The 114,660-nt window shown below is 70.0% G+C and carries 105 protein-coding genes, 1 tRNA gene and 2 pseudogenes (2 of these 108 running past the window's edge); 65 read left to right on the top strand and 43 right to left on the bottom strand.

What is annotated here, in order from left to right; all coding sequences use genetic code 11:
• Positions 1–320 carry the 3' portion of a GNAT family N-acetyltransferase gene (locus OG828_RS17505; protein ID WP_328501670.1) on the top strand. Its footprint begins 289 nt before the window's first position, so 320 of the gene's 609 nt are visible here — the last part of the coding sequence; its start codon lies beyond the left edge, outside the window; its stop codon occupies positions 318–320.
• 97 nt (positions 321–417) lie between these two features.
• Here the strand turns inward: OG828_RS17505 and OG828_RS17500 are convergent, their stop codons facing one another.
• The gene (locus OG828_RS17500; protein WP_328501669.1) at positions 418–1,008 is read right to left on the bottom strand and encodes a TetR/AcrR family transcriptional regulator; all 591 of its coding nucleotides are present in this window, start codon (positions 1,006–1,008) and stop codon (positions 418–420) included.
• Between the two features lie 112 nt (positions 1,009–1,120).
• Between OG828_RS17500 and OG828_RS17495 the strand changes: the two genes are divergently transcribed.
• From OG828_RS17495 to OG828_RS17470, 6 genes are all read left to right on the top strand, one after another.
• Entirely contained in the window at positions 1,121–1,705 is a 585-nt protein-coding gene (locus OG828_RS17495) for a dihydrofolate reductase family protein (RefSeq protein ID WP_328501668.1), read from the top strand.
• A 26-nt stretch (positions 1,706–1,731) separates the two neighbouring features.
• A complete protein-coding gene (locus OG828_RS17490; protein WP_328357145.1) occupies positions 1,732–1,938 on the top strand; it encodes a hypothetical protein in 207 nt (68 codons plus the stop codon).
• An 87-nt stretch (positions 1,939–2,025) separates the two neighbouring features.
• Positions 2,026–2,439 carry a YciI family protein gene (locus tag OG828_RS17485; RefSeq protein WP_328357143.1) on the top strand — a complete coding sequence of 138 codons (414 nt, stop codon included), beginning with the start codon at positions 2,026–2,028 and terminating at the stop codon, positions 2,437–2,439.
• Between the two features lie 2 nt (positions 2,440–2,441).
• A complete protein-coding gene (locus OG828_RS17480; RefSeq protein ID WP_328501667.1) occupies positions 2,442–3,641 on the top strand; it encodes an RNA polymerase sigma factor in 1,200 nt (399 codons plus the stop codon).
• Between the two features lie 9 nt (positions 3,642–3,650).
• A complete protein-coding gene (locus tag OG828_RS17475) occupies positions 3,651–3,974 on the top strand; it encodes a DUF952 domain-containing protein (RefSeq protein WP_328438614.1) in 324 nt (107 codons plus the stop codon).
• A complete protein-coding gene (locus tag OG828_RS17470) occupies positions 3,971–4,213 on the top strand; it encodes a hypothetical protein (protein WP_328501666.1) in 243 nt (80 codons plus the stop codon). The genes OG828_RS17475 and OG828_RS17470 overlap by 4 nt, the downstream gene beginning before the upstream one ends.
• Here OG828_RS17470 and OG828_RS17465 read toward each other — a convergent pair.
• Entirely contained in the window at positions 4,210–4,944 is a 735-nt protein-coding gene (locus OG828_RS17465) for a VOC family protein (RefSeq protein ID WP_328501665.1), read from the bottom strand. The genes OG828_RS17470 and OG828_RS17465 overlap by 4 nt on opposite strands.
• Positions 4,945–5,091: 147 nt before the next feature.
• On the opposite strand from OG828_RS17465, the gene OG828_RS17460 reads away from it, so the two are divergent.
• The 5 genes from OG828_RS17460 (at position 5,092) to OG828_RS17440 (ending at position 10,198) form a co-directional block, all read left to right on the top strand.
• Positions 5,092–6,243 (top strand): inorganic phosphate transporter, encoded by a 1,152-nt coding sequence (locus tag OG828_RS17460; RefSeq protein WP_328501664.1) that lies wholly within the window; start codon positions 5,092–5,094, stop codon positions 6,241–6,243.
• A 16-nt stretch (positions 6,244–6,259) separates the two neighbouring features.
• A complete protein-coding gene (locus OG828_RS17455; RefSeq protein ID WP_328357133.1) occupies positions 6,260–6,493 on the top strand; it encodes a hypothetical protein in 234 nt (77 codons plus the stop codon).
• Between the two features lie 27 nt (positions 6,494–6,520).
• Positions 6,521–7,408: a polyphosphate kinase 2 gene (gene ppk2 / locus OG828_RS17450; protein ID WP_328357130.1), complete on the top strand. Its 888-nt coding sequence runs from the start codon at positions 6,521–6,523 to the stop codon at positions 7,406–7,408.
• A 160-nt stretch (positions 7,409–7,568) separates the two neighbouring features.
• Positions 7,569–9,398, top strand: a complete 1,830-nt coding sequence (locus tag OG828_RS17445; protein WP_328501663.1) for a histidinol-phosphate aminotransferase family protein — start codon at positions 7,569–7,571, stop codon at positions 9,396–9,398.
• Positions 9,395–10,198: a phosphatidate cytidylyltransferase gene (locus OG828_RS17440; protein ID WP_328501662.1), complete on the top strand. Its 804-nt coding sequence runs from the start codon at positions 9,395–9,397 to the stop codon at positions 10,196–10,198. Before OG828_RS17445 ends, OG828_RS17440 begins: the two co-directional genes overlap by 4 nt.
• Positions 10,199–10,556: 358 nt before the next feature.
• Here the strand turns inward: OG828_RS17440 and OG828_RS17435 are convergent, their stop codons facing one another.
• The 5 genes from OG828_RS17435 to OG828_RS17415 form a co-directional block, all read right to left on the bottom strand.
• The gene (locus OG828_RS17435) at positions 10,557–14,330 is read right to left on the bottom strand and encodes a tetratricopeptide repeat protein (protein WP_328501661.1); all 3,774 of its coding nucleotides are present in this window, start codon (positions 14,328–14,330) and stop codon (positions 10,557–10,559) included.
• A complete protein-coding gene (locus tag OG828_RS17430; RefSeq protein ID WP_328501660.1) occupies positions 14,330–14,689 on the bottom strand; it encodes a hypothetical protein in 360 nt (119 codons plus the stop codon). Before OG828_RS17430 ends, OG828_RS17435 begins: the two co-directional genes overlap by 1 nt.
• A gap of 65 nt (positions 14,690–14,754) precedes the next feature.
• The gene (locus tag OG828_RS17425) at positions 14,755–15,195 is read right to left on the bottom strand and encodes a hypothetical protein (protein ID WP_328501659.1); all 441 of its coding nucleotides are present in this window, start codon (positions 15,193–15,195) and stop codon (positions 14,755–14,757) included.
• Positions 15,196–15,311: 116 nt separating this feature from the next.
• Positions 15,312–15,812: an NUDIX domain-containing protein gene (locus tag OG828_RS17420; RefSeq protein WP_328501658.1), complete on the bottom strand. Its 501-nt coding sequence runs from the start codon at positions 15,810–15,812 to the stop codon at positions 15,312–15,314.
• Positions 15,813–15,848: 36 nt separating this feature from the next.
• Positions 15,849–17,219 (bottom strand): tetratricopeptide repeat protein, encoded by a 1,371-nt coding sequence (locus OG828_RS17415; protein ID WP_328501657.1) that lies wholly within the window; start codon positions 17,217–17,219, stop codon positions 15,849–15,851.
• A gap of 213 nt (positions 17,220–17,432) precedes the next feature.
• Here OG828_RS17415 and OG828_RS17410 point away from each other — a divergent pair, with 213 nt between their 5' ends.
• The 5 genes from OG828_RS17410 (at position 17,433) to OG828_RS17390 (ending at position 21,538) form a co-directional block, all read left to right on the top strand.
• Positions 17,433–18,182 carry a hypothetical protein gene (locus tag OG828_RS17410; RefSeq protein ID WP_328501656.1) on the top strand — a complete coding sequence of 250 codons (750 nt, stop codon included), beginning with the start codon at positions 17,433–17,435 and terminating at the stop codon, positions 18,180–18,182.
• A gap of 83 nt (positions 18,183–18,265) precedes the next feature.
• Positions 18,266–19,177, top strand: coding sequence for an aminoglycoside phosphotransferase family protein (locus OG828_RS17405; RefSeq protein ID WP_328501655.1), 912 nt, complete (start codon positions 18,266–18,268; stop codon positions 19,175–19,177).
• A gap of 1 nt (position 19,178) precedes the next feature.
• A complete protein-coding gene (locus tag OG828_RS17400) occupies positions 19,179–19,871 on the top strand; it encodes a class I SAM-dependent methyltransferase (protein WP_328501654.1) in 693 nt (230 codons plus the stop codon).
• 33 nt (positions 19,872–19,904) lie between these two features.
• Entirely contained in the window at positions 19,905–20,453 is a 549-nt protein-coding gene (locus tag OG828_RS17395) for an HAD domain-containing protein (RefSeq protein ID WP_328501653.1), read from the top strand.
• Positions 20,454–20,686: 233 nt separating this feature from the next.
• Positions 20,687–21,538 (top strand): class I SAM-dependent methyltransferase, encoded by an 852-nt coding sequence (locus OG828_RS17390; protein ID WP_443062411.1) that lies wholly within the window; start codon positions 20,687–20,689, stop codon positions 21,536–21,538.
• A gap of 132 nt (positions 21,539–21,670) precedes the next feature.
• On the opposite strand, the gene OG828_RS17385 is transcribed toward OG828_RS17390, so the two are convergent.
• Positions 21,671–22,066 carry a hypothetical protein gene (locus OG828_RS17385; RefSeq protein ID WP_328501651.1) on the bottom strand — a complete coding sequence of 132 codons (396 nt, stop codon included), beginning with the start codon at positions 22,064–22,066 and terminating at the stop codon, positions 21,671–21,673.
• Between the two features lie 371 nt (positions 22,067–22,437).
• Here OG828_RS17385 and OG828_RS17380 point away from each other — a divergent pair, with 371 nt between their 5' ends.
• The gene (locus OG828_RS17380) at positions 22,438–22,779 is read left to right on the top strand and encodes a transposase (RefSeq protein WP_443062410.1); all 342 of its coding nucleotides are present in this window, start codon (positions 22,438–22,440) and stop codon (positions 22,777–22,779) included.
• 398 nt (positions 22,780–23,177) lie between these two features.
• A pseudogene (locus tag OG828_RS17375) lies at positions 23,178–23,381 on the top strand (tyrosine-type recombinase/integrase); the annotation flags it as partial.
• A gap of 7 nt (positions 23,382–23,388) precedes the next feature.
• On the opposite strand, the gene sodN reads toward OG828_RS17375, so the two are convergent.
• Complete coding sequence (sodN, locus tag OG828_RS17370; protein ID WP_059416585.1) at positions 23,389–23,784, bottom strand: superoxide dismutase, Ni; 396 nt, start codon at positions 23,782–23,784, stop codon at positions 23,389–23,391.
• A gap of 145 nt (positions 23,785–23,929) precedes the next feature.
• On the opposite strand from sodN, the gene sodX reads away from it, so the two are divergent.
• On the top strand, positions 23,930–24,364 hold the full coding sequence (gene sodX, locus OG828_RS17365; protein WP_328371928.1) for a nickel-type superoxide dismutase maturation protease: 435 nt from the start codon (positions 23,930–23,932) through the stop codon (positions 24,362–24,364).
• Here sodX and OG828_RS17360 read toward each other — a convergent pair.
• Complete coding sequence (locus tag OG828_RS17360) at positions 24,268–24,897, bottom strand: CGNR zinc finger domain-containing protein (RefSeq protein ID WP_210572423.1); 630 nt, start codon at positions 24,895–24,897, stop codon at positions 24,268–24,270. The genes sodX and OG828_RS17360 overlap by 97 nt on opposite strands.
• A 114-nt stretch (positions 24,898–25,011) precedes the next feature.
• On the opposite strand from OG828_RS17360, the gene OG828_RS17355 reads away from it, so the two are divergent.
• Positions 25,012–25,785, top strand: coding sequence for a class I SAM-dependent methyltransferase (locus OG828_RS17355; RefSeq protein WP_328501650.1), 774 nt, complete (start codon positions 25,012–25,014; stop codon positions 25,783–25,785).
• 53 nt (positions 25,786–25,838) lie between these two features.
• Here the strand turns inward: OG828_RS17355 and OG828_RS17350 are convergent, their stop codons facing one another.
• From OG828_RS17350 to OG828_RS17335, 4 genes are read right to left on the bottom strand one after another with little or no spacing between them, the layout of a single operon-like run.
• Positions 25,839–26,960, bottom strand: coding sequence for an IS630 family transposase (locus tag OG828_RS17350; RefSeq protein WP_328499797.1), 1,122 nt, complete (start codon positions 26,958–26,960; stop codon positions 25,839–25,841).
• Between the two features lie 34 nt (positions 26,961–26,994).
• Positions 26,995–27,756, bottom strand: coding sequence for an amino acid ABC transporter ATP-binding protein (locus tag OG828_RS17345; protein WP_328501649.1), 762 nt, complete (start codon positions 27,754–27,756; stop codon positions 26,995–26,997).
• Entirely contained in the window at positions 27,753–28,697 is a 945-nt protein-coding gene (locus OG828_RS17340; RefSeq protein WP_328501648.1) for an amino acid ABC transporter permease, read from the bottom strand. The genes OG828_RS17345 and OG828_RS17340 overlap by 4 nt, the downstream gene beginning before the upstream one ends.
• A 33-nt stretch (positions 28,698–28,730) precedes the next feature.
• Positions 28,731–29,687, bottom strand: a complete 957-nt coding sequence (locus tag OG828_RS17335) for an ABC transporter substrate-binding protein (RefSeq protein ID WP_328501647.1) — start codon at positions 29,685–29,687, stop codon at positions 28,731–28,733.
• Between the two features lie 560 nt (positions 29,688–30,247).
• On the opposite strand from OG828_RS17335, the gene OG828_RS17330 reads away from it, so the two are divergent.
• The 4 genes from OG828_RS17330 to OG828_RS17315 all read left to right on the top strand — a co-directional run bounded on the left by OG828_RS17330 (position 30,248) and on the right by OG828_RS17315 (position 33,546).
• The gene (locus OG828_RS17330; RefSeq protein WP_210572428.1) at positions 30,248–31,471 is read left to right on the top strand and encodes an NAD(P)-dependent malic enzyme; all 1,224 of its coding nucleotides are present in this window, start codon (positions 30,248–30,250) and stop codon (positions 31,469–31,471) included.
• Between the two features lie 228 nt (positions 31,472–31,699).
• Positions 31,700–32,665: a zinc-binding dehydrogenase gene (locus tag OG828_RS17325; RefSeq protein ID WP_210572429.1), complete on the top strand. Its 966-nt coding sequence runs from the start codon at positions 31,700–31,702 to the stop codon at positions 32,663–32,665.
• Between the two features lie 105 nt (positions 32,666–32,770).
• On the top strand, positions 32,771–32,980 hold the full coding sequence (locus OG828_RS17320; RefSeq protein WP_210572430.1) for a helix-turn-helix domain-containing protein: 210 nt from the start codon (positions 32,771–32,773) through the stop codon (positions 32,978–32,980).
• The gene (locus OG828_RS17315) at positions 32,980–33,546 is read left to right on the top strand and encodes a Clp protease N-terminal domain-containing protein (protein WP_328438600.1); all 567 of its coding nucleotides are present in this window, start codon (positions 32,980–32,982) and stop codon (positions 33,544–33,546) included. The genes OG828_RS17320 and OG828_RS17315 overlap by 1 nt, the downstream gene beginning before the upstream one ends.
• 113 nt (positions 33,547–33,659) lie before the next feature.
• Here the strand turns inward: OG828_RS17315 and OG828_RS17310 are convergent, their stop codons facing one another.
• Together OG828_RS17310 and OG828_RS17305 are read right to left on the bottom strand one after the other, a co-directional pair.
• Complete coding sequence (locus tag OG828_RS17310) at positions 33,660–34,736, bottom strand: PadR family transcriptional regulator (RefSeq protein ID WP_328501646.1); 1,077 nt, start codon at positions 34,734–34,736, stop codon at positions 33,660–33,662.
• A 1-nt stretch (position 34,737) separates the two neighbouring features.
• Complete coding sequence (locus tag OG828_RS17305) at positions 34,738–35,700, bottom strand: DUF4097 family beta strand repeat-containing protein (protein WP_328357074.1); 963 nt, start codon at positions 35,698–35,700, stop codon at positions 34,738–34,740.
• Positions 35,701–35,846: 146 nt separating this feature from the next.
• On the opposite strand from OG828_RS17305, the gene OG828_RS17300 reads away from it, so the two are divergent.
• Positions 35,847–36,683, top strand: coding sequence for a hypothetical protein (locus OG828_RS17300; RefSeq protein WP_328501645.1), 837 nt, complete (start codon positions 35,847–35,849; stop codon positions 36,681–36,683).
• Between the two features lie 63 nt (positions 36,684–36,746).
• Here OG828_RS17300 and OG828_RS17295 read toward each other — a convergent pair whose 3' ends face one another.
• Complete coding sequence (locus OG828_RS17295) at positions 36,747–36,926, bottom strand: DUF6104 family protein (RefSeq protein WP_328357068.1); 180 nt, start codon at positions 36,924–36,926, stop codon at positions 36,747–36,749.
• Positions 36,927–37,152: 226 nt separating this feature from the next.
• Here OG828_RS17295 and OG828_RS17290 point away from each other — a divergent pair, with 226 nt between their 5' ends.
• From OG828_RS17290 to fxsT, 8 genes are all read left to right on the top strand, one after another.
• Positions 37,153–37,599 (top strand): CU044_2847 family protein, encoded by a 447-nt coding sequence (locus OG828_RS17290; protein ID WP_328501644.1) that lies wholly within the window; start codon positions 37,153–37,155, stop codon positions 37,597–37,599.
• Entirely contained in the window at positions 37,596–39,698 is a 2,103-nt protein-coding gene (locus tag OG828_RS17285; protein WP_328501643.1) for a VMAP-C domain-containing protein, read from the top strand. The genes OG828_RS17290 and OG828_RS17285 overlap by 4 nt, the downstream gene beginning before the upstream one ends.
• A 111-nt stretch (positions 39,699–39,809) precedes the next feature.
• Positions 39,810–40,832: an AAA family ATPase gene (locus OG828_RS17280; protein ID WP_328357060.1), complete on the top strand. Its 1,023-nt coding sequence runs from the start codon at positions 39,810–39,812 to the stop codon at positions 40,830–40,832.
• A 7-nt stretch (positions 40,833–40,839) separates the two neighbouring features.
• Positions 40,840–44,196 (top strand): SAV_2336 N-terminal domain-related protein, encoded by a 3,357-nt coding sequence (locus OG828_RS17275; RefSeq protein ID WP_328501642.1) that lies wholly within the window; start codon positions 40,840–40,842, stop codon positions 44,194–44,196.
• Positions 44,197–44,222: 26 nt separating this feature from the next.
• Positions 44,223–44,402 carry an FxSxx-COOH cyclophane-containing RiPP peptide gene (fxsA, locus tag OG828_RS17270; protein ID WP_328501641.1) on the top strand — a complete coding sequence of 60 codons (180 nt, stop codon included), beginning with the start codon at positions 44,223–44,225 and terminating at the stop codon, positions 44,400–44,402.
• A gap of 159 nt (positions 44,403–44,561) precedes the next feature.
• Positions 44,562–45,752 carry an FxsB family cyclophane-forming radical SAM/SPASM peptide maturase gene (locus OG828_RS17265; protein ID WP_328501640.1) on the top strand — a complete coding sequence of 397 codons (1,191 nt, stop codon included), beginning with the start codon at positions 44,562–44,564 and terminating at the stop codon, positions 45,750–45,752.
• Positions 45,752–47,203 (top strand): aKG-HExxH-type peptide beta-hydroxylase, encoded by a 1,452-nt coding sequence (locus OG828_RS17260; protein WP_328504884.1) that lies wholly within the window; start codon positions 45,752–45,754, stop codon positions 47,201–47,203. The genes OG828_RS17265 and OG828_RS17260 overlap by 1 nt, the downstream gene beginning before the upstream one ends.
• A 130-nt stretch (positions 47,204–47,333) precedes the next feature.
• Positions 47,334–50,342 (top strand): FxSxx-COOH system tetratricopeptide repeat protein, encoded by a 3,009-nt coding sequence (gene fxsT / locus OG828_RS17255; protein WP_328357049.1) that lies wholly within the window; start codon positions 47,334–47,336, stop codon positions 50,340–50,342.
• 123 nt (positions 50,343–50,465) lie between these two features.
• Here the strand turns inward: fxsT and OG828_RS17250 are convergent, their stop codons facing one another.
• The 4 genes from OG828_RS17250 to OG828_RS17235 all read right to left on the bottom strand — a co-directional run bounded on the left by OG828_RS17250 (position 50,466) and on the right by OG828_RS17235 (position 57,166).
• The gene (locus tag OG828_RS17250; protein WP_328501639.1) at positions 50,466–54,239 is read right to left on the bottom strand and encodes a multifunctional oxoglutarate decarboxylase/oxoglutarate dehydrogenase thiamine pyrophosphate-binding subunit/dihydrolipoyllysine-residue succinyltransferase subunit; all 3,774 of its coding nucleotides are present in this window, start codon (positions 54,237–54,239) and stop codon (positions 50,466–50,468) included.
• A gap of 281 nt (positions 54,240–54,520) precedes the next feature.
• Positions 54,521–55,627 carry a HAMP domain-containing sensor histidine kinase gene (locus OG828_RS17245; protein ID WP_328357043.1) on the bottom strand — a complete coding sequence of 369 codons (1,107 nt, stop codon included), beginning with the start codon at positions 55,625–55,627 and terminating at the stop codon, positions 54,521–54,523.
• Positions 55,624–56,364 carry a response regulator transcription factor gene (locus OG828_RS17240; protein ID WP_155056874.1) on the bottom strand — a complete coding sequence of 247 codons (741 nt, stop codon included), beginning with the start codon at positions 56,362–56,364 and terminating at the stop codon, positions 55,624–55,626. Before OG828_RS17240 ends, OG828_RS17245 begins: the two co-directional genes overlap by 4 nt.
• Before the next feature lie 124 nt (positions 56,365–56,488).
• Complete coding sequence (locus tag OG828_RS17235) at positions 56,489–57,166, bottom strand: spermidine synthase (RefSeq protein ID WP_328357039.1); 678 nt, start codon at positions 57,164–57,166, stop codon at positions 56,489–56,491.
• Positions 57,167–57,340: 174 nt separating this feature from the next.
• Between OG828_RS17235 and OG828_RS17230 the strand changes: the two genes are divergently transcribed.
• Together OG828_RS17230 and lon are read left to right on the top strand one after the other, a co-directional pair.
• Positions 57,341–58,060, top strand: a complete 720-nt coding sequence (locus OG828_RS17230) for a rhomboid-like protein (RefSeq protein WP_443062409.1) — start codon at positions 57,341–57,343, stop codon at positions 58,058–58,060.
• A 176-nt stretch (positions 58,061–58,236) separates the two neighbouring features.
• A complete protein-coding gene (gene lon, locus OG828_RS17225; RefSeq protein WP_328357036.1) occupies positions 58,237–60,651 on the top strand; it encodes an endopeptidase La in 2,415 nt (804 codons plus the stop codon).
• A gap of 358 nt (positions 60,652–61,009) precedes the next feature.
• On the opposite strand, the gene OG828_RS17220 is transcribed toward lon, so the two are convergent.
• Positions 61,010–61,846, bottom strand: coding sequence for a lysozyme (locus tag OG828_RS17220; RefSeq protein WP_328357033.1), 837 nt, complete (start codon positions 61,844–61,846; stop codon positions 61,010–61,012).
• Positions 61,847–62,104: 258 nt separating this feature from the next.
• Between OG828_RS17220 and OG828_RS17215 the strand changes: the two genes are divergently transcribed.
• Entirely contained in the window at positions 62,105–62,596 is a 492-nt protein-coding gene (locus OG828_RS17215; protein ID WP_328357030.1) for a MarR family winged helix-turn-helix transcriptional regulator, read from the top strand.
• Between the two features lie 91 nt (positions 62,597–62,687).
• Here OG828_RS17215 and OG828_RS17210 read toward each other — a convergent pair whose 3' ends face one another.
• Positions 62,688–63,473 (bottom strand): protein phosphatase 2C domain-containing protein, encoded by a 786-nt coding sequence (locus OG828_RS17210; protein WP_328501638.1) that lies wholly within the window; start codon positions 63,471–63,473, stop codon positions 62,688–62,690.
• A 394-nt stretch (positions 63,474–63,867) separates the two neighbouring features.
• Between OG828_RS17210 and OG828_RS17205 the strand changes: the two genes are divergently transcribed.
• Genes OG828_RS17205 through OG828_RS17185 form a run of 5 tightly spaced genes read left to right on the top strand, consistent with a single transcriptional unit; the run spans position 63,868 to position 69,494 of the window.
• The gene (locus tag OG828_RS17205; RefSeq protein ID WP_328501637.1) at positions 63,868–66,642 is read left to right on the top strand and encodes a sensor histidine kinase; all 2,775 of its coding nucleotides are present in this window, start codon (positions 63,868–63,870) and stop codon (positions 66,640–66,642) included.
• Positions 66,639–67,151 (top strand): roadblock/LC7 domain-containing protein, encoded by a 513-nt coding sequence (locus OG828_RS17200; RefSeq protein ID WP_328357021.1) that lies wholly within the window; start codon positions 66,639–66,641, stop codon positions 67,149–67,151. Before OG828_RS17205 ends, OG828_RS17200 begins: the two co-directional genes overlap by 4 nt.
• On the top strand, positions 67,148–67,570 hold the full coding sequence (locus OG828_RS17195) for a DUF742 domain-containing protein (protein WP_328438591.1): 423 nt from the start codon (positions 67,148–67,150) through the stop codon (positions 67,568–67,570). Before OG828_RS17200 ends, OG828_RS17195 begins: the two co-directional genes overlap by 4 nt.
• A complete protein-coding gene (locus OG828_RS17190) occupies positions 67,551–68,207 on the top strand; it encodes a GTP-binding protein (protein ID WP_328357015.1) in 657 nt (218 codons plus the stop codon). Before OG828_RS17195 ends, OG828_RS17190 begins: the two co-directional genes overlap by 20 nt.
• 36 nt (positions 68,208–68,243) lie before the next feature.
• Complete coding sequence (locus OG828_RS17185) at positions 68,244–69,494, top strand: styrene monooxygenase/indole monooxygenase family protein (protein ID WP_328501636.1); 1,251 nt, start codon at positions 68,244–68,246, stop codon at positions 69,492–69,494.
• On the opposite strand, the gene OG828_RS17180 is transcribed toward OG828_RS17185, so the two are convergent.
• From OG828_RS17180 to OG828_RS17165, 4 genes are all read right to left on the bottom strand, one after another.
• Positions 69,491–70,603: a C40 family peptidase gene (locus OG828_RS17180; RefSeq protein WP_328501635.1), complete on the bottom strand. Its 1,113-nt coding sequence runs from the start codon at positions 70,601–70,603 to the stop codon at positions 69,491–69,493. The genes OG828_RS17185 and OG828_RS17180 overlap by 4 nt on opposite strands.
• A gap of 103 nt (positions 70,604–70,706) precedes the next feature.
• Entirely contained in the window at positions 70,707–71,009 is a 303-nt protein-coding gene (locus tag OG828_RS17175; RefSeq protein ID WP_301983941.1) for a hypothetical protein, read from the bottom strand.
• 10 nt (positions 71,010–71,019) lie between these two features.
• On the bottom strand, positions 71,020–71,667 hold the full coding sequence (locus tag OG828_RS17170; protein ID WP_328357003.1) for a TetR/AcrR family transcriptional regulator: 648 nt from the start codon (positions 71,665–71,667) through the stop codon (positions 71,020–71,022).
• Positions 71,668–71,770: 103 nt separating this feature from the next.
• Positions 71,771–72,709 carry an AurF N-oxygenase family protein gene (locus OG828_RS17165; protein WP_328501634.1) on the bottom strand — a complete coding sequence of 313 codons (939 nt, stop codon included), beginning with the start codon at positions 72,707–72,709 and terminating at the stop codon, positions 71,771–71,773.
• Between the two features lie 89 nt (positions 72,710–72,798).
• Between OG828_RS17165 and OG828_RS17160 the strand changes: the two genes are divergently transcribed.
• On the top strand, positions 72,799–73,908 hold the full coding sequence (locus tag OG828_RS17160) for a ferritin-like domain-containing protein (protein ID WP_328438585.1): 1,110 nt from the start codon (positions 72,799–72,801) through the stop codon (positions 73,906–73,908).
• On the opposite strand, the gene OG828_RS17155 is transcribed toward OG828_RS17160, so the two are convergent.
• From OG828_RS17155 to OG828_RS17125, 7 genes are all read right to left on the bottom strand, one after another.
• Positions 73,905–74,414 carry a DUF3291 domain-containing protein gene (locus OG828_RS17155; protein ID WP_328356994.1) on the bottom strand — a complete coding sequence of 170 codons (510 nt, stop codon included), beginning with the start codon at positions 74,412–74,414 and terminating at the stop codon, positions 73,905–73,907. The two genes, OG828_RS17160 and OG828_RS17155, sit on opposite strands and share 4 nt — an antisense overlap.
• 65 nt (positions 74,415–74,479) lie before the next feature.
• A complete protein-coding gene (locus OG828_RS17150; RefSeq protein ID WP_328501633.1) occupies positions 74,480–75,937 on the bottom strand; it encodes a penicillin-binding transpeptidase domain-containing protein in 1,458 nt (485 codons plus the stop codon).
• On the bottom strand, positions 75,934–77,298 hold the full coding sequence (locus OG828_RS17145; RefSeq protein ID WP_328438583.1) for an FtsW/RodA/SpoVE family cell cycle protein: 1,365 nt from the start codon (positions 77,296–77,298) through the stop codon (positions 75,934–75,936). The genes OG828_RS17150 and OG828_RS17145 overlap by 4 nt, the downstream gene beginning before the upstream one ends.
• A gap of 43 nt (positions 77,299–77,341) precedes the next feature.
• Entirely contained in the window at positions 77,342–77,779 is a 438-nt protein-coding gene (locus tag OG828_RS17140; RefSeq protein WP_328501632.1) for an SH3 domain-containing protein, read from the bottom strand.
• 226 nt (positions 77,780–78,005) lie between these two features.
• Complete coding sequence (locus OG828_RS17135) at positions 78,006–79,247, bottom strand: ATP-binding protein (RefSeq protein WP_328501631.1); 1,242 nt, start codon at positions 79,245–79,247, stop codon at positions 78,006–78,008.
• The gene (locus tag OG828_RS17130; protein WP_328501630.1) at positions 79,244–79,999 is read right to left on the bottom strand and encodes a hypothetical protein; all 756 of its coding nucleotides are present in this window, start codon (positions 79,997–79,999) and stop codon (positions 79,244–79,246) included. The genes OG828_RS17135 and OG828_RS17130 overlap by 4 nt, the downstream gene beginning before the upstream one ends.
• A gap of 97 nt (positions 80,000–80,096) precedes the next feature.
• Complete coding sequence (locus OG828_RS17125) at positions 80,097–80,603, bottom strand: protein-tyrosine phosphatase family protein (protein WP_328356975.1); 507 nt, start codon at positions 80,601–80,603, stop codon at positions 80,097–80,099.
• A 98-nt stretch (positions 80,604–80,701) separates the two neighbouring features.
• On the opposite strand from OG828_RS17125, the gene OG828_RS17120 reads away from it, so the two are divergent.
• Positions 80,702–81,505, top strand: a complete 804-nt coding sequence (locus OG828_RS17120) for a nuclease-related domain-containing protein (RefSeq protein ID WP_328501629.1) — start codon at positions 80,702–80,704, stop codon at positions 81,503–81,505.
• Positions 81,506–81,607: 102 nt separating this feature from the next.
• Here the strand turns inward: OG828_RS17120 and ligD are convergent, their stop codons facing one another.
• Positions 81,608–82,492, bottom strand: a complete 885-nt coding sequence (gene ligD, locus OG828_RS17115; protein WP_328501628.1) for a non-homologous end-joining DNA ligase — start codon at positions 82,490–82,492, stop codon at positions 81,608–81,610.
• Between the two features lie 162 nt (positions 82,493–82,654).
• Between ligD and OG828_RS17110 the strand changes: the two genes are divergently transcribed.
• The 4 genes and pseudogenes from OG828_RS17110 to OG828_RS17090 all read left to right on the top strand — a co-directional run bounded on the left by OG828_RS17110 (position 82,655) and on the right by OG828_RS17090 (position 88,645).
• On the top strand, positions 82,655–83,623 hold the full coding sequence (locus OG828_RS17110) for a glycosyltransferase family 2 protein (RefSeq protein ID WP_328501627.1): 969 nt from the start codon (positions 82,655–82,657) through the stop codon (positions 83,621–83,623).
• Positions 83,623–85,014 carry a polysialyltransferase family glycosyltransferase gene (locus tag OG828_RS17105; RefSeq protein WP_328504882.1) on the top strand — a complete coding sequence of 464 codons (1,392 nt, stop codon included), beginning with the start codon at positions 83,623–83,625 and terminating at the stop codon, positions 85,012–85,014. The genes OG828_RS17110 and OG828_RS17105 overlap by 1 nt, the downstream gene beginning before the upstream one ends.
• A gap of 224 nt (positions 85,015–85,238) precedes the next feature.
• Entirely contained in the window at positions 85,239–87,221 is a 1,983-nt protein-coding gene (locus OG828_RS17100; protein WP_328501626.1) for an arabinofuranosyltransferase, read from the top strand.
• A 466-nt stretch (positions 87,222–87,687) separates the two neighbouring features.
• Positions 87,688–88,645 (top strand): annotated as a pseudogene (locus tag OG828_RS17090) (sodium:proton antiporter).
• A gap of 18 nt (positions 88,646–88,663) precedes the next feature.
• Here the strand turns inward: OG828_RS17090 and OG828_RS17085 are convergent.
• The 4 genes from OG828_RS17085 to OG828_RS17070 all read right to left on the bottom strand — a co-directional run bounded on the left by OG828_RS17085 (position 88,664) and on the right by OG828_RS17070 (position 91,349).
• Complete coding sequence (locus OG828_RS17085) at positions 88,664–89,410, bottom strand: DUF4142 domain-containing protein (RefSeq protein WP_328356956.1); 747 nt, start codon at positions 89,408–89,410, stop codon at positions 88,664–88,666.
• Positions 89,411–89,522: 112 nt separating this feature from the next.
• Positions 89,523–89,999: a CBS domain-containing protein gene (locus OG828_RS17080; protein ID WP_328501624.1), complete on the bottom strand. Its 477-nt coding sequence runs from the start codon at positions 89,997–89,999 to the stop codon at positions 89,523–89,525.
• Between the two features lie 167 nt (positions 90,000–90,166).
• Positions 90,167–90,826: a DUF305 domain-containing protein gene (locus OG828_RS17075; RefSeq protein WP_328501623.1), complete on the bottom strand. Its 660-nt coding sequence runs from the start codon at positions 90,824–90,826 to the stop codon at positions 90,167–90,169.
• Positions 90,827–90,923: 97 nt separating this feature from the next.
• On the bottom strand, positions 90,924–91,349 hold the full coding sequence (locus OG828_RS17070) for a hypothetical protein (RefSeq protein WP_328501622.1): 426 nt from the start codon (positions 91,347–91,349) through the stop codon (positions 90,924–90,926).
• Positions 91,350–91,585: 236 nt separating this feature from the next.
• Here OG828_RS17070 and OG828_RS17065 point away from each other — a divergent pair, with 236 nt between their 5' ends.
• Positions 91,586–93,034: a choice-of-anchor M domain-containing protein gene (locus tag OG828_RS17065; protein WP_328501621.1), complete on the top strand. Its 1,449-nt coding sequence runs from the start codon at positions 91,586–91,588 to the stop codon at positions 93,032–93,034.
• A 243-nt stretch (positions 93,035–93,277) separates the two neighbouring features.
• Here the strand turns inward: OG828_RS17065 and OG828_RS17060 are convergent, their stop codons facing one another.
• Both OG828_RS17060 and OG828_RS17055 read right to left on the bottom strand, forming a co-directional pair.
• Positions 93,278–94,120 (bottom strand): GNAT family N-acetyltransferase, encoded by an 843-nt coding sequence (locus OG828_RS17060; protein ID WP_328501620.1) that lies wholly within the window; start codon positions 94,118–94,120, stop codon positions 93,278–93,280.
• Between the two features lie 76 nt (positions 94,121–94,196).
• Complete coding sequence (locus tag OG828_RS17055) at positions 94,197–94,670, bottom strand: pyridoxamine 5'-phosphate oxidase family protein (RefSeq protein ID WP_328501619.1); 474 nt, start codon at positions 94,668–94,670, stop codon at positions 94,197–94,199.
• A 192-nt stretch (positions 94,671–94,862) separates the two neighbouring features.
• On the opposite strand from OG828_RS17055, the gene OG828_RS17050 reads away from it, so the two are divergent.
• Both OG828_RS17050 and OG828_RS17045 read left to right on the top strand, forming a co-directional pair.
• A complete protein-coding gene (locus tag OG828_RS17050) occupies positions 94,863–97,586 on the top strand; it encodes an AAA family ATPase (RefSeq protein ID WP_328501618.1) in 2,724 nt (907 codons plus the stop codon).
• Between the two features lie 68 nt (positions 97,587–97,654).
• On the top strand, positions 97,655–98,017 hold the full coding sequence (locus OG828_RS17045) for a 6-pyruvoyl trahydropterin synthase family protein (protein WP_328501617.1): 363 nt from the start codon (positions 97,655–97,657) through the stop codon (positions 98,015–98,017).
• Positions 98,018–98,051: 34 nt separating this feature from the next.
• Here OG828_RS17045 and OG828_RS17040 read toward each other — a convergent pair whose 3' ends face one another.
• Both OG828_RS17040 and OG828_RS17035 read right to left on the bottom strand, forming a co-directional pair.
• On the bottom strand, positions 98,052–98,198 hold the full coding sequence (locus OG828_RS17040) for a hypothetical protein (protein ID WP_443062408.1): 147 nt from the start codon (positions 98,196–98,198) through the stop codon (positions 98,052–98,054).
• 223 nt (positions 98,199–98,421) lie between these two features.
• Positions 98,422–98,493 (bottom strand) — tRNA-Arg (locus OG828_RS17035).
• 103 nt (positions 98,494–98,596) lie between these two features.
• On the opposite strand from OG828_RS17035, the gene OG828_RS17030 reads away from it, so the two are divergent.
• From OG828_RS17030 to OG828_RS16965, 14 genes are all read left to right on the top strand, one after another.
• On the top strand, positions 98,597–99,112 hold the full coding sequence (locus OG828_RS17030) for a response regulator (RefSeq protein WP_328501616.1): 516 nt from the start codon (positions 98,597–98,599) through the stop codon (positions 99,110–99,112).
• A gap of 144 nt (positions 99,113–99,256) precedes the next feature.
• Positions 99,257–100,402 (top strand): ArgS-related anticodon-binding protein NrtL, encoded by a 1,146-nt coding sequence (nrtL, locus tag OG828_RS17025; protein WP_328501615.1) that lies wholly within the window; start codon positions 99,257–99,259, stop codon positions 100,400–100,402.
• Between the two features lie 13 nt (positions 100,403–100,415).
• Positions 100,416–101,807, top strand: coding sequence for a diaminopimelate decarboxylase (gene lysA, locus OG828_RS17020; RefSeq protein ID WP_328356927.1), 1,392 nt, complete (start codon positions 100,416–100,418; stop codon positions 101,805–101,807).
• A 149-nt stretch (positions 101,808–101,956) separates the two neighbouring features.
• Positions 101,957–103,255, top strand: a complete 1,299-nt coding sequence (locus OG828_RS17015; protein ID WP_328371916.1) for a homoserine dehydrogenase — start codon at positions 101,957–101,959, stop codon at positions 103,253–103,255.
• Positions 103,256–103,261: 6 nt separating this feature from the next.
• Entirely contained in the window at positions 103,262–104,320 is a 1,059-nt protein-coding gene (thrC, locus tag OG828_RS17010) for a threonine synthase (protein ID WP_328356924.1), read from the top strand.
• Between the two features lie 367 nt (positions 104,321–104,687).
• The gene (gene thrB, locus OG828_RS17005) at positions 104,688–105,605 is read left to right on the top strand and encodes a homoserine kinase (protein WP_210572561.1); all 918 of its coding nucleotides are present in this window, start codon (positions 104,688–104,690) and stop codon (positions 105,603–105,605) included.
• Positions 105,606–106,010: 405 nt separating this feature from the next.
• Positions 106,011–108,029, top strand: coding sequence for a transcription termination factor Rho (gene rho, locus OG828_RS17000; protein WP_328356919.1), 2,019 nt, complete (start codon positions 106,011–106,013; stop codon positions 108,027–108,029).
• A 146-nt stretch (positions 108,030–108,175) separates the two neighbouring features.
• A complete protein-coding gene (locus OG828_RS16995; protein ID WP_328501614.1) occupies positions 108,176–109,954 on the top strand; it encodes a trypsin-like serine protease in 1,779 nt (592 codons plus the stop codon).
• 205 nt (positions 109,955–110,159) lie between these two features.
• The gene (locus tag OG828_RS16990) at positions 110,160–111,296 is read left to right on the top strand and encodes an LCP family protein (protein WP_328501613.1); all 1,137 of its coding nucleotides are present in this window, start codon (positions 110,160–110,162) and stop codon (positions 111,294–111,296) included.
• A 140-nt stretch (positions 111,297–111,436) separates the two neighbouring features.
• Positions 111,437–111,658, top strand: a complete 222-nt coding sequence (gene rpmE, locus OG828_RS16985) for a 50S ribosomal protein L31 (protein WP_145867232.1) — start codon at positions 111,437–111,439, stop codon at positions 111,656–111,658.
• Positions 111,659–111,763: 105 nt separating this feature from the next.
• A complete protein-coding gene (prfA, locus tag OG828_RS16980) occupies positions 111,764–112,840 on the top strand; it encodes a peptide chain release factor 1 (RefSeq protein WP_328356904.1) in 1,077 nt (358 codons plus the stop codon).
• Positions 112,841–112,928: 88 nt separating this feature from the next.
• A complete protein-coding gene (gene prmC, locus OG828_RS16975) occupies positions 112,929–113,768 on the top strand; it encodes a peptide chain release factor N(5)-glutamine methyltransferase (protein ID WP_210572573.1) in 840 nt (279 codons plus the stop codon).
• 61 nt (positions 113,769–113,829) lie between these two features.
• A complete protein-coding gene (locus OG828_RS16970; protein ID WP_301984300.1) occupies positions 113,830–114,477 on the top strand; it encodes an L-threonylcarbamoyladenylate synthase in 648 nt (215 codons plus the stop codon).
• A protein-coding gene (locus tag OG828_RS16965; protein ID WP_328356899.1) for an arsenate reductase/protein-tyrosine-phosphatase family protein crosses the window boundary here: on the top strand, positions 114,474–114,660 show its 5' end (the start). It continues 482 nt past the right edge of the window; only the first 187 of its 669 coding nucleotides appear in the window; its start codon is at positions 114,474–114,476; its stop codon lies off the right edge, out of view. The genes OG828_RS16970 and OG828_RS16965 overlap by 4 nt, the downstream gene beginning before the upstream one ends.

The following is a 114,660-nucleotide window of genomic DNA, read 5'->3' as shown; positions in this document are numbered from 1 at the left end:
TGCGCGAGGCCGTCGATCCGGACAACGAGCGCGTCGAGCTGATCGACCGGCTCACGGCCGAGATCCACCCCGCGGACCGGGCCCACGCCTACCTGTGGATGATCGGCGTCGCGCCCGGTCACCAGGGCAAGGGTCTCGGTACCGCCCTTATCGCCGCGACCCTCGACCGCTGCGACCGTGAGGGGCTGCCGGCGTATCTGGAGGCGAGCAACGCGCGCAGCCGCGGGCTGTATGAGCGGCTCGGGTTCGAGTTCACCGGCCGTGCGCTTGTCCTGCCGGACGGGCCGACCATGTGGCCTATGTGGCGTGAACCTCGCTGAGTGCTCCGCTGGGGGTGGTTCGTCACCTGCGGGTCCGTCGTGGCTGGTCGCGCAGTTCCCCGCGCCCCTACGGGGCGCGGCAGATCAGGGCTGCTGATCACGCCTCCGGCACCACCGTCGTCACGATCCGTTCCACCAGGCCCTCCGGGACCGTGATCCCCGGCAGTACGCCGTCCAGGACGCCCGGCAGGGTCAGGTGCTCCAGGATCAGGCCGAGCATCGTGAGATACAGGACGGCGACGGTCTCGTCGCCGCCGGGCAGGCCGGCGTCGCGGTGGAATTCCATGCCGTACTCGAGGTCGCCGCGGACCGACTTGGTGAACGAGGTGCGCAGTTCGGGGCGGCGGGTGGCTTCCAGGCGCATCTCCAGGAGGGCGAGATAGCCCGTGCGGTCGCCGGTCGCGCGGGCCATCAGGTCGTGCATGAAGGCGGTGACCAGGGCGCGGTCCCTCGGTCTGGTCATCAGCTCGTGCAGCATCTCGGGGTCCGGCGCCAGCCGTACGTGGAGCCGGGCGTCGATCTGGCGCAGCAGATCGTCGCGCCCGGTGAAGTAGTTGGAGGCAGTGCCCACCGGCACCCCGGCCTCGACGTCCACCGCGCGGAACGTCAGCCCCCGCGCCCCCTCCCGCGCGAGCACCTCGACCCCGGCGTCGACGAGCGCGGCCCGGCGCTCCGGATTCCTGGCCAATGCGGAACCTCTTCTCCTACTTGATTCGGGCGCCGAAAATGCCTTGCAACCACTACAGACGAAGTACTACAACTGAAGTGGTTCACTGGCCAGCCTACGGAAAGAGACCAGCTTGCGAAAGCTCACGTACTACATCGCCTGCTCGCTCGACGGCTTCATCGGCGACCCGTCCGGCGACGCGACCGCCATGCTCAGCTTCGTCGACGAGGAGTTCTTCGAGTTCCTCAAGAGCGAATACCCCGAGACCCTGCCCACCCACGGCCGCCGCGCACTCGGCCTGGACGACCTGGAGAACAAGCGGTTCGACACGATCATCCAGGGCCGCGGCAGCTACGAGCTGGCGCTGAAGGAAGGCGTCACCAGCCCGTACGCCCATCTGCGCGAGTACGTCGCCTCCCGCACCCTGAAGGAGTCACCGGACCCGCATGTCGAGATCATCGCCGACGATCTGGTCGGCAAGGTCCGGGAACTGAAGGAGGAGGACGGCGAGTTCGGCATCTATCTGTGCGGCGGCGCGCAGATCGCGGGTGAACTGCTCGACGAGGTCGACGAACTCGTCATCAAGTCGTATCCGATCGTGTACGGCTCGGGCATGCCGATGTTCGGTTCCGGCTCCGCGGTCACGGAGTTCACGCTCGACGACGTGCGCACGTTCAAGAACGGTGCGGTCGTGCGGACGTACAGCAGGAAGCGCTGAGGCCCTCACCGCTCTACCCTTGGGACATGGACAGCGAAAAGCATGCCTGTCCCGTCTGCGGACAGCCCGTCGCGACAGTCATCAAGCGCCACAAGACGCTGGGCGCATGGGTTCCGGTGTGGGTTCCGGGACCGTGCCACAACCCCGAGTGCAAGGCATACGTCGACACGGGCGCCGAGCCCGTCGAGGAGCCTGCGAAGAGCACGACGAAGAACACCGCCGAGAAAAACTGAAGCCCGTGTCGAGAAGCGTCGGCCGGCTCCGACGTCCCCTGTGAGAGCCGCCCACCGGAGGGCGGCCCGAACCGAAGGAGCGGACTGATGAAGTATCTGGTGATGGTGCAGGGCTCGCAGGCGGACTACGAGGCGATGAAGGGAAACGCCTCCGCGCACTCGCCGGCCTGGACGGAGAAGGACGTCCAGGCGATGTTCGCCTTCATGAACGCGCTCAACGACGACCTCGCCGAGACCGGTGAAATGGTCGACGGCCAGGGCCTGGCCGAGCCCGCGAAGACCCGGCACGTCAGCCTGGACGCGGAGGGCAAGCCCGTGATCACCGACGGCCCGTACGGCGAGACCAAGGAGCTGCTGGCCGGCTACTGGGTCCTCGACTGCGCGAGCCTGGAGCGGGTCACGGAGATCGCCGAGCGCGTCCTTCGCTGCCCTCAGCCCGCCGGGACCCCCGAGTACCCGGTGGTGATCCGGCCCATCCAGGACGGCGCCGGAGACATCTGACAGTGCGCGACACCATCGAGGACCTGCTGCGCCGGTGCGCGCCGCAGGTCCTCGGCGCGCTGATCCGGCGGTACGGCCATTTCGACGCCGCCGAGGACGCCGTACAGGAGGCGCTGCTCGCGGCGGCCGGGCAGTGGCCGTCGGCCGGCGTTCCCGACAACCCGCGCGGGTGGCTGATCAGGGTGGCCTCGCGGAAGCTGACCGACGCGCTGCGCAGCGAGGAGGCGCGGCGGGCGCGGGAGGAGCGGGCGGCGGCGCTCGCCGTACGGGAGACGTCCGGCGAGGACCGCGCGCCGCGCGAGGACGACACGCTCTCCCTGCTCTTCCTGTGCTGCCACCCCGATCTGACCCCGCCCGCGCGGATCGCCCTCACCCTGCGCGCGGTCGGCGGTTTGACCACGGCGGAGATCGCCCGCGCCCATCTGGTGCCCGAGGCGACCATGGCGCAGCGGATCAGCCGGGCCAAGCAGAAGGTGCGGGGCGTGCGCTTCGGGCGGCCGGACAACTGGGAGGAGCGGCTGCCGGCCGTTCTCCAGATCCTGTATCTGATCTTCAACGAGGGGTACACGGCGACCTCCGGCACCAGCCTCCAGCGCCGTGACCTCGCCGGAGAGGCGATCCGGCTGACCCGGGAGGTCCACCGGCTGCTCCCCGAGGCCGGCGAGGTGTCCGGCCTGCTCGCCCTGATGCTGCTCACCGATGCCCGCCGCGACGCGCGCACCGGACCGCACGGCGAACTCGTCCCGCTCGACGAACAGGACCGCGAGCGCTGGGACAAGGCCGCGATCGACGAGGGCGTCGCCCTGGTCACCAGGGCCCTGGCGCGCGGACCCGCGGGCCCGTACCAGGTGCGGGCCGCCATCGCCGCCGTACACGACGAGGCGCCGTCCGCGGAGGCGACCGACTGGCAGGAGATCCTCGGCCTGTACGACGTGCTGGTACGGCTGGTGCCCGGTCCCGTCGAGCGGCTCAACCGGGCCGTCGCGGTGGCCATGGTCGACGGACCGTACGCCGGACTCGCGGAACTCGACGTACTGGAAGAGGCCGCGGGGCACCGGCGGGACGCCGTACGGGGCCATCTCCTGGAGCGGGCCGGTGAACCGGAAGCCGCCCGCGCCGCCTACAAGTCGGCCGCCGCACAGACCCTGAGCCTGCCGGAGCAACGCTATTTGCAGGCGCGGGCGGCCCGGCTCAGGCCATAGCCTCACTCCATGCCACACATCCTCCACATCACCGAACGCTCCCTCTGGGACGCTGCCCGCGCGCGGGGCACGTACGAGATGTCCACCCGCGGCCGGACCCTCCAGGACGAGGGCTTCATCCACTGCTCGACCCGCGCCCAACTCCCGCGCGTCGCCGAGTTCCTGTACGGCTCGTACGACGGGGCCGATGAGCTGGTGGTCCTGGTCATCGATCCCGAGCGGCTGGACGTACCTCTGAAGTATGAGGCGGCGGAGGCCGGGGGCGAGGACTTCCCGCATGTGTACGGGCCCGTGCCGGTGGGCTCGGTGGTGGACGTGGAGGTGTGGGGGTGAGGGCTGGGCGCCGCCGGTTATGGCGCTGGGCGGTCACCGTGTGGGCGGTCGCCGTCGTCGTCGGGGGTGGGCTGACGCTGTGGCTGCAGGATTCGGCGGAGCCGCCGGAGCCGTACGGCTGGGAGGAGACGGCCTCTCCGACGCCGTCGCTGCCAGAGGACTTCGAGTCTCTCTGTCCGTCCCTGACCTCTCATCCGGACGATGAGGTCATCTTGTGCGCGTACGCGACCATGCGTTAGCCCTGCAGCCCGCCCGTCTCCGGATCGCGGCCGGTCAGGCAGTACGTACCGCCCGCCGGATCCCGCATCACTGTCCAGTGGCGGCCCCCGGCGGCGAAGGACGCGCCCAGGCGCTCGTGCGCGGCGCGGGTCGCCGGGATGTCGGCGCAGGCGAGGTCGAGGTGGGCGGAGGCGGGGCGCTCCTCGCCGAGTCGCTGGAGCAGGATGCGGAGGGGCAGCCCGGGCGGCGGCTTGAGCACGTGGAATTCGGGGAGCGAGCCGGGCGCCGAGGCCCAGTCCGCCAACAGGGCGCTCCAGAAGGCGACTTCGGCGTCGTACAGCGACGGCGGTACGTCGACGCAGACCTGGTCGAGCCGGGTGCCGCGCACCACGGGCGGCCGTACCGACTCCCCGTGCCAGGGCACGGCGCAGAACAACTGCCCGGCGGGGGAGCGGAGCACGGCCCAGTCGTCGTGGTCGGCGACGACATCCGCGCCCGCTGTGAGCGCCGACGCCACCAGGCCCCGTACGTCGTCCGCCGCGAAGTCGAGATGTGCCCCGCCTGCGCCGGAGCCGACCGCCTGGACCTTCACGCAGGCGTCCGCCGCGCCGGGGAGCAGGGTCGCGAACTCCCCGTGGTCGCCCCGCGGCTGTGACAGCCGCGTGTCCGTGACGGCCGTCCAGAATGCGCCGGCGCGGTCGAGGAGTCCGGCGGGGCGGTCGATGAAGGCGTAGGTCCAGCGGATGGTCATGGGGTGATCGTAGGACGGCGGGCCGTAGCCGCTCCGTCCGTTCTCCCGGACGTCCGGCGCTGGAATTTGCGGATGCTAAATGCGACCCGGACGGAGCCTTTGCCTCCAGTTCGCCGGGTATTGGGAAGCGCTTGCTTTGCTCGCACCATGGATCACATCACGTTCCTCGTGGCGGTCGTCATCGTCACGGCGCTGGTCTTCGACTTCACCAACGGATTCCACGACACCGCCAACGCGATGGCGACGTCCATCGCGACCGGAGCGCTCTCACCAAGGACAGCGGTGCTGGTGAGCGGTGTGCTGAACGTCGTCGGCGCCTTCCTCTCCACCGAGGTGGCCAAGACGATCTCCGGCGGCATCGTGGACGACACGCTCGTCACACCCGGGATGATCTTCGCCGGGCTGGTCGGCGCGATCCTGTGGAACCTGCTGACCTGGCTCGCCGGACTCCCGTCGAGTTCCTCGCACGCCCTGTTCGGCGGGCTGATCGGTGCCGTGTGGGTCGGTGCGGGCGCGAACGGCGTGCACTTCGACAAGGTGGTCGAGAAGGTGCTGATCCCGGCGGTGGCCTCGCCGGTCGTCGCCGGTGTCGCCGCGCTGATCGCGACGTACCTCGCCTACCGGCTCACCGCACGGGCCCGGCAGAGGTCCGTGACCAAGGGCTTCCGGCTCGGGCAGATCGCCTCCGCCTCGCTCGTCTCCCTCGCGCACGGCACGAACGACGCGCAGAAGACCATGGGCGTCATCACGCTGACCCTGATCTCCGCGGGCGCCCTCGGCCACGACGCCGGTCCGCCGCTGTGGGTCATCGCGTCCGCCGGTCTCGCGATCGGGCTCGGCACCTACCTCGGCGGCTGGCGGATCATCCGCACCATGGGCAAGGGCCTGACCGAGATCCAGTCGCCGCAGGGCTTCGCCGCCGAGACCGCGTCGACCACCGTCATCCTCACCTCAGCCCACCTCGGCTTCGCCCTGTCCACCACTCAGGTCGCCTCCGGCAGCATCCTCGGCGCGGGACTGGGCAGGCGTCTGGCGGAGGTGCGCTGGGGCGTCGCCGGCCGGATGGTGATCGCCTGGCTGATCACGCTGCCCGCCGCGGCCATCGTCGGAGGCCTGGCCGCCGGCCTGGTCACGCACGGCGGGAACGTCGGTACGGCCGTGGTGGCGCTGGTCGGCGCCGCGGTCGCCACAGGCATCGTCGTCGCCTCGCGCCGCAACCCGGTGGACGCGAAGAACGTGAACGACCACCACGAGGTCTCGATCCGCACGGCGCCGGCGAGCGTCGGCACGGCCGCCTGAGCAGGGGGAGTTGGACATGGAGCTGGACTGGAGCGCCCTCGGTCAGGTCGCCGCGGTGAGCCTCGGCGTCACCGTGGCCGTGGTGGTCGTCTTCGCCCTCGGTGTACTCGGGCTCGCCCGCGTCGAGGGGGCGAGGGAGACTGACGGGGGTACCCATGCGCTCGGCCTCGCCCAGGCCGGACTCTGTTTTCTCGCCTGCGCGGCCGTCGTCGCGTACGGCATCCATCTGATCGTGCCGCGATTCCACTGAAGCACTGAAGCCGGGGAGGGCGACAGGATGACCACGCCACTGCTGTCAGGACTGACGGTCGACTACACCGACCTCGACGAGCCTGTTCTGATCAAGCCGGACGGAAACCCGGTCGAGACCTGGCGGGAGAACTACCCGTACGCCCAGCGCATGGAGCGCAAGGAGTACGACTGGCACAAGCGGCTCCAGCAGATCGAACTGCTGAAGCTGCAGCGCTGGATCAAGGAGACCGGCCGCCGGCTCGTCATCGTCTTCGAGGGGCGGGACGCGGCCGGCAAGGGCGGGACGATCAAGCGCTTCACGGAGCACCTCAATCCGCGCGGCGCACGGGTCGTGGCGCTGGTGAAGCCCACGGAGCGCGAGCGCGGGCAGTGGTACTTCCAGCGCTACGTCGAACACCTGCCGACCGCGGGCGAGATAGTCCTGTTCGACCGCTCCTGGTACAACCGGGCCGGTGTGGAACGGGTGATGGGCTTCTGCTCGGACGACGAGTACTGGCGCTTCATGCGCCAGGCCCCGCTGTTCGAGCGGATGCTGGTCGACGACGGCGTCGACCTGATCAAGTTCTGGTTCTCCGTCTCGCAGAAGGAACAGATCACCCGCTTCACCATCCGCCAGGTCGACCCCGTACGGCAGTGGAAACTCAGCCCGATGGACCTGGCCTCCCTGGACCGCTGGGACGACTACACCGCCGCCAAGGTCGCCATGTTCCGCGAGACGGACACCGAACAGGCGCCCTGGACGGTGGTGAAGTCCAACGACAAGAAGCGCGCCCGCGTCGAGGCCATGCGCAGCGTGCTGGCCCGCTTCGACTACACCGACAAGGACCACGAAATCGTCGGCACGCCGGACCCGCGCATCGTGGGCGCGGCGGCGAACCTGCTGGAAGCGGGGGAGGACGACACGGAGCGGTGATCCGCGCCATCACGGTGAGGGGCCCGGTCGGACAACCGACCGGGCCCTTTCCGTACGGCGCCTGAGTACGCGTACTCAAGTCGGTTGCGTCGCTGTGCCCTGGCTCGCCCGCTCCGCACTCCGCACTATGTGCGTGCTCCCCGTGTCGAGAGAGGTGCTTATGGGCCGTGACCTGGTACAACTGCGCGCTGCCACCCCGGAGGATCTGGAGTGGATTCATGAACTCCGTCACCGGGTCTACGCACGGGAGTTGGGCCAGCACGCGCCGGATCCGTCCGGGCGGCTGCGCGACGGGCTGGACGGCGACAACGTCTACCTGGTCGCGGCGCGCGGCGCGGCCCGTATCGGCTTCGTCAGCCTGACTCCGCCCTGGCTGGGGCGGTACGCGCTGGACAAGTACCTGACCCGCGACGAGCTGCCGCTGCTGAGCGACGGCGACCCGTTCGAGGTCCGCATCCTCACCGTCGAACCGCACCGGCGGTCCACCTCGGCGGCGGCCCTGCTGATGTACGCGGCCCTCCGCTGGATCGCCGCCCGGGGCGGTCGCCATGTGGTGGCGATGGGACGTACGGAACTGCTCGACATGTACCGGGCGGTGGGCCTGCGCCCGGTCGGCCGTACGGTCCACAGCGGGGCGTTGACCTTCGAGGTGCTGACCGGCAGCGTGACCGAGCTGACGAAGGTCGCCCGGGACCGTTACCGCACCACGCTGGAGCGCCTGCGGTCCACCGTGGACTGGCGGCTGGACGTGCCCTTCGCACCCCGGCCGGACGGCTGCGAACACGGCGGGGCCTCGTTCACCGCCATCGGCACGGACTTCCGCAGCCTGCACCGGCGTCATCAAGTGGTCGCGGCCGACGTGCTGGACGCCTGGTTCCCACCGGCCCCCGGCGTGCGGGCGGCGCTGGCGGAAGACCCGGCCTGGTTCGCCCGGACCTCCCCACCCACCGGAGCCGAGGGCCTGGTGGCGGAGATCGCCTCGGCCCGGGGCCTGCCGACGGAGACGCTCGCGGTCGGCGCCGGTTCGTCCGACCTGATCTTCCGGGCGTTCGGCCAGTGGCTGACCCCCGAGAGCAGGGTGCTGCTGATGGACCCGGGCTACGGCGAATACGCCCACGTCACGGAGCGGGTGATCGGCTGCCGGGTGGACCGGTTCCGGTTGCGCCGCGAGGACGGCTGGCGCATCGATCCGGACCGGCTGTCCGCCGCCGTCGCCTCCGGCCGCTACGACCTCGTGGTCGTGGTCAACCCGAATAACCCGACCGGCCGCCACGCGCCCGCCGCGGAGCTGCGCTCACTGATCGCCGCCGCACCGGCCCGGACCCGCTGGTGGATCGACGAGGCATACCTGGGCTACGTCGGCCTGACCGAGTCGCTCGCCGACCTCGCGGCGGTGGACCCGCGCGTGGTGGTCTGCACATCACTGTCCAAGATGTACGCGCTGTCCGGCATGCGGGCCGCGTACCTGGTGGCCGAGCCGACCACCACGGCGCGGCTACGACGATGGACGCCGCCTTGGCCGGTCAGCCTCCCGGCCCAGCTGGCCGCGGTCGCCGCCCTGCGCGACCCGGCGTACTACAGCGACCGCTGGCTCCGCACCCACGCGCTCCGACGGCAACTGGCCGCCGACCTGGCCGGGTTGGACGAGGAGGCGGTGGTCGAGGAAGCCGTGGCCAATTTCCTCACCGTGACCCTGCCGACCGGTGGGCCGAGCGCGGCGGAAGTGGTGAGCGAATGCCGGCGCCACGACGTGTACGTACGCGATCTGTCGCCGCTGTCCCCACGGTACGAGGGACGTACCGTCCGGATCGCGGTCAGGGACACGGCGGAGAACGCGCGCATCGTGGCGGCTTTTGAGGCGGCGCGGGATGCGCTGCGGCCGGGGCGGGCCTCGCGGGATGCGCTACGGCTGGGGCGGTCCGCGCTGGATGCGCCACAGTCGGAACGCGCCTCGGTCTCCGCTCCTCTGGCCACCGGCCCCGCTCGATGATCACCGTGGCCTCACTGGCGCCCTTCCTCGGTGGGGCGTTGGTGCTCGGCGGTATCGGGGTGGCGGTGTCCCGGCGTCGCGAGCTGCTGATCCGGTGGTGCGCCTGGGCGGTCGGAGTGCCGCTGGTCACCGGTGCGTTCTGGCTGGGCCACCCGGGCACCGCGGCGATCGCCATCGTGGTGGGCGTGATCGGAGTGCTGGAGTTCGGCGGGCTGATGCGGCTGGCCTGGGTCGACCGGGCGGTACTGGCCGCCGCGGTCACCGGCGTGGTGCTGGCCGCGTGGCTGGCACCCGGCGAGGTGCTGCGGGCCTTCGCGATCGGAGCGCTCGCGGTGGCCGCGGTGCCCCTGCTGGCCGGCGACGCCGACCACGGCCTGCGCCGCCTCTGCGCCGGTCTGCTCGGACTGGCCTGGCTGAGTGTGCTCGCCACGCTGGTACCGCTCGGGGCAAGCGGGTTGGCGCTGTTCGTGGCGGTCTCGGTCGCCGACATCGTGGCCTACTTCGCCGGCCAACGCCTGGGCGGGCCGCGACTGTCCCCTCTGTCCCCGGCCAAACGCTGGAGCGGAACACTCGCCGGCGCCACAGCCGGCCTCGGCACGCTCGCCGTCCTGTCGGCACTGAGCTGGCCGATGGCGATCGCGGTGGCGGTCGGCGGCCCCGCCGGCGACCTTCTCGAGTCCATGGTCAAGAGGGGCGCGCAGACGAAGGACGCGGGCCAGTGGCTGGCCGGCTCCGGGGGCCTGCTGGACCGGATCGACTCGCTGCTCATCGCGTTGGCGGTGCTGCTTGTGCTGCGGTGACGGCACGTCAAGCGGCGCCCGCGAACTGGCTCGCGACGCGCGAGAGCCCGGCCGGCGAACCGACCGGGCCCTTGGGTACGCCCGTTGACCTGCGATGGTGCACCGATCGCCGGTCATGGAGGCTGACTTGACGTCAGGCCTTCTTGGTCTCCTAGTAATGGGCCGGGTCAGTGATCTGTGGGATCTTTCCTGTCGGGCGCTGACCTGGCCTTTTGGCGATTGGTAGCGATGGGGTGCGACGGTCTTGATCGGGTGTCTTGCGGACTGTATGCGGACTGCCGCGCCTCTCGCTATCACAGCCTCGGTGCTTCGCTTGCTGAGGTGGAATGATCCAAGCCGATTGTGTATGCGGGCGATGCTAAGAATTGCCGTCGTCGGCGCGTACGGCCATCAGCACCCGTTGAAGGGTGGTGATACGGGGATCTCCATCCGCTCTGGCTTGCAAGGCTTCGCTCAGCAGAGCTTCCAGCTCGTCCTGCGCAGCTCGTGGTTGGTCGGCTTCCCACAGCAGCTGCGCTCGTCGATAGCGTGCGTCCCAGACCGAGTCGTCGTCTTCACCGCGAATGCGTGCCCATCCCTCTGCCAGTTCCTTGAACTGATCGGCGCCTGCTGCTGGCCTTCCTACCCGGCTCAAGCCTTCGCCGAGGATCTCACGTGTTGTCAGCGTCTCTGGGTGGTCACGTCCCAGCGTGCGTTCCCGACGCTCTACGACGTCGCTGAGTCGAGGAACGGCCTCGGTGAAATTCCCTTGGTGCCCCAACACCATGGCTAAATTGTGGTTCATCGTCAGGGTTTTGGGGTGGTCGTCCCCGAGCGTCTCCTGGCACGCATCGAGCGCTTCTCGGTACTCCGTTTCCGCTTCGATGAATCGTTCCTGATTGGCTAGCAGGAAGGCTAGGTTTCCCCAGACGGACAGGGTCTGCCGGTGATTGCGTCCCAGGCGACGGGTGCAAACTGACAGGATTTCCCGATATGTAGACTCGGCTTCTGCGACGGCCCCTCTGTCTTCTAGGATGCGAGCGAGAGAGAGTCGAGTGGAAAGCGTCTCGGAATTCTCAGGGCCATGCCTGCGCTCCTGGATCTCCAGGATCGCTGAGTGTTCCTTCTCCGCTTCATCGAGATTGCCCTGGATGCGCACAGCAACGGCGAGGTTGTGGCGTAATGTCAGCACCAACGGTTGATCGGCCGAGTGCTTGGAGGCCGCGTCCTTGAGCGCCTCGCGACAGACGGCAACAGCCTCGTCGAGCCTTCCGAAGTCCTTCAGTGCGACCCCGAGACTGTTGTGGGCATTGATCGTGTTGGGGTGTGCAGGCCCCAAGCTCTGCCGCTCCTGATCAGCGATCTCCTGCAGTTGGTGGATGACCTCCCGCAGCCTGCCGCGTGCGTACAGCACCGCCAGGAGATCGTGTCGGACATCGAGGCGGGTACCGTCGTCTTCTGGCAGGGCGTTCAGGGCCTGCCGCAATTGCCCCTCGGCCTCCGCGAGTTTTCCCTGCTGCAGTAAGAGGGCACCAAGCGACGCTCGGACACTGGCCACGTTCCGGTGTGACTTGCCGAGTATATCCTCCTGGAGAGCCAGGACGTTTCGCATCTCCGATACCGCCTCGTCTGTTCGCCCAACGTGTCCCAGAGACTTTGCCCATTCGAAGCGGGCATTCAGGGTGACAGGGTGATGCTCCCCGTGGCATGTTGTTGACGCGTCAAGAATCGCCCTGTACTCCGATTCCGAATTGACCAGTTCGCCTAGGGATCGCAGGGCTGCGGCGTGACTCTTGCGACCTGCCAGCACGTTGGGATGATCATCAACGAGTTGTCTCTTCTGTGCATCGGTCAATTCGGCGAAGGCGGCCGCAGCGCTATTCGCGTCGAGTTCCCCTTGCTGTGTGAGCAATACGGCCAGGGTGTGGCGTGCGTCGAGCGTCTCTGGGTGATTGGGGCCCAGGATTCGGGTTCGCGCATCCAGCACGGCCCGGATCTCGGTTTCCGCCTCGGTGGACTCCTGCCGTAATATGAGTGTACCGGCCAGGTTTGCCCGAGTAATTAATGTGGAGGGATGTTCGATCCCGAGGATCTCCTCTTCCAGCTCAAGAACCTGGCGGAAGACCTCTTCGGCACGCTCGTTCTCCCCTTGATCACGCAGCGAGATGGCGAATTCGTGATGAGCCTCGAGAACATCCGGGTGCTTCTCTCCCAACTCCTCGCGCAGCCCATCCAGTACCTGCCTTCCCTCGTCTGCTGCCTCGTCCAGGCGCCCCATGCTTCTGATGCAGATCGCACGGGCGTGGCGTGTGCGCAGCGTGGTGGCTGCAGTCGCGCCGAACAGCCGGGTTTCCTGGCGGATCACCTCGTCGTACTCGCGTTCCGCCTCCTGGAGCTTTCCGCGCTGACATGTCACCCGCGCTTGTTGGTAGCGCACGGACAGCGTGGTGGAGTCGGCTGCGCCGAACTGCTTGGCGCATTCCTCAACGATGTAAGCGAGTTCGGACTCCGCCGTTTTCAGATCGCCCATCATCTCGATTGCGACGGCTCGATGTCTGCGGATGTTGAGCCCAATCCATGGGGCGGCCTCCGCGGAGTCGGCACGCTCCAAGGCTTCGTCGGCCAGTGCGCAGGCCGTGGTGTAGTCGCTCCGGAAGTGCAGGTATGACACGGCGACCCCGGCGCCGACCAACACGCCGTTGAGACGGTCATCGGCAGGAGTGCTCCATCGCGGCAGGCGGCGCATCATGACCGTCCAGTGCGGGATGAGGCTCTGCCAGGCCGGCCACGAACTCGGATCCCGCGGATTCTCACGGTACGGGGTTGCCGCCACGAGCAGATCGGCTGCTGAGTCCCATACCGCTCGGTACTCCGATGGCTCAGCGAGGAGTGGGGCGACCGACACCTCGGCCACAAGTCGATGGATCTGGTAAACGGGTTCTTTCGGCAGCGTGTCGACCCCGATGAGCCCGAACCTACGCAGGCCACTCAGGGCCGTTCTGATTGCGCGCGGTGCCAGGTCCTTTGGCCACATCCGGAGTTCAGCAATCGTAGACGGGCTGAGCAGGGATGCGGGTAAGGAGGCAGCTGGGGCGAAACAAGACAGCAACTGGAGCAGGCCACGGGCATGCACAGTGCCTTGCCGTTCCAGGAGGGCGAGGGATAGCTCCCACGTACCGGCAATGGTCCGGCGAGCTCGCTCCTCTTCACTGCGTAGATCCCCGTACACACCCTCTGCCGCGTCGTCGAGGAACAGGGGGGAGTCGTCGAGGACACGGACATAATCGGTGAAGGTCTGCGCTTCAGCCAATGGATCTTCGTGAGCCATCGCTAGGTAAGCGCCCGCCAGATGCAGTGCGAGCGGTAGGGAGCCCAGCCGGTCAGCCAGAGACCGAGCGGAGTCTGTGTCCCCCGCTTCGGGAGCGAGTTCCTGGAGGACCTGGCCTGCGAATTTGGTCTCCAGGACATCAAGCTGGTGGCATCGTGCAATTCTGTCGCCCCAAGACCGCTTGTTACCGTCACGCGTGGTGACCAGTACGCCGTACGACTTGCCGACAGGGGGCCTGACCCAGCCAGTAGCGTCGGCCAAGGCGGCACCTGGGCAAGAGAGAACGTCGAGATCGTCGGCATCGTCGAAGACAAACAGCCACGGGCGGTCCATGTTCGCCAGGTGGCGCCAGACCAGGTCGGCCGCGGGTCGTCCGCCCTTTTCCCAGGCGTGGGCTACGTGCTCGGCCGGTGCGCCCGCGAGGAGGGCCGCGTGTCTCATCCCGTCGGCCACGGCGGCAGCGGATCCGGCCTGGACCCAGAAGACCTCGGCTCCAGCCTGCTTGGCCTGCTCAGCCGCACTCAGGGCGACTGTGGTCTTTCCTACTCCGCCCATCCCGGAAAGGACTTGGATACGCGGATCGTCCATGGGCTGCGTGAGGGCTGTGAGGATGCCATCACGGCCCAGCACGGCCTCCGGGAGCCTGCCGAAGGGAGCCGCTACTGAGCCAAGGGCGAGCATCTCTTGGGCAGAAGGGGACTGCTTCTCATTCTGAGACGCGTGGTTGACGAAGATATTCCACACGCCGCCATGGAGGCTGCCGTTTACAAAGGTTCCCTGACCTTCGTTGCGCTGTTCACGCGGTTGCTCGTCAGCACCGCTCATCACATCCTCCCCCGGCGGTTGGAGTTCAAAGCGTCCGCTGCGTCGAGGAGTCTCGGCAGCACCTTTTCGAGCTTGTGTGCTGCGACTGAGATTAATTGTGCGGAGTCAGGGAGAGTGATTCGTTCGAGGGTTGCTGCGGCGCTCGCAAGTAGTTCCGCAGAGTCGGCGATGTTGAAGCGATTCGCGGTGATAGCGATCAACTCGGCTGCCTGTGCGTTCTTTGCGCTGTGGATCGCGGTGTCGGCGAGTAGTTGCGCCAGCTTGGGCGAAGTCTTGGCGATGACCTTCAGGTGTCCCTTGGTCTCTTCGCTGAGCCGCTCGAAGTGGTTGTGAACTCCGCCGTGAACGTCACGCCCCACGAATGTCCCTGGTCCGGTGTTCTGCTGCGAGCGAGGATCGAAGGCCGAACTTCCAGTTGCCGCGGTCACTGAGAACCGCCGCCGTAGGTGTTGTGAATGCCTCCGATGACCGTTCCGTTGACGAACGTCCCTGACCCGGAGTTGTGCTGGCTCCCGGTATTGGAGGTGGCGCTGGCCTCGGCGATGGAGTCAAGATCGGGGCGCGCTTCCTGATATCTGTCTATGTACTCGGCTAGACGCTGAGCCCATTCCTGTGTGAGCTGTTCTTGGGCACGTGCCAGATCGGCTACTGCCGAGGGATCGGAGGCTGCTGTGCGAACCCATTCTGCTAGCGTCCGAGCGTCGTTGTCGTGGGCATTGAGGGCCATGGCCTGTTCGTCCTGGGTGCCCCTACGGAAGAGCTGCACAATCCTTGGGCGGATAGCCATGGCTCCACCTGTGAGCATGGACGCAACGATCGTTCCCGCTGCGCCGGTTGCCACCGAGACAAGTTCGGGATCGAGCATCTCTTTGGTTCCCCCCTGGCTGGATGGCCGTCGTAATCCTGGAGGCTACCGTTGCTGCAGCGGGCATGCGCCGTTTATGGACAGTCCACAGCTGCCGTACGGAGGATGGATGGCGCCTAGCTCCAACCATCGAGGGTGACTTGCTGCCCCTCAGCTAGGTATTGACGAAGGGCGCTGGCCGTGGTGTCCACGAACTCCTCGGGGATTGCGTCGGTGTCGACCCAGCGGACCTGGGCATGTTTGCGCGGCTCGCGGTTTTCGGGTTTGCCGGTCCATTCGTGGGCGGCGAAGACGACGGTGAGGAAGCCGTTGGGCGCTTCGACGCCCCAGCTGCCGTGGATTATGTGGGCGATCTTCAGGGATTCCGGCTTAACAGTCAGGCCGGTTTCCTCGTACAGCTCGCGCACGGCGGTTTCGGTGATGGGCTCGCCGGGGTCGCTCTTGCCGACGGGGAGATCCCACATGCCCTGGGCGAACTTGGCGTTCTGGCTGCGCTGGAGAAGGACGACGCGATTGGTGGCCTTGTCGTGGACGATGACGGCGGCGACCAGCAGGGTCATGGATTCGAGAGCGGGCGGCAGGGCTTTGGGCTGGTCGTCGGTTGTCCGCTGAGCCACGGCTGGTGTCCCTTCGTCGGCCGGTTGATGGGCAGCTTAGGCCAGCGCTTCGCGTGCGCGGCGGGCGAGTTCGGCGGCTCCAGGCACTTTGCGCCGCTGGTAGATGGACAGGGTGGAGCGGAGCGATGTGATGGCTTTACGAGTGCGGTCGGATGTCATGCCCTCCATCAGTGTCAGGGCTTGGGACCAGGCGGCGACGGCCTCGTCGGCGCGAGCCTGGGCGGCGAGGCTGTCACCGAGGTCGGCGTAGGTGAGGGCGTGGACGCGCTTGTACTTCTCGGGGTTCCAGCGCACCAGGGCGTCGCGGTGTTGTTGTTCGGTGCCGACGTGGTCGGCGAGGTCGGTCAGGGTGCGGGCGGTGTGGCTGGCGACGGTGCCGGCGGCCGGTCCGCTGACGCGGGAGTATCTGGGCTGGGGGCCGTCGGCACGTAGGAGGGCGTCCTCGGCGGCGAGCAGGGCGCGGGCCGCTGCGGGCTTTGCGCCGACCGCGGCGTAGGCGCGGGCGTGGGTGATGTGCAGCAGCGCCTCGGTCTGGCCGTCGACGTAGCCCAGGCCACGGGTAAGGGCGCCTTCGACAAGCTCGACGCAGTGGTGGGACTGCTTGAGGCTGAGGGCCTGGTGGGCGAGGGCGCGCATCATCCAGGCGGCGTGACCGCGCGGGTCGGCTTCGCAAGCGAGCTGGTAGCCGACCTGGTAGTAGCGCTGCGCAGCGCCTTCTTGGCCGAGGTCGTGGTGCTTCCACCCGGCGAGGTAGGCGAGTTCGGCGACGGCACCGAAGGCGGCCTGCCGTAGGGCTTCGTTCGGGAAGCGTCCGCGGAGCATGGGGGCGGCGGTGTCGGCGAGGTAGGCGGTGACGGTGGTCAGGCCGTGTCCGCCGCCGAGGCGCTCGTCAGCCGCACTGAAGGCAGCGGTGATCTGCCGTACGACGTCCACGTCCTCGATCCCGACCAGGGAGTTGCCGGTGCGGGCCTGCAGCATGCGGGCGGTGGCCTCGTGGTCGTAGAGGAGCGGCATGGCCACGCCGGCCGTAGTGAAGGCAGCCACGGCAAGGAAGCGGCGGCGTTCGACGTCGGCTCGGCCTAGATCGGTGGCGGCCAGAACCGGATCGGGCTCCTGCGCCACCGCAGTTTCGGGTGCTCGAAGGCCGATCTCGACCAGAGTGATGGGGCGGCCTGTTCGGCGGGACAGCGCCTCAGCGAGGTACTGGCCGGTCCGACCGGTCGGCCGACGTGTGCCGTTGGCCCAGTGGGAGACGGCCGACTTGTTGGTCTGGAGGATCTCACCGTTCTCGGCCGCGATACGCCGGATGTCCTTCGCCAGCGCCTCGTAGGTGCAGCCGATCGCCTCGATGGCGTCACGCAGGCGGGAGTTGGGCTCTGTCGGCGCTGCTACCACGATCGCCCCCACTCCGAAGCCTGTAAACCGCGTATACCGCTTCAACTGCCTCTTACCGTACCCACTGTGCGTGACGGAGGGTTCACTAAACATCAGCCGCCCGGCCCCGGTCCGACACCGTGACCAGGCTCCCCCCTTCGGCCGGGCGGCCCCGAAGTTCCGTACGCCTACACCGGGTTCGGGCATTCCTATGCCCGAACCCGGCCGATCAGAGACGGAGACACGGTGACCACTATCGACACCACGGCCATCACGGTCGTATTGCCCGACGCGTTCGACGAACGCTGGAGCCGCCTGCCTGGCATGCACATCGACGGCCGGCGCATCACCATCGACCCGGCCGAGTACTTCTTCCGCTTCGAGTCCAACACCTGGCTCGTCGCCGACTGGGAGCTGGTCAAATCCAAGCTCCTGGACGTGGAGGAGACCACCGGGAGCTCTGTCGAGCAGCTCGCGCTGGACTTCATCAAGGCCCACGCCATCTCCACCTCGGACGCCGCCCGCGTACTGTCCACCGCGTACGAGGTGTACGCCTACCTGTTCCGCGACGAGCACCTCGCCACCCTCGGCCTGCCGCAGATCACCGCCGAGCACCTGCGGATGCTGCGCGAGGCGGCCACACTGATGGCGCTCAACAAGGTCGAGTTGGACGGACACATCTCCAACGTCGGCCCCTGCTGGTTCTTCCCCGCCGCCACCTCCGTCGTCTTCGACCTGGACGACGAGATGGGCGGGACGCTCGACGAGGTGTACCACGGCGGCTGGTTCAACGAGCACCGCCGCATCGAGTCCATCAAGGCGCACGCAGCCCTCGGCGGCCGACTCGTGCACGGCTGCCAGTCCGTGCCGGACCAGTCCGGCGGAGTCGTGGCGCCCTACGGTGCGTCGATGACCGCCTTCCGTGACGACCTCGCGGCCTTCAAGTCCGGCTGGATCGAGCAGGTCTACGCCCATCGAGTGATCCCTGCCGCGTAGCACCACGCCGCACGCCAGGCTCCGGGGCGGGCCGGCACCTCTGGCCCGCCCCGGAACGCCCCCGACCTCCCTGGAGCCCTCACGTGACCGCGAACCCCAGCGCCGAACTCCTCGACAACCTGCTCACCGTGGCCGGCCGGAGCCCTGCCGTGCGCGAGGAGGTGCGCGTATGGTCCATGTCCGGTGTCGAGCGCCTGACCTTCCCCGACACCAGCACCGCGATCTTCAAGTACGCGAAGCGGCCCTTCGACGGCGAGGACCAGGCTCTTCGCCTGGCGCACTCGCTCGGCGTCCCCGTCCCGCAGGTTCACGCCTCCGCCGTCCTGGACGGCTGGCTCGGCATGCTCATGGAAGACCTCGGCCCCGCCGTCCGCGACGCCGACGACCTCGACGGCACCGCCGCGGCCGTGGTCCTGCACGGCACCCGTACGGCTGCAGCCCTGCCCGTCCTCGATCAGGCCCGCCTCCGCATGCTGCCGATCCGGGGTCTGGAGCACCTTGCCCGGCTCCGCAAGGCCGAACGCTGGCAGGACGCGGACGACGTCGAGGACGCGCTCAACCAGATCGCTCAGGCCGCCGAGGCTCGGTCGGCTGGTACGACTGTGGCGCCGTTCGGTTGGGTGCACTCCGAATACCACCCCATCAGCCTTCACATCGGCCAACGCGGATGGCGGCTGCTGGACTTCGCCCGTGCCTTCACCGGGCCGGGCCTGCTCGACCTGGCCAGTTGGCACGGCACCCTCGACCCTCCTGACCCTGTACGCCTGCGGGTTTTCCTGGAGCAGTACGTCACCGCCGGCGGCACCTCGGATGCTCTCACCCAGCGCGGCGGACTCGCCGCCGAGAACTGGGCGCTGGGCTGGCACCGCATGTGGGCCGTCGAGTGGTTCATGGAACAGTCCATCCGCTGGATCAACGACCCGGCCACCGACCCCGGCTACATCAAGGCCGTACGCCGCCACCTCACCGACGTCCTCCACCTCCTGGAGGTCTGACGTGCTCGCCCAGGCCTCCCCGTGGTACGTCCATGCCCTCCAGCGCACTACGGTCAGCCCGGCCGAGCCGCTGTCGGTACCCGCCCGGATGGAATGGACAACGCGGCCGGGCAGCGGGCCCGGCGCCGAGATTCTCGGCTCGGACCTGCGCCACAAGCGGCTGCTGGAACTCGGCTGTGGCCCCGGTCATAACGCCGCCCACCTGGCCACCCGCTATGGCGCCCAGGTCACCGGTGTCGATCTGGTCGGCCTACAGGTCCGCCGGGCCCGGTCGCACTACGGGCGGCTGAACAATCTGACCTTCGTCGCCGGCCATGCCCTGCACTACCTGCAAGCCTCCGGCGAGCAGTTCGACACCATCTACTCCGTTTTCGGAGCCATCGGCCTGGTAGCCCCCGAGCTCCTGCTCCCGGCCATCGCCCAGCACCTCGAACCTGGGCGCACCCTCGCCTTCTCCGTCCCCCACCCCCAGCGCGGCGGCCTGCCCCCCACCACCGACGACCGGCCCCGCCGGGACTACGTCACCCTCCCCGACCGCACCCGACTGCCCATCGCCCGCTGGGACTTTGAGGCTGACCGCTGGGAGAAACATCTCGACCGCGCCGGCCTCTGGCTCACCTCGGCCCAGGAGTTCCACGACGCCCGTCACGGTCACTGGCCCACCACCCTGCTGATCACCGCGCGCAAGCTCTGACCCCCACCCCCCGCCGCCCCTTGGGAGAAGCCGATGCGCCCGCCCTATCTGCTCCTTGACATCGACGGCGTCCTCATCCCCTTCCCGGACGCCGATGGGGCCACCCCGGCGACCCACGGCCGCCACGATGTCGTTCCCACCGGCCGCAGCGCCGACGATCCGGTCACTATCTGGCTCAACCCCGCGCATGGCCCCCTGCTCATGGACGTGATCCGGACCGGGCTGGTCTCACCCGTCTGGTGTACCAGCTGGCGCCAAGACGCCACCACGCTCGTCGGGCCGCTCCTTGGCCTGCCTCCCTTGCCGTACGTCGACTTGCCCCGACCGCGCCTAACTACTAGCCGTCCGAACGGTTACCTGTGGAAACGTGATCACGCCGATTCGTGGCTGGGCGACGCCCCAGCCGCATGGATTGACGACGATTTCAGCCCTCTGGACCATGAGTGGGCCGAGCAGCGCACCAAGAGCGGATGCCTCACGCTGCTCGTGCAGCCCGATCCTCTGGCAGGTCTGTACGCCGAGCACCTGGACACGATTGTGGCTTGGGCCGGACGGTACATGGCGCACGCATCAGCGGCTTGACCGCACTCTGCAGGCTCAACCCTCAAGCACGGCGCAGTCGATGTGTTCCGAGACTCGGGGCGAGGCCCAACGGAAGTTCGAGGGATTTGACGCCTGGCCCTCACCTGAAATGGTGGTGGGAAGCGCCAAGTCCCTTGTCTGACCTGCCTGCCACGCGAGCTCGACAGCAGCCCGCCTCGTGGACATAGGCCCAATCCACAACAGGCTTCTACCAGCAGAGGGGTAAGGCTGTCATGACCCCTCTCCGTAGCCCCGGAGGTCCGGACGTGACCGAACCACCCTCCGCACAAGACGCCGCCGTCACCGACCGGGCCCGCCTCACCGGGCGTGCCTACAGCAGCGACCGGGACCTCGCAGCCCGCCAGGCGCTCTACGAATGGAAGGCGCCCCGTTACGACCTGCCGGGCATCGTCGCCGAGCAGTTGAGGGACGTGCGGGGACGGGTTGTGGATGTCGGCTGCGGTAACGGCAGGTACGTCCGACGACTCCGCCGGGACAGGCCCGACTTGGCCGTGCTGGGCCTGGACATCGCTCCCGGCATCCTCGCCGGTGTGCCTGGTCCGGTCGCCGTGGCGGACGTTGGCCGTCTGCCGCTGTCGACGGCGAGTGTGGGCGCGGCGTTGGCGATGCACATGCTCTACCACGTCTCTGATATCGCCCGGGCGGTACGGGAGTTGTCCCGAGTCGTCGCGGGTGACGGGCTGGTCGTCGTCTCCACCAACGGTGACCGCGACAAGCCGGAGCTCGACGACCTGTGGCAACGGGCCGCCGGTGACGTCCTCGGTACCGGATGCGGACCGGCCCGTATCTCGCTCAGTGCGCGCTTCTCGCTGGAGAAGGCTCCGGCCTTCCTCGGCGAGGAGTTCGGTCGCGTGGAGGCGATCGAGCTGTCCGGCACCATCACCGTCCGCGAACCTGAGCCCGTCATCGCCCACATGGCCTCGTATCAGGCGTGGGCGGACCAGCATGACGTGCCGTTCGAGGAGACCATCGACAGAGCTCGGGTCATCCTCGGCGAGCACATCGCGCAGCGGGGCGCCTTCGAGATCAACTGTCGCGGTGGCGTTCTCGTTTGCCGTCGGTGAGAGGGCGCACTCGACGCGGAAGGGGCCCGGTCGGCGAACCGACCGGGCCCCTTCATGCTGCTCGTCGACCCGCGATGGTGCACCGATCGCCGGTCGATCGAAGCCGACTTGACGTCAGCGAAACGTCGTTGCTTACCTACCGGATATCCAGGCAATCATCGGGTTGGAATCACCCTGGTCCGCCCCGTTAGCCCCGTTGCGGAGCACCGTCTTGAAGAGAACGGTGTGCCCTTCCTTGAAGTCGTAATCACACTTGGTGGGAGGGTTGTTGGCGCCATTTGCGTCGTGGCACTCTCCCTTGCGGCCGTAATCCGTTTCCCACAGCAGAACAGCGCGCAGTCCATCGACACGCATATCCTGGACTGTGAAGTAGTCGCCGGTCGAGTAGAAGCACCCCGGCGCGAGTGCGGCTGGAGGTCCACAGAACACGGTCGTTTCAGCAGCCTGCGCCGGTGTATTGATGGCAAGGATCGCAGCCACCGAAGCAGTTGCTGTCACCGATGCGCTGATTGCTTTTCGCACTGACATGAAGCCTCCATGAGTGATGCCACACGAGTGTGACTCGCCTGTGCGAAATTTACCCTGCCAGCTGCCCATGGCGTCGTTACTTGAGCAAAATTTGATCTCTGCCTCAAATTGGGGCGAGAGGCGATGGTGTCTCTGGTCGGACATCGTTGACGAATTCGGCGGTGGTCGCCAAATGACCTTGCGGCGGCGGGATGGTGGCCGCAAACGGCGTGGGGGCGCGAGCGTGAGGTGATCGAGGTGTGGCTGCGTCCACGCCTGCCGGGTGAGGTTCCGGCCCAGACCGCTGAGGTGGCACGGCTGGCGTTCCCGAAGGGCTGTCTGTGCATGCGGATCCGGGGAGCACTGGGCCGCTCTTCGCCGACAAAGGCTTCGTGGAACTGTTCGCGCAGCGTGGTCAACCCTCCTGGCCACTACATCAGTTGGCGCTTGTGTCGGTGCTGCAGTTCGTGGAGGGCCTGTCGGACCGCCAGGCGGCCGCTGCCCTACGCGGGCGCATCGGCTGGAAGTTTCTCCTGGGGCTGGAGTTAACCGATCCCGGGTTCGACCATTCCGTGCTGAGCGAGTTCCGGGACCGTCTGGTGGCCGACCGGGCGCCGCGGCGTGTGCTGGACCTGATCCTGGACCGACTTCGGGAGTCCGGTCTGTTGGTGCGGGGTGGGGGTGCGGTGGCCGGGCCGAGGCGCAGACCGACTGACGCATGCGCTGCTCGATGACGGTCGGCGTCTCGCAGAGGCTGCGGGGAGGTTGGGGCACCAGAAGGAGGTAGCACAGCGTGGCGCCGGTTGGGGTCGTGTCCTGCCAGGTGGTGGTGGCCAAGGAGGCGATCAGCCCGGCGGTCGGCGTCAGAGACGCTGCGCGGGCAGGCGTCAGCATGCGGGCCGCCACCCCGTGGTGGAAGGCGGCCCAGACGCACTTGCCGGGTGCCCCGGCGTACCCCACGCCATAGCGGCCGGCGACGGCAGACACGAGCAGCAGGCCGCAGCCGTCGGCGGCAGTCTCTCGTGCCTCGCACCTTTTCGGGGCTGCCGTTGCCGCCGTCGTGCACTTCGATATGCAGCACGGTCGAGTGCAGTTCGACGCGTACGAGGACCCGACCGCCCGCAGGGGCTCCGTGCAAGGCGGAGCGAGCGTCAAGCAGGTCCAACTCGTCCTGGGCCACGCATCTGCCGTCGTTACGCTGCGGATCTACGCGCACTTGTGGCCGGGCGAAGAAGACCGCACCCGGACCGTCATGGACGCCGTTCTCGGCTGCCTGCGGACCGGGTGCGGACAGGTAGGCGATGCGACCCGCGAAACCGCAGGTCAGACGGCCTAGCCATAGATCAAGCCTTCTTGGTCTCCCAGAAGATCTTGTCGATCTGGGCGATGTAGTCGAGGGCCTTCTGGCCGGTCGCCGGGTCGGTGGAGCCCTTGGCGGCGGAGAGGGCCTTGAGGGCGTCGTTGACCAGCTGGTGCAGCTCCGGGTACTTCTCGAAGTGCGGGGGCTTGAAGTAGTCGCTCCAGAGCACGGAGACGTGGTGCTTGGCGAGCTCCGCGCGCTGTTCCTTGATGGTGGTGGCGCGGGCCTGGAAGTGCGGGTCGTCGTTGCCGGCCATCTTCTCCTGGATGGCCTTCACCGACTCCGCCTCGATGCGGGCCTGGGCCGGGTCGTACACACCGCAGGGCAGGTCGCAGTGTGCGCTGACCTTGACCTTGGGGGCAAACAGGCGGGAAAGCATGGAGCATTCCTTCCTCGTGATCGTCTTCTCAGGTGGGACATTACTCCCTGCGAGACGGGTTTTCGCGGGTGCCCCCATGGGCTTAGGACAAAAGTCCGGGGTCAGACTGAGACTGGTGGAGGATCGAACCGGGGAGGTGCCGGGGATGCCGGAGCTGTCGCAGGAGACCGAGCGTGGGAGGTCGTTCCTGCCATTCGGGGTGGCCGAGGTGACCGGGCCGTCGATGGTTCCCACGCTGTATCACGGAGACCAGTTGGTGGTGCAGTGGGGAGCCAGGGTCGGGCCGGGTGACGTCGTCGTCCTGCGGCATCCGTTCCAGCAGGACCTGCTCGTCGTCAAGCGCATCGCGGAGCGGCGCGAGGGCGGCTGGTGGGTGCTCGGGGACAACGCGTACGCCGGGGGCGACAGCACGGATTACGGGGCCGTCCCCGAGGAGCTGGTGCTGGGGAGGGTGCGTTTTCGGTACCGGCCGCTGAAGCCCGGTCAGCGCTCGCCGTTCGCGCTGGTGCGCTGGGCGGTGTCGGCCGCCAGGCCCGTCTTCTCCGACCGGTCGGCCTCCAGGCGCTTGCGGGCGCGGTAGGCGGCCACGTTGGCGCGGGTGGCGCAGCGGTCCGAGCAGTAGCGCCGGGAGCGGTTGGTCGAGGTGTCGAGGTAGGCGTTGCGGCAGGGTGCCGCCTCGCACAGGCCGAGCCGGTCCACGCCGTACTCGGTGAGGTGGAAGGCCAGGCCCATCGCGGCGATGGCCGCGTAGCCCGCCGTCGCGTTCGACGGATGGTCCGCGAGGTGCATGTGCCACAGCGGGCGGCCGTCGTCGTCCCGGAAGTCGTGTCCGGAGATCTGCGGGCTCACCGGGAACTCCAGGAGCAGGGAGTTCAGCAGGTCGACGGCCAGGGTCTCGTCGCCCTTGTCCGCCGCTTCGAAGACCGCGCGCAGCCGCCCCCGGACCGAGCGGAACCGTGTCACGTCCGCGTCGGTGGCCCGGCGGGCCGCCGACTGGTTGCCGCCGAACAGGTCGCGGACGGCCTCGACCGAGGTCAGTGAGTCCTTGCCCCGGGCCGGTTCCTCGCTGTTGACGAGACGGACGGCGTAATCCGAGTAATAGGCCAGTTCCACTTGTAGTCCTTACGGAGGCGTTCTATGGTCATGATGCGGTCGGGGTAACAGCCGGTCGTGCTTCCAGGGTATTACGTGACGAGTGTCACGTGACATGTGCGACGGAGGGTCTCGATGACGGACACCGACACCACCACCACGACCGGCGCCGACTGGCAGGCCTGGCAGGAGAGCTGGGACCGGCAGCAGGAGTGGTACATGCCGGACCGGGAGGAACGCTTCAGGATCATGCTCGACATGGTCGAGGCCCTCGTCGGCCCCGCCCCGCGCGTCCTCGACCTGGCCTGCGGCACGGGAAGTATCACGGCCCGGCTCTTCGCCCGGTTCCCGGACGCCACCAGCACCGGCGTCGACCTCGACCCGGCGCTCCTCGCCATCGCCGAGGGCACCTTCGCGGACGACGACCGCGTCAGCTTCGTCACCGCCGACCTCAAGGACCCCGACTGGCCGGCGACGCTGCCGCATCAGTCGTACGACGCCGTCCTGACCGCCACGGCCCTGCACTGGCTGCACAGCGAACCCCTCGCGGCCCTCTACGGTCAGGTCGCGGGTCTCGTCCGCGACGGCGGTGTCTTCATGAACGCGGACCACATGATCGACGACACCACGCCCCGGATCAACGCCGCCGAGCGGGAGCTGCGGCACGCGCGCATGGATCAGGCCAAGCGGGACGGTGCCCTCGACTGGGCCGAATGGTGGCAGCTCGCGGGCAAGGACCCCGTCCTCGCCGAGCCGACCGCCCGCCGCTTCGAGATCTACGGCGAGCACGCCGACGGCGACATGCCGTCCCCCGCCTGGCACGCGCGCGTACTGCGCGAGAAGGGGTTCGGGGAGGCGCGGGCGGTGTGGTGCTCGCCTTCGGACACGTTGTTGCTGGCGCTGAAGTAGCGGCACGCGAAAGGGGCGGTACGGAGACTTCCGTACCGCCCCTTTGCGTTCAGCTAGTGTCCTGCGCCAGAGATCCGTCGGCAGAGGCGGGCGAGGGAGTCGAGGATCTCTTCGGCGGTCTTGGTCCAGATGAACGGTTTAGGGTCTTCGTTCCAGTCCTTGACCCAGGCGCGGATGTCGGCCTCGAGGGCTTGGATGTTCTTGTGTGCGCCGCGGCGGATCATCTGGTGCGCGAGGTAGCCGAACCACCGCTCGACCTGGTTGATCCAGGAGGAGCCGGTCGGGGTGAAGTGCAGCTCGAAGCGCGGGTGTCTCGCCAGCCAGGCCTTGATCGCTGGAGTCTTGTGGGTGCCGTAGTTGTCCACGATCAGGTGGACCTGCAGCTGTGCGGGCACCTCCTTGTCGATCCGGATCAGGAACTTCTTGAACTCCGCAGCCCGGTGCCGACGGTGCAGGGCGGTGATGACTTCACCGGTGGCGACGTCGAAGGCAGCGAAGAGGGTGGTCAGCCCGTTGCGCACGTAGTCATGGGTGCGCCGCTCGGGCATGCCCGGCATTATCGGCAGCACCGGCTGGGACCGGTCCAGGGCCTGGATCTGCGACTTCTCGTCCACCGAGAGCACCACCGCCCCCTCGGGCGGGTTGAAGTACAGGCCCACGACGTCGTAGACCTTCTCCACGAACAACGGGTCGGTCGACAACTTGAAGGTGTCCGCCAGATGCGGCTTGAGCTGGAACTGCCGCCAGATCCGGCCGACCGTGGACTTCGACAGGCCGCTGTGTTGCGCCATCGATTTCCGCGACCAGTGGGTGGCGTTCTTGGGCAGTTGTTCCAGCGTGGTGACCACGACGGCTTCCACCTGATCGACGCTGATGGTGGGCGGCCGGCCCGGTCGGGGCTCGTCGACCAGTCCGTCCAGCCGCTGGGTGAGGAAGCGCCGCCGCCACTTGCGGACCGTGTCCGCGGCCACCCGCAACTCGCGGGCGACCGCGACAATCGGCGGTACTTCCGGCCCCGCGCACGCCAGCACGATCCGCGCTCGCAGGGCCAGGGCCTGGGCCGATGTTGCCCGACGCGTCCACCGCTCCAACACCGCCCGCTCGTCATCAGACAGCAGCAACGGCTGCAGCTTCGGGCCCCGACGAGGAACTGACGCACCAGCAGTAGAAGTCACACACCAACTAACGATCAACTACTGGCGCAGGACACTAGAGCACCTTGGACAGGAATGCCTGCGTCCGCTCGTGCTGCGGGTTCGTCAGGACCTCCCGCGGGTCGCCCGACTCGACGACCACGCCGCCGTCCATGAAGACCAGGCTGTCGCCGACCTCGCGGGCGAAGCCCATCTCGTGGGTGACGACGATCATCGTCATGCCGGACTCGGCGAGGTCGCGCATGACGTCGAGGACGTCGCCGACCAGCTCCGGGTCGAGGGCCGAGGTCGGCTCGTCGAACAGCATCAGCTTCGGGTCCATCGCGAGGGCCCGGGCGATGGCGACGCGCTGCTGCTGGCCGCCGGAGAGCTGGGACGGGTAGCTCTTCGCCTTGTCGGCGAGGCCCACCCGCTCCAGCAACTGGCCCGCACGCTCCCGCGCCTCGGTCCTGCCGATGCCCTTGACCTGCACCGGTGCCTCGATGACGTTCTCGAGCGCCGTCATGTGCGGGAACAGGTTGAACCGCTGGAACACCATGCCGATGTCCCGGCGCTTCAGCGCGACCTCGCTGTCCTTCAGCTCGTACAGCTTGTCGCCCTTCTGGCGGTAGCCGACCAGCTCACCGTCGACGTACAGGCGACCGGCGTTGATCTTCTCCAGGTGGTTGATGCAGCGGAGGAAGGTCGACTTGCCGGAGCCGGAGGGGCCGATGAGGCAGAAGACCTCGCCGGACTTGACCTCCAGGTCGATGCCTTTGAGGACCTCGACGAGCCCGAAAGACTTGTGGACTCCTTCGGCCTTCACCATGGCGGTCATGCGGCACCTCCTGCCGACGGACGGTTCGACAGGGACAGCAAGTTCGCCTTGATCTTCTGGTACGGCGTGTCCGGGAGCGTACGGCTCGAACCGCGGGCGTAGTACCTCTCCAGGTAGTACTGACCGACGCTGAAGACCGAGGTCAGCACCAGGTACCAGGCTGCGGCGAGGAACAGCATCTCGGCCGGGGCGCCGGAGGTCTGGCCGATGTCCTGCGCGACGCGGAGCAGCTCCGAGTACTGGACGACCGACACCAGCGAGGTCGTCTTCAGCATGTTGATGACCTCGTTGCCTGTGGGTGGCACGATCACGCGCATCGCCTGCGGGACGACGATCCTGCGCAGCGTCTTGCCGTGGGTCATGCCCAGCGCGTGTGACGCCTCGGTCTGGCCCTCGTCGACCGAGAGCAGACCGGCCCGGCAGATCTCCGCCATGTACGCGGCCTCGTTGAGGCCGAGGCCGAGCAGCGCGGTCAGGAACGGGGTCATGAACTGCGACCACTCGTCCTTGTAGACCGGCCCGAGGTTGATGTACTCGAAGACCAGGCCCAGGTTGAACCAGACGATGAGCTGTACCAGAACCGGCGTGCCGCGGAAGAACCAGATGTAGAACCACGCGATGGACGAGGTGACCGGGTTCTTCGACAGGCGCATCACGGCGAGCAGAATGCCGCCGACGACGCCGATCAGCATGCACAGCACCGTGAGCAGCAGCGTCTTGCCCACGCCGCTGAGGATGCGGTCGTTGAAGAAGTAGTCCGGAATCGCGCCCCAGTTGATCCTGCCCTGGGAGAACGCGTAGATGACCCCGCCCAGCAGGGCGAGGGCGATGACGGCGGAGACGTACCGCCCGTAATGACGGACCGGGATGGCCTTGATGGCCTCCGGGCCGGCCGGCGGGGTGTCCGCCGGCCCGTCCGTCTTGTCGATGTCAGCAGTCACGGATGTTGCCTTTCAGTGCCCGCAGTCCTGCGGTCACTTGCCGCCGTTGATGGTGGCTTCCTTGACGGCGCCGTCCTCGACGCCCCACTTCTTGATGACCTTGTCGTACTCGCCGTTCGCGATGATGGCGTCCAGCGCCGCCTTCAGCGCGTCCCGCAGCTCGGTCTGGTCCTTGGCGACCGCGATGCCGTACGGCGCCGCCTCGACCTGCTCGCCGACCAGCTGGAAGTCCTTGCCGCCGCCGGAGGTCTTCACGGCGTACGCGGCGACCGGGAAGTCGGAGGAACCGGCGTCGGCGCCGCCCGCGCGCAGGCGGGTCTGGGCCTGCTGGTCGTTGTCGAACGACTCGATCTTGATTGTCTTGCCGCCGGTGCACTTCTTCGCCTCGGCCTTGGCGAGGTCCTCGGAGACCGTGCCGCGCTGCAGCACGATCGTCTTGCCGCACAGGTCGGACCAGGTCTTGATGCCCTGGTCGTCGCCCTTCTTCGTGTAGATCGAGACACCGGCGGTGAAGTAGTCGACGAAGTCCACGCCTTCACCGACCTTCTTGCCGGTGTCCGAGTCGATGCCCTCCTGGCGGTCCTTCGTGTCGGTCATCGCGGACATGGCGATGTCGTACCGCTTGGAGCGCAGACCCGTGATCAGGGTGTCGAAGGTGCCGTTCTCGAACTCGAACGTCACACCGAGCTGCTTGCCCATGGCGGCAGCCAGATCCGGGTCGATGCCGACCGTCTTGCCGGAGCTGTCCTTGAACTCGACCGGCGCGTACGCGATGTCGGAGCCGACCTTGACGACGCCCTTGTCGCGGATTTCCTTGGGCAGTCGGTCGGCCAGCGGTGCCGACACGGCGGTGTCGCCGCCGTCCGAGTCGGTGTCCTCCGTCTGATCACCGCAGCCGGTGAGCAGCAGTGCGCCTGCGACCGCGATCGAGCCGACCGCTGCCAGGCGGGAGCGCGTGGCGGTCGTGCGACGGGTGGAGCGTGCGGTCATGGTGGGTTCCTCCGGCGGATGGGTGGAGTTGCCGATGGGGCGGACGGCTGCCGAAGGGCTCGGTAGTCGTCTGGGTCTTGGGTCGACCAGAGCACACCGATCGACGAGGGCACTCGCCTTCGAGTGTCGCGACCTTGTGTGATTACGGCATCTTGCCATTCGGACTACGCCATTCAGGACGCCCCTCATGTCAAAATCGGATAACGGGTGACCCCCGAACCGCCCCAGGTCGGACATCGTGGCCGGACCTTCTGCGGGAATCCCTCGTTCCGGCCGGAAGATCTTCGGTGTCAAGCGGTGGTCCAGGACTTGTCCGCATATTGAGTCATGAGTCATGTCACCGGCAATGTGACCTTCGCGTTATGGACTCGTCGTCGGCACCGTCCGTCCGGTAAGAAGGGTCTTTACACCCCTCATCCGGGGCTCAGGGCGCGTGTGCGGCGCGCCCGTCGCGTAGGTGCCCGTACGCATCACCTGACAAGGGCCTTACGCGGTGCCCGCCCGCTCCTCAACCAGGAGTGGCCACCCTCAAACCATGAAGACCTAAGGGGTAAACCAACGTGGCAGCGGAGATCGTCAATCCTCGCAGCGACAGCACTACGGACCAGGACGGAGGGGCCGAGCCCCTCGATTCGTTCGATCCGGCATTCGCGCTGCACCGCGGCGGCAAGATGGCCGTGCAGGCCACCGTTCCGGTCCGGGACAAGGACGACCTGTCCCTCGCGTACACGCCCGGCGTCGCCCGCGTGTGCACCGCCATCGCCGAGCAGCCGGAACTGGTCCACGACTACACGTGGAAGTCGTCCGTGGTCGCGGTGGTGACCGACGGTACGGCCGTGCTCGGGCTCGGTGACATCGGGCCGGAAGCCTCCCTTCCAGTGATGGAGGGCAAGGCGATTCTGTTCAAGCAGTTCGGTGGCGTCGACGCAGTCCCGATCGCGCTGGACTGCACCGGTGTCGAGGAGATCATCGAGACCGTGGTGCGGCTCGCGCCGTCGTTCGGCGGCGTGAACCTGGAGGACATCTCGGCGCCCCGGTGCTTCGAGATCGAGCGGCGGCTGCAGGAGCGGCTGGACATCCCGGTCTTCCACGACGACCAGCACGGTACGGCGGTCGTGACGCTGGCGGCCCTGCGGAACGCCGCGCGGCTGACGGGCAAGGGGCTCGACGAGCTCCGGGCCGTCATCTCCGGTGCCGGTGCTGCGGGTGTCGCCATCGCGAAGATGCTGGTCGAGGCCGGTATCGGGGACGTCGCCGTGGCCGACCGCAAGGGTGTCGTCTCCGGTGACCGGGACGATCTGACGCCCGTTAAGCGGGAGCTGGCCGAGCTGACGAACAAGGCCGGGATCACCGGGTCCCTGGAGGCGGCGCTGGAAGGCGCGGACGTCTTCATCGGGGTCTCCGGCGGTACGGTCCCGGAGGCGGCGGTCGCTTCCATGGCCGAGGGCGCGTTCGTGTTCGCCATGGCCAACCCGAACCCCGAGGTGCACCCGGATGTGGCGCACAAGTACGCGGCGGTCGTCGCGACCGGGCGCTCGGACTTCCCGAACCAGATCAACAACGTGCTGGCGTTCCCGGGCATCTTCGCGGGCGCGCTGCAGGTGCGGGCGTCCCGGATCACCGAGGGCATGAAGCTGGCGGCCGCCGAGGCGCTGGCCGCGGTGGTCGGGGACGACCTCGCCGCCGACTATGTGATTCCGTCGCCCTTCGACGAGCGGGTCGCTCCCGCGGTGACCGCGGCGGTGGCCGCGGCTGCGCGGGCCGAGGGCGTGGCTCGTCGCTGAGGCACGGTCGCTGAGACAGATGTGAGGTGGTGGCCCCGTCCGGTTTGGGCGGGGTCATTTCTTTGCCGGTCGTGGGGCAGTTTTCGGATTTCTTTACCTGCTCGTGCGGCCGTTCGGGTGGTTGCGGGGTGCCGCCGCGCCATACGTCCGTGCGCGTTCGTGCAAGAGGGCAAGTGTCACAGGGCCCTGTTGTTCCGTGGGCTCCGCACGCCCCCTATCGTCGAGCCCATGTTCGCCGCATACGCTGCCCGAATCGACCGTGACCAGCCGCTGACCGGCCTGGAGTTGGGGGAGCGTCCGGCTCCCGAGGCTCGTGCCGGCTGGAGCGTCGTCAACGTCAGAGCCGCCTCTCTCAACCATCACGACCTGTGGTCCCTGCGGGGTGTGGGCCTCAAGGACGACCTGCTGCCGATGATCCTCGGATGCGACGCCGCGGGTGTCGACGAGGACGGCAACGAGGTCGTGCTGCACTCCGTCATCGGTCAGAGCGGGCACGGGGTCGGCCCCAAGGAGCCGCGCTCCATCCTCACCGAGCGGTACCAGGGAACCTTCGCCGAGCAGGTCGCCGTACCGACGTGGAATGTGCTGCCTAAGCCCAAGGAGCTGTCCTTCGAGGAGGCCGCCTGTCTGCCGACGGCCTGGCTGACGGCGTATCGGATGCTGTTCACCAATGCCGGGGTGCGGCCGGGGGACTCCGTGCTCGTGCAGGGGGCCGGCGGCGGGGTCGCCACGGCCGCGATCGTGCTGGGGAAGGCGGCGGGGCTTCGGGTCTTCGCCACCAGCCGGGACGAGGCCAAGCGGAAGCGGGCCGTGGAGCTGGGGGCGGTGGAGGCCGTGGAGTCGGGGGCGCGGCTGCCGCAGCGGGTCGATGCCGTGATCGAGACCGTGGGCGCCGCCACCTGGTCGCATTCCGTGAAGTCGCTGCGGCCGGGGGGCACTCTCGTCATCTCCGGTGCGACGAGCGGTGACCGTCCCTCGCATGCCGAACTGACCCGGATCTTCTTCCTGGAGCTCAAGGTCGTGGGGTCGACGATGGGCACCAAGGACGAGCTGGAGGATCTGCTCTCCTTCTGTGCCGCCACGGGCGTGCGTCCCGTGATCGACGAGGTGCTTCCGCTGGACCGTGCTCGCGAGGGCTTCGAACGGCTGGAGTCCGGTGAGCAGTTCGGCAAGGTCGTGTTCACGAACGGCTGACGGCTACTTCCCTCTGCATGCCAAGGGCCGGCCCGGTATCGGGTCGGCCCTTGGCATGCGTCAACCACGGTTGACGAGCGGGTGATGTCAACGTAGGTTGACGTCATGACCGAAGCAACGGATCTCGCCGAGCGTGCGGGTGATCGCGACCCCCGGGTCGGGCTGCGGGCCGTCGCCGCGCTGCGCCGGCTGCTGGAGCAACTGGAGGCGGTGCAGGTGCGCAGCGCGCGCAATCAGGGCTGGTCGTGGCAGGAGATCGCCGCGGAACTCGGTGTGAGCAGGCAGGCCGTGCACAAGAAGTACGGGAGGAATTGATGTTCGAGCGGTTCACGAAGGACGCCCGGGCAGTGGTGGAGTCGGCGGTCGGGCACGCCGAGCGGGAGGGGGCGTCGCACGTCGACACCGAGCACATGCTGCTCGCAGTGCTGGACCGGGAGGGCAGCCGGGGCTCCTTCGCGCTGGCCTCGTGCCTCGACGACGGCCCGGACGGCAAGGAGTCGGTGCGGGGTGCCGTCGTCGAGGCGCGGCGGCGGGGCGGGCTGTCGCGGGCCGACGCCGACGCGCTCGCGGGGCTGGGGATCGACGTCTCGGAGATCGTCGCCCGGGTCGAGGAGGTGCACGGTGTCGGGGCGATGTCCGGCGACCGGCGCGGCAAGGGGTGGTTCGGGCACCGCCCCTTCAGCCGGGGCGCCAAGGACACGCTCGTGGAGGCCCTGCGGGTCGCTACCGGGCGCCGCGACCGGCACATCGGCGACGAACACATCCTCCTCGCTCTCGCCGCCCGGCCCGGCGTCCCCGCCGAGGTCCTCGCCGATCACGGAGTGACGTACGAGGCGCTGACGCGTGTGCTGTACGGCGGGGGAGAGGCGAAGGCCGGCTGACGGGGTGGGGCGCCCGGCGTGGAGAGCGCCGGGCCGGGTCGGCGATCAAGGAGGGCCGTTTCCTCTGGCAGTGCGGCTGATCCCGGTCGCCGCACTGCCGTACGCGCGCGGGGTCACCCCTTCGGTGTCCGCAGCAGCGCCCCGATATGTGCCGCCGTCGTCGACAAGTGGCGGCGGGTGTCGCGGAGTTGGTCGGCCGTGACGCCATGGTCGCGGGCCGCGTCGCGGATGTCGTCGCGGAAGCGGTCCAGCAGACGGTCGAGGTCGCGGGCCGGGTCGCCGGTGGGGGCCTCGTGGGCCCAGGAGGGTTCGAAGTCGGCCGGGAAGTCCTCCGGGGTGTCGGAGTACTCCGGCTCGGCGGAATCCGACTTGGCGGGCTCCGACTTGGCGGTGCCGGTCCGGCCGAAACCGAAGTCCCTGCCGAACTCCTTGCCGTAGTCCTTCCCGAACTCGCCGAACTCCTTGGCCAGTTCCGTCAGGCCCTCGCGCACGCCCGTCGGCCAGTCGCCCCGCGCGAAGTGGTCCTGCACCTGCTCCTGGACCCGTCGGGCGATGCGCTGCACCTCCTCCTGCGCCTGCGCCCGGGCCCGGTCCTGGGCCTCCTTGGCCTGGCGCCGGGCCCGCTGGGCCTCCTCGCGGGCCCGGCGGCTCTCGTCCTTGGCCCGCCTGGCCTGCTCCTTCCACTCCTGCTTGACGCGACGCATCTCCTCCTTGGCCGCGCGCCAGGACTCGTTGTCCGCGTAGTCCGCGAAGTCGCCGAGCGGGCCGTCCTGTTCGACGTGTGCCTGGGTGCCGGTGCCCCGGCGGGCTTCGCTCGCCGCCGCCCGCATCTCGCGCCGCAGGTCGCCCGCCGCGCCGCGCACATCGGCCTGGATCTCGGCGGCGAGTTCCGCGACGGACTCCCGGATCTCCAGCTCCAGGTCGGCCAGTTCACCGCTGCGGTCGGCCAGTTCGGCGCGGCCCGCGTCCGTGATGGCGTACACCTTGCGGCCGCCCTCGGTGGTGTGGGTGACCAGGCCCTCGGCCTCCAGCTTGGCCAGGCGCGGGTAGACGGTGCCCGCCGAGGGGGCATACAGGCCCTGGAAGCGGTCTTCGAGGAGCCGGATCACCTCGTAGCCGTGGCGCGGTGATTCGTCCAGCAGCTTCAGCAGGTAGAGGCGGAGGCGGCCGTGGGCGAAGACGGGAGGCATGTCAGAGCACCTTCTTGTCGGTCGTGCCGTCGGTCGGGGCGCTGGTGGCGCCGGCGCCCGGACCGGAAACGGAATTGTCCCCCGAGTCATCGAGTGGACGGTCCGCCGGGGTGTCCGCCGGTCCGGCCGGTGCGTCCCACGGCTCTTCCTCCTCGTCCTCCCTCGGCGGACGGGGCAGCAGCGCGATGGAGCCGGAGACGGTGGTCGCGCGGAGCTTGCCGTTGCCCGGGCCGAGGCGGCCGGTGATCTTGTGGGCGCCCCACTGGCCGTGGACGCGGAGTCCTTCGAAGGCGTTGGAGATCGTCCCGCTCGCGGTGTTCGCCTCGACCTCGGCGTCCGCCCGCTGCGGCAGCCGGATGGCGATCTCACCGGAGACGCTGGTCAGCCGTACATCGGTGGGGCCCTCGGGATCCAGGTCGACGATCATGGAGCCGCTGACCGAGTCGGCCCGCACGGAGGAGCCCGAGCCCTCGACCACGGTGAGGTCGCCGGAGACCGAGTTGAAGCGCAGATCGCCGGTGACGGCCTGGGCCTCCAGATTCCCGGAGACCGTGTCCGCGCGGACCGGGCCGGAGAGCCGGACGAGGGCGGTGTCGCCGTTGACGCCCTTCACCACCGAAGGCCCGTCGATCCCCGAGACGACCGCGCCCGCGCCGACCACCCCCACCTCCACGCGTGTGGACGCCGGAACGGCCAGGGAGACCACGGCACTGCGGCGCCAGCCCTTGCGGTCCAGCCACTTGAGGAAGCCCTTCCAGGGCAGGTCGTCGTACGCCACCGTCAGCGTGCCGTCCTGCTGGGTGACCATCAGGGGCGGGCCCTCGATCTCGGAGACCTCCAGGCGGGCGGAACCCTCGTCCGTCCCCACGACGTTCACCGTTCCGTTGACGATGCGCACATGGAGCTCGCTCACCGGCTCGTCGAAGGTGAGCTTCCGGGGCTCGGTGACGGACCACTCGGACATGGTGCAGACCTCCTCGCGGTGACGCGTCATATCGCGTCTCTTGCTATTCAAGATATATCGCGGATGGGGAAAGTCAAGACACTCGTTCCGGGGATGCGCGCGCCCTCGAAATGCCCAAACGGGGCGAATCGGCCTAACGTGTGATCATGTCGACGGAAGCCTCCCGTACCGCTCCCGCGCCGGGTGCCCTGCTGCTCTGCCGGGCGGAGCCCGAGTCCGTCGGCCCCGCCGCCCAGCTGCTGCACGAGCGCATGCTGCTCACCCCGGCCGGCGCGGAGTGGAGCGTTCTGGTCCCCGAGGGCACGCCGTGGCTGCGCGGCGGTGAACCCGTCGAGCGCGTCGTCTCCGGCTGGGCCACCGCCCTGGCCGTCGGCGCCCCCTGGCCCGTCCTCGCCGTCTGGTGGGACGCCGACCGCAGCGGCTTCACGCTCGCGTCCGGCTTCCGCCGCCCCGTCGGCTACGACTGGCTCAGCAAGGGCATGCCTGCCGGCGAGGACGAGGCCATGCGCACCTTCGCCGCCCGTCTCGGGCTCGACCCGGTGCTGGACATGCAGGCGCTGGACGCCCTGACGAAACCGGACTCCGCCGCTGACGCGCGCGCACGCGTGCGTGGCCTGCTCGCGGTTCTCACGCGCGCGGGAGTGGCTCTTCCCGACGGCATCGCCCCCGGCGAACCCGCCGACCGGCTGAGCGAGGCGGCCCGGGCCCACCCGCAGGCGCGGATCGTGGAGTGGCCGGGCGGGCGCGAGGCCGTGCGCGCGGCGGCGTCGACCGCCCTCGATCGCGGCCCTTTGGGCCCCTGGCTGCCCTGGTCCGGCGGTCCCAGGGCCCGCACCCTCGCCCTCGCGCAGGTGGCGGTGGGGCTCCCGCTGACGGTCTGGGGTGCACGGCGGCGCAGTGGCGGCTGGGTCGTTGCGGGGGCGCTGCTCGTCGCACACGGCGCGTTCGGGCTGACGTACGAGATCGTGCGCCCGCGCGACTGATCGGCGTACGAGATCATGCGCCCGCGCGACTGACCGCCGCGAGCCCGGCGGCCCCGGTAACGCCTACTCGTCGTCCTCGTCGTCCAGCCGTGCGAGCCACGTCGCCAGCCGCTCCACCGGCACCTCGAAGTCCGGGTTCAGGTCGACGAACGTCCTCAGCTGTTCGGCGAGCCACTCGAAGGAGATCTCCTCCTGGCCGCGCCGCTTTTCCAGCTCCTCGATGCCGCGGTCGGTGAAGTACATGGGTCGCGCTCCGTCGGTTCATGCAGGGATAGGACCCCTCCCATACGGGAAGGACCCAGTCTCTGTGGGATGAAGAGGTGAGGTCTTCCCGTGAGGGAAGCCGGAATCAAAAGGATAGGCGCAGGGAGGCGGCGTCCCGCAGGCCACCGCCGCGTTCCCTCGCGCCGTCGGTACCCCGGGGCTAGCCTGCGGTCACACAGGAGCCACGGGGGAACGGGGGAGTGCCATGGGTCAGGACGTCACACGGGTCGCGCGGATCGCGTTACCGGACGGGACGCCGGTGTGGGCGCGGATTTCGGGGGCCGAGGAAATGGCCGCGCCGCCGGGGGAGCTGTCGTACAAGGACACCGGATTCGTCGACCGGGTGGAGGCGAGCGTCGAGAGCCTGCACACGCTCGTCACGGGAGTCGCCCGGTCACTGGCCGACCCGCTGCGTGCGGTCCGGCCCGACGAGGTGAGCGTCGAGTTCGGGATCGAGCTGACCGCCAAGGCCGGCAAGGTGGTGGGGCTGCTCGCGGACGGCGAGGCCAAGGCCGCCATCACGGTCACCCTCACCTGGAACGGTGGCCCGCCGGATCTCGATCCGCCCGGCGGCGCACCGCGCGCGGGCGCGTCAACCGGCGCCCCGGTGCAAGGGGGCGCCGACGACGCGGCGGCCGGGGGCGGAGCATGACGGACGGGCACGCGGGGGGCGCATCGGCCGACTGGAATGACGCCCATGATGCGCTGCGTGACCTCGTCATGGCGGCCACCGTGCGCATTCATCGCACAGGTGTCGGGTATGCCGTGGACGAACCCGGCAGCTTTCTCGGCAGCGGCTTCTTCATCGCCCCGAACTGGGTTCTGACCTGCGCACACGTGGCACACGGAGGGGAGGGGGGCGACATCGCGGTGGTCTATGAATCCCGGACGGACGAAGGCCCGTCCGCCGTCCCCGGCGAGGTCGTGGCCACTCTTCCGGACCGCCTCGCATCCCTCGGATCCGGCAACTGGCCTGCTCCGGACCTCGCGCTCGTCGAACTCCGCGAGCCCGTCGACCACGAGTGCGTCTACGTCTCCGAGCGGCCGACCGCCTATTACGGCCGAGGCAGCGTCTTCTACGCCGGCTGGACCGTGCTGGGAGAGGAGTTACAGGTCCTGGACGGGGTCCTGACGGTCGAGGGCACCATCGGCGGCCGGTCCGCGAGCACGCAGCTGCGCCTGGGCGGCAACGACGTACCGCACGGAGTCTCGGGCGGTCCCCTGATCGACCCGGTGCGCGGTGAGGTCATCGGCGTCCTGAAGTCCCGGACGACCCACAGGGCGGGCGGCACCTCCACGGGCATCGAGCAGTTGCGCAGGCTGCGCGTGCCGGAGGAGGCGGTGCGCACCGAGGACGACGACCTGTACCACGCCGTTTTCCATGCTCACGACCGCTATCACCGGGACCGGCAGCGTCAGTCGGACTCCGGTCGCGACACCTGGGCCGATGTGCAGAGCCGGCTCCGCGCCCGGCCCGGCCGCACGCTCAGCCCGGGGGAACGGACTCAACTGCTGGGCCGGCTCGCGGATCTCCCGCCACCGGTCAGCACCGGCAGCCTGCTCGACATCCTCGGGTCCCTGCCGGAAGCCGGGGCCCTCACCCGGCTCCAGCCCGCGCCACGGGCCTGGCGCGACGGACTCGGCGCTCTGTACGAGAGCTCCCGTGACGACAGCGCGCGCGAGCTCCTGCTGGACTACGCGATGCGCGTCATGTCCGCCCAGCCGCCACATCCCACGCCCAGCCCGCAGGACGCCGCCGAACAGGCACTGTGGGAGTGGGTGCGGCAGGCCGCGGAGGACCTCAGCACCGGGTACCGCAACAACCTCAAACGACGGCGGGAGGACCGGCTCCGGACGCGTCGGCTCCCCGGCGTCGCACCGGCGGAGCACGCGCGCACACCGGCCGTCGACCCCGCGCGCCGGCCGTCCGCCCTCCTGGAACTGGAGCAGCGGGGCTGGGCGCGGGACAGCTGCGACTGGCGGCTGTCCGTGGTCCGTTCCGACGGTGAGGTGACACGCCTGCCCGAGGCCGAGGGCACCCCGCTGCCCGAACTCCCGGCCAAGATCGCCGTTCACCTCGAAGAGGCCTTCCGTCAGTGCGACGAACCCGGCAGCCCCGGGGTCCTCCAGGTGGCCCTGCCCTATGCGCTGCTCGACCTGGCCGTGGACGAGTGGCGACTACGGCCGGGGGAGCCCACGCTGGGTGCACAGCGGCCCGTCGTCGTGCGCTGTGCCGACCATGACCGGCTGCCCGCGGAGGGCGGACGGGATGCCTTCGGCGCGGAGCGCGACGAGGCCGACGAGGAGGCCGGGGCCCGCTGGCGCTGGCTCCACGCGCGCCCGGTGGTGGCCGAGATCCTCGACTGCGACGACGGGGTGCGCAGCCCCGTGCCCACCGTGGCAGGGCTGCGCCGCCTGTCGCCCGACACCGTCCCGGTGCTCTGCCGCTTCGGCGACGACCCGTCTGACGACGACGCGATCGCGCGGATCGTGCTCGGCGGCTTCGGCGTGGCCCTGTGGCGACGCCGGCAGGGCCGACCGGGCGCCGTCTGCGGGCCGTTCCACCGCGGGGCGAAGGGCACGGTCGCCGGCATGAGCACCGCGGGCAGTCTCCCCGGGCTCGTGCACGATCTGCGGGTGAGGCTCAACGCGCGTCGTGCGGAGGCCTATTGGGCCAACGGGATAGTCCTGCTCTACGACGATCCGCACCACCCCCTGCCGGGCACCGGCGATCTGCTGGAGGCGCCTTGACGCATCCTCGCCGGTGTGCCTTCCGGCCTCTTACCAGGCCCCGTGAGGGTCGATACCGTGAAGCACGTTCGACGGCTGCCGTGGTGGACGAGTGACGACGAGGACCGGACCATGACCGAATCCAGTGAGTGGCTCATCTACCGGGGCGCCGGCGAACCCCACGACGGGATCGACCGGTTGCCCGCCCCGCCTCCCTGGCGTGACTTCTCCAGCCGGGACACGGCCTCGGAAGGCGGCGGATCCGAGAACCGCAGGCTGGGTGCGCACCGCCACCTGGCGGAACTGCACCGGCCGGGCGCCGAGGAACTCGAGATGATCAATGCGGCGCTCTATCTGCGCCGCCCCCTGCTGGTCACCGGAAGTCCCGGCACGGGCAAGAGCACGCTGGCCCACTCGGTGGCGTACGAACTGGGCCTCGGTGACGTCCTGCGCTGGTCCATCGTCAGCCGCTCCTCGCTCCAGGACGGCCTGTACCACTACGACGCCATCGCCCGCCTCCAGGACGTGCAGATCGCCGCGCAGGGAGGATTCGGGTCGGCGGCCGGTTCCCCGGGCGCGGTCGAGGGCATCGGCGGTTACATCCGGCTCGGCCCCCTCGGTACCGCGTTGCTGCCCTCGGACACCCCGCGCGTGCTGCTCATCGACGAGCTGGACAAGAGCGACATCGACCTGCCGAACGACCTGCTCAACGTGTTGGAGGAGGGCGAGTTCGAGATACCCGAACTGCAGCGCATAGCCGACCGGTTACCGGACGGCGAGGCGGAGGTGCTCACCGCCGACGGCACCAAGGTCCGCGTCCGTGACGGCCGGGTGCGCTGCCGCGCTTTCCCGTTCGTGGTCCTCACCAGCAACGGAGAGCGCGACTTCCCCGCCCCCCTGATGCGCAGGTGCATCCACCTGGAACTCGGGCACCCCGACCACAGCCGGCTGGCGACCTTCGTACGCGCTCATCTCGGCGACGAGGCGGCACGCGCGGGCGACGACCTGATCAGCCGGTTCCTGGAACGCTCCCGCAGTGAACTCCTGGCCACGGACCAGCTGTTGAACGCGATCTACCTCACGGACGCGGCCGCCCCGCCCAGCCGTGACCGGCTGGCCGAACTGCTCATCCAGCGACTCGACCGCCCGAGGTGAGGTGCTGATGCCCGACGCGGCGGCGCGGCACGGTCCCCTCTCCTCCGGCCCGGACTTCGAGGCCGGCCGGTCCGGCGGGCCCACGGGCGACCCGATCGCCGAACTGGTCCTCCGGCTGCGGGAGATCGGGCTCGACCCCGACGCCGAGCAGCTCAGTGACGCGCTGTGGCTGGCCGACTGGATCCGGCCCGCGAACACCGAGGCCGCGGGGGAGGTGCCCACCGGCTCCGGCACGATGCCGGTGCCGTCCGACGGTCGGCCGCCCGGCCGGGAGCCGGGCACCGTGGCGCCCGAGGACCCGGGCCCCGCCCTGGTCCTGCCGCCGGAACCACGACCGCAGGACGTCGGTTCCGGCCGGAGCGTGACGCTGTACCCGGTGCCGCGGGGCGGGGCGCGGCGGATCGGGGGACCGGGGCGGCTGACGGCTCTGCCGGTGGGGGTGCCCATGGCCCCTGCCCTGCCGTCCCAGCTCGAACTCCAGCGCGCATTACGGCCGTTGCAGGCCTACCGCAGCGCCGCTCCGCCGCTGCGCACGGAGCTCGACGAAGCAGCGACAGCGGACCTCAGCGCTCGGGCCGGCGGCCTCGTCCTGCCCGTCCACCGGGCCGTGATCCGGGGGGACGCGCGGCTGCAACTCGTGCTGGACGCCTCCCCCTCGATGCGCGTGTGGGAGCAGCTGTTCCGCGAACTGAAGCAGGTCTTCGGCCAGTTGGGCGCCTTCGGCGACATCCAGATCAGCCATCTCCACGAGGGCCCGGACGGAGAACCGGTCGTCGGCCGCAGCCCCGACGCGTCCGCGGCGCCGCTGCACACCGTGGAGAGGCTGAGCGACCCGACAGGGCGGCGGATCACGCTCCTGGTCAGCGACTGCGCCGGCCCGCTGTGGCGCAGCGGCCACGCCCACCGACTGCTCCACCACCTCTCCCGGCAGGCACCGGCCGCGGTGCTCCAGCCCCTGCCGCAGCGCCTGTGGAACCGCACCCGACTGCCGGTGACGTACGGCGAGTTGACGCGTGGGGCGGCGCTGGGCGGCGCCGCCGCACTGCGGGTGCGATCGTCGGCCGGCGCCCCTGAGGGCGCGCTGCCGGTGCCTGTGCTGCCGCCCGAGCCGGTCGCGCTTGGTGCCTGGGCGCGGCTGCTCTCCGGCACCGGGGCCGGGCCGGTGGCGGGGGCGGTGGGCTGGGTGCGCCCCGACCATCAGCCCGCCCCGGGGCCGCGCCCGGGACCGTCGCGGACGCCGGTGGAGCGGGTCAGCAGGTTTCGCTCCACCGCCTCCCCGGCGGCCGGCCGGCTCGCCGTCTACCTGGCCGCGGCTCCGCTCTGCCTGCCGGTGATGCAGCTGGTCCAGCGGACCATGCTGCCGGACTCGGGGCCGTCCGAGCTTGCCGAGGTCCTGCTCAGCGGCCTTCTCTCACGGGCCCGGGAGGACTACGGGGACGACGGCGCCCAGTGGTACGAGATGGAGCCGGACGCGCAGGAGGCGCTGCTGTCGACGCTGGGCCGGGACGAGGCCGTGCTGGTCCTCAAGCACTGCTCCGAGTACATCGAGCACCGCTTCGGCAAGGGCGGCCCCAACTTTCCCGCGCTGGCCCTGGCGCAACTCGGCAACGGCGGTTCGGGGCGCCCGTACGCCCCCGGCGACGGGCAGTCCGCGGACGGTGACAGCGGCACGGCGCCCCTGGTGCCGCAGCCCTTCGCGGAAGTGGCCGTCCGGGTCCTGGAACGGTTCATGCCGCTGCCCGAGCAGCTGAGGCTCTTCGGCGCCCGCCCCGGCCAGGGGCACGCCGGGGAGCGGCCGACGCACGAGGCGGTGATCCGGGCCCGTGAGCTGCTCGTCCGGTTCGACCGCGAGGGCATGGTGCAGGACCTCATCGACGCCGTGCACATGCTGCGCGGGGCCGCCGAACACGAGCAGCCGCCCGGCACGGATCCGGAGCTGTGGGCCGAGTACGCGCGCTGCGCGCTGCGGCTGTGGGAGGTGCAGGGCGCCGCCGAACTGCTCCAGGAGGCAGAGACGGCGGCCGAGCGTGCCGTCGCCCATCCGCACGCGGTGCACGAACGGGCCGTACTGGCACGGGTCCTGCACGCGGCCGCCACCGACCGCAGGCGCCGCGGTGACGCGCGCGGTGCGCTCGACCTGCTGCGCCGCGCCGACCGCGAGTACGCCGTGGCCTGCGCGGCGCCCGGCCTGGACCAGAACGAGGCGCTGCGGCTCACCCTGGAGCGCGTGGACGCCCTCGGGGCGCAGTGGCGCCTGGGCAGCGACAGCGCGCTCCTGCAGACCGCGGTGGGCATGCTGGAGGCGTTCGTCGACGTCTGGCCCGACCGCGGTGGCCGGCCGGCCGAACTCCCGCTGGCGCACGGCCGTGTGCTGCTGCGCCTGTCGGAGTCCACGACCGACCCCGAACAGGCTCGGGGCTACGCCGAGCAGAGTGCGCAATCACTGCGTGACGCGCTGGAGAGCGGGACCGTCGAACCGGTGCGGGAGCGGGTACGTGTCCACCTCGACCTGCTCGACGCGCTGCTGAGGTCGGGCGGATCGCTGGACGAGGCGCGGGAGCGGGTCGAGGCGGCACTGGGACTCGCCCGCGAACGCGGCCTGCGGGCCGAGTTGCTGGTGCGCTCCGGACGGATCGCCGTGGCCCGGTACGACGAGTCGCGCGAACCGCGTGAGCTGCGCGAGGCCGCCGGCCGTTTCGAACAGGCCGCCCGCGGAATGCCGCGCGACGCCCCCGCTCACGCGGAGGTGCTCGCCGAGTGGGGCGGAGTGCTGCTGCGGCTGGCGGGACTGGAGAGTGGGGCGCGGGCGCAGGAGGACCTGTCCCGGGCCATCAAGGTCCTGCGGGACTGCCGCATGGAGACCCACGAGGGCGGTCGGCAGGTCGCTCACCGGCTGCTGCTGCTCGGCCAGGCGGTGATGCTGCGGTACCGGTCCCGGGGCGACCGGGTCGATCTCCGGGAGGCCGAGCACCTCTTCGGGCTCGCCGCGGCGCAGGCCGACGATCCGTTGCTGGCCGCCCGGTGCCGACTGGAGCTCGGGCGGGCCCAGTACGAGGCGTACCGGAGCCTGGGCCGCCCCAGGCGGCTCGACGACGCGGTCGACGCGTTCCGGGCGGCCGCCGAGCGTGCCCGGGAGGCGGAGCCGCTGGCGCAGACGGCCCGCCGGCGTCAGGAAGCCGTGGAACTCGGCGCGCAGGCGCACCACTGGCGGGGTATGTCCTACGAAGCGGCGGCGCGCCCCCGGGCCGCCCGTGAGGCATATCGGGCGGCACGCGGGCAGTGGTCGAAGCTGCCGTCCGACAGCCTGAGCACGAGTCCGCCGACGGCACGGGACACGGGCGAGCGGCTGGCGGAGCTGGAGTGAGCGCGGCGAGGGGAGAGGAACCGGGTATGGACGCACGGGAGAAAGCCGGGCCGGAGGCCGCGGAGCCACTGCCGGATGTGCTGGGACTGGACCTGGAGGAGCTGAGGACCTCTCAGAACCCGGTGCTGCGCGAGGTGCTGGCGGATCTGCGGGAGCGGTCGCTGCGCCCGAAGGAGATGCTCTGGGGGTGGAACAACTCCTTCTGAGTGCGTCGGACACTCGACGCGCGTCACGTCAGTTTCGGTCGGGTTGTTTACCGAATCGGTCAGAATCGAACAGTCGGCGTTTCGGGCACGACGCCGTACGGGAAACCGATCCGTGCGGCCGGGGTCGTGGCGCGAGCAGACGACATGGGGGGTGCTGGTGTGTCCGGAGAGCTCCTTCCCGGTCCGGCGCCCGAACACCCCGTCCCCTTCCGGCAGTTCGTGGTGAAGGTCCACGGACGCTGCAACCTCGCCTGCCGTTACTGCTACCTCTACGCGGGCCCGGACCACACCTGGCGCACCCGGTCCGCCGCCGCCTCCCCCGAGGTGCTGGACCGCACCGCGTCCCGTATCGCGGAGCACGCGCGCAGCCACGACCTGGCCGCCCTTTCCCTGGTCCTGCACGGCGGAGAACCGCTGCTGGCGGGCGCGGCCACCCTCGGCCGGTTCACCACCGCGGTCCGCGACCGGGTCCCGGCCGGGTGCACGGTCCGGGCCACCGTCCAGACCAACGCCACCCTGCTGACCGAGCACCGGCTGGCCGTCCTGGCCCGGCACCGCGTCAGCGTCGGCATCAGCCTCGACGGAGGCCTCGCCGCCCACAACGCACGGCGTGTCGACCACGCGGGGCGCCCGTCCTGGCCCGCCGCCGCACGCGGGGCGCGTCTGGTCGCCGAGCGCTTCCCGCGGTCGTACGCCGGAATCCTCGCGGTCGTCGACCCCACCCAGGAGCCCGTGGAGACCTACGAATCGCTCCTCGCCCTGCGTCCACCGGCCGTGGACCTGCTGCTGCCGCACGGGAACTGGTCGGCTCCGCCACCTCACTGGGACCGTACGGGGACGGTGTACGGCGACTGGCTGTGCGCCGTCTTCGACCGCTGGTGGCAAGCCGGGCGGCGGGAAACGCGGGTGCGGCTCTTCGAGGAGTGCATCGCGCTGCTGCTCGGGCTGCCCGCGGCCACGGAGTCGCTGGGGCTCGCGCCCGTCGACGCCGTGGTGGTCGAGACGGACGGGGCGATCGAGCAGGTGGACTCCCTGAAATCGGCCTATGACGGCGCGGCCCGGACCGGCCTCGACGTCTTCCGGCACACCTTCGACGACGCCCTGCGGCATCCGGGCGTGGCCGCCCGGCAGGCGGGCGCGGCGGCGCTCGCCGGGCAGTGCCGGGCCTGCCCGCTCGTGGCGGTCTGCGGAGGCGGCCACTACGCCCACCGGTACGGGGCGGAGCACGGTTTCCGGAACCCGTCCGTGTACTGCGCCGACCAGCAGCGGTTCATCCGCCATGTGGCCACAAGGCTCGCCGGGGAGACAGCCGCGGCCCTCCCGGCCTCTTCCGAAGGGGGCAGCCCGTGATCCTCCCGCAGGTCCCGGACCGGGCTCTGGCCGAGCTCGGCCGCACGGAAGGCGGCACCGACACACTCGCCCTGCTCGTGCGTGACCAGGACACCCGACGGCTGCTCCTGCTGCGGGCCGTGCTCGACGCGGCCGACGCGGCTGATCCGGCGGTGTGTTCCGCCGGGCAGAAAGCACGCCTGAGGGACGACTGGGCGCTGCTGGCGGAAGCGGACCGCGCCGCGCCGGCCGGCCGGCGCGGCGCCGAGGCCACCGAGGGCGACGCGGTCTCCCCGGCGCGTGCCCTGCTGCTCCAGCCGCTGACCGGGCCGTGGGCGGTGAGCTGCCTGCGCGGGCTGGCTCCCGGGGCGGGACCCGCCGACGACGAGCGAATACGCGAACTGCGGCGCGCCCTGGCCCACTTCGGCGCGCTCGTCACGGTGGCCGCCGTACGCGCCGGGATTCCCGTCACCAAGCGGCTGACCGCCCGGGACGGCGTGCTCAGCCTGCCGTCCCTCGGAGCGCTGCACACCGCGGGATCCGGCGACGTGTCCGTCGAAGTGGACGCGCGCGACGGCCGCCTGACCTTGCGGCAGACCGACGCTCCGGATGTGGTCGTGTTCCTGGAGAGCCGCTTCGGCGCCTGGTCCGGAGCACCGGCCTGGACGCCGGCGCACGCGCTGCCCGGGCTGACGTCCGGTGCCGCGCCCATGCCCCTGGACGACCTCGACCCCTATCGCGCCGTGCGCGGCGGACCCCGCCATCACACCCTGAGCGGACCGACCACGCTGGACGACGTGGAGCGCAAACGGTGGCTGCAGGCCTGGTCGGGGACCGCCGCCGCGCTGCGCTCGGGCGGCGGGCACCGGCTGACGGAGGCGCTGGCGCTGCTGCGGTGCCTGGTCCCGCTGGAGATGCCGCCGGGCGCGGACGGCCGCGGCGGTTGCAGCGCGACTCGGCGCGAGGCGTTCGGCGCCCTGCTGAGCAGCACCCCGCCCTCCCCGGTGGCCTTCGCCGGGACACTCGTCCACGAACTGCAGCACGCGAAGCTCGCGGCACTGAGCGACATGGTGACACTGCATCAATCGGCTGCGGACGCACGGTACTTCGCACCCTGGCGGCCCGATCCCCGCCCGTACGACGGTCTGTTGCAGGGCGCCTACGCGCACCTCGGGCTCGCGGACTTCTTCCAGCGCCGAGCGCTCACCGGGGAACCGGCGCACCGAGAGTCCGCATGGGCCCAGCACGCGCGCTACCGCGCCCAGGTCGGTGCGGTCCTTCCGGCACTCGTCGGATCACCGCATCTCACCGTGCGCGGACGCCAGTTCGTCGACGAGATGGTCGCCGCCCACGAACGTATGGCCGCACACCCCGCGCCCCGCGGCCACACCGCCCGCGCACAGGCGTACCTGAAATCCTCACGCACCCTGTGGACGCAGCGTCAGTCCACGTCGCTGCCGCCAAATGGCTGAGAATACCCGCGTGGGACCGTCCGCTACGGAAAGATCGTCGAGCCTGGGTGTCTTTCGCGGGTGCACCTCACTTACCAGCGATGCGCCGAGGTTCTAGGATTTTTGTGGACTACGCGCTGGAGGCCGCTGCATGTCTGGAGCTCGTACGCCGGTCGGGTCGACCGAGGGGGAGGCGGCGAAACAGACCGTCACGATCAGCTTCGCCGGGTTCAACCGAGCCTGGGCCGCCTGGATCGGTGACCGGCTGGAGCGCAGAGGGCTGCGCGTGGTGTACCAGCGCTGGGACTCCCCGGCCGACGTCCCGCTCGTGGACCTGCTGCGCGGCCTGAAGCTGGCCGAGGGCCGCATCCTCGTCATCGTCAGCGAGTGGTACTTCCAGTTGGGGCCACGCAGCCGCGAGGAGTGGAACGAGGCGCTGGAGGAGGTGGTGGCCCCCGACCCGTCCCGCTTCGCGGCCGTCTCGGTCACCACGGCGTCCGTGCCTCCCGCCGCCGCAGTACTGGCCCCCGTCGAGCTGATCAACATGGGCGCCGACGAAGCCGAGCGACGACTCCTCGACCGCCTGGGCCTGCCGTCCGACCCCGTCCCGGAGCGGGCCGCCGCGCGCCGCGCCCCCCGCTTCCCGGCGTCCATGCCCGAGGTGTGGGGCCAGGTACCCCGCCGCAACACCCGGTTCACGGGCCGCGAGTCGCTCCTCAACGAGGCCTACCACCTCTTGCAGAACGCGTCCTCCGGCGCCGGCGTGGTGACCTTCCACGGCATGTCCGGGGTGGGCAAGACCCAGCTCGCCGCCGAGTACGTCTACCGCTTCAACTCCGAGTACGACGTCGTCTGGTGGGTCAACTCCGAGAGCCGCGCCACCTACCGGCGCCTGCTGGCCGAACTCGCCCCCCGGCTGGGACTGAACACCGGCCAGGAGTACGGCGAGCGGCTGCGTGCCGTCCGCGACGCCCTGCGCCGCGGTGACCCGCACGCCCGATGGCTGCTGATCCTGGACGGCGCCGACGAGCCCGATCAGATCTGGGACATGGTGCCGACGGGCCCGGGACACGTGATCATCACCTCCCGCAACCCCGAGTGGAGCGAGCACAACAGCATGCTGCTGCCGGTGCCGGTCTACGAACGGTTCGAGTCGGTCGCCTTCCTGCGCCGCCGTGCGCCCAGGCTGTCGGAGCCGGAGGCCGACCAGCTGGCGGAGGCCCTTGAGGACCTTCCGCTGCTGCTGGACCAGACCGCCGGCTGGCTGAACGACTCGGACCTGTCGGTGGAGGAGTACATCGGGCTGCTGGAGGGCGGTGTCGACCAGGACGTGGTGAAGGTGTCCGCGGACTTCCCCCTCGCCTTCCAGACCGCCTGGTCGATACTGCTGAACAAACTCCGCGAGACCGTTCCCGAGTCCGTCGACCTGCTGCGCCTGTGCACCTTCTTCGCGCCCGGCTTCATCCCCGTACGCCTGCTGCGGGAGATGCGCAGCGACGACCTGCCGGAACAGATCGCCGGACTGCTCGACGACCCGCTGTTGTGGAACAAGGCGATCAACCAGCTGCGCCAGTACTCGGTGGTCCGCCTGGAGTCCCACGAGGCCACCGGCGACGAGGGAACCTCCTCGGGCGACTCGGTCTATCTGCACCGCATGGTCCATCAGATCGTCCACAAGGACATGCCGGAAGGGGACCGGGAGGAGTTCGTCGACGTGGTCCGGCGGGCCCTGGTGGCCGCCGACCCACGCAGGCCCACCGACACCCGCCTGTGGCCGGGGTACGCGGAGATCGTGCCGCACCTCAAATACGCGGACGTCCTCAACAGCCGGGACCCGGGCGTCCAGGGCCTGGTGCTCAACTGCCTGCGGTACATGTACTTCTCCGGTGAGTACGCGGCCGGCATCAAACTCGGCGGGCGCGCTCTGGAGGCCTGGCGCCGGCTGCTGGGGGAGAGTCACCCGCGGATCTGGGAGCTGTCCTTCCACTACGTCAACGTGCTGCGCGCGACCGGCGAATACGCCCGTACGGAGGCCCTCAACCGCGCTGCCGTCGAGTATCTGCGGGAGGAACGGGGACCGCAGGACCTGGACCACTTGCGCGCCGCCAGCGGACTCGCGGCGGACCTGCGCGGCCTCGGCCGGTACGACGAGGCGCTGGAACTCAACCGCTGGGTGCTGACCGCCTACAAGGAACTCCTCGGCGACCAGGACTCCCGCACGCTCAACGCACGCAACAACGTGGCCGTCTCCCTGCGGCTGCTGGGCGCCTACGGCGAGGCGCTCGACCTCGACCGGCAGGTCATGGAGGCGAGGCGGACGGCGCTGAAGGGGCGTCACCCGTGGACCCTCGACTCCCAGATCTCCTACGCCACCGACCTGCGGCTGCTCGGCCGCTACGGCGAGGCGGAGTCGGTCCAGGCGCAGAGCGTCCGGGAGAACCGCATCACCATGGGCGAGACCAACCCGCAGACCCTCAAAGCGGAGTACAACCTCGCGCTGTGCCATTACCGCAACGGTGACCGGGGGCAGGCCGGGAAGCTCTTGACCAGCGTCCTGGAGCGCGGTGAGCGGGTGATGGGCGAGACCCACCCGTGGACCCTGATGTTCGGCTGCGCGCAGAGCTGCTTCGCGCGGGAGAACGGCGACATCGACCAGGCACGGGAGCTGAGCGAGGCCATCGTGGCCCGCTACGAGCTGATGTTCGCCGAGGGGCACCCGTTCATCGCCGGGGCACGCGCCAATCAGGCGCTGATCCTCAGGAACGTGGGCGAACGGGAGCACAGCCACGTCCTCATCGAGCAGGCGCTGGCCGAGATGACCCAGGCGGTCGGGCCGGACCACCCCTGGACGCTGGGCAGCGCCGTCAACACCTCGGCCCTGCGCAACCTCATCGGCGACACCGAGGGTGCCGCCGCACTCAGCAGGGACACGGTCACTCGCGCCGCCGGGACACTCGGACGCACCCACCCGCTCACCCTGTCGGCGCGTATCGCGCACGCCGCCGACCTCCGTGGGCTGCGGGAGCGCCGACAGGCGGAGAAGGTCGAGCAGGAGGCACTCTCGGACCTCGAGGCGACACTGGGCCGGCAGCACGTCCACACCATCTCGGCCCGTTCCCGCAACCGTCCGTACTGGGACTTCGAACCCCAGACCACATGACGCCAGACCACATGACGGGTGACGGGTAGCAGAACCCAGAACCGACGCCGAAGGGCCCGGCCCCGGAGAAACTCCGGAACCGGGCCCTTCGGCGTGTGCCGTCGTAGGTGCCGTCCGCGAGGACTACGCCTCGAACACCTCACGCACCAACTGCTCCTGCTCCGCCTGGTGCCGCTTCGCGGAGCCCACCGCCGGGGACGAGCCGTGCGGGCGCGAGATGCGCCGCAGCCGCTCGCCGTGCGGGATGTCGGCGCCGACCGCGAGGTCCAGGTGGTCGATCAGGTTGAGGGCGATGAACGGCCAGGCACCCTGGTTCGCCGGCTCCTCCTGGGCCCACAGGTACTTCTCGGCGTTCGAGTACTTGGCGATCTCGGCCTGGAGCTCGGCACCCGGCAGCGGGTACAGCCGCTCGATGCGGATGATCGCCGTGTCGATGGCGCCGCGCTTCTGACGCTCCGCCTCCAGGTCGTAGTACAGCTTGCCCGCCACGAAGACGACCTTGCGGACCGCGGCCGGATCCGCGCTCGCGTCGCCGATGACCGGGCGGAACTGACCCGACGTGAACTCCTCCGTCTTCGACGCGGCGGCCTTGAGGCGCAGCATCGACTTCGGCGTGAAGACCACCAGCGGCTTGTGGTGCGGGTTGTGCACCTGCCACCGCAGGAGGTGGAAGTAGTTCGACGGGAGCGTCGGCATCGCGACCGTCATGTTGTTCTGGGCGCAGAGCTGGAGGAAGCGCTCGACGCGGGCCGAGGAGTGGTCCGGGCCCTGGCCCTCGTAGCCGTGCGGGAGGAGCAGCGTCACGCCGCTCGTCTGGCCCCACTTCTGCTCCGCCGCCGAGATGTACTCGTCGACGATCGTCTGCGCGCCGTTGACGAAGTCGCCGAACTGCGCCTCCCACATCACCAGCGCCTCGGGACGGGCCAGCGAGTAGCCGTACTCGAAGCCCATGACCGCGTACTCGGACAGCAGGGAGTTGTAGACGTTGTACCGCGCCTGGTCCTCGGCGAGGTACTGCAGCGGGGTGTACTCCTCGCCCGTCTGACGGTCGATGAGCACCGCGTGGCGCTGGCCGAAGGTGCCGCGCTGGGAGTCCTGGCCGGACAGGCGGACCGGGGTGCCCTCCAGCAGGAGGGAGCCGACCGCGAGGGTCTCGCCCATGCCCCAGTCGATCGTGCCGTCCTCGACCATCGCCGCCCGGCGCTGCAACTGCGGCAGCAGACGCGGGTGGACGTTGAAGGAGTCCGGGATGTTGACCTGGGACTCGGCGATCCGCTTCACGACCTCCGTGGAGATCGCGGTGCCCACGGCGACCGGGAAGTCGGCCTGCGGGTCCGACACCGGAGCCGCGGCCGGCTGCGAGACCGCCTCACGGACCTCCGTGAAGACCTTCTCCAACTGGCCCTGGTAGTCCTGCAGCGCCTGCTCGGCCTCTTCCAGGGTGATGTCGCCGCGACCGATCAGGGACTCGGTGTACAGCTTGCGCACCGAGCGCTTCTTGTCGATCAGGTCGTACATCAGCGGCTGGGTGAAGGCCGGGTTGTCCGACTCGTTGTGACCGCGGCGGCGGTAGCAGATGAGGTCGATCACCACGTCCTTGTTGAACGCCTGGCGGAACTCGAAGGCCAGCCGCGCGACGCGCACGCAGGCCTCCGGGTCGTCGCCGTTCACATGGAAGATCGGGGCCTCGATCATGCGCGCCACGTCGGTGGCGTACATCGACGAGCGGGACGACTCCGGCGCGGCGGTGAAGCCCACCTGGTTGTTGATGACGACGTGGACCGTGCCGCCGGTGCGGTAGCCGCGCAGCTGCGACATGTTCAGGGTCTCGGCCACCACGCCCTGGCCCGCGAAGGCCGCGTCGCCGTGGATCGCCACCGGCAGGACCGTGAAGTCCGTGCCGCCCTTGTTGATGATGTCCTGCTTGGCGCGGGAGATGCCCTCGATGACCGGGTCGACCGTCTCCAGGTGGGACGGGTTCGCGGCCAGCGAGACCTTGATCTGCTCGCCGTCCAGGCCCGTGAACGTGCCCTCGGCGCCCAGGTGGTACTTCACGTCGCCGGAGCCGTGCATCGACTTCGGGTCGAGGTTGCCCTCGAACTCGCGGAAGATCTGGGCGTACGACTTGCCGACGATGTTCGCGAGGACGTTCAGCCGGCCGCGGTGGGCCATGCCGATGACGACCTCGTCCAGGCGGGACTCGGCGGCTGAGTCCAGCACCGCGTCCAGCAGCGGGATGACGGACTCGCCGCCCTCCAGGGAGAAGCGCTTCTGGCCGACGTACTTCGTCTGCAGGAACGTCTCGAAGGCCTCAGCGGCGTTCAGCCGGCGCAGGATGCGCAGCTGCTCCTCGCGCTCCGGCTTGGTGTGGCCGCGCTCGACCCGGTCCTGGATCCACTTGCGCTGCTTGGGGTCCTGGATGTGCATGAACTCGATGCCGGTGGTGCGGCAGTACGAGTCGCGCAGCACGCCGAGGATGTCGCGCAGCTTCATCATCGACTTGCCGGCGAAGCCGCCGACGGCGAACTCGCGCTCCAGGTCCCACAGGGTGAGGCCGTGCTCGACGATGTCGAGGTCGGGGTGCTTGCGCTGGCGGTACTCCAGCGGGTCGGTGTCGGCCATGACGTGGCCGCGGACCCGGTAGGAGTGGATCAGCTCGAAGACGCGGGCGGCCTTGGTGACGTCGTCGTCGTGCGAGGCGTCGATGTCCTTGAGCCAGCGGACCGGCTCGTAGGGGATGCGCAGCGACTCGAAGATCTCGTCGTAGAAGCCGTTCTCGCCGAGGAGCAGGTTGGCGACGGCGCGCAGGAACTCGCCGGAGGCCGCGCCCTGGATCACCCGGTGGTCGTACGTCGACGTGAGCGTCATGACCTTGGAGATGCCGAGCTTGTTCAGCGTGTCCTGGGAGGTGCCCTGGAACTCCGCCGGGTAGTCCATGGAGCCGACGCCCATGATGACCGACTGACCGGGCATCAGGCGGGGGACCGAGTGGACCGTGCCGAGGCCGCCGGGGTTGGTCAGCGAGACCGTGACACCGGTGAAGTCGTCCATCGTCAGCTTGTTGTCGCGGGCGCGACGGACGATGTCCTCGTAGGCCTGCCAGAACTCGAAGAAGTTCAGCGTCTCGGCCTTCTTGATGGCCGCGACGACCAGCTGGCGGTCGCCGTTCGGCTTCACCAGGTCGATGGCGAGGCCGAGGTTGATGTGCGCCGGCTTGACCAGCGTCGGCTTGCCGTCCTTCTCGCCGAACGCGTAGTTCATCGACGGCATGGCCTTGATGGCCTGCACCATCGCGTAGCCGATCAGGTGCGTGAAGGAGATCTTCCCGCCCCGGGCGCGCTTGAGGTGGTTGTTGATGACGATGCGGTTGTCGAACAGCAGCTTCACCGGGACCGCGCGCACGGACGTGGCCGTGGGCAGCTCCAGCGACGCGTTCATGTTCTTGGCGACCGCGGCGGAGGGGCCGCGCAGCGTCACGTACTCCGGGCCGTCGGGGGCCTGGGTCGCGGGCGCGGCCTTGGGCGCGGCGGCCGCGGGCTTGGCGGGCGCCTTCGCCGGGGCGGGAGTCGCGGCGGCGGGCTTCGGGGCCGCGGGCGCCGGAGCCGGGGCCGCGGGAGCGGCCGGTGCGGCCGGGGTCTGCGCCGGCTGAGCCGTGGTGGTGGTGCCCGCGGCCCCCGCGGCCGCGGTACCCGCCGGAGCCGACGGGGCGGCGGCCCCGGGCTTGTAGTCGGCGAAGAAGTCCCACCAGGCGCGGTCTACGGAATTCGGGTCCTGGAGGTACTGCTGATAGATCTCGTCGACGAGCCACTCGTTCGGCCCGAACGCGGCCGCGGGGTTCTTCCCCGCTTGGTCGGTGTCGGTCGAGATGCTCGAGTTACTGGGGGACTGTGGCGACACGGCGGCAACCGCCCTCTTCCGCTTCACAAGGTGATGGACAGCGGGAATCAAGGCTACGCCCCCATGGCCGCGTAGGTCAGTCCGGGCCTGCCCATCGTCGTGTAAGTCACACTGAACCGCGTGTTTCGGTGGTGGAAATGGCGGGAAACAAGCGAGGTTCCGGTGCGGAAGGGATGGCTCGGCCCCGACCCGGCGCGATCACGGCGCGGGCCTCTGCCTGATCACACGTGTCCCGCAGCGGGGACCGGCGTGGATCTTGTGGCTCCGGATCGAACTTTACGTCAACTTTGCATGGAAGGCTCGCCCGGAAGGGTGATCAGAATCCGGCAACCCCGCTTGGATTCGGCCACGCCGATCCGGCCGCCGTGCAGATCCACCGCCCAGCGGGCGATCGCCAGGCCCAGCCCCGTGCCACCGTCGCTGCCGGGTCCGTGCGGGCGGTTCACGGCTCCCCGGTTGAACCGCTCGAACACGCGGTGCCACTCCGACCTGGGGATACCGGGCCCCTCGTCGAGGACCTCCAGCTCCAGCGACTCGGGGCAGTTCCCGCGCCGGGCCTTCACCGTCACCCGGCCGTGCGGCGGGCTGTGCTTGACCGCGTTGTCGATCAGGTTGGCGACGACCTGGTGGATCCGCTCGGGGTCGGCGTGCGCGGTCAGCTCCGGCGGGGAGACGTCGAGGTGCAGATGGACGTCCGTACGGGTGTGGGTGCCGGATCCGGACGCGATGCCCGCGCGGACCGGGGCGACCATGTTGGCTTCCTTGAGCACGCCCGACAGATACGGCCACACCTCGAAACGCCGCTTCTTCAGCGGTACCACGCCGTTGTCGAGCCGGGACAGGTCGAGCAGGGTCTCCACCAGCCGCCCGAGCCGCTCCGTCTGTTTCAGGGCCGTCCGCATGGTCTCCGGGTCGGCCTCGGTGACGCCGTCGACGATGTTCTCCAGGACCGCGCGCAGGCCCGCGATCGGCGTCCGCAGCTCGTGCGAGACATTCGCCACCAGCTCCTTGCGCTGGCGCTCCTGCTCCTCCAGCTCGTCGGCCATGGCATTGATCGTCTCGGCCAGATCGCCCAGCTCGTCACGCCGGTTGTCCCGCACCCGGCGCGTGTAGTCGCCCTGCGCGATGGACCGGGCCACCGCGTTCATCTCGTCCAGCGGCGCGGTCAGCGAGTGCGCCACGAACTGCGTGATCAGCAGAGTGGCGATCATCGAGAAGACCGTGATGAAGCGCAGCTCGGTCTCGGTGCGCATCGCGATCATCATCAGACCGGTGGTGATCAGGACCGAGATGACGACGAGCGCGCCCAGCTTGGTCTTGATCGAGAACGGACGTACGCCGCCCCAGGGTCCCCCGGGGCCTCTGCGCGGGGCAGGCCCGTCGGTCATGGCGTCGGCGTCTCCAGCGCATAGCCCACGCCGTGCACCGTCCGGATCCGCTCGGCACCGATCTTCCGCCGCAGCGCCTTGATGTGGCTGTCGACGGTCCGGGTGCCGGAGGCGTCCGCCCAGTCCCACACCTCGGCGAGCAACTGCTCACGGGAGAGCACCGCGCGTGGGGTGTTCGCCAGGCAGACCAGCAGATCGAACTCGGTGGGCGTGAGGTGCACGTCCTCGGACCTGACCCGCACCCGGCGCTGCGCGTGGTCGATCTCCAGCTCACCGAGGCGCAGGATGCCGCTGCGCGGCGTGGAGGCGGCGATCGCGGCCCGCTCCACCCGGCGCAGCAGTACGTGCACCCGGGCGGCCAGCTCCCGCATGGAGAACGGCTTGGTCATGTAGTCGTCGGCGCCGACGCCGAGCCCGACCAGCATGTCCGTCTCGTCGTCACGTGCCGTGAGCATCAGCACCGGCACCGGCCGCGCGGCCTGCACGCGCCGGCAGACCTCCAGGCCGTCGAAGCCCGGCAGCATGATGTCGAGGATCAGCAGATCAGGCTGCCAGGCCTCGGCCGTGTCGACGGCGGCCGGGCCGTCGCCCGCCGTCTGTACGAGAAATCCTTCGGCACGCAGGCGGGTGGCGATGGCGTCCACGATCGTGGGGTCGTCCTCGACCACCAGCACCCGGCGCTGTGCGCCCGGGGTGGCCGTCGCCGTGCCGTTGTGGGAGGTGTGTGTCTGCTCCATCGCCCGCCCCTGAAGTTGCTTTCCGGAATCCGTGGGGTGATCCCTTATGACTGCGCATGTCTGCGATTGACGCTTGAATGATCGGCGTCAGGGAAGCAGAGTACGGGGAGTCACCGGCCGTTTGCTATCCAGGTCGGACGCCGAGATGCACGACGTCCGGAACGCCCCGGGCAACCGGGATCTCATCGGTACGCACCTGTTGGAAACCGGCATTCCATAGGGTTCCTTCAAATTCCGGAGAGGGCTTCGCCGACCATACGGCCAGTACACCCCCTGGCCTCAACACCCGTGCGCAACTTGCCAGTCCGGCCGGTGAGTACAGCCCCTCGTTGCCCTCGGTGACGGTCCATTCGGGTCCGTTGTCGATGTCGAGGCACAGGGCGTCGAACGTGTCGCAAGTCTCATTGACGTAAGAGATCAGGTCACTCTCGACGATCTCCGTGCGGGGATCCGTGAGGGCCTTTGCGGACACTTCGGACAGCGGACCTTCGCGGTGCCAGTCGATGACGGCCGGCTCGCGTTCGACGACGGTGATGCGGCCCCAGCGCCGGTTCTCCGTCGCATGCGCGAGCGAGAAACCGACGCCCAGGCCTCCGATCAGCACGGTCGGCCGCTCACGGGCGTCCAGGGCATCGAGCGCCACGTCGACGAGCCGCCGCTCCGAGCGGCCGTCGGAGGTGTCCATCAGGAAGCAGCCGTTCGCGATGATCTGCAGCAGTCCGCCGTGGCGGCGCAGGACGACCTCTCCGTACGGGCCCTCGCGACGGTCCAGGACTTCGGGCATGTCGTATGCGGTGGGCATCGACCCATCGTGGCACTTCTTTGACGGATTGTTGACGGAATTCGCGGAGAGGCCACGGGGTCGCCGGTGGTCGTCTGAGAGTTCGGTGTGAATCGGCTGCGAGGTGGCGTCCGTCACAGACGACGGCTCGCGAGGGCGCGGAGGGTGGCGGAGCAACGGAAGGAGCGCCGCACGGTGGAACGGAACGCGCCGACGACGTCTCCTGACGTCCTTCCCGAGGTCTCCGGGCTGCTGAACGGGGTGCCGCGGCAACGGGGCCCGATGCCGGCGCCCCCTCGCAAGCGAGCCCGCCGTCCATGGCAGTTGCTGCCCACCCCCACAGGCACCCCCTTCACCTTCACCTACGCGGCCGTGCTGGCGGGCACCTCGCTGATCATGGAGTACGCCGATCCGGCCGTCGTCCACACCCTCGTCCAGGGCTCCAGCACGGACGTGGCGCACCTCGTCACCACCCCCGTGTTCGTGCTGCTGGCCAGCGCGCTGTGGGTCGCGGGCGGACTGCTGTCGCCGTACGCGGTGGCCTTCCTGCTCGTCCTCACCGCCCTGGAACGGCGGATCGGCGGGGCGCGTACGGCCCTTGTGTTCCTGGCCGGGCATGTGCTGGCCACCCTCGCGACCGAAGTCCCCATCGGCCTCGCGGTACTGGCGGGCCATCTGCCCGACTCCTCGCTCCATCGCCTCGACTACGGCATCAGCTTCGGCGTCGCGGCGTCGATCGGTGCGTTGGCGGGGCTGCTGTCGCCGTGGCTGCGGTGGCCGCTGCTGGGGCTGTTCGGGTGGGTGCTGGTGGATGACCTGATGGCGTTTCTGGATCCGATGTCCAATTGGGGGCATTTGATCGCGCTGGGGGTTGGGATCGGGATGTGGCCGATCGTGCGGCGCGCTTCGCGCTAGCGACACAGCCCCGCGCACCGACCTGGTAGCACCGGGAATTCGCGGGCGCCTGCGGCGCTTCCCCCTTCACCAGCGCCGTCGCCTCGATCGCTGACAGCGAACACATGCTGGGGAACATTCGGAGGCTCACGAGCATTGAGTCGGCATAGCTCAACTTGACTGCCGAAGGGGAGATCATGGCTTCGACGTCCTCACCGCTCACCCTGCCCGTGCTGCCGCTCGACGACGAGGTCGTGCTGCCCGGGATGGTGGTGCCGCTGGATCTGAACGACACCGATGTACGGGCCGCGGTGGAGGCCGCTCAGGCCGCCGCGCGGTCGGAGCCGGGGAAGCCGAAGGTGCTGCTGGTGCCGCGCATCGACGGGACGTACGCGGGCACCGGTGTGCTCGGCACCGTCGAGCAGGTCGGCCGGCTCGCCGACGGTGACCCGGGCGCCCTCATCCGGGGGCGCGGGCGCGTGCAGATCGGGGCCGGGACCACCGGGCCGGGCGCGGCGCTGTGGGTCGAGGCGACCAGGGTCGAGGAGAGCGTGCCCGAGCCGCTGCCGGGCCATGTCACCGAACTGGTCAAGGAGTACAAGGCCCTTGCCACCGCCTGGCTGCGTCAGCGCGGCGCCTGGCAGGTCGTGGACCGCGTACAGGCCATCGACGACGTCTCCGCGCTCGCCGACAACTCCGGCTACTCGCCCTTCCTCACCACCGAACAGAAGATCGAGCTGCTGGAGACCGGCGACCCCGTCGCCCGCCTCAAGCTCGCCACCCAGCAGCTGCGTGACCACCTCGCCGAGCAGGACGTCGCCGAGACCATCGCCAAGGACGTCCAGGAGGGCGTCGACAAGCAGCAGCGCGAGTTCCTGCTCCGCCGTCAGCTGGAAGCCGTACGCAAGGAACTGCGCGAGCTGAACGGCGAGAAGGACGGCGAGGAGTCCGACGACTACCGCGCCCGCGTCGAGGCCGCCGACCTCCCCGAGAAGGTCCGCGAGGCCGCGCTCAAGGAGGTCGACAAGCTGGAGCGGTCCAGCGACCAGTCCCCGGAGGGCTCCTGGATCCGCACCTGGCTCGACACCGTCCTCGAACTGCCGTGGAACGAACGGACGGAGGACGCGTACGACATCCAGGGCGCGAAGGAGGTCCTCGACGCCGAGCACGCGGGCCTGGAGGACGTGAAGGAGCGGATCACCGAGTACCTGGCCGTGCGCAAGCGGCGCAGCGAGCGTGGCCTCGGTGTCATCGGCGGACGGCGCGGCGGTGCCGTACTGGCCCTCGTCGGCCCGCCCGGCGTCGGCAAGACCTCGGTCGCCGAGTCGGTCGCGCACGCCATGGGCCGCAAGTTCGTGCGCGTCGCCCTCGGTGGCGTCCGCGACGAGGCGGAGATCCGCGGCCACCGGCGTACGTACGTCGGCGCGCTGCCCGGCCGCATCGTCCGCGCCGTCAAGGAGGCCGGGTCGATGAACCCGGTCGTCCTGCTCGACGAGATCGACAAGGTGGGCTCGGACTTCCGCGGCGACCCGGCGGCGGCCCTCCTCGAGGTCCTGGACCCGGCGCAGAACCACACGTTCCGCGACCACTACCTGGAGGTCGAACTCGACCTGAGCGATGTCGTCTTCCTCGCCACGGCCAACGTCCTGGAGGCCATCCCGGAGGCCCTGCTCGACCGTATGGAGCTGGTCCGCCTCGACGGCTACACCGAGGACGAGAAGATCGTCATCGCCCGCGACCACCTGCTCCCGCGCCAGCTGGAGCGGGCCGGTCTCAACGAGGACGAGGTCGTCATCGACGAGAGCGCGCTGCGCAAGCTCGCCGGCGAGTACACGCGCGAGGCGGGCGTCCGCAACCTGGAGCGCTCGATCGCACGGCTGCTCCGCAAGGTCGCGGCGCAGCACGAACTGGGCGAGCGGAAGCTGCCGTTCACCGTCGGTGACGGTGACCTGCGTGACCTGATCGGCCGGCCGCACCACGTGCCCGAGTCCGCGCAGGACCCGGCGGAGCGCCGTACGGCGGTCCCCGGTGTCGCCACCGGTCTCGCGGTGACCGGCGCGGGCGGTGACGTCCTGTTCGTCGAGGCGTCGCTGGCCGACCCGGAGACGGGCGCGGCGGGCCTGACGCTGACCGGCCAACTGGGTGACGTGATGAAGGAGAGCGCGCAGATCGCCCTGTCCTTCCTCCGCTCGCACGGCGCCGAACTGGAGCTGCCGGTCGCCGACCTGAAGGACCGGGGCGTGCACATCCACTTCCCGGCGGGCGCGGTGCCGAAGGACGGCCCGAGCGCGGGCGTCACGATGACGACCGCCCTCGCGTCGCTGCTCTCCGGCCGTCTGGTCCGCACGGACGTGGCGATGACCGGCGAGGTCTCGCTGACCGGCCGGGTCCTCCCGATCGGCGGCGTGAAGCAGAAGCTCCTCGCGGCCCACCGGGCGGGCGTCACCACCGTCGTCATCCCCAAGCGCAACGAGCCCGACCTGGACGACGTCCCCGCCGAGGTGCTGGACAAGCTCGACGTCCACACCGTCACCGACGTCCGCCAGGTCCTGGAACTGGCCCTGTCGTCGGCCACGAGCGACGCGGCCCCGGAGGTTCCGGTCGCGGCGTGACGGGCGCGACCGGACAGGCAAGGCCCGGGTCCCTGTGAGGGAGGCCCGGGCCTTCGCCGTACGGCGGGGACGTCGGCGTCAGCCGTTGGCGAGCGCGACCACCCGGTCCAGCGAACCGTTACTGCATTTCCCGGGGGATAACCCCGGACCCCCAGCCGGGGCGGCGTGGTACTAGCCGTTGGCCAGCGCCACAACCCGGTCCAGCGAACCGTTACTGCATTTCCCGGGGGATAACCCCGGACCCCCAGCCGGGGCGGCGTGGTACTAGCCGTTGGCCAGCGCCACAACCCGGTCCAGCGAACCGTTACTGCATTTCCCGGGGGATAACCCCCGGACCCCCAGCCGGGGCGGCGTGGTACTAGCCGTTGGCCAGCGCCACAACCCGGTCCAGCGAACCGTTGAACTTGTTGTGGTCCCCGACCGTCGGCCCGGAGGACGTGTACTGCCACATCGTGTAGTACGACCATCCCGCGGGCAGCGTCCCCACGGTCGACGCGTACCGGGCGACCCACAGCGGGTTGGCGGAGGCGAAGCCGGCGTAGTTGCCGGTGCACTGGGTCCACCAGCTGGTGGCCGTGTAGATGACGGCGTCGCGGCCGGTGCGGGCCTTGTACTGGTTCAGGAAGTCACGGATCCAGCTGACCATGCCGCTCTGCGTCTTGCCGTAGCAGGCCGCGCCGTACGGATTCCACTCGATGTCGAGCGCGCCGGGCAGGGTCTTGCCGTCGCGGGTCCAGCCGCCGCCGTGGTCGACGAAGTAGTTCGCCTGGGCGGCACCGCTGGTGGTGTCGGGGGTGGCGAAGTGGTAGGCGCCGCGGACCATGCCGACGTTGTAGGAGCCGGCGTACTGCTGGGCGAAGTAGGGGTTCGTGTAGTACGTCCCCTCGCTCGCCTTCGTGTAGGCCCACCGGACGCCGCTGCTCCAGAGGGTGGACCAGGCGACGTTGCCCTGATGGCTGGAGACGTCCACGCCCTCCGTCTGGCCGGCGCGGGTGTCGGCGGGCAGGCCGTGCTGCCCGTCATGGGCGACGACGCCCATGCCCATGTAGGCGGAGCCGCGGGCCGGCTTGTCGGCGTCCGGCTCCTCGTCGGCGGTGGCCGGGGCGGCGAGGGCGAACAGGAGGGACAGGGCGGCGAGCAGGGTGCCGGCGAGGGAGAGGCTGGGGTGTACCGATCCAAGTCTGTGCACGGTCATAGCGTGCCTCCGAGGGCTCGGTTGTGCGCGGTGGAGCAGGCGTTGGAGGGAACGCGGCCGCCGGCGCCGCTTCCGATGCGTCTGGCGTGGGCATGTCATCAAGTTCCTGACAAGGGAAGCTACGCACGTCGAAGACCGGGTGGGAAGGGGGTCCGGGGGCTGCCGTTGGTCTACGCCTGCGAAATACTGAGGGAGCTGCGGCTATGACTGCATTTGGCGGAAACTTTCAGGACCCGGAAATTCAAGGTAGGGGCTGACGTGCACGAAGACGGAAACGGCGGCGGACGTCGAGTCGAATCCGACACGTCGCCGAGTGGTGTGGACCGGGAATTCCTGTCCCTGGAGCGCGAGTTGACGGTGCTGCTGCGCCGGGCCCGGGCCAATCAGGGCGAGATGGCCCGCGAGGTCCACCCCGACCTGGAGTCCGCCGCGTACGGTCTGCTCGTCCGGCTCGATGAACTCGGCGGCCAGCGCGCCACGGAACTCGCCGCGTACATCGGTGTCGGGAAGGCGACGATGTCGCGTCAGTTGCGTGCGCTGGAGGATCTCGGTCTTGTCGTCCGTGAGCCCGACCCGGCGGATGGGCGGGCCTGGCTCATCCATCTGACGGAGGAAGGGCGCGGACGGGTGGGCAAGGTCCGGGAGGCCCGCCGGGCGCGGTACGTCAACCAGCTCGCGCACTGGGATCGCGGGGAGGTCGCCGAGCTGGCGCGGCTGCTGCATCAGCTGAACCGGCAGATGGAGAGTTAGCGCTCCGCGGTGCGCGTCTTCGTCTGCGGGTTCGTTGTGGCTGGTCGCGCAGTTCCCCGCGCCCCTTCGGGGGCGCTTCATCAAGGGCGTTTTACAGCTCCGCGTACACCACCGTCGCGTCGTCGTGCGTCTTGCTGCCTCGGAGGTGTACCCGCTCCGTGTCCGCCAGTTCCAGTGCGCGTACCCGCGCCACCAGCTCCCCGGCGCCCTCCTTGCGTACGAGGTCGAAGCAGTCTGCCCAGTTGCCCGCGGCGAACTTCTCCACCCAGCGGGTCGCGCCGTCCGTGAGGGCGGCCAGGGCCCGGACCTCGCGGCGCGGGAGCGCGCCCGTCACCGCGTGTGCCGCGACCGTCGGGTCCGCGGCGGCGGTGTAGAAGCCGCCCTCCTTGTTGCGGACGGTGGCGTCGGCGATGGCGTCGGTGGTGAGGGAGGTGCGGGGGAGGCGGGAGAGGCGGTCGTCGAGGAGGGGGGTGATCGTGGCGTCGGGGGACTCCAGCAGGAGCGCCGAGTCGGAGAGGACCAGGTACTCGACGGTCTCGGGTGACCAGCGGGCCAGGACCACGGTTGCCTGTGGGGTGCGTGGGTGAGAAAGGTCACAGGTTTGCGCATGGGACTCGGCGGTACGCGCGATGGCGGAGGCAAGGGCTTCGGCCAGCGGAACATCCGGGAGGGAAACGGTCAGTTCGGTCAAGGCGCCGCCGAGACGTGCGCAGTACCAAGGGACGGAATGCAGACAGCCCGTCCCGTCCTTCGGGGGTGTCACCCCGTCCAGGACGACCACCGTGCCGCCCTGTCCGGAAGCCGGGAGGGCGAGGCTCGCGAAGTCCTCGTTGGGGTGGGTCGGATCGCCGGGCTCCGAGACAACTTCGGTTCGCATTCGGCCAGTCTCCACGAGCTCTTCACGAGGTTCGTCAAAGGGGCGCAACAGTCGCCGAGTTGGCGCACTTGTGCAGGACCCTCGCAGGTCAGAAGCCTGAAATGGGGTGGAATGGTTTCTTCCGGGAAGGCGTGGCGGCACATAATGCCATCGTGCGCCGCGGACGTCCAACCGGCCCGCCGCCGGGGCCCGTCGGAGGCGCCACGGGAACTTGCCCGCCCACTGCCGACCGGGGTTCACTCCTTCGGGTGGCGGGTCAGGTGATGCGCGACCGCTGCCCACCGGCGTGGGAGGGTCGGGATCCGTACCGGGCGGACGTACCGGCTGGGAGCACCAGTTGACGCAGCGCGCCACCCGGGCCCAGGGGTATCACGAGTCAGGAATGCGAGCACCGGTGCTGAAGACGCGGCCTCGTCGTACAGGCAAGCAGACGGCCTCCCCAGGGGGCACGGAGCACACGTCGGACACACTCGCCGGCCAGGGCCGCCCGACCCACGTACGCAACCGGCTGATCGTCGCTGTCGCCGTGGTGGCCGCCGCCGTCGCCGGGGCCGGAGCGCCCTCGATCGTCGCCGCCTCGGGGCAGCTGAGCGACTCCCAGTCGCTGGTGACGCTCTCCGAGCAGACCGAGGACGCGCTCACCCTCGCCCACTCGCTGGCCGACGAGCGGGACGAGGTGACCTCGTACGTCGCGGCCGGCCGGCCCAAGTCCAAGGCGCCGAGCGAGCAGCGCAGCGTCCGCGTGGACCGGCAGGTCGAGGAGTTGCGCGCCGACCCGGACGCACCCGCCTCGCTGCGGTCCGACCTCGACGGGATCGCGGCGGTACGGAGAGCGGCGCTCACCGGAAAGAGCGGTGCTCTCGACACGCACGACGCCTACTCCGCCACCATCGCCGAACTCCACCGCCTCGCCGAGCGGCTGGCCGAGGAGATGCCGCCCCGCGCGGGCTCCGGCGCCTACGCCCTGGCCGAGCTGGACTCCGCCGTCCAGCAGGCCGCCGCCACCCGCGGACTGCTCCTCGCCGCGCTCAACATCCCGCGCACCACCGAGACGGTCATCGACCCCATCACCGGTCTGGCCAGTACGGTCACGCAGTCCTCCGACGCCGACACCAAGCAGCGTGACGCCCTGACCGGTGCCGCCCAGGAGGCCCGGCTGCGTTCCGACGCGGCCCTGGCCGAGTTCCGCGACACCGCGCCCAAGCCGGCCCGGACCTCGTACGACCGCACGGTCACCGGTCCCGAGGTCGACTCCGGCGAGCAGTACCTCGCCTCCCTCACCGACCGGCCGGCCCTTTCCGACGGCGAACTCGGCACCAGCGCCGACAAGGTGAACGCCGCCCTGTCCGCCCGTATCGACGCGATGCGCGGCGCCGAGTCCGCGCTCTTCGACCGGCGCACGAAGGACCTGGCCCAGCTGCGCGACGACGATGTGACCGAGCTGGAGATCCGGATCGCCGTCCTCGGCGCGCTGATCCTGCTGACCATCGGTATCGCCACGGCCATGGCGCGTACGCTCACCCGCCCGCTGTCCGTCCTGAAGCGCGGCTCGGCCCGGCTGGCGGACGCGGAGAACCCCGCCGCCGAGGAACCCGTCACCTTCACCGGCCGCAACGACGAGTTCGCTCAGGTCGTCCGCTCCGTCAACGCCCTGCACGCGCAGGCCGCCGCCCTTCACGAGCGGGTCGCCACGCTGGAGGCCGACCGCAAGCACCTGGTCGGCCAGCGGCAGAAGATGGCCGACGCCCGGGAGCAGCTGCGGGCCGAACTCGCCGAGTCCACCGCCCAGTTGGACCGGCTGCGGGACAGCATCGGCACCACCTTCGTCAACCTCGCCCTGCGCACCCTCGGCCTCGTCGAACGCCAACTCGGCGTCATCGAGGGCCTGGAGGAGCGCGAGCAGGACCCCGACCGGCTCGCCACCCTCTTCAAGCTCGACCACTTCGCCACCGTCATGCGCCGGCACAGCGAGAACCTCCTGGTCCTCGCCGGCACCGAGCACGTCCAGCACAGCGCCGGGCCCGTGCCGCTGATCGACGTCGTGCGGGCCGCGGTGAGCGAGATCGAGCGGTACGAGCGGGTCCGCATCGCCGCGCTGCCGCCGCATGCCCACATCGCCGGGTTCGCCGCGGACGACCTGAGCCATCTGCTCGCCGAACTCCTGGAGAACGCCACCTCGTCCTCGCCGCCCGAACTGCCCGTCGAGATCTCCGGCTGGCTGCTCGAGAGCGGCGAGGTCATGCTCTCCGTCCAGGACGAGGGCATCGGCATGACCGCCGACCGGCTGACCGCCCTCAACGCCCGCCTAGCCGACTTCGACCCGCAGGCGCCGTACGACCAGCAGGGCGAGGAGGGTCTCGGCCTCGGCCTGTACGTCGTCGCCCGCCTGGCCCACCGTCACGGCGTCCGCGTCCAACTGCGCGACCAGAAGCAGGGCGGCATCACCTCGGTCGCCGTCCTGCCCAAGGCCCTGCTGGCCACCGCCCCGTCCGTCGAGGTCCCGTCGACGTCACCGGGCGCGGACGCCGAGGCCAACTCCAACGTCCTCCACGGCCGTTCGGAGACGGGCGACGACCCGCTGGTAGCGCTGGCGGAGAAGGCCGTACGGGAAACGGCGGACGCCGACAAGGCCGTACCGGACCTGGCGAGCCCCCGGGAGCACCCAGCCGAGACGACGATAGAGCTCCTGCTCCCAGCCCTCGCACCGACCGAACCCACGGCTGAACCGGCGGCTGAACTGACCGAACCCGCCCCCGCACCGACCGAACCCGCGGCCGCCGACGGCGAGGACGCCCCACAAGGGCCACCCGCACCCGACGACGAAAGCAGCACGGGTGGTGCGGGTGGGAACGAACCCGCCGAAGGCGAAGCCGAGGCGGAACACCACCGCACCCCCGACGAGCCCGTCACCGACAAGGGCCTGCCCAAACGCACCCCGAAAATCTCCGCGCCCACATCCGTACCCCGCCCGCGCAGCAGCTCCGTGGACGCCGAAGCCCTACGCCGCCGCCTGGGCGGCTTCCGCCGAGGAGCCGAGGCGGGCTACCGCGACGTAGAGGCCGAGATCGCCGAACAGACGGGCCGGCACGAAATTCCCACCGCCCGCGCAACACATGACGCACAAGCCGAAGAAGCCACGGGGGGCACCGTCGAGGAGGCAAGCAGTTGACCGCGCCCAGTACCTTCGGAACCTTCGGACTGAGCAGTGAAGCCCGCAACCTGCACTGGCTGCTGACCAACCTGGTCGAGGAAGTGCCCGGCATCCAGTCCGTCGCAGTGGTCTCCTCCGACGGACTGCTCCTGCTCTCCTCCGACCCGGGCCGCAACGCCGCCGCCCGCGAGGCCATCGCCGCCCGCCCCACCGGCCCCCGCGGCTCCTCCGCCGACCTCGCCACCGTCGTCTCCGGCATCGGCAGCCTCACCATCGGCACCGCGAAGCTCATGGAGTTCGGCGCGGTGAAGCACACGATGGTCGCGATGGACGAGGGCAGCCTGTTCGTGATGTCGATCAGCGACGGATCGCTGCTCGGCGTCCACGGCTCGGCGGACTGCGACATGAGCGTGGTGGCCTATCACATGGCCCTGTTCGTCGGCCGCGCCGGACACGTCCTGACCCCCGAACTCCGCAGCGAACTCCGCCAATCCCTGGAAGCCGAGTCGACGGGGAGCACCCGATGAGCAGCAGTGGGCCGAAGAGGCTCCCCGTCCGCGGCGCCGACCGCAAGCCCGCCCGGGTACGCCCCTACTCGCTCACCGGCGGCCGCACCCGCTTCGGGCACGTCCTCCTCGTGGAGACGTTCGTAGCGAGCACGGCGGCGATCGAAGCCCCCGAGGAGCGCAGGGAACTGACGAACGGTTCCCTCACCACCCGCGTGATGCCGGAGATGCGGGCCATCGTCGAACTGTGCCGCCGTATGCGCACGGTGGCCGAGATCGCCGCGCTGCTGAAGATGCCGCTCGGCGTGGTCCGCGTGCTCATCAGCGACCTCGCGGACCAGGGAAAGATCCGTGTGTACGGCACCGGAACCGGCCACGGCACCGGCCGGCCGGACCGGGCACTGCTGGAAAGGGTGCTGAGTGGACTCCGTCGTCTCTGACGCCGCGAGAGGCGTCTCCCCCTACGTCGAGCCCGAGCACGAGCCCGAGTCCGACGAGAACCTCCAGTCCTGGCAGACGCAGCTCGCCCGCGCCCCCGTCGCCACGAAGATCGTCGTCGCCGGCGGCTTCGGCGTCGGCAAGACCACCCTCGTCACGGCCGTCTCGGAGATCACGCCCCTCCAGACGGAGGCGCTGATGACCCAGGCCAGCGAGGACACCGACGACCTCACCGGTACCCCGGACAAGCTGACCACCACCGTGGCCATGGACTACGGCCGCCTCACGCTCGACGACGACCTGGTGCTCTACCTGTTCGGCACGCCGGGCCAGCAGCGGTTCTGGTTCATGTGGGACGACCTGGTGCGCGGCGCGATCGGCGCGGTGGTCATGGCCGACACCCGGCGTCTGAAGGACTGCTTCCCGGCGCTGGACTACTTCGAGAGCTGCGGGATGCCGTATGTCGTCGCGGTCAACCACTTCGACGGCAGCGAGCGGTTCGAGCCGGAGGACGTGCGGGAGGCGCTGACGGTTCCCGCGCACATACCTGTCATGATCATGGACGCCCGGCGCAGGATCTCCGTGATCGAGACCCTCCTGGCCCTGGTCGGCCACGCGCTGGATGCCACCCCTGAGTAGTCGCTTGAGCAGTCGTTTTTAGGAGTCACCACCCGCATGCGGAAGATACTCGTCGTCGGAGCCGGCCAGTCCGGGCTCCAGCTCGCCCTCGGACTCCAGTCGCACGGGTACGAGGTCACCGTGATGTCGAACCGGACGGCGGACGAGATCCGTGCCGGCCGCGTCATGTCCACGCAGTGCATGTTCCACACGGCCCTGCAGCACGAGCGCGATCTCCAGCTGAACTTCTGGGAGTCCCAGGCCCCGAAGATCGAAGGACTCGGCGTCTCGGTCGCCGCCCCCGGCTCCTGGAGCGAGGGCCCCGCGGCCCGCGCGATCGACTGGGTGGGCCGACTCGACGGGTACGCGCAGTCGGTGGACCAGCGAGTGAAGATGGCCGGCTGGATGGAGACGTTCGCCCAGCGCGGCGGCCAGCTCGTCATCCACGGTGCGGCCGTCTCCGACCTGGACTACTTCTCCCGTACGTACGACCTGGTGCTCGTCTCGGCGGGCAAGGGCGAGCTGGTGTCCATGTTCGCCCGGGACCCCGAGCGCTCCCCGTACAGCGAGCCACAGCGCGCCCTCGCCGTGGCCTACGTCCACGGTCTGGGCCCGCGCCCCGAGCACCCCGAGTACGACGCGGTCCGCTGCAACCTCGTGCCCGGGGTCGGCGAGCTGTTCGTCATGCCGACGCTGACCACCTCCGGCCGCGCCGACATCCTGTTCTGGGAGGGCATACCCGGCGGCCCGCTCGATGTCTTCAACGGCGTCAAGGACCCGGCCGAACACCTCTCCCTGATCCTGGAACTCATGGAGCGGTTCACGCCGTGGGAGTACGCGCGGGCCACGAACGTCGAACTCACGGATGCGGGCGGCGTATTGAGCGGCCGATACACCCCGACCGTCCGTAACCCGGTCGGCCGCCTTCCTGGCGGGGGGCTGGTGCTGGGCGTCGCGGACGTCGTCGTCGCGAACGACCCCATCACCGGTCAGGGCTCCAACTCGGCGTCCAAGTGCGCGGCTTCCTATCTCGCCTCGATTCTCGAGCACGGGGAGAAGGAGTTCGACGAGGTGTGGATGCGGGGGGCTTTTGAGCGGTACTGGGAGACGGCGCGGCACGTCACGAAGTGGACCAATGCGATGTTGGCTCCGCCGCCTGAGCATGTGCTGAACCTTATTGGGGCGGCGGGGGAGTTGCCGCCGGTGGCTGATCGGTTCGCCAATGCGTTCAATGATCCGGCCGACTTTGAGAACTTCTTCTATGAGCCTGAGAAGACGGCGGCTTATTTGGGGTCCGTGGCTGCCTAGTCGCCGTTGGGGGTTCGGGGTTCTGGCGGCTGATGGTTCGTTGTGGCTTGTCGCGCAGTTCCCCGCGCCCCTTTGGGGCGTTCGTCTGGGCGTACTGCTCCAAGGATCGGGTTGGATGCGATCGGGGAGAGCTTGATTTTGTCGCCCGGTCTTGGGGCGTGTACGACCTTTCCTTCGCCCAAGTACATGGCTACGTGTGTGGCCTCCGGGAAGTAGATGACCAGGTCGCCGGGGCGCAGCTTTTTGAGGGGGATTTTCGGGAGCTGGGCCCATTGTTGCTGGCTGGTTCTCGGGATGGGTTTTCCTGCGTGGCTCCAGGCCTGGGAGGTCAGGCCGGAGCAGTCGTAGGTCTTGGGGCCCTCGGCGCCCCATTCGTACGGCTTCCCGAGTTGTCGTACGGCGTAGCGCAGAGCCTTGTCGCCTTTGCGGGAGGGGGGTCGGTTGTCGTTCAGGGCGCCGGAGGCCATGAACTCCCGTTGGGCCTTGTCGGTGCCGGTCTTCTCGAACTCGGTCAGGGCGGTGAGCTGTTCGGTGGTGAGGGAGGCGAGGAGTTTCTCGACGTCGTGGAGCCGCTTGCGTACCTCGTCGCGCTGTTTCTTCTGCCGTGCGGCGAGGGAGAGCTGGCGGTCGAGGGCGGCGCGGGCCTTGTGTGCGAGGTCGTCGGCCTTGCGCTCGGTTCCGGTGAGCCGCTGCAGGGTCTCGGCCCGCTCCCGCGCCACCTGCCCGATCACATGGCCCTGGTCGAGCGCGTGCTGTGGATCGCGGGCCAGGAGCAGCTGTACGTACGGGGAGATGTCGGTGCTGCTCTGGTACTGCTGGCGGGCGAGCCGTCCGGCCGCCCCACGGCTGTCCTGCAGGGAGAGCCGGGCGCGGGCGAGCGCGCGGTCCAGGCGGTCGACCTCGGTGCGCTGCTTCTTCAGCTGTTCCTCGGTGGCGTTGTAGGTCTCGGTGGCCCGCTCGGCCTCCCGGTACAGCCGCTGAAGGTCCGTCAGCAGCCCGGCCACCGCACGGTCGCCGGGCTCAGGGACGGCCATGGCGGGTACGGCCGCGACAACGGCCTGGGTCGCCACCGCCGCCGTACAGACCAGACGCAGAAGACGCCCTGACATGTCATCACCTCCGGTGCGGCGCGGCCCCTCCGCTCCGCACCGCGAGCATCAGACGGCCGCTCGTGTTTCGCGCGCGGGGTGTGCGCGGTTCGGCGCAACGCCGTCACTCGTCGGCGTCATCCCGCTTGCCGCCCGGCGTGGTGTCTGGCTTGGACCACGGCCACCGCAGTCCGCTGCCGCGCTTGCCCTGAGGGTCGTACTCGTACTTCCAGCCCTGCGTCAGACCGAGCCGCTTGCTGTGCCCGCGCGGGACCCTGCGGTAGACCAGCACGGTGGGTTCGCCGCCGTCGGGGGCCGGGACGGGGATGCGGTACGTCTTGGGCGGGTGCCCGGTCATGCCCAGCAGGACGGGCAGGACACGGCCGTCCATCGGGCCGCCCTCGAAGGGGGTGTCTTCGGTCTTCACGGCACCAGTCTCAGCCATCCACCGCGAGGGCCTCGACCAGGGCGGCGGTCTGCGGATCGCGCCCGCCGGTCACCGTCAGCGCGGCCATGAACTGCTCCACCAGCCAGTCCCGCAGCTCGTCGAGCGGCGGTTGCTTGCCCTCGTCGAGCCAGATGAGCGAGGCCGCCTCCACGGCCGTGATCCACATCCGTACGGTCATCCGCAGCAGCAGGCCGGGCTCGGGGACGGCGAGATGGCTGAGGATGTGCTCGGCGGCGGCCCGGCGTACGCCGTCGACGATGGCGGTCGTACGGGACGTCTCGACGACGCTGCCGCCCTGGAGGAGAGCGCTGAAACCCGTGTCGTGCTCGTCGACGAAGGCCAGGTAGCGGTCGAGGGCCCGCACCAGCCGGGGCAGGCGCGGGCCCACGCGGGGCTCGTCGAAGCACTGCTGCAGCTCGTCCGCGGCGGACCTGAGGGCGGCCTCGTACAGCTGCTGCTTGCCGCCCGGGAAGTACCGGTAGACCAGGGGGCGGGAGACTCCGGCCGCCTCTGCCACGTCGTCGAGTGAGACGTCCTCGGGGGTGCGGTGCGCGAAGAGTTTCAGCGCGGCGTCGAGGAGCTGACTTCGTCGCTCCTCGACGCTGAGGCGGCGGTAGGCGGGGGCGGCGGGGGTCATGAGTGCAGCCTAATCGCCGTGGGAGGCGCTGGATCGCTGGCGGCTGCGGGTTCGTTGTGGCTGGTCGCGCAGTTCCCCGCGCCCCTTACGTTGGTCAGCTCGCCTATGCCAGGAGGCCCGATGCCTTCCATAGGCGTCGGCCCACCCCCCGCATCACCCCTATGTCGTCCAAGAAGTCCGTCAGGCGCTTCGCGCCCGTCTGCATGATCTCTCGGCGGTGGCCGCTGGCCTTCACCTGGGCCATGGCCTCCCGTTTGTCCAGGCCTACGTTCGTGTAGACCTCGGGATTCACGAAGGCCACCGAGAACACCCGGGCGAACTCTCCGGAGGTGACCCGGGTGAACTCCTGGGACCACTTCGGGGCGGTCATCATCTGGCGGCGCAGCTCTTCACGCGCGTACCGCACATGACGTGCCTCCTCCACCACGTGGATTCGCGTCACGCCCCGGATAAGGGGCTGTACCCGCTCGTCCGGGAAGGTCAGCCGCTGCATCCAGTCGAGGACTTCCTCGCCGAGGAGGGTCGCGGTGAAGGAGCCGGGGGTGGTGGAGATCGTCTTGAACAGGCGGCCGAGGTTCTGGTGGACGCGGCTCACGGGGTACCACGGTGTGCCGCCGTGGGTGATCATGCGGGCGAACATCTTCGAGTGCCGGCACTCGTCCTCGATCTCGGTCAGCGCGTAGCGCACATGCGCGCTCGTCGCCGCCTTGTCGTAGATGTGCCGGGTGAGCAACTGCATCAGGATGATCTCGAACCAGATCCCGAGGGAGGCGAGCGCGGCGGCCTCGTGCTGGGAGAGCAGGATCCGCTGCTCCTCGCTCATCCGCTTCCACATCGGGGTGTCGTAGAGGGACACCAGTTCCGGCGGCCAGAACCACTTGCCCTCCTCGAAGGGCGCGTCCCAGTCCAGTTCCTTGTCGGGGTCGAAGGAGTGCTTGAGAGACGAGGCGAGCAACCGCTCTGCCACCTGCTCCCGGTCCTTGAGCAGGCCGAGCGCATCGCGCAGCCCGTCGAGCGCGTCGGCTTCGGTCACGGTCGTCATGCGCTTATGAGACCGCTTGTCAGCAAGCTCGTCAATCCCCTGTGCGCGACTTGTTGACCCCGCGTCTACCAAGTAGGAGCCTGCGATGCATGCCGACTGAAGACCTGTACGCCATGGACCCGGGAGACTCCCTCTGGCAGGTGCCGGCGACCGGCGCCGCCCGCTTCAGCTGGGAGTACGACGACGGGCGCGACCGCCTCCTCGCCCTCTACCAGAAGGGCAAGGACAAGCAGTGGGACGGACAGAAGCGGATCGACTGGGACCTGGAGGTCGACCCGTACGACGCGCTCGGCACACCCGACGAGTCGATCAGCCTCTACGGCACCCCGTACTGGGCGAAGATGACGGACCGCGACAAAGGCGAACTGCGCCGGCACCTCGCGTCCTGGCAGTTCAGCCAGTTTCTGCACGGTGAGCAGGGCGCGATGATCTGCGCGGCCCGGATCGTCGAGTCGGTCCCCGACCTGGACGCGAAGTTCTACTCGGCGACCCAGACGATGGACGAGGCCCGGCACGCCGAGATCTACGGCCGTTTCCTGCACGAGAAGATCGGCCTGCTCTACCCGATCAACGACAACCTCCAGTCTCTGCTGGGCGACACGCTGCGCGACTCACGCTGGGACATGCCGTACCTCGGCATGCAGGTGCTCATCGAGGGCCTCGCGCTCGCCGCCTTCGGCATGATCCGCGACACGACGGACAAGCCCCTGCCGAAGCAGATCCTGGCCTACGTCATGCAGGACGAGGCCCGGCACGTGGCCTTCGGCCGGATGGCGCTGCGCGACTACTACCGGCAGCTCAGCGACGCCGAACTGCGCGAACGCGAGGAGTTCGTCATCGAGGGCTGCTATCTCATGCGCGACCGGCTGCGGGGCGTCGAGGTGCTGGAGAACTTCGGCATCCCGAAAGCGGAGGCCGAGGAGTACAGCGAACGGTCCGAATTCCTCGCCCTCTTCCGCCAGTTGCTCTTCTCCCGCATCGTCCCCTGCGTCAAGGACATCGGCCTGTGGGGCAAGCGCCTCCAACAGGCCTACGTCGACATGGGCGTCTTCGAGATGGGCGACTCCAACCTGGACCTGCTGATGGCCCAGGACGAGGAAATAGCGGAGAAGCTGGACGCGGAACGGTTCGCGACGGAGGAAAACGACCGGGTGGCGGAAGTGCGGCAGGCCATCGACCTGGGGGCAACCGATTCCTAGGCCGGGCATCCGAGGTCGTTCGGGACCTCCAGGGCCACCGGCTGCGCCCCCTCCGGGGGGAACGACGTGCGGAGAGTGAACGCATACGGCGTCGGCCCGTTCGTGCGCAGCTGCAGCAGGCGGGACTCGGCCTCGGCGACCGTGGGCCGGTGGCCCGCCGGAACCCACCACATCGCCGTCATCGCCTCCTCGACCCGCTCGAACCACTCCCGCCGACGCGCGAGCATCTCCCGGTGCCGGCCCTGGTACATGTACGCGGTCAGCGCGTCGGCGTCCCGCCACACCGACATGTTGATGATCAGCCACTCGTCGCCGAAGACCTGGATGTCGGTCGCGTCGCCGGCGTCCGACTGGAGCCGCCAGACGAATCCGTCAGCGGCGTCCGCATCCGCGTTGACCGGGTCGAGCGCGTCGACGAAGTCCTTCAACTCCGGGGAGTCCAGGGGGAACTTGAGGCGGGCGATGTTGACCTCGGCGAGTTCGTACGCGATGTCGGCAGTCGTCATGGACCGAACGGTAGGTCGGGAAGATGGCCCTCGGTACCCCCGTCTCAGTAATCGAGCACGCCCGCCTACGAGTTCAGCACCGCCCGCATCACCGACCGCGCGATCGGTGCCGCGTCCCCGCCCCCGCTGATCTCGCCCCGCCGCGCCGACGCGTCCTCCACCACCACGGCGACCGCCACCTTCGGTTCCAGGTCGCCGTCGGCCTGCGCCCAGGAGACGAACCAGGCGTACGGCATCCCGGAGTTGTCGACGCCGTGCTGGGCGGTGCCGGTCTTGCCGCCTACGGTGGCACCGCGGATGGCGGCTCGCCGGCCGGTGCCCTCCGTGACCACGTCGGCCATCAGCTCCTTCATGCGGACGGCGGTCGACGGGTGCATCATCCGCCGCAGCGGACGCGCCCCGGCCGTCGCCAGCGTCGCCCCGCTCGCCCGGGTGGTCCGCTCGACCAGGTGCGGCGACCGCACCTGCCCGCCGTTCGCGACGGCCGCCGCGACCATCGCCATCTGCAGGGGCGTGGCCCGCGTGTTGTACTGCCCGATCGACGACAGCGCGAGCTGCGCCCTGTCCACCGACGTGTCGAAGGTGCTCGGCGCCACCGAGAAGGGGATCTTCACCTCGGTGTCGTTGAAGCCGACGGCCTCCGCCGTCCGCGCCATGTCCGCCACACCCACCCGCACGCCCAGCCTCGCGAACACCGTGTTGCACGACCACACGAACGCCTCCCGCAGCGAGGCGTCCCGGCAGCCGTCGGCCTCGTTCGTCAGCGAGGTCGTCGTCCCGGGCAGGGTGTACGGGTCGGGTGAGTCCGTCGGCTCGTCCAGATCCTTCAGCACACCGGCGTCCAGCGCCGCCGCCGCGGTCACCACCTTGAAGGTGGAGCCCGGCGGATACGTCTGCCGCACCGCCCGGTTGAGCATCGGCTTGTCCCGGTCGCCGTTCAGCCGCTCCCAGGACCGCTTCGCCGCCGGCCCGTTCCCGGACAGGACGGCGGGGTCGTACGACGGCGTGGACACCAGCGCCAGGATCCGCCCCGTCGCCGGCTCGATGGCCGCCACCGCGCCCTTGCGTCCGCCGAGCCCGGTGTACGCCGCCGCCTGCGCGGCCGGTTCGATGGTCGTCACGACGTCGCCGCCCGCGTTCTGCGACCGCGTGAGGTCGTTCCACAGCGGGAACGGCGAGAGCATCGGGTCCGTGCCGGACAGGAGGTCGTCCTCGGCGTGTTCCAGGAGCGTCGTGCCGTACTCCTGCGAGGCGAAGCCCGTGACGGGCGCGTACATCGGGCCGTGCGCGTACGTCCGCTCGTAACGGAGCTGCTCACCCGTGTCCACCGAGCCGGTGAGCCGGGCGCCGTCGGCCAGGATGTCGCCGCGCGGCTGGCCGTAACGGGCGATGTTCTGGCGGCGGTTGGCCGGATTGTCGTCGTAGGACTGGGCCTGGAAGACCTGGATGCGGGCGGCGTTCACCAGCAGCGCCACGAGCAGCAGGGCGCAGAACACCGCGGCGAGCCTGATGTACCGGGTCATGGGGCGACCTGCCCGTCGTACTGCCGCCGTGCCGAGTCGCTCACCCGGACCAGCAGCGCCACGATCGCCCAGTTGGTGACCACCGACGAGCCGCCCTGCGCCAGGAACGGCATCGCCATGCCGGTCAGCGGGATCAGCCCGGTCACCCCGCCCGCGATGACGAACACCTGGAGCGCCACGATCGAGGCGAGACCGACCGCCAGGAGCCGGCCGAACGGGTCACGCAGGAGCAGGCCCGCCCGGTAGCCGCGCTCCACGAGAAGGCCGTACAGCAGAAAGATCGCGGACAGACCGGCCAGCCCCAGTTCCTCGCCCGCCGTCGCCAGGATGAAGTCCGACTTGGCGGCGAAGCCGATCAGGATGGAGTGACCGAGCCCCAGACCGGTGCCGAGCACACCGCCCGCCGCGAACGCGAACAGGGACTGGGCCAGCTGGTTGGCGCCCTGGCCCGCCTCGATCGACGCGAACGGATGCAGCCAGTCCTCGATCCTGCTGTGCACATGCGGCTCCAGCCAGCCGACGGCCACGGCACCGAGCGCGGCCAGCAGCAGGCCGACGGCGATCCAGCCGGTGCGGCCGGTGGCGACGTACAGCAGGACCACGAACAGACCGAAGAACAGCAGCGACGTCCCCAGGTCGCGCTCCAGCACCAGCACCCCGACGCTCAGCAGCCAGATCGCGACGATCGGGCCGAGGACCCGCCCGGTCGGCAGCTGAAGGCGCCAGATGCGGCGGCCGGCGTAGCGCAGCGCGTTGCGGTTGGCGGCGAGATACGCGGCGAAGAACACCGCGAGCAGCACCTTCGCGAACTCGCCCGGCTGGATGGAGAATCCCGCGATCCGGATCCAGATCCGGGCGCCGTTCACCGCCGGGAAGAAGATCGGCAGGGTGAGCAGGGCGAGGGCGGCCACGACACACACGTACGCATAGCGCTGGAGCACCCGGTGGTCGCGCAGCAGCAGTACGACGAAGATGAACAACCCCACGCCCAGCGTCGACCACACCAGTTGAGTGGGCGCCGCCCGGTCGCCCGGCGTCTCCAGGTCGAGCCGGTAGATCAGCACCAGGCCCAGCCCGTTGAGCAGCACGCCGATCGGCAGCAGAAGCGGGTCCGCGTACGGGGCCCGCAGGCGCACCGCACAGTGCGCCAGCAACGCCAGCACGCCCAGACCGGCGCCGTAACCGGCCGCGCCGGGCGGGACCGAGCCGTTCTTCGCCAGGCCCACAGCGCAGTAGCCGTACACCGACAGGAGTACGGCGACGACGATGAGGGCGAGTTCGATGCCACGGCGCCGGGGGAGGCGTACGACGGGCGTGGAGCGGTCCGTCGCTGCTTCCAAGGTGGTTCCGGCCTTGCTCATGTCCGGAACTTACCCAAATGACATGTCTTATGACACTTCGTCATCAGCACCAGCGCGGCGCAGGCCCGATGTTGTCGATGAACCGCGCCGCACCCCACGCCCAGGTGCCGTCCGTGAGGAGATACCAGAGCGGGTTGCCCTGCACGCTCTGCCCGGGCGTCTTGCAGAAGATGGACACGACATCGCCGCGGTGGACCGCACGGATCGGCCGACTGCCACGAGTCGGCGCACTGCGCAGGATCAACCGGTCGGCGGTGACGACACCCCGGTAGCGGCGCGGATCGCGATAAGCGCCCTGGCCACCGAACTCCTCGAATCCATCGTCGCCCCCGAAGCTCGAGTCGCCGTTGCTGAACTCCGAGTCCCCACCGCTGCCCCATTCGTCGTCCGCGACGGCGGGTGTGACGGCGGTCGCGCCGGCGAGCGCGACGACAGCAGCAGTCATGGCGAGACGGCGAGTGAGACGGGTGCGCAGAGACATGGCGGGTACCTCCATGAATGGGGCGAAGCTGACTAATCGCCACATTAGGAGCGAGGGTGGAGGCCCGCGCGTGCTGATGGGCCATAGGGGAGCGGGGGCTGGGGCCAGCCGACGCGCCCGAGCGCGCGCAGCGCGCTCAGGGGCGCGGGGAACTGCGCGACCAGCCCCCACAACCCGCAGACGGCGACGAACCCCTCAGTCCCGAGCTCTTGGCCGCCCCCACCCCCTACCGCAAGACAAGAGTGGCGACGGCGCCACCGTCCGCCGCATTCGCAAACGTCAACCGCGCCCCCAACACCTCCGCCTGCCCCAACGCGATCGTCAGCCCCAGCCCATGCCCCCTGCTCCCACCCTCCGTACGAAACCGCTGCGGCCCATGCACGAGCAGATACTCCGGATAACCGTCCCCATGATCCCGAACGCTGACGGCCGGACCGTTCACCGTGAGAACGACCGGCGGCCGCCCATGCCGATGTGCGTTGGCGACCAGATTCCCCAGCACCCGCTCCAGACGCCGCCGATCCGTCTCCACCCGGGCATCCCGGACGACCCTGACCTCGACCTCCGCGTCGTTCCCGGCCGCCCGCACCACCCGCTCCGCCAGCGCCCCCAACTGCTCGGTGTCCAGCTCGAGCCGCTCCCGCCCGGTGTCGAGCCGGGAGATCTCCAGCAGGTCCTCGGTCAGCGTCCGCAGCGCGGCCACCCGGTCCCGCACGAGCTCCGTCGGCCGCCCCGGAGGGAGCAGTTCCGCGGCGGCATGCAATCCAGTGAGCGGCGTGCGCAGCTCATGCGCCACGTCCGCGGTGAACCGCTGCTCGCTCAGCAGCTTGCCCTGCAACGACGCCGCCATGGAGTCCAGCGCGGCGGCGACCGCGGCCACCTCGTCCTGCGGGCGGGTCGGATCCTTCGTGCGGGGGTCGTCGACGCGTGCGTCCAGGTCACCGCCGCTGATCTGCCGGGCCACCTGCGCGGTCGTGTGCAGCCGCCGCGTCACCCGGGTCACCGCGAACGCGCCCACCAGCAGCGTCACCCCGATCGCCAGCCCCGAGGACCAGATGATCGCCCGGCCGAGGTCGTCGATGGTGCGCGCCTGCTGCGCGTAGTCGACCCGCACGGCAAGCGCCCGGCGGCCGTCGGCCGGGCCCGCCGCCCACATCGTCGGGCGGCCCTCGTGGTCGGCGACCATCGTGCCCCGCTCACCGGCGACCGCCAGCTCCCGCAGCGAGGCGGGCAGCCCGTCCGGGTCGACGCCCACGCCCGGCATCAGCCTGTCCCCGGCCTCGAACGCGGTGGTCGCCTCGTCCAGCCGGGACAGCGCGAGGTCACGGGCCTGCTCGACCGTCTGGTTCGACACGGACACATGGACCAGGACACCGAGCAGCGCGGCCAGCGTGCAGCACATCACCGTGATGAACACGGCCGCCTTCACAGCGAGCGTCCCGGACCAGCGGGGGAGCCCCAGCCTCACCGAGCACTCGCCGAAGCCGATGCCGATGCCGATGCCGATGCCGATGCCGACGATGACGGCGACGGTCGTGCGGTCCGCGTGCCCGTACCCGTACCCGTGCGCAGCATCTCGTCATGCGTGAGCAGCATCGCGCGCTGGTTCGCGTCCCAGGTCCACTGGAGGCGGTACTCGTAGCCGGCGACCTCGGACGGCGACCGTATGATCACGGACCGTCCGGCCAGCTCGACCGCGCTCATCGCGTCCTCCCAGCGCATGACCCGCACCAGCCGCCCCTTCTCGACGGTGTAGACGCGTACCGCCGTCAGGGTGCCAGGCAGCTGCCGGAAGCCCAGCGTCAGATCGTCGCGCCCGTCGCCGGTCAGATCGCGGTAGTACGGCTTCAAGACCGGGCACCTGGCCCGGTTCCCGCCCGCCGCGCACTCGGCCATCCGCTCGCCCGTCTCGTGGTACGGCGACCCGTCGCCGTAGTCGTCCGGGCTCGCGGCGACCTCGGTCCGTACGATCGCCACCGGATCGACCTCGCGGAGGTCGCCGCCCGGCACGCCGACGCCCTTGATCACCTCGCGCTCCACCTCACCGATCTCGAAGGCGGGGGAGGAGACCGGTGGCAGCTCGGGCCAGAGCCGGACCGGGCTGACCGCGGTCGGGGTCGGGCCCGCGCCGCGCAGCCCGCCGGTGTCGCCGCAGGCCGCGGTCGTCGCCGTGAACAGGGCGGCGAGGACGAGGGCCCGGACGGGGCGGCTGAGGGGCACGGCACTCCTCTGGTCCTGGATGATCGTGGGCCCCGTACACCTTATTCGCGGGGAAGTCCTTTTTGCGTGCAGGGGCTGTACGGCCCGCGCACCGGCGTCATTCGGCCAGCTCCTCCAGCAGCCGGGCCGTCGACAGTCCCGCCCGCAGGTACGCGACGAACAGCTCATTGTGCAGTGCCCAGGGCGAGCGATGGGCGCGGATCAGCCGGATCGCCTCCTCGGCGGAGCAGCCCCGCCGGATCAAGGTGTGCGCGATGACAAGGCCGGAGCGGTTGTAGCCGTGGTAGCAGCGGACGAGGACGCTGCGGCCGTCGTCCAGCGCCTCGCTCGCGGCCTGCGCGAGCCGCATCACGCCCGCGAGCTGCGTGCCGTCCAGCGGTCCGTCCGGAATCGGCCACACCTGGTGCTCGACCCCCGGGTCCGGCCCGTGCCCCGGCAGCCGGAGGAGCGTCTGCACGAGATCGAACTCATCATGGACGACGACGAATTCCACCTGCCCCGAGCCGCCCCTGAACTCGTGCCCGCCCATCCACAGGCCGGGCACGATCTCGCTCCACGGGCTGTCCGGAGCAGGTACGTCGGGCTGGTTCCCGCGGGTCCGCAAACGAGCCTCCCCAAACCCATGCCAACTCATCCCAAAGGTAACCGGGTTCTTGCCCCTGGAGCACCCCGCCTGGTCCCATGGTCATGGGGTGATGGTGCATGAGCCGACTGCGCGTCATACCGACCTGGCGGCACGGCCAGGAGCGGCTGTATGTATGCCTCACGGACGGGCGGAACATCGCCTGGTACGACAGGGAGGCGGCCCGGGTCAACCTGCTGAGCGACGACCACAGAGAGGGCGTACTCGAAGCCCTCGGACCGTTCCTGACCGGCCCCGTCACCGTCGGCCCGCCCCCGGTGCCGACCCCCGCGGAGCTGGCCCGCCTCACCCTCCACCCGGACGACGACCTGGCGCCCAACCGCCCCGGCGAGGCCCTCCACATCGCCCTGGACCGGGACCCCGGACCGGCTCACCGGCTGCGCCCCGACCCGCGCCGCCGGGCGCTGGCCGCCGAGCAGGCGGTGGGGGAGGCCCTGGAGCGGCTGGACGGCGCGGGCTGGCACGCCCTGCACTCGATCCCGCTGCCCGGCGGCGACCGCGTCCACCACCTGGCGATCGGCCCCGGCGGACTCTTCGCCGTCCACACCGTCTACGCCCGCAAGACGCGGGTCCTGATCGCCGACCCCATGGTCACCCTGGGCCGCCGCGAAGCCCGCCCCCTCCTCCGCCGCGCCCGCACCGACGCCGACCGCGCCTCCTACGCCCTGACCGCCGAGGTCCACCCCCTCCTCGCCGTGGCCGGCCCCGCGGATGTCCAGATCACCGCCCCTCTCCGCGAAGTACGAGTCTTCCAGGACACAGAACTAGGAGGCCTGGCCCGCCTGGGCGGCGTACTCAAACCGGCGGACGTGGAGGCGTTGCACGCGATGGCCAGGGACCGCCACACATGGGACCGGGTCTGAAGCGCCCCGTAAGGGGCGCGGGGCTGTATTTGATATGCGGCTCCGCCGCGTGGGCGCGACCAGCCACGACGCAGCCGCAGACGACAGATAGCGGCACTTACTTCACGACGGCACAAGACCGGCGTGGGCAGAATCGAGCAACGGCGCCAGCAAATCCCCAAAGTCCTGCAGCCGAGGATCAAGATCCGCCGCCGTGAACGCCAGCTGCCCCGGCCCCGCACACTGCTCGACCTCCTCCCACGTCACCGGCGCCGACACCAACGGCTGAGCCCGCGCCCGCAGGGTGTACGGGGTCGCCGTCGTCTTCCGCGCAGCGTTCTGGCTCCAGTCGACGAACACCTTCCCGGGCCGCAGGCTCTTCGTCATCCGGTGCACGACCAGCCGCGGTAGCGCCCGCTCCGCCTCCACGGCGAGTTCCTTGGCGTACTCGCTGACCTGCTCGGACGACGCGGACCGCACGGCGGCCAGCAGATGCAGCCCTTTCGCCCCGGACGTCTTCGGCCAGGCCTCGATCCCGTCCGCCGCGAGCCGGTCCCGCAGCCACAGGGCGACCTGACAGCACTCCACGACCGTCGCCGGCGCCCCCGGATCGAGGTCGAACACCAGCCGGTCCGCCTCGCCGGGCGCCCCGATCAGCCACTGCGGGGTGTGGAACTCGGTCACCAGATTGGCGGCCCACATCAGACTCGCCAGATCCTGTACGAGCACCATCCGCGCCGGCCCCTCCATCCTCGGCACCTCGGCGGTGGTGACCCACTCCGGCGTACCCGGCGGCACGTTCTTGGTGAAGAACAGCTGCCCGTCGGGCCCGTCGGGATACCGCAGAAACGACACCGGCCGGTCCCGTAGATGCGGCAACAGCACGTCGGCGACGGTCGCGTAGTAGTGCAGTACCTCGCCCTTGGTGAACCCGGCGGCCGGATACAGCACCTTCTCCAGATTGCTGAGCGCGACCCGCCGCCCTTCTACTTCGGTCATGGGCGCCATAAGTCGAGTCTCACCTCTGCCGGCCCCTACGGCATCCCGCGCGAACGAGGTCCGGACCGGACCCTCACGTTCCCCCGAATGCCCCAGTCCAGGTAACCCCCTCACTCCGGTGGCCGTTTGACAGCGGTACTTCCCTTGACTCAAGGAGCTCCCGAGAGCCCCATGAAACTCACCTCCGTGGTCATCAGCCACAACGTCGCCGACTATCTCCCCGACTGCCTGGGCTCGCTGCGCCGGAACACCGGCCCGGACATCGAGTACGTCTTCGTCGACGACCACTCCACCGACGGCTCCCGCGCCCTGCTGGAGCAGGCCGTCGCCCGCATCCCCAACAGCCGGCTCGTCGTCCACCCGCAGAACCGGGGCGCTTCCGCCGCCCGCAACACCGGGATCGACGAGGCACGCGGCGCGTACGTCACCTTCCTCGACGGCGACGACTGGCTGGCGCCCGGCTACTACCCCCGGCTCGCCGAGGCCTGCACCCGGCTCGACACCGACTTCGTCCGCGTCGACCATCTGCGCGCCCAGGGCAAGAGGCGCACGCTGCAGAGGGCACCGGAGAGCAGGCGCGGGGTGCCGATCCCGTCGGTCGAGGGCATCGGCGAGGAGAACCGGGAGACCATGGCGGACTACGTCAACGCGTGGTCGGGCGGCTTCCGCACCGGGCTGCGGGACAGCGGGCTGCTGTACTTCGACACCTCGCTCAGGACCTGCGAGGACCGGCTGTGGAACTGGCGGCTGCATCTGCACACCCGGACGTTCGCGGTGGTGGGCCTCGCCGGGCTCTTCTACCGCAGGGACGTCGGCGGCTCCCTCACCAGCGTCGGTGACGACCGGCAGCTCGACTTCCTCCCGGCCTCGCAGCGGATCATCGAGGAGGCCCTCGCCCACTGCACGGACCGCGGCGTGCACCGCAAGGCCGTACGCACCCTGCTCGGCCTCACGCACTTCCACCTCAAGCGGACCGACCGGCTCGACAAGCGGGTGGCCAGACAGTTCCCCGGGCGGTACCGGGCGCTGGCCGCGTCCCTGCCGCAGGACCTGCTCCGCGAAGTCCTCGACGGCATGGACGAGCAGCGCAGATCCGACCTGACCGCCCTCTACCGTCCGAGGAAGACCGCGTGCCCCTGATGAACGTCCCCGTTCCCACGGAGCCCTGTGATCCCGTCCCGGTCCAGCTCGTCGAAGCCTCGACGCTCTACGGTCTCGCCACGGTCTGCGCGGCTGTCGCACAGGGCCTGCTGCCGCTCGCGGAGGGCGGCCGGCGGGTGCTGGTGACGTCCACCAACACCACCGTCCCCGAGGCCCAGCCGCCGTGGGAGGAGCTGCCCGGCTTCGCCCACCTGTCGACGTACTTCGACGCGGTCGTCTCCTGGAACGACACGATCTTCCCCAACCACCCCTCGGTCTGGTCGCCCCGCCCCGAGGACCGCTCGCTGTTCGAGCAGGCGCTGCGCCGCTCCTGGGGGATCGCCCCGGACGCCCCCGTCGAACTGGTCGCCGAGTCGGTCCAGTCCCCGCCCTCCCTCACCCTGGCCCGCCTCTTCGCCGACGCGACCCTGCATGTCTACGCCGACGGCCTGATGAGCTACGGCCCCCTGCGCACCCGCCTGGAACAGCAGGTCCTGCGCCGCGTCGGCCGGTTCGTCTACCCGGAGCTGGTCCCCGGTCTGCGCCCGCACCTGCTCGACGAGTGGCCCGGCGCCGAGCACCACCCGCTGCCCCCCGACGCCCTGCGCCGCACGCTCACCGTCCTCGCCGACGCCGCCAAGGACGAACTGGAGGCGGTACGCGAACTGCCCCAGGGCGGCGCCCTGTTGCTCGGCCAGTACCTCGCCGAGGCCGGCATCATCAGCGCCGCCGAGGAGGACGCCCTGCACCGCGACATACTGCGCGAGGCGGTACGGGGTGGCGCCGCGTCGGTCCTCTTCAAGCCGCACCCCAGCGCACCGCGCCGGCACGCCGAGGCCCTCCGCGGGGAAGCCGCCCGCGCCGGCGTCACCCTGCACATCGTCGACCTGCCCGTCCTGGCCGAGGTGCTCTACGAACGGCTCCGCCCGGACGTCGTCCTCGGCTGCTTCTCCACCGCCCTGTTCACCGCCACCACGGTGTACGGCATCCCCGCGGTGCGCGTCGGCACGGACCTCGTCCTGCGCCGCCTGAGGCCGTACGAGAACAGCAACCGCATCCCGCTGGTCATCGCCGACTGCGTGCTGCCCGGGCCCGGGGCCGTCGAGGCACGGGATGAGGTGCGGCGGCTGGTGGCGACCGTCTCGTTCTGCATGCAGCCCATCGCCTACGCCCATCTGCGCCCCACAGCCGAGCAGTTGCTGTCGGCCGGCCGCGCGAAGGCCGTCGCCGGCCGCTACCTGGGCCTGCTCCGCCTGACCAGACTCCGCCTCCCGGGCGGCCTCCCGGCACCCCGCCTCCTGCTCCCGCTGGCAAGGACCTCATTCATCCACCGACACCGCTCAACCCTCGCCCGCCTGGCCCGCACCGCACGCGGAACGGCAATCCGGTGACCGCTCACTGGGAACGGGACCAGGAAGACCAGCAGGACGAGGGCTCGATGCCCGCTCGTCGGGGGGGAGTCGAGGATGCGGGGGACGGCCGTCGGGTGGTCGCCGGCCGGGAACGGGGGCAGGACGGGCAGCAGGGTGAGAGTCCGATGGCCGCTCGTCGGGGGCGAGTTGACGGTGTGATCGCTCGCCAAGAACGCGTTCGGCAAGCGCAGGAGGACGGGGCGGTGATCGCTCCGGTTGCGGCGTTGATCGGGGGGCAGGGACCGACGGGGCGTCCCGCTCCGTCCTCCGCACCGCCGCGGACGGGGCGGCGACGTCCCACCGGCGGCCGGTTCGCCGTCGAGCTCGTCCTCGGGGCGGACATCGCGGTCGGCGTGAGCGTCGGCATCCAGTACGTCGTTCCGCGGCTGCCGCTGCCCGAGCCGTCGCTGCTGTCGACCGTCCTGACCACGCTGACCACGACGGCCGTGGTGGTCCTCCTCGCCCTGTCGGTGCCGGCCGCCGGGCGGGGCGGCATGGCCGTACGCGGGCTCCTCCACTGGTCCGGCTACGCGCTGGTCTCCGCGCTGCCCACCCTCCTCCTCGCCCTCCCGCTGCACGGCACCCGCTGGTTCCTCGGCGGGCTGGCCTCGGACAACCAGTTCCGTGTCGAGTACCTCACCCGCCTCACCGACTCGCCCGCCCTGGCCGACTTCGCCTACCGGGACGTACCGCCGCTGTACCCGCCCGGCTGGTTCTGGACCGGCGGCCGGATCGCCGCGCTGCTGGGCTGGGACGCGTGGGCCGCGTTCAAGCCGCTGTGCATCACCTCGGCCGCGCTCGCCGCGGCGGTGACGCTGGCGCTGTGGCGGCTGCTGGTGCCGCCCCGGATCGCCGTACTGCTGGCGACGGCGACCGTGATGGCCGCCTTCGTCGAGCCCTCCCTCGGCGTCCGCGAGCCCTACGCCTGGCTGGTCGGCTCCGCGCTCGCGCCGCTCACGGTGATCGCGCTGAAGCTGCTGCGGGCGCCCGCCGTCCGCCCCTTTCCGCTGCTGGCGTTCGGCGTCGCGGTGGGCGCGGCCGTGCTGACGTACACGCTGCTCGCCGCCTTCTGGGTGTTCACGCTCACCGCGATGGTGGTGGCCCTGCTGCTGCACAGACCGCGGCACTGGCGCACGCTGCTCGCACGGGTCGCGCTCGCGGGGATCGCGGCGGCACCGTCGGCGGCCGTGGTCCTGCTGCCGTACGAACTGGCCGGACGCGCCGCCGGAGGGTCCCCCGACACGACGGCGCTGAAGTTCACCCCCTACCAGCAGTTGACGTATCTGCTGCCGATGACGGAGATCACGCCGGGCGGACTGCTGTGCCTGGCCGGCACCGTCTGGCTGGTCGTCCGCTGCCGCAGCCGGCCCGTGGCCGCGGGCCTGCTCGCGCTGGTCGCCGGATGCTACGCCTGGTGCGTGCTGTCCCATCTGGCCATCGCGTTCGGCACCACGCTCCTCTCCTTCCGCGTCCACCCGGTCCTGCTCGTCGCACTGCACTGCGCGGGCGTCCTCGCCCTGTGGGACCTGCTGCGGACCGTACGCAGACGGCACCGGGCGCAGGCGCGGACCGCCACCGGCGTACTGGCCGTCATCGCGGCGGTCTTCACCGTCGCCGCCGTCCAGCACGCGCAGAGCGCGCTGGGCCGCGAGGTCGACCTGGCCTATCGGCAGAGCTACCCCCTGGACGACGGCACGGCCCCCTCCCGCACGGCACGCGTGCGGCACCCCGGCACCGAGGACCTGTGGATCCGCCCCCTGGTCCGCGCGATCGCCCGCGGCACCGGCAGGCAGCCGCACGACCTGACCGTCCTGACGGACCATCACCGGCTGCTGTCCGTCGAGCCGTACTGGGCGTATGTCGCCATGACGCCCGGCTACTCCAACCCCCAGGCACGGCACGAGAAGCGCAACGCGGAGGTACGGCGCTGGCTCGCCGCCCGGGACGCGGACGACTTCTCGCGGCGGCTGGACTCGGGCCGCTTCCCGGCGCCGGACGTGTTCGTCCTGCGGCAGACCGACACCGGCTACGGCCTCTACCTGTTCCGCCACAACTTCCCCCGCGTCCCGGTGACCCGGTCCTCTCAGGTCGTCTTCCCCGTCGACTTCTTCCCGCCGGGGCGCTTCCTGCGGCAGGACGTGGGGCCGTACACCGTGATCACGCGTTACGGCGCCCGGTCCGGGTGAGCACGGTGTACGGTCGGGCGCGGTCAACCGTCTTCCGATCGGTGGTGACCCGTCATGACGCGCGCGTCGATGCCCGTCCACGAACCGTTCCTGTGGACTGAGCAGAAGTGAGCCCGCTCAGCCGCACGCCCCGAACGGTCTTGGGCGCACTGGTCCCCGGCATACTCGACCCCGGGGCAGCGACACGGATCTTGTCCGTGGTCCGATCCCGGGAGGCCGGCTCCCTGTGCGACCTGGCCATGTGGGTACGGCCAGAGGCGACGGGGAGGCCCCGAACCATCACTCCGGTGGAGCGGGGGCCCCGCACGCTGGCACCGTACCCGGCGTCCCAGATCGCATGATCACCGTAGCCCGAACAGCCCAGCACGCCGCAAGCCGACCATCACACGATCGAGTTAATCCACCCTCGTGCACACCCCCGTGCGAGCAGTCGGCACCCCCCGCCTGATGCTGGCCCTCTGGGCGCGTGCCCGCCCTGCTCGACAACGTCACCACGGTCCTGCTCATCGCCCCGGTCACCCTGCTGGTCTGCGAGCGCCTCGGCCTGCCCGCCGCCCCGTTCCTGATCGCCGAGGTGTTCGCGTCCAACATCGGCGGCACCGCGACCCTCGTCGGCGACCCGCCCAACATCATCATCGCCAGCCGGGCAGGCCTCACCTTCAACGACTTCCTGATCCACCTCGCCCCGCGTCGCGGTCCTGATACTGCTTCTCCTGCTGCTGTGCCGCGTGATGTTCCGCAAGTCCTTCGTGTACGACGAGGACCGCGCCGCCGAGATCATGGAGCTGGAGGAGCGGGAGGCGATCAGGGACCCGCGGCTGCTGATCCAGGGCCTCGTCGTCCTCGTCCTGGTCGTCGCCGGGTTCGTCCTGCACTACGAGCCCAGCGTCGTCGCCCTGCTCGGCGCCGGGCTGCTCATCGCCGTCTCCGCGGTCGAGACCGGTGACGTCCTCGCCGAGGTCGAATGGCCCACGCTGGCCTTCTTCGCGGGCCTGTTCGTGATGATCGGCGGGCTCATCGACACGGGCGTCGTCGACGAGGTGTCCGGCGCGCTGGCCGACGTGATCGGCACCAACGAATTCGCCGGTTCCATGCTCATGCTGGGCGCGTCCGCGGCACTGTCCGGGGTCGTCGACAATATCCCGTACGTCGCCACCATGGCCCCCATCACCGGCGACCTCGTGCAGAACATGGGCGGCGCGAGCGACCACGTCATGTGGTGGGCGCTCGCGCTCGGCGCCGACCTCGGCGGCAACGCCACCGCCATCGGTGCCTCGGCCAACGTCGTCGTGCTCGGCATCGCCGAACGCAACCGGCAGCCCATCTCCTTCTGGCAGTTCACCAAGTACGGCCTCGTGGTCACCGCGGTCACGGTCGTGGTGGCGATGGCGCATGTGTGGCTGCGCTACTTCGGCTGGGGATAGGCGTGGGGCGTGTGGGCGTCACTTCACGGTCGGGCTGGGGGTCGGGGTGGGCGCGGACGTCTGGAGGTCCAGGCCCGGGGGTTTCGTGATGGCGACGATCGGTGCGCCCGGCTGCGGCGGCGGCGGGGTCATCTGATCCTGGGGGAGCTTGGGCGGGCTCGTCTGCTGGAAGAGGGCCTGGTCGAAGTTGACCATTTCCGTCTTCTCCAGGACCGAGATGTGGTCGAGGACGGTGTCGTTGGTCAGGTCGGCGAGCTGACGGACCAGCGAGTTCTTGGTGGTGGCGCGGACCTGGGCGACCACCGGGAAGATCCGGCCATGGGCGGTCCGCATGATGTTGACCGCGGTGGTGTCGAACTGCTTGCCGGTCTCGGCCTGCGAGGTCGCCACGAACTGCTGCTGCTGCGGGCTGGGCTGGTTGGGCAGCGTGATGCCCAGCTCGGGCGCGATCTTGCGGCACATTTCGTCGAGCCCGGCGTGCCCGACGACCAGGTGCTCGCCGGCCTCCTTCATCGCCGGGGTCGTCCCGCGCTCCATCGCCATCATCCCGAGCGGGTACTCCCACAGCCCGGCCGCGCGCACGGCGACCACAAAGGACCGGTCCGCCTCGGTGAGCGGACCGTAGGGGGTGTTCGCGATGATGCGATCCTGCCCGGTGGCTGCCTTGTCCACCCCGAGCATTGCGGGGTACGCGAGTGCGGCGAGAGTCAGACTCAATGCTCCGCCGACGAAGACGGTTCCGACCCTGTTGCGCGACAGGCGCATCGTGCCTCCTGATGTGACCGGACCTGACTCCAGGAAGTACGGACGGGAGGCGCCGTCCAATCAGTGTCCCGAGTAAAAGTCACGCAGCAGGCATATGGCGTACGTCACACTCTCACGTGCCGCCGATCGTGCCGGCCGTCGCGAGAAGCTCGTGGAGGAGGTGCGAGGCGGTGATGACGCCCAGGAGATGGGTCCCGTCCTTCGCCTTCTCCACCACCGCCACCACCGGGCTGCGCACCTGGGCCATCAGCGCGGCCACCTCCAGCGCGGTGTCGTCGGGGTCCGCGATCGGGGGCGGGGCCGCCTTGGTGGGCAGGCATTCCCCGACCCGGCGGCCGACCAGCGCCTGACACAGCCGGTCGGCGTGCTTCTCGTCGACGACCGCGGCGAGCGCCGGGTCCTCCAGCACATACGCCGGAACCAGCACCTTGATCATCTGGGACGCCGGCAGGATCGCCTTGGGCTCACCGCGCTCGTCGAGCACCAGCAGCCCCGGCAACTTGTGCTCGGCCATCAGCCGCGCCGCCTCCAGCGCGTCACTGTCGACGCTCACCGTCTCGTATCCGACCGCCAGATCACGTGCGCGCACGACGGGCTCCTCATAAGCGTCTGCGTCTCTGACATGAAACATACGCGGGTGGGAGTGGGAGAGGGGGATGGCCGGAGCGCCACGGATCGGCTCCGGTGCCGGACACCTGCAGGTGCCCGGCACCGGAGCCGAGAGGGGTGTCAGCGGCAGTCAGTCAGTGACGCGGATCAGAGTCGGTCGAGGATGTCCTGGAGCTGCTCGACCTCGGCGGACTGGCCCTTGACGATGGCGTCCGCCATCTTCTCGGCGTCGGCGTTCTTGCCGTTCTTCTGCTCGTCCTCGGCCGTGGTGATCGCGCCGTCGTGGTGCTCGATCATCATCTGGGCGAACATCTTGTCGAACTCCGCGCCCTTCATGGCCTTGAGGTCGGCCATGCCCTCGTCGGACATCATGCCGCCCGTGCCCGAGCCGCCGGAGTGGCCCATGCCCTCCATGGACTCTGCCGCGGTCGGCTTGTTCCAGGACTCGAGCCAGCCCTTCATCGTCTGGATCTCGGGGTCCTGGGCCTTCTCGATCTTCCCGGCGATGTCCTTGATCTCCGCGTCGGAGGCACGGCCGTCGGCCAGTTCGGCCATCTCCAGGGCCTGCTCGTGGTGCGGGATCATCATCTGGGCGAACATGACGTCCGCGTCGTTGAAGTCGCCGGCCTTGGCCCCGGCCTCGGCGTTCGCCGCGGCCGAGGAGCTGCCGCTGCCGTGGTCCGTGCCGCTCGAGTCGTCGCCGTTGCCGCCGCAGGCGGAGAGCAGCAGGGCTCCCGCCGTGACGATGCCGACGGCCGTGACATGACGGGCGGGCTTGCCGCGCAGGGCGCGCGTGAAGGCAGTCATGGTGGATCTCACCTCGTGTTTGTCGGTTCTCTGGCTGTGAGGGCGTACGCGAGATCGCGGGGCCGCGCGTGGTGCGCGCCCGCGAGGGCGTAGCGGCCTACTGCCGCAGAACCGACAACTGGGTCAGATCAGGTGGGCGAGGGGGCGGGGCGGAGCGCCGCAGGACAGGCGCCCGGGCGAGAACGTCTGCCAGGCAGCCGGGACTGCGGGCGAGCGCCGACCGCAGCAGTGCGACGAGGATCCAGGCGGCGAAGAGGACCGCCACGCACAGCGACACCATGTCCATGGCCATGACCGGCACGTCCGCGGACGCCGCCTGCGCCAGGTCCTCCTGTGCCGGGTCCGCCTGCGCCGGAACCATCGCCGACACGGACGCGTGGGACCCGGTATCCATCGCCGACACGGACGCGTGGGATGACTCGTCCGGATGCCCCACGGTGTGCATCACGAAGACGCCGAGCGCGAGCACGACGACGAGCAGCACGTGCCCGAGGGCGCCTCCAACTCGTACGTAACGGCTCACGTGCACTGCGGGGTCTCCTGGTCGGACGCTTCGACGTACAGACATACATACGGCATCCAGGCGTCCCGTACTCAATCACGGGTGCAGGACGGCCTCTCCCTTGCCCCGGATTCCGGTGCGGTCACCGGGTTGTACGGCGAGGGGGCCGGACGCCCGGAGGGTACAGCGGGCGGGCGTAGCGCACAGCGAAGAAGACGAGACAGGACGATGGTGATGCCCGGCAGGGCGACGCCGTCGTGCTCGACGAGGGCGAACTCGACCTCACGCCCCGACTGGCCGACGGGAAGCTGGAGTGGCAGATCGACGACCGCGGCGGCGACTCCACGGTCGTACGGGAGCCGTCCGAGATCGTGCTGCATGCCGGACCGGCGACCAAGAAAGACCTCATCGGCCCGGCGTATCCGATCCTGGGCGACACGCTGCTCTCCGCCTACTTCTTCAACGGCTGGGAGAACGCGGGGCAGATCTTCGCACCCGAACCGGGCTGGAACGGCACCGAGGCGGGCGCGGACACCGAGGTCCGCCTCGCGGGTTTCGAGGGGCCGGGGCGTTTCGCGATGTACACCTACACGCGCGAGATGGACAACAACGACGAGAGCCCGGTGCAGCACCTCAACAGCGGGGACAGCGCCCACAGCGCGTTCACCCTGGCCAAGGACGAGCAACGGGCCGTGCCCACCTGGGGCTTCACCGAGGAAGGCGTCTACCGCCTGACCCTCACGGTCACCAGCGGCGGTTCCACCGACACCGAGACGCTGGCCGTGGTCGTCGGCGACGACGTCGACCCGGACGACGTACTGCCCGGCGACGGCTCCACCCCGACGCCCTCGACGCCCCCCACGTCCACGACCCCCTCGCTCTCGACGCCCACCGCACCGGCCGCCCACGTCATCGACAACGGCCACCTCGATCTGGCCGCCCGCCCGGTGGACGGCTCACTGCAGTTCCAGATCAAGGAGGGCACGGCCCACGACCACACGTGGCACGAGCCCGACGAAGTCGTCCTGCATGTGAAACCGGGCGCGCGCCGGAAGATCACCGAGGGGTACGAGTTCCTGGGCCCGGTCGGCGACCCGGTCTCGTGGCTGCCCATCCAGCAGCTGGACGGTCTCGTCTGGCCCGGCTGGAGCACCGACCAGTTCAAGAGCTCCGAGATCGACGGCCGCGTCGCCTTCCGGCTCGACGCCGTCCAGGGCCCGGGTGCGCTGAGCATCTTCACGGAAGGCTCGGTCGGCTCGGTGACGATGCACGCCCACAGCGGGGACGGTCTGCCGGACACCTTCGCCGTCAGCGCCACACTCGCCGACGGCACGAAGGTCAGCGACACGGAGACCATCGCCTGGGTCGTTGGGGACGACGTGGACCCATCGACCGTCACACCGGGCACGGGCGACGAGCCGACGGCGACGCCCACGACCACCCCGTCACAGTCGGCCTCCACGTCACCGACCGCGACGGCCTCCCCGTCGGCCTCCGCATCCGCATCCGGCTCAGTGAGCGCCTCGCCCTCGGCGACGGACCCGCGCTCCGCCTCCTCCGGAACCGGCGGCAGCGGCACCTCGACGACCGGCGGACTCGCCTCCACCGGTGCGCAGGTCGCCGTGATCGGAGGCATCGCGGTTCTCGCCCTGCTGGTGGGCGGTGGCGCGGTGCTCTTCGTACGACGGCGCCGTAGGGCCCAGTGAAAGCTCCGCGTACGACGGACCGGCGCCCGCCCGGCAGCGACCCGGTCCGTCGTATGCGGCACCGACGTGTTCAGACGTGTTCAGACGTGCTCGACAGAAGGAGGAGCCCCATGCGGGGCCACCCCAGACGCACCACCGTCGCAGCCGCGCTGGTCGAGGCGAGCGCCCTGCTCTCCGGGTGCAGCGGGCTGCAAATCCCCGCCGCCATCTCCTCGTGTCACAGCGACGCCGGCCGGCATCTCGCTACTCGACGGGCTCGGCGATCAGTGCGGTGGCTACGCGGCGGAAGCCGAGGCGGGCGTAGATCCGGGCGACGTCGTCGTCGCCCGCGGACAGGAAGACGGTCTCGACGCCGCGTGAACGTGCGTCGGCTATCAGCGCCGCGGTGACCGCGAGCGCAAGACCCCGGCGGCGCGCGGTCGGCAGGGTCCCCACCCCGACGATCTCACTGACCGCTCCCACTGGCTGGTGCTGCCCGGCGCACAGCGCCATTCCGTCGTCCACCGCGGCAGCAACGCACGTCAGGCCGGCCAGGATGCGTGCCGCCGCACGTTCCACCGTCCCGTCCTCGGCGCGGCTCCGCACCGCCTCTCTCAACTCCGCCACGCCCGCCGCACCGACACCGGTTCCGGGATCGCCGAAGGCCAGGTGAGGGACAGCCAGCGCGCTCGGCAGCACGGGATCGCCCGGTCCCACAGTCCGCACCACCACGCTGTCGGCCACATCCGGCACCACAGGGGTCGGCACATCAGAGCCGAGCACCATCAAGGGGTGTTCGTGCACCACAAGCCCTGTCCGCTCAGCCGCGTCCCGCAGCCCAGGCGTGGTCTCGGCAACCCACTCGAAACTCTCCGGAATGCCCAACTCCCGCTGCCGAGAGCGCACCCGGGTCACATCCGCCGCACTCACCGGCCCGGACCACCCCAGCGCCGGACGTGCGTAGAAGGGCCAGCCCTGCCCCTCCCGGATGAACAACCGCAGCGGCCCCAAGTCCTCGACCCGAGCGCCGGAGCGAGGCACCGCGTCGTAGTACCGCTCAAGCCGGTCCAGCAGTTCACGAGCACCATCAAGATCCACAGACGTCACGCCAAGCATCCAAGCAGCAGGCCCCGAACCACTGCCACCGCATTACCGTCCGGCTGCAGCCGTCCCGACCTTCGAACTACGCCTGCGCTGCCGCCAGCCACACCCCGTCCCGCATGACGACCCTGCCCCGCAGCTCCGGTTCTCCCCGCCAGGCGCGCATCGTCCGCGGCGCCACGCGCAGGTACACAAAGGGCGCCTCTTCCCTACGCGGATCCCAGCCGAACTTGCCCGCGAACGCATCCGCGGCATCCTTCGGCACATCCCGCGCGGGATGGCACTCCGCCTCCCCTTGCAGCAGCACCACATCGAAGCTGTCCGGCAGCGCCAGCCGTACACGCGGCTCCTCGCGCACATTGCGCGCCGTGGCCGACCCCGCACCGGTACACATCCACACCGCCTCCCCGTCCCACAGGAACCACAGCGGCACCTGGTGCGGACCATGATCAGGATGGGCCGTCGACACCCACATGTCGCGCTCCGCGCCAAGCCGTTCCAGCACGTCGCGCCTGCGCTCTACCGCATCGCGACGAATGATCTCCGCAGGTTCCATGAGCGCCGACCTTAGCCAGCGCGGTCACGGTGCACATGGGGCGCAGGTCCTAGGCCCGACGGCGGGTGTCCGTCGGGGCGTACCGTTTCGGCCAGTTGGGGATCACTCATCTGGCACACCGACAAAGGGCCGTAGGGTGCAGGCAGTTGGTGCCGAGGCGCAGGTGGCGGGTGAGATGAACGGGGGCGCGGGGTGACGGTGTTCGTCGACCGGGAGGAGAGCCTGGCCAGGCTCGAGAGCGCGGCGACCGCCCTGGCAGAAGGACGCTCGAGTGTGCTGTTCGTCGAGGGCGACTCGGGGATGGGTAAATCGTCCCTGTTGGGCGAGTTCGCCCGCCGCCTGGGCACCTCCGCCGTTTCCCAGGAGCAGCCCTGCCGGGTGGTACTCGTGCGGGCCGCGCCCGGCATCGGTTCGCGGCGGCCGTACGGACCCGTCCTGGACGCTCTGCACGCACTGGACCGTCCCGCACAGGGCCGCAGACGGCTGGCCGGCCTCCGGCGCACGGCGGCCCGCGGTGCGCTGACGGCCGCCCCCGACCTGCTGTCCGCCGCGGTTCCGGGGCTCGGCGCGGTGGTCGCGGCAGGCCGGGTGTTCGCCGAGGCCACCGTAGCCACCGGGTCCATCCCGGGCGACAGTCTCCTGCCCGTGCAGAGCACCGTGACCCGGCAGCTGATCGACGTGCTGCTGCAACAGGCGCGCGCGGATCGGCCCTTGCTCCTGATGGTGGACGACATCCAGCTGTGCGATGTGTCGACCCTGGAGTTCCTGCACCTGTTGCTGCCCAGGATCGGGGGTGAACCGCTCGGTCTTGTTCTCGGTCTCAGCTTGTATGCCGCAGCCGAGGGGAACGGCAGGGCTGTGGACCAGCTACTGGACGCCTGGCAGAGGGATCACACGGAGCTCGTGTCCCGCCACACGCTGCCGCCGCTGCCTGCCTGGGCTGTCAGGGAACTGGTCGATGCCAGGCTTCAGAGCCACCCTGCTCCCGAGGACTTCTCCGTCCGGTTGACCGGGGCGACGGGCGGCCATCCGATCTTCGTCGAGCAGTGCCTGAGGCTGTGGCGACCCGAAGACGGTGTCCGGGTGCCACTGCCGGGGAGCCTTCCCGCAGCCGTGCTGGACCGTTTCCGGCAGCTGGACCCGGCTGCGTGCGAACTCCTGGTCACCGGCGCCACCATGGGCGAGTTCTTCTTCGCACACACACTCGCCGAGGTGTCCGGCTCGCCACGGATCCAGGTCCAGGACCTGCTGCACCGTATAGAGCGCGAACACGGCCTGATCCGCTGCCGGCATCGGGACGAGGTCCCCGACTGGGCAGCCGGTCTGGAGACCGACTGGTACGACTTCGAGCACCGGGTCCTGCAAAGGGGTATCCGCGGCGAACAGTCGGAAGGCGCCCGCCGGCAACGGCATGCGGACATCGCCGAAGCACTGCCACGCCTGCCAGGAGTCGACGGGGGCGCCGCTCCGCTCGAGTTGCGCGTGCTGATCGCCGATCACTTCCTGCAGGCCGGGCCCGCGTATGCCGCACAGACGGCCGCCGCCCACTACGGCCTGGCCCGTTCCGTGGCGGTCGAGGATCTCTCCTTCGCCCAGGCCGAACAACACTGCCGGACGGCGATCGAGTCCGCCCGGCTGATGCCCGCCGGACGTCCGGAGCGCGATCGCCGTCTGGTGGAGGCGATCGAGCTGTTGCTCAGCATCACTGAGGTGCGCTGGAAGGGAGGCGAGGGCGAGCGGGAGAGCATGGGAATCGACGCCTTGGCCGCCGAGGCGGAGCAGGCGGCACACCGCCTCGGGGACCAGCTGCTCATCGCCCGCACCACCCTGTTGCGCGGCAAGACACTGCTGGCCGTCCACGGTGTCCGGCCCTCCCTCGCCAAGCTCGAAGAGGCAGTCGAACGCGCCCGGGAGTGTGGCGAGGCAGGCCGTCAGGCGCTCTTCGTGGCGATGGTCGAATACGGACGCCAGCTGCCCAAACGCGATCTGCGCGCAGGTCTGCGGGTGCTCCTGGACGCCGAGCGGCTGTACGCCTCGGACCCGCGCCTCGGCGAGGCGGAGAACCCCGTACTGCAGCACGCCCGCAATCTCAACGAGATGCAGATCGGGGTCAACCTCTTCGACGCGGGTCGGCTCGGCGAAGCCCGGCAGCGGCTGCTGCGCTGCACCGAGCGGCTGAGAGGTGAGACTCTCCGCGCCGAGCTGCCCATAGCGCTGAACTATCTCGCCCAGCTCCACCTGTCCACCGGCTCGTGGGAGGAAGCGGGCACGGTGCTGCGTGAGGCTCTGGATTTCGAGGAGGAGCGCGGTGGCGACAGTGGCTGGCACGCATACAACAACGCCCTCCTCGCCACGCTGCTCACCCATGATGCCGCTCGCCACGGCGAAGCGGTCGAGCGCGCACGGAACGCCTGGCTGGAGACCCAGCGCACCTGGCTGGTCAACCTGGTACCGATCGTGCGCAACCTGTACGTCGAGGTCCTCCTCGCCACTGGCCACGACAGGAGCCTGGCTCGGCGGCTGTGTGAGGACACGCTCGTCGACACCCGCGACAGTGGCATGGTGCGCAGCGAGATCGCCGGATATGTGCTGCGCAGCCGGATCCATCTGCAGGACGGCGAGACGGATCCGGCCGCCCGCGACGGCCGCCACGCGCTCGCCCGGCTCGCCGAGCACGGGGACATGCCGGCCCTGCGTACGGAAGAGGTTCTGTATCACGCGGCCCGCGCTCTGCTGGCCGAGGACAGCGGGAGCGAGGTCCGCGACCTGCTGGGCAGAGCCCGTGCCGAGGTGCTGCGCAAGGCGGACAGCATCGATGACCCGGTCCTGCGGGCGCGGTTCCTGACCGACGTGCCTCTGAACCGGGCCCTGCTGCACGACAGCGGCCTCGACGAGGGAGAGGCCGGGGCAGGCTGACCGACTACAGTGCGAGACCGGCAGGGGTCCCAGGGTCCCAAGGGGGGAGCGGAGGAGACGGGATCGGCATGTTCACCATAAGCAAGGAGTTCCACTTCTCTGCCAGCCATGTCCTGGACACGCTCCCCTCCTGGCACCCCTGCGCCCGCCTGCACGGCCACAACTACGTGGTCGTGCTCGAACTCTCGGCAGACGACCACGCCCTTGCCCCGCCCGGCTTCGTCCGCGACTACCGGGACCTGGACGCCTTCAAAAAATGGGTCGACACGACGCTCGACCACCGGCACCTCAATGAAGCGATGGGGGGCATCCCCCCGACAGCCGAGAACCTCGCCAAGTGGATCTACGACACCTGGCGCGACGACCTGCCTGAACTCAGCGCCGTAAAGGTCTCGGAGACACCCAAGACCTGGGCCGACTACCGGCCGTAGAGCTCGACCCACGTCCGCCGACAGGGAGCCCTGTTCACGCTGGGACCAGCCAGACAGTCACGGCCGCGTTGGCGGTGAGTCCGACGTTGAGCGTGATCCGGCGGTCTTCGCCGGTCAGGTGGACGGCGACCTGGCTCAACTGCGGTGTCGACGCGACCGAGGTGGCCGAAGGAGCGGGCAACAGCGTTGAGGTCCTGCTGAGCCGCTAGCCGCTATGCGAAGTGCATCGACGGCGCGTGTGGGTAGGTGTGAGCCTCACTAAGCTTCAGGCCCTTGGATCCGTCCGAGGGCCTTCGCCGTTCCCGACATAGGGCCGCTCAGGACTGCATCCGCCCGCAGACACGCGAAGACCCCGCACTCAGCTAGCGCGCTGATGGCGGGGTCTTTGGGCACCAAATCCAAGGTGCCCCCGGCAGGATTCGAACCTGCGCACACGGCTCCGGAGGCCGTTGCTCTATCCCCTGAGCTACGGGGGCGTGTCGGGCGCGTTGCGCGGCGACGGGTAGAACCCTACCAGCTCCTTCGGGGTGTTCATGAACGGTTTTCGTGGGGGGAGAGCGTCGCCCGCAGGGGGTGGAAGTGGGGAAAACCCGGACGCGGTGGCCGGTCCCGACCTACTCTCGAGTTGTGCCAGGCGCGTCGGGCCGGGTGCTTGTTGTCGACGACAACAAGGTCATCCGGCAGCTGATCAGGGTCAATCTCGAGCTGGAGGGCCTCGAGGTCGTGACCGCGGCCGACGGTGCCGAGTGTCTGGATGTCATTCATCAGGTGCGGCCCGATGTGGTCACCCTGGACGTCGTCATGCCGCGACTCGACGGGCTGCGGACCGCCGCACGGCTGCGGGCCGATCCGCGGACCCGTGATCTGCCGCTGGCCATTGTCAGCGCCTGTACACAGTACGAGGTCGACGGCGGCCTCGACATCGGCGTCGACGCGTTCCTCGCCAAACCCTTCGAACCCGCCGAACTCGTAGCGCTCGTACATCAGTTGATCGAGCGGAAGCGGAGCGGGCGAGCGCAGGGGGAGGACGGGCCCCTGTTCGGGAACGTCCTCGGTATGGGGGAGACCGAGCGGGCCGGGCGGGCCGGCGGCTGATCGAAGGGGCGGCAGGTGTGGCTCTCGGCTCCGTCCCAACGCCGGCCCACTCCGTCCCGCTTCCATCTCACCCCCGTCCACATCTCGGGACCCTCCCCTAAACCGCCTCGCCTACCCACCCCCCTCCTCCCATACGCTTGTCCCGTGACCCCCGTCGAGCTCTCCCGCACCGTGCTGCGCGCAGTGCGTCGTGCTGTCGACGATGGGGAACTGAGCGTGACCGTGCCGGAGCGGGCTGTCGTGACGGCTCCCGGGGCCGGTGGCTGTGGGGACTACGCCACCAATATCGCCCTTCAGCTCGCCCGCCCGGCCGGGCAGCCGCCGCTGCGGGTCGCCGAGATCCTTCGGCCGTACCTGCTCGATACGGCCGCCGTCTCCGATGTCGTCGTCACCCGGCCCGGGTTTCTCAACATCAGCCTGCGCGGTGCCGCGCCCGTGGCCCTAGTCGAGGAGATCCTGCGGCGCGGGCGGCGGTACGGCCACGCCGAGGGGCCCGACCATCAGCCACTCCTGCCGCTGCACGCCCCGCACGAGGTCCGCGCCGTCGTCGTCATGGACGCCACCGCCCGCATCCTCCGTTCGCAGGGTGCCGTCGTCCGCACCAGCTGCGAGGCCTGCCCCGAGCCCGAGTGGACCGACGTCCTCGGCGTACGCGTCGACGGCGTGGGCAGCCCCGGGTCACCGGCCTACTGGGTGCGCCCCATCCCCGCCCCCGCCGACCCCCTCCCCCTCGGCCCCGACGCCGCCCGCTGGGCGCTGCTGTACCCCGCCGCCCACGACCGGCCCCGCATCACCGACGAGCATCTGGTCCAGCGTGAGGGCAACCCCCTCTTCCGCGTCCGTTATGCGCACGCCCGCACCCGGGCGCTCGGCCGCAACGCCGCCGACCTCGGATTCAGCGCCGAAGCCGGCCCGACCTCGGGCGCCGGCCTGTCCCAGCGCAACGCCGCCGACCTCGGATTCAGCGCCGAACCCGGGCCGACCCCCGGTGCCGGCCTGTCCCAAGTCCCGTCCCAAGCCCCATCCGACACCACCCGCCTCCTCCACGCGCTCGCGGACCACCCCCGCATCCTCGCCGCAGCCGCCGAGGACCGCGCCCCCGACCGTCTCGCCCGGCACCTCGTCACCGTCGCCGATGCCGTCCTCGCTCTTGTGCCCACCGTGCTGCCGATCGGCGAGGAGAAACCCTCGGCCGCCCACCGTGCCCGGCTCGCGCTCGCCGAAGCCGCCGGGGCGGTGCTGGCCGGCGGCCTGTCCCTGCTCGGTATCGACGCACCCGACCACCTCTGAAAGAACACGCGACATGAGCCGTTCCGCACACCCCGCCGGGCCCCGTCACGCCGACGTCTTCCCCGAGGGCCACTACACCGCGCCGCCCGCCGACCTCAACGCCCTCGACTCCAAGGTGTGGGCACAGACCGTCGGACGTGACACCGACGGTGTCGTCACCGTCGGCGGCATCGACGTGAAGACCCTTGCCGAACAGCACGGCACCCCCGCCTACATCCTCGACGAGGCCGACTTCCGTGCACGCGCGCGTGCCTGGCGTACCGCCTTCGGTCATGACGCCGACGTCTTCTACGCCGGTAAGGCCTTCCTGTCCCGGGCCGTCGTGCGCTGGCTGCACGAGGAGGGGCTCAACCTCGACGTCTGCTCCGGCGGCGAGCTCGCCACCGCCCTCTCCGCCGGCATGCCGGCGGACCGCATCGCCTTCCACGGCAACAACAAGTCCACGGAAGAGATCCGCCGGTCCATCGAGGCAGGCGTCGGCCGTATCGTCCTCGACTCCTTCCAGGAGATCGTCCGCGTCGCCCACATCGCGCAGGAACTCGGCAAGCGGCAGCGCGTGCAGATCCGTATCACCGTCGGTGTCGAGGCTCATACGCATGAGTTCATCGCCACCGCCCACGAGGACCAGAAGTTCGGGATTCCGCTCGCGGGCGGGCAGGCAGCCGAGGCCGTACGGCGTGCTCTTCAGCTCGACGGGCTCGAACTCATCGGGATTCACAGCCACATCGGGTCGCAGATCTTCGACATGTCCGGCTTCGAGGTCGCCGCGCACCGGGTCGTGGGCCTGCTGAAGGACATCCGTGACGAGCACGGCGTCGAGCTGCCCGAGATCGATCTCGGGGGTGGGCTCGGTATCGCGTACACCAGCGACGACGATCCCAGCGAACCGCACGAGATCGCCAAGGCGCTGACCGAGATCGTCACCCGTGAGTGCGAGGCCGCCCGCCTCAGCACCCCCCGTATCTCCGTCGAGCCCGGGCGCGCCATCGTCGGGCCGACCGCCTTCACGCTCTACGAAGTCGGCACCATCAAGCCCCTGGACGGGCTGCGTACGTACGTCTCCGTCGACGGCGGCATGTCCGACAACATCCGTACGGCGCTGTACGACGCGGAGTACAGCGTCGCCCTGGTCTCCCGCACGAGCGACGCCGCGCCCATGCTCGCCCGCGTCGTCGGCAAGCACTGCGAGAGCGGCGACATCGTCGTGAAGGACGCGTTCCTGCCGTCCGACCTGGCACCGGGTGACCTCATCGCCGTACCGGCCACGGGTGCCTACTGCCGGTCCATGGCCAGCAACTACAACCACGTTCTGAGGCCGCCCGTCGTGGCCGTGCAGGACGGCGAGGCCCGGGTGATCGTCCGCAGGGAGACGGAGGAGGACCTCCTGCGTCTCGATGTCGGATGACCCGTACACCCCAGGGGCGGAAGATCTCCTGTCTTCCGCCCCCGCGGAAATGAAATAGACGTCTCAGGATCCGGACGATGGATAGAAACTGCATTCCGGTGAGTGAGACTGGTCCCACCGAAGACGGTATGAGGAAACGAGGTCGGATGATGCGTACGCGTCCGCTGAAGGTGGCGCTGCTGGGCTGTGGAGTGGTCGGCTCAGAGGTGGCGCGCATCATGACGACGCACGCCGACGACCTCGCCGCCCGCATCGGAGCCCCGGTGGAGCTGGCGGGAGTCGCCGTACGCCGGCCCTCCAAGGTCCGTGAGGGCATTCCCGCCGAGCTGATCACCACCGACGCCACCGCCCTCGTCAAACGCGGGGACATTGATGTCGTCGTCGAGGTGATCGGCGGGATCGAGCCCGCCCGGAGCCTCATCACCACCGCCTTCGAACACGGCGCCTCCGTCGTCTCCGCCAACAAGGCCCTCCTCGCCCAGGACGGCGCCGACCTGCACGCCGCGGCGGAGGCGAACAACAAGGACCTCTACTACGAGGCCGCCGTCGCCGGTGCCATCCCGCTGATCCGCCCGCTGCGCGAGTCCCTCGCCGGCGACAAGGTCAACCGCGTGCTCGGGATCGTCAACGGGACCACCAACTTCATCCTCGACAAGATGGACTCGACCGGGGCCGGGTATCAGGAGGCCCTCGACGAGGCCACCGCCCTCGGGTACGCCGAGGCCGACCCGACCGCCGACGTCGAGGGCTTCGACGCCGCCGCCAAGGCCGCCATCCTCGCCGGAATCGCCTTCCACACGCGCGTGCGCCTCGACGACGTCTACCGCGAGGGCATGACCGAGGTCACCGCCACCGACTTCGCCGCCGCCAAGCGGATCGGCTGCACCATCAAGCTGCTCGCCATCTGCGAACGGGCCGCGGACGGGGGCTCGGTCACCGCGCGCGTGCACCCCGCGATGATCCCGCTCACCCACCCGCTCGCCTCCGTGCGCGGCGCGTACAACGCGGTGTTCGTCGAGTCGGACGCCGCCGGTCAGTTGATGTTCTACGGCCCCGGCGCCGGCGGCGCCCCGACCGCCTCCGCCGTCCTCGGCGACCTCGTCGCCGTCTGCCGCAACCGGATCAACGGCGCCACCGGACCCGGCGAGTCGGCGTACGCCGCACTGCCCGTGTCGTCCATGGGCGAGGTCGTCACGCGCTACCACATCAGCCTCGACGTCGCCGACAAACCGGGTGTTCTCGCCCAGGTGGCCACCGTGTTCGCCGAGCACGGTGTCTCGATCGATACGGTTCGGCAGCAAGGACGGCAAGAAGGCGACGGCGAGGCCTCTCTCGTCGTCGTCACGCACCGTGCGTCCGACGCGGCCCTCGGCGGCACCGTCGAGGCGTTGCGCAAGCTCGACACCGTGCGGGGTGTCGCCAGCATCATGCGGGTTGAAGGAGAGTAACCAGCAATGACCCACCAGTGGCGCGGCATCATCGAGGAGTACCGGGACCGTCTCCCGGTGTCCGACACCACGCCGGTCGTGACGCTCCGTGAGGGCGGCACGCCCCTCGTGCCCGCGCAGGTGCTCTCCGAGCGCACCGGCTGCGAGGTCCACCTCAAGGTGGAGGGCGCGAACCCCACCGGGTCCTTCAAGGACCGCGGTATGACCATGGCCATCAGCAAGGCCAAGGAGGAGGGCGCGAAGGCCGTCATCTGCGCCTCCACGGGCAATACGTCCGCCTCCGCGGCCGCGTACGCCGTACGGGCGGGGATGGTGTCCGCCGTTCTTGTGCCGCAGGGCAAGATCGCGCTCGGCAAGATGGGACAGGCGCTCGTCCACGGCGCGAAGATCCTCCAGGTCGACGGCAACTTCGACGACTGCTTGACGCTCGCTCGAGCGCTGAGCGAGAACTACCCGGTGGCGCTGGTCAATTCGGTCAACCCGGTGCGGATCGAGGGGCAGAAGACGGCCGCGTTCGAGATCGTGGACATGCTGGGCGACGCCCCCGACATCCATGTCCTGCCGGTGGGCAACGCGGGCAACATCACCGCGTACTGGAAGGGCTACAAGGAGTACGCCGCCGACGGCGTTTCGCGGCGGACCCCGCGCATGTGGGGCTTCCAGGCCTCCGGCTCCGCGCCGATCGTGCGCGGCGAGATCGTCAAGGACCCCTCGACCATCGCCACCGCGATCCGTATCGGCAACCCCGCGTCCTGGCAGTACGCCCTGGCCGCGCGGGACGAGTCGGGCGGGTTCATCGACGAGGTGACGGACCGTGAAATCCTGCGCGCCTACCGGCTGTTGGCCGCTCAGGAGGGCGTTTTCGTCGAGCCCGCCTCGGCCGCGTCCGTGGCCGGCCTGCTCAAGGCGGCCGAGCAGGGCAAGGTCGACCCGGGGCAGACGATCGTCTGCACGGTCACCGGCAACGGCCTGAAGGACCCCGACTGGGCCGTCGCCGGCGCCCCGCAGCCCGTCACCGTCCCGGTCGACGCGGCGACGGCGGCCGAGCGCCTCGGCCTTGCCTGATCAGCGCCCGAAGGGGTAGGGCCTGTCTTTCGGATCACGTCGGCTCATCGCACGGCGCCGTGCGACCCCGCGGCCCAGGCGTGATCCGAAAGACAGGCCCTGCACCCGACAGGGGGTGCACAAGGGGCTTACGACACGCATCGTGCGCCTCCTGTGCGCCCTATGTCGCCACAGAACCTTCCTTCGATAGGCTGTACTGAACCCGCCTGCCGCATATGCCGCCCACCGGCACGGTGCCGCGCCGTCTCCGCGGTCCGACAGCGGCGTCGGAAGCGTCCGTCCGTGAGGCCGGGAGCAGCCCGCGGGGTTCCTCGTACGTCATCGAATGTCTTCGACAATCACGCAGCTCAAGGAGAGTCATCGAGCGATGGCCGGTCCAGCCTTCCGCGCCGCCGCTGTCAGGGTGCGCGTCCCCGCCACCAGCGCCAACCTCGGCCCGGGCTTCGACGCCCTCGGTCTGTCGCTGGGGCTCTATGACGACGTCGTCGTCCGGGTGGCCGACTCCGGGCTGCACATCGACATCGCGGGCGAGGGCGGCGAGACGCTCCCGCGTGACGAGAACCACCTTCTCGTACGGTCCCTGCGCACGGCCTTCGATCTGCTCGGCGGGCAGCCGCGCGGTCTGGAGATCGTCTGCGCCAACCGCATTCCGCACGGCCGTGGCCTGGGCTCCTCGTCGGCCGCCATCTGCGCCGGCATCGTCGCCGCACGCGCCGTGACCATAGGGGGGGACTCCAAGCTCGACGACCCGGCCCTCCTGGAACTCGCCACCGAGATCGAGGGCCACCCCGACAATGTGGCCGCCTGTCTGCTCGGCGGATTCACGCTTTCCTGGATGGAGGCGGGATCCGCGCGCGCGATCAGGATGGAGCCCGCCGATTCCATCGTTCCGGTGGTTTTCGTGCCCGGTAAGCCGGTCCTCACCGAGACCGCGCGTGGTCTGCTCCCGCGCACCGTGCCGCACGTCGATGCCGCCACCAACGCGGGCCGAGCGGCCCTGCTCGTCGAGGCCCTGACCAGGCGCCCCGAGCTGCTGCTGCCCGCCACCGAGGACCGGCTCCACCAGGAGTACCGCGCACCGGCCATGCCGGAGAGCGCGGCGCTGGTGGAGCGGCTGCGGGCCGATGGGATCCCCGCGGTGATCTCCGGAGCGGGCCCCACCGTGCTGGCGCTGGCCGATGACGACAGCGCCGACAAGGTGGCCGATCTGGCAGGCGAGGGCTGGGCCGCGAACCGGCTCGAGCTCGACGCCCAGGGAGCGAGCGTGCTGCCGCTTGCGACCTGACACACGGTTGCCGGATTTCGAGAGGGGGAATGTTTGTTGGATCCGGTAGTGTTAACCTCAAGTCTGCACCCGACCCCACCATGGCGAGGTGCTTCGTGTCCCCGTCCGGGACAGACATCCTTCCGGGAGCCTCCCAAGCCGCACTGTGTTCCGTACGACGTACGCGGGCCGTACCTCGTACGCGGGCACTGAGCGACTGGCCGGGCACGCTCCGGAACAGGTGCGACCAAGCCTTGTGACACCGACACTCAGTGCCACAGCTGCGGGAAGCGCCATCACCCATTTCCTCCGCCTCTTAGGCGGACCACCGCCCCGGCACGGTCCACACAGCAAGGACCGAAGCCGGACAGCACAACCGGTCGCCGAGCCAGACAGGCCGACGTCCGCTCCAGGGAAGGACCCTTCGTGAGCGACACCACCGATCTGATGGGCGCACGTGTCGAGGAGACCGCTGCCGCGCCCGCCACGGACGCCTCCGCGCCTGCCAGCGGTGCCGGCTCCCGGCGGCGCCGCGGTACCGGCCTCGAGGGCATGGTGCTGGCCGAGCTGCAGCAGGTCGCATCCGGCCTCGGTATCAGGGGCACAGGGCGCATGCGCAAGAGCCAGCTGATCGAGGTCATCAAGGAGGCGCAGGCGGGTGGGGGTGCCCCGGCCAAGTCCGCCGAGGCAGCCACCGAGACCAAGCCCAAGCGCCGCGCCACCTCGAAGGCGCGTACCGGCGAGGACTCCGCTCCCGCCGAGAAGGCCGACAAGAAGGCCGAGGCCGCCGCCGCGAAGGCCGTGGCCCAGCAGCAGATCGAGATTCCCGGCCAGCCGGCCGGGGGCACCCCCCGCGCCGAAGCCGAGCGCGGGGCGGAGGAGGCCCCCGAGCGCCGCCGTCGCCGTGCCACCGCCGAGGCGGGCAGCCCCGAGACGGTCGCCGCCGAGGCGAAGAGCGAGCCGAAGGCCGAGACGCCCGCCCCGCAGGCGCAGGGCGACGCCAAGTCCGACGCCGACGGCGGCGAGGGCCGCCGTCGCGACCGCCGGGACCGCGGCCGTGACCGCGACCGGGACCGCCGCGGCAAGGGCGACGACCAGCAGGGCCAGGGCGGCCAGCGGCAGCAGGGCCAGCAGCAGGGCGGCGGCCGTCAGGACCGTCAGGACCGCCAGCAGCGGGACAACGGCCCGCAGGACGACGACGACTTCGAGGGCGGACGCCGTGGCCGGCGCGGGCGCTACCGCGACCGCCGTGGCCGGCGTGGCCGCGACGAGATGGGCGGCCAGGAGCCGCAGATCACCGAGGACGACGTCCTGATCCCGGTCGCCGGCATCCTGGACATCCTCGACAACTACGCCTTCATCCGTACGTCGGGCTACCTGCCGGGTCCGAACGACGTGTACGTCTCCCTCGCCCAGGTCCGCAAGAACGGCCTGCGCAAGGGCGACCACGTCACCGGCGCGGTCCGTCAGCCGAAGGACGGCGAGCGCCGCGAGAAGTTCAACGCGCTGGTCCGGCTCGACTCCGTGAACGGCATGGCGCCCGAATCCGGGCGCGGCCGCCCGGAGTTCAACAAGCTGACGCCGCTGTACCCGCAGGACCGCCTCCGTCTGGAGACGGACCCGGGCATCCTCACCACCCGCATCATCGACCTCGTCGCGCCGATCGGTAAGGGCCAGCGCGGTCTGATCGTGGCCCCGCCGAAGACCGGCAAGACCATGATCATGCAGGCGATCGCCAACGCGATCACGCACAACAACCCCGAGTGCCACCTGATGGTCGTCCTGGTCGACGAGCGTCCGGAAGAGGTCACCGACATGCAGCGGTCGGTCAAGGGCGAGGTCATCTCCTCGACCTTCGACCGCCCGGCCGAGGACCACACGACGGTCGCGGAGCTGGCGATCGAGCGGGCCAAGCGGCTCGTCGAGCTCGGCCATGACGTGGTCGTGCTGCTCGACTCCATCACGCGTCTGGGCCGTGCGTACAACCTGGCCGCGCCGGCCTCCGGTCGCATCCTCTCCGGTGGTGTCGACTCGACGGCGCTGTACCCGCCGAAGCGCTTCTTCGGTGCGGCCCGGAACATCGAGGACGGTGGCTCGCTCACCATCCTCGCGACGGCTCTCGTCGACACCGGGTCCCGCATGGACGAGGTGATCTTCGAGGAGTTCAAGGGCACGGGCAACGCCGAGCTGAAGCTCGACCGGAAGCTCGCGGACAAGAGGATCTTCCCGGCGGTGGACGTGGACGCGTCCGGTACCCGTAAGGAAGAGATCCTGCTCGCCAACGACGAGCTGGCCATCGTATGGAAGCTGCGGAGGGTGCTGCACGCGCTCGACCAGCAGCAGGCGGTGGAGCTGCTGCTCGACAAGATGAAGCAGACGAAGTCGAATGCCGAGTTCCTGATGCAGATTCAGAAGACGACGCCGACGCCCGGTAACGGCGACTGACGTCCGCTACTGACAGAGGGCCACCCCCGCCACGGGGGTGGCCCTCTGCGTTGTACAGGACGGTGTACGATCACGCGGCTCGGACTGTTTTTCGAATCTGTGGTCCGGACTTCTGATCCCGAGGGGGGACCTGAGTGGGTACATCCATGTCTGGGGGCGGTCGGCACAGACGGAGGCTGCGGATCGCTCTTCCGTTCACGGCGGCCGGTGTGGCCGCGGCCGTCGCCGCCGCGTTGCTGACGAGTTCCGCCGACGCCGCCACGGCGCTTCCGAAGCCGACGGTCAAGCCCGCCATCGCCACAGCCTCGCTCGCCGAGCTGCAGAAGCGGGTCGCCGGCGCGATCGCCGGTGACGACACCGCGGGGGAGACGGCCGCCAAGTCGTCGCTGAACGCCGGGACCAGCAGCGGCCCCATCGACGCCAAGATCATCGGCGGGTCCACCACGACGATCACCTCGGCGCCGTGGATGGCCCAGCTCTGGTACTCCGACGAGGCCAACGACCTCGGCTTCTTCTGCGGCGGCGCCGTCGTCTCGCCGACGAAGATCCTGACCGCCGCGCACTGCGTCAAGGGCTACAACTGGGCCGCCCACGGTGCGGTGGTGACCGGGACCTCGACGATGCCCGACGACTCGGGCAACACCAACGGCACGGTCTCGCAGCCTCTGCGCCAGTGGAGCCACGCGTCGTACAGCGCGCGGACCATCGACAACGACATCGCGGTCCTCACCCTGGCGACGCCGGTCAAGGCGACGCCGATCCGCATGACGACGTCCGCCGACACCGCCTCGTACGCCGCCGGGACCAATGCCAAGGTCTACGGCTGGGGCCGTACGAGCTCCACCACCCAGGACATCTCCGACACGTTGAAGACGGCCGCGCTGCCGATCCAGTCGGACACGACCTGCGCGAACTACTACGGCGCCGACTTCGTCAAGGGCCACATGGTCTGCGCGGGCAAGCCCGCCAGCGGCAGCGACAGCGGTACGACGTCCGCCTGCAACGGCGACTCCGGTGGCCCGCTCGTCGTGGGCAACCGCATCGTGGGCGTCGTGTCCTGGGGTGTCGTGGACTGCGTCGAGAAGGGCGCGTACAGCGTCTTCGCGAAGGTGAAGTCGTACGTCGGTGCGGCCTACCCGCAGGTCGACGACGCCAACATGAGCTACACCGACGGCAGGGCCGACCTCTTCGTGCGCAACGCGTCCACGAAGACGGGCTACCAGAAGGACTCCAAGGGCACCTCGTTCGGCGCCCGGCAGAGCCTCGGCAACTGGAGCGGCGTCAACACCGTCCTGCAGACCGACCTCGACCGGGACGGCGTCCAGGACTTCGTGTACCGGGTCGCCTCCACCGGCGACGTCTACTGGATGCACTACGTGCGCTCCACGGAGACCTGGACCGAGAAGCAGATCTTCGACAACTGGAAGACCCGCACCCGGATCGCCACCCCCGGTGACCTGACCGGCGACTATCTGCCGGACCTGCTGTCCGTGGACTCCGGCGGCAAGCTGTGGCTCTACCCGGGCAAGGGCAACGGCTCCTTCTCGGCCCGTACACAGGTCGGCTCAGGCACGGGCTGGAACCAGTACAACACCCTGCGCGGCAAGGGCGACTTCAACGCCGACGGCAAGGCCGACGTGATCGTGCGCAACCGGAGCACCGGTGCCGTCTACCTGTACAAGGGGACCGGCAAGGCCTCGAGCCCCTTCTCGGCCCGGGTCAAGGTGCGCACCTGGAGCAACACGACGTACAACGCCTTCGACGCCATCGGTGACGTCAACGGCGACAGCAAGGCCGACTTCCTGGCCCGTACGCCCGGCGGCACGCTCTACCTGTACAAGGGCACCGGCAAGGCCACGAGCGAGATCTTTGCCACAAGGGTCTCGGTCGGGACGGACTTCAAGCAGTACGACATCTTCGGCTGAAACAGCAGGTGAACGGGGTGCGTCCAGCACCACGCGTCACACACTGTGCCCACCGCCCCACGCGGTGGGCACAGTGCGTTGTGCAACCCTTTCCCGGGTTTCCCCGTCTGACCGGTCGGGGCGAAGATGGAGCGATACATGTCGCTTCGCCCGGGCCTGACCCTGAACGCGAGGGGTAACCGACCCGACGAGAACCGAGGAGCACATGTCTGCCGAGAGCACACCGGACCCCGGCATACCGGGTGAGTCCGGGTCCACGGGCCCGCGCCACCGCGCCAAGGGCCGCCGCCGCAAGCCCCGCGGCAACCGCCGCAAGGGACTGCTCGTCACGGCCTGGGTGGCCGGCGGCATCGTGGTGCTGGGCGGCACCGGCGTCGGGTACGTGTACTTCAAGCTCAACGGCAACCTCAAGAGCGTCGACATCGACCAGGCCCTCGGCACCGACCGGCCGACCAAGGCCGACAACGGCTCCGAGAACATCCTCGTCCTGGGCTCCGACACCCGCTCCGGCTCCAACCAGAAGCTCGGCGGCGGCGCCGACGACGGCAGCGCCCGCTCCGACACCGCGATGATCGTGCACGTCTACAAGGGCCACAAGAAAGCCAGCGTGGTCTCCATCCCGCGCGACACCCTCATCGACCGCCCCGAGTGCACCGACACCGACGGCGACACCCACGACGCCGCGACCGACGTCATGTTCAACTCGGCGTACACCACCGGCGGCGCGGCCTGCGCGGTGAAGACCGTCGAGTCGCTCACCGACCTGCGCATGGACCACTACCTCGAGGTCGACTTCAGCGGCTTCCAGAAGCTCATCGACGAGCTCGGCGGCGTCAAGGTCACCACCAGCAAGGCCATCGACGACCCCGACAGCCACCTGGACCTCGCGGCCGGCACCCACCAGCTCACCGGCGAGCAGGCACTCGGCCTGGTCCGCACCCGGCACGGCGTCGGCGACGGTTCCGACCTCGGCCGCATCCAGCTCCAGCAGGCCTTCATCAAGGCCCTCGTCGAGCAGATCAAGGACGTCGGCCTCTTCACCAACCCGAAGAAGCTGTACGACCTCGCCGACACCGCCACCAACGCCGTCACCACCGACTCCGACCTCGGCTCGGTCAACTCCCTCATGTCGTTCGCGAGCGGCCTCAAGAGCATCAGCGCGAAGAACATGCACATGGTCACGATGCCGGTCCAGTACGACCCCGCCGACGGCAACCGCGTCCTCGTCGACGACACCAAGGCCCAGCAGGTCTGGACGGCTCTCAAGGACGACAAGGCCATCCCGAAGTCGGCAACAAAAGGCACGGCGACAGGCCAGGCAAACGGAGTGGTGACCTCGTAGCGCGCTGCCGGGAATAGATCACGGTGACCCCTCGTTTTGGGGGATGGCCCCAGTCCTGGCAGACTGGTACGTCGGCCCCGGTTCACGCCTCCGCACCCCGCGGCTGCGACCCGGAGCCCTCCCGAAACTAGGAGACACCCTTGAAGCGCGACATCCACCCCGAGTACGTCGAGACGCAGGTCAGCTGCACCTGTGGCGCGTCGTTCACCACCCGCAGCACGATCTCCAGCGGAGCGATCCGCGCCGAGGTCTGCTCCGAGTGCCACCCGTTCTACACGGGCAAGCAGAAGATCCTCGACACCGGTGGCCGTGTGGCCCGCTTCGAGGCCCGCTTCGGCAAGGCTGCCGGCTCCAAGAAGTAGCGAGCCCCATTTCGCCGGTCCACGGCCGCGCCCCTCTTCGGCGCGCCGGGACCGGCGTTTTTGGTCGTCCGCCCTTCACCCACGTACGTACAACAGGAGCCAGAGATGTTCGAGGCCGTCGAGGAGCTCGTCGTCGAGCACGCCGACCTGGAGAAGAAGCTCGCCGACCCGTCGGTCCACTCCGACCAGGCCAACGCGCGCAAGCTGAACAAGCGCTACGCCGAGCTCACCCCGATCGTCGCCACGTTCCGCTCCTGGAAGCAGATGGGCGGCGACATCGAGACGGCGCGTGAACTCGGCGCCGATGACCCAGAGTTCGCCGCCGAGGTGAAGGAGCTGGAGAAGGCGCGTGAGGAGCTGACGGAGAAGCTGCGGCTGCTCCTCGTCCCGCGAGACCCCAGCGACGACAAGGACGTGATCCTCGAGATCAAGGCGGGCGCGGGCGGCGACGAGTCCGCGCTGTTCGCCGGTGACCTGCTGCGGATGTATCTGCGGTACGCCGAGCGGGTCGGCTGGAAGACCGAGATCATCGACGCCACCGAGTCCGAGCTGGGCGGCTACAAGGACGTCCAGGTCGCCGTGAAGACCAAGGGCGGCCAGGGCGCCACCGAGCCGGGGCAGGGTGTCTGGGCGCGGCTGAAGTACGAGGGCGGCGTGCACCGCGTGCAGCGGGTGCCGGCCACCGAGTCCCAGGGCCGTATCCACACCTCCGCGGCCGGTGTGCTGGTGACGCCCGAGGCCGAGGAGGTCGACGTCGAGATCAACCCGAACGACCTGCGGATCGACGTCTACCGCTCCTCCGGACCCGGCGGGCAGTCCGTCAACACGACCGACTCCGCCGTGCGCATCACGCACGTTCCCACCGGAGTGGTCGCCTCCTGCCAGAACGAGAAGAGCCAGCTGCAGAACAAGGAGCAGGCACTGCGTATCCTGCGCTCCAGGCTGCTCGCCGCGGCGCAGGAGGAGGCGGAGAAGAATGCCGCCGACGCCCGCCGCAGCCAGGTCCGCACCGTCGACCGCTCCGAGAAGATCCGTACATACAACTTCCCGGAGAATCGCATCTCGGACCACCGCGTCGGCTTCAAGGCCTACAACCTGGACCAGGTCCTGGACGGCGAACTCGACGCGGTGATCCAGGCCTGCGTTGACGCGGACTCGGCCGCCAAGCTCGCAGCCGCGTAGAGCCGTGTAAGGGACGTACGAGAAGGACCAGTACCGGAGGACATGCGTGCAGCCATCATTTGGGGGGCGACCCTCAAGTCCCCGCAGCGTGCTGCTCGCTGAGGTAGCTCAGGCCACCCAGCGGCTGGCCGACGCCGGCGTGCCCTCGCCGCGCAACGACGCGGAGGAGCTCGCCGCGTTCGTGCACGGCGTGAAGCGGGGCGAGCTGCACACCGTCAAGGACGCCGACTTCGACGCCCGGTACTGGGAGGTCATCGCGCGCCGTGAGCAGCGCGAGCCGCTCCAGCACATCACCGGCCGCGCCTACTTCCGGTATCTCGAACTCCAAGTCGGGCCCGGGGTGTTCGTCCCGCGCCCCGAGACCGAGTCGGTCGTCGGCTGGGCCATAGACGCCGTACGGGCCATGGACGTCGTGGAGCCGCTCATCGTGGACCTGTGCACCGGCTCCGGCGCCATCGCGCTCGCCCTCGCCCAGGAGGTCCCGCGCTCCCGTGTGCACGCCGTGGAGCTGTCCGAGGACGCCCTTCAGTGGACCCGCAAGAACGTGGCGGGGTCCAGGGTCGACCTGCGCCAGGGCGACGCCCTCACCGCCTTCCCGGACCTCGACGGCCAGGTCGACCTGGTGATCTCCAACCCGCCGTACATCCCGCTGACGGAATGGGAGTACGTCAATCCCGAGGCGAGGGACTACGATCCCGAACTCGCCCTGTTCTCCGGCGAGGACGGCCTCGACCTCATCCGCGGCCTGGAGCGGACCGCACACCGGCTCCTGCGCCCCGGCGGGGTCGTCGTCATCGAGCACGCCGACACCCAGGGCGGGCAGGTGCCGTGGATCTTCACCGAGGAGCGGGGCTGGGCCGACGCGGCCGACCACCCCGACCTCAACAACCGCCCCCGGTTCGCGACGGCCCGCAAGGCGCTGCCGTGACCGGCCCGCAGACTGTTGTCCCGAAGTACGTGACGTACGTGTACGAGGAGGCCCGCTAGATATGGCACGGCGATACGACACCAATGACGCGACCGACCGCACCACCGGTCTGCGTGAGGCGGCGTCCGCCGTCCGCCGTGGCGAGCTCGTGGTCCTCCCCACCGACACGGTGTACGGCATCGGCGCCGACGCGTTCTCCTCGGAAGCCGTCACCGACCTGCTCGAGGCCAAGGGGCGGGGCCGCAACATGCCCACCCCGGTCCTCATCGGCTCCCCGAACACCCTGCACGGCCTGGTCACGGACTTCTCCGAGATGGCCTGGGAACTGGTCGACGCCTTCTGGCCGGGCGCGCTGACGCTGGTCGCCAAGCACCAGCCGTCCCTGCAGTGGGACTTGGGGGACACCCGGGGCACGGTCGCCGTGCGCATGCCGCTGCACCCGGTCGCCATCGAACTGCTCACCGAGGTCGGCCCCATGGCCGTGTCGTCGGCGAACCTCACCGGCCATCCGGCGCCGGAGGACTGTGACGCCGCGCAGGGCATGCTGGGCGACTCGGTGTCCGTCTACCTCGACGGCGGGCCGACGCCCGGCAACGTGCCCTCCTCCATCGTCGACGTCACCCGCGAGGTGCCGCTGCTGCTGCGTGCGGGCGCTCTCTCGGCGGAGGAGCTGCGCAAGGTCGTACCCGACCTCGAGGTGGCCAATTGACGGCCCCTGACGCGGGGCGTGGCATATGGAACGGGGAAGACACGGGGACCTTCGGCCTCCCTCTCGACAGCTTCCGCATCCTCCACGTCAGCACCGGCAACGTGTGCCGCTCGCCGATCACCGAGCGGCTGACCCGTCATGCCCTGGCGGACCGGCTCGGCGACCCGCTGTGGGGCGGGCTGA

This window comes from Streptomyces sp. NBC_00457 (genome assembly GCF_036014015.1).
Taxonomy (GTDB): domain Bacteria; phylum Actinomycetota; class Actinomycetes; order Streptomycetales; family Streptomycetaceae; genus Streptomyces.
Note: the sequence above shows the minus strand (reverse complement) of the source record. Positions and strands in the feature narration are given on the sequence as shown.

Coding starts and splice junctions, on each gene's coding strand:
- sodN (WP_059416585.1), bottom strand. CDS start 23,784: ATGCTTTCCCGCCTGTTTGCCCCCAAGGTCAAGGTCAGCGCACACTGC.
- OG828_RS17105 (WP_328504882.1), top strand. CDS start 83,623: ATGAACGTCCCCGTTCCCACGGAGCCCTGTGATCCCGTCCCGGTCCAG.
- OG828_RS16990 (WP_328501613.1), top strand. CDS start 110,160: ATGTCTGCCGAGAGCACACCGGACCCCGGCATACCGGGTGAGTCCGGG.
- OG828_RS17160 (WP_328438585.1), top strand. CDS start 72,799: ATGCCGACTGAAGACCTGTACGCCATGGACCCGGGAGACTCCCTCTGG.
- OG828_RS17075 (WP_328501623.1), bottom strand. CDS start 90,826: ATGACTGCCTTCACGCGCGCCCTGCGCGGCAAGCCCGCCCGTCATGTC.
- OG828_RS17395 (WP_328501653.1), top strand. CDS start 19,905: ATGCGCCCGCCCTATCTGCTCCTTGACATCGACGGCGTCCTCATCCCC.
- OG828_RS17315 (WP_328438600.1), top strand. CDS start 32,980: ATGTTCGAGCGGTTCACGAAGGACGCCCGGGCAGTGGTGGAGTCGGCG.
- OG828_RS17385 (WP_328501651.1), bottom strand. CDS start 22,066: ATGTCAGTGCGAAAAGCAATCAGCGCATCGGTGACAGCAACTGCTTCG.
- OG828_RS17180 (WP_328501635.1), bottom strand. CDS start 70,603: ATGTCAGGGCGTCTTCTGCGTCTGGTCTGTACGGCGGCGGTGGCGACC.
- OG828_RS17390 (WP_443062411.1), top strand. CDS start 20,687: ATGACCCCTCTCCGTAGCCCCGGAGGTCCGGACGTGACCGAACCACCC.
- OG828_RS17110 (WP_328501627.1), top strand. CDS start 82,655: ATGAAACTCACCTCCGTGGTCATCAGCCACAACGTCGCCGACTATCTC.
- OG828_RS17280 (WP_328357060.1), top strand. CDS start 39,810: ATGACCGAATCCAGTGAGTGGCTCATCTACCGGGGCGCCGGCGAACCC.
- thrB (WP_210572561.1), top strand. CDS start 104,688: ATGGCCGGTCCAGCCTTCCGCGCCGCCGCTGTCAGGGTGCGCGTCCCC.
- OG828_RS17145 (WP_328438583.1), bottom strand. CDS start 77,298: ATGAGCAAGGCCGGAACCACCTTGGAAGCAGCGACGGACCGCTCCACG.
- OG828_RS17455 (WP_328357133.1), top strand. CDS start 6,260: ATGGAGCTGGACTGGAGCGCCCTCGGTCAGGTCGCCGCGGTGAGCCTC.
- sodX (WP_328371928.1), top strand. CDS start 23,930: ATGCCGGAGCTGTCGCAGGAGACCGAGCGTGGGAGGTCGTTCCTGCCA.
- OG828_RS17170 (WP_328357003.1), bottom strand. CDS start 71,667: ATGACCCCCGCCGCCCCCGCCTACCGCCGCCTCAGCGTCGAGGAGCGA.
- OG828_RS17195 (WP_328438591.1), top strand. CDS start 67,148: ATGAGCAGCAGTGGGCCGAAGAGGCTCCCCGTCCGCGGCGCCGACCGC.
- OG828_RS17310 (WP_328501646.1), bottom strand. CDS start 34,736: ATGCCTCCCGTCTTCGCCCACGGCCGCCTCCGCCTCTACCTGCTGAAG.
- lon (WP_328357036.1), top strand. CDS start 58,237: ATGGCTTCGACGTCCTCACCGCTCACCCTGCCCGTGCTGCCGCTCGAC.
- OG828_RS17285 (WP_328501643.1), top strand. CDS start 37,596: ATGACGGACGGGCACGCGGGGGGCGCATCGGCCGACTGGAATGACGCC.
- OG828_RS17355 (WP_328501650.1), top strand. CDS start 25,012: ATGACGGACACCGACACCACCACCACGACCGGCGCCGACTGGCAGGCC.
- OG828_RS17185 (WP_328501636.1), top strand. CDS start 68,244: ATGCGGAAGATACTCGTCGTCGGAGCCGGCCAGTCCGGGCTCCAGCTC.
- OG828_RS17275 (WP_328501642.1), top strand. CDS start 40,840: ATGCCCGACGCGGCGGCGCGGCACGGTCCCCTCTCCTCCGGCCCGGAC.
- OG828_RS17300 (WP_328501645.1), top strand. CDS start 35,847: ATGTCGACGGAAGCCTCCCGTACCGCTCCCGCGCCGGGTGCCCTGCTG.
- OG828_RS17290 (WP_328501644.1), top strand. CDS start 37,153: ATGGGTCAGGACGTCACACGGGTCGCGCGGATCGCGTTACCGGACGGG.
- OG828_RS17425 (WP_328501659.1), bottom strand. CDS start 15,195: ATGCTCGATCCCGAACTTGTCTCGGTGGCAACCGGCGCAGCGGGAACG.
- ligD (WP_328501628.1), bottom strand. CDS start 82,492: ATGGCGCCCATGACCGAAGTAGAAGGGCGGCGGGTCGCGCTCAGCAAT.
- OG828_RS17210 (WP_328501638.1), bottom strand. CDS start 63,473: ATGCGAACCGAAGTTGTCTCGGAGCCCGGCGATCCGACCCACCCCAAC.
- OG828_RS17305 (WP_328357074.1), bottom strand. CDS start 35,700: ATGTCCGAGTGGTCCGTCACCGAGCCCCGGAAGCTCACCTTCGACGAG.
- OG828_RS17465 (WP_328501665.1), bottom strand. CDS start 4,944: ATGACCATCCGCTGGACCTACGCCTTCATCGACCGCCCCGCCGGACTC.
- OG828_RS17440 (WP_328501662.1), top strand. CDS start 9,395: ATGATCACCGTGGCCTCACTGGCGCCCTTCCTCGGTGGGGCGTTGGTG.
- lysA (WP_328356927.1), top strand. CDS start 100,416: ATGAGCCGTTCCGCACACCCCGCCGGGCCCCGTCACGCCGACGTCTTC.
- OG828_RS17155 (WP_328356994.1), bottom strand. CDS start 74,414: ATGACGACTGCCGACATCGCGTACGAACTCGCCGAGGTCAACATCGCC.
- OG828_RS17490 (WP_328357145.1), top strand. CDS start 1,732: ATGGACAGCGAAAAGCATGCCTGTCCCGTCTGCGGACAGCCCGTCGCG.
- OG828_RS17335 (WP_328501647.1), bottom strand. CDS start 29,687: ATGACCGCACGCTCCACCCGTCGCACGACCGCCACGCGCTCCCGCCTG.
- OG828_RS17460 (WP_328501664.1), top strand. CDS start 5,092: ATGGATCACATCACGTTCCTCGTGGCGGTCGTCATCGTCACGGCGCTG.
- OG828_RS16995 (WP_328501614.1), top strand. CDS start 108,176: ATGTCTGGGGGCGGTCGGCACAGACGGAGGCTGCGGATCGCTCTTCCG.
- ppk2 (WP_328357130.1), top strand. CDS start 6,521: ATGACCACGCCACTGCTGTCAGGACTGACGGTCGACTACACCGACCTC.
- fxsA (WP_328501641.1), top strand. CDS start 44,223: ATGGACGCACGGGAGAAAGCCGGGCCGGAGGCCGCGGAGCCACTGCCG.
- OG828_RS17445 (WP_328501663.1), top strand. CDS start 7,569: ATGGGCCGTGACCTGGTACAACTGCGCGCTGCCACCCCGGAGGATCTG.
- OG828_RS17015 (WP_328371916.1), top strand. CDS start 101,957: ATGCGTACGCGTCCGCTGAAGGTGGCGCTGCTGGGCTGTGGAGTGGTC.
- OG828_RS16970 (WP_301984300.1), top strand. CDS start 113,830: ATGGCACGGCGATACGACACCAATGACGCGACCGACCGCACCACCGGT.
- prfA (WP_328356904.1), top strand. CDS start 111,764: ATGTTCGAGGCCGTCGAGGAGCTCGTCGTCGAGCACGCCGACCTGGAG.
- OG828_RS17150 (WP_328501633.1), bottom strand. CDS start 75,937: ATGACCCGGTACATCAGGCTCGCCGCGGTGTTCTGCGCCCTGCTGCTC.
- thrC (WP_328356924.1), top strand. CDS start 103,262: ATGACCCACCAGTGGCGCGGCATCATCGAGGAGTACCGGGACCGTCTC.
- OG828_RS17435 (WP_328501661.1), bottom strand. CDS start 14,330: ATGAGCGGTGCTGACGAGCAACCGCGTGAACAGCGCAACGAAGGTCAG.
- OG828_RS17320 (WP_210572430.1), top strand. CDS start 32,771: ATGACCGAAGCAACGGATCTCGCCGAGCGTGCGGGTGATCGCGACCCC.
- OG828_RS17140 (WP_328501632.1), bottom strand. CDS start 77,779: ATGTCTCTGCGCACCCGTCTCACTCGCCGTCTCGCCATGACTGCTGCT.
- OG828_RS17220 (WP_328357033.1), bottom strand. CDS start 61,846: ATGACCGTGCACAGACTTGGATCGGTACACCCCAGCCTCTCCCTCGCC.
- OG828_RS17235 (WP_328357039.1), bottom strand. CDS start 57,166: ATGCCCACCGCATACGACATGCCCGAAGTCCTGGACCGTCGCGAGGGC.
- OG828_RS17325 (WP_210572429.1), top strand. CDS start 31,700: ATGTTCGCCGCATACGCTGCCCGAATCGACCGTGACCAGCCGCTGACC.
- OG828_RS17295 (WP_328357068.1), bottom strand. CDS start 36,926: ATGTACTTCACCGACCGCGGCATCGAGGAGCTGGAAAAGCGGCGCGGC.
- OG828_RS17240 (WP_155056874.1), bottom strand. CDS start 56,364: ATGGAGCAGACACACACCTCCCACAACGGCACGGCGACGGCCACCCCG.
- fxsT (WP_328357049.1), top strand. CDS start 47,334: ATGTCTGGAGCTCGTACGCCGGTCGGGTCGACCGAGGGGGAGGCGGCG.
- OG828_RS17485 (WP_328357143.1), top strand. CDS start 2,026: ATGAAGTATCTGGTGATGGTGCAGGGCTCGCAGGCGGACTACGAGGCG.
- OG828_RS17245 (WP_328357043.1), bottom strand. CDS start 55,627: ATGACCGACGGGCCTGCCCCGCGCAGAGGCCCCGGGGGACCCTGGGGC.
- OG828_RS17045 (WP_328501617.1), top strand. CDS start 97,655: ATGTTCACCATAAGCAAGGAGTTCCACTTCTCTGCCAGCCATGTCCTG.
- OG828_RS17085 (WP_328356956.1), bottom strand. CDS start 89,410: ATGCGCCTGTCGCGCAACAGGGTCGGAACCGTCTTCGTCGGCGGAGCA.
- OG828_RS17120 (WP_328501629.1), top strand. CDS start 80,702: ATGAGCCGACTGCGCGTCATACCGACCTGGCGGCACGGCCAGGAGCGG.
- OG828_RS17055 (WP_328501619.1), bottom strand. CDS start 94,670: ATGGAACCTGCGGAGATCATTCGTCGCGATGCGGTAGAGCGCAGGCGC.
- OG828_RS17345 (WP_328501649.1), bottom strand. CDS start 27,756: ATGACCGCCATGGTGAAGGCCGAAGGAGTCCACAAGTCTTTCGGGCTC.
- OG828_RS17475 (WP_328438614.1), top strand. CDS start 3,651: ATGCCACACATCCTCCACATCACCGAACGCTCCCTCTGGGACGCTGCC.
- OG828_RS17165 (WP_328501634.1), bottom strand. CDS start 72,709: ATGACGACCGTGACCGAAGCCGACGCGCTCGACGGGCTGCGCGATGCG.